General features: G+C 73.0%; 99 protein-coding genes and 2 pseudogenes. 61 read left to right on the top strand and 40 right to left on the bottom strand.

What is annotated here, in order from left to right:
• Positions 1–476: 476 nt before the first annotated feature.
• On the bottom strand, positions 477–3281 hold the full coding sequence (locus ACFV3E_RS15645) for a helix-turn-helix transcriptional regulator (RefSeq protein ID WP_500365296.1): 2805 nt from the start codon (positions 3279–3281) through the stop codon (positions 477–479).
• 446 nt (positions 3282–3727) lie between these two features.
• Positions 3728–4588: a helix-turn-helix transcriptional regulator gene (locus tag ACFV3E_RS15640; protein WP_500535174.1), complete on the bottom strand. Its 861-nt coding sequence runs from the start codon at positions 4586–4588 to the stop codon at positions 3728–3730.
• 94 nt (positions 4589–4682) lie between these two features.
• Here ACFV3E_RS15640 and ACFV3E_RS15635 point away from each other — a divergent pair, with 94 nt between their 5' ends.
• Positions 4683–6359 carry an AMP-binding protein gene (locus ACFV3E_RS15635; RefSeq protein ID WP_500535173.1) on the top strand — a complete coding sequence of 559 codons (1677 nt, stop codon included), beginning with the start codon at positions 4683–4685 and terminating at the stop codon, positions 6357–6359.
• Positions 6356–7981 carry an AMP-binding protein gene (locus tag ACFV3E_RS15630; protein ID WP_500535172.1) on the top strand — a complete coding sequence of 542 codons (1626 nt, stop codon included), beginning with the start codon at positions 6356–6358 and terminating at the stop codon, positions 7979–7981. Before ACFV3E_RS15635 ends, ACFV3E_RS15630 begins: the two co-directional genes overlap by 4 nt.
• Here ACFV3E_RS15630 and ACFV3E_RS15625 read toward each other — a convergent pair.
• A pseudogene (locus ACFV3E_RS15625) lies at positions 7968–8488 on the bottom strand (AAA family ATPase). The gene ACFV3E_RS15630 and the pseudogene ACFV3E_RS15625 sit on opposite strands and share 14 nt — an antisense overlap.
• 69 nt (positions 8489–8557) lie before the next feature.
• On the opposite strand from ACFV3E_RS15625, the gene ACFV3E_RS15620 reads away from it, so the two are divergent.
• A complete protein-coding gene (locus ACFV3E_RS15620) occupies positions 8558–9082 on the top strand; it encodes a hypothetical protein (protein ID WP_500535171.1) in 525 nt (174 codons plus the stop codon).
• Between the two features lie 228 nt (positions 9083–9310).
• Entirely contained in the window at positions 9311–10423 is a 1113-nt protein-coding gene (locus ACFV3E_RS15615; protein ID WP_500535170.1) for a ricin-type beta-trefoil lectin domain protein, read from the top strand.
• Positions 10424–10454: 31 nt separating this feature from the next.
• Here the strand turns inward: ACFV3E_RS15615 and ACFV3E_RS15610 are convergent, their stop codons facing one another.
• A complete protein-coding gene (locus tag ACFV3E_RS15610) occupies positions 10455–11210 on the bottom strand; it encodes an LppU/SCO3897 family protein (protein WP_500535169.1) in 756 nt (251 codons plus the stop codon).
• A 237-nt stretch (positions 11211–11447) separates the two neighbouring features.
• Here ACFV3E_RS15610 and gcl point away from each other — a divergent pair, with 237 nt between their 5' ends.
• Positions 11448–13235, top strand: coding sequence for a glyoxylate carboligase (gene gcl, locus ACFV3E_RS15605; protein WP_500535168.1), 1788 nt, complete (start codon positions 11448–11450; stop codon positions 13233–13235).
• 95 nt (positions 13236–13330) lie between these two features.
• On the opposite strand, the gene ACFV3E_RS15600 is transcribed toward gcl, so the two are convergent.
• From ACFV3E_RS15600 to ACFV3E_RS15585, 4 genes are all read right to left on the bottom strand, one after another.
• Positions 13331–13876 carry an EF-hand domain-containing protein gene (locus tag ACFV3E_RS15600; RefSeq protein WP_499514715.1) on the bottom strand — a complete coding sequence of 182 codons (546 nt, stop codon included), beginning with the start codon at positions 13874–13876 and terminating at the stop codon, positions 13331–13333.
• A gap of 129 nt (positions 13877–14005) precedes the next feature.
• Positions 14006–14734 carry a hypothetical protein gene (locus ACFV3E_RS15595; protein WP_500365281.1) on the bottom strand — a complete coding sequence of 243 codons (729 nt, stop codon included), beginning with the start codon at positions 14732–14734 and terminating at the stop codon, positions 14006–14008.
• A 328-nt stretch (positions 14735–15062) separates the two neighbouring features.
• Positions 15063–15962: a 2-hydroxy-3-oxopropionate reductase gene (locus ACFV3E_RS15590; RefSeq protein ID WP_500535167.1), complete on the bottom strand. Its 900-nt coding sequence runs from the start codon at positions 15960–15962 to the stop codon at positions 15063–15065.
• A gap of 15 nt (positions 15963–15977) precedes the next feature.
• On the bottom strand, positions 15978–16808 hold the full coding sequence (locus tag ACFV3E_RS15585; RefSeq protein WP_500535166.1) for a TIM barrel protein: 831 nt from the start codon (positions 16806–16808) through the stop codon (positions 15978–15980).
• A 118-nt stretch (positions 16809–16926) separates the two neighbouring features.
• Here ACFV3E_RS15585 and ACFV3E_RS15580 point away from each other — a divergent pair, with 118 nt between their 5' ends.
• The 6 genes from ACFV3E_RS15580 (at position 16927) to ACFV3E_RS15555 (ending at position 20837) form a co-directional block, all read left to right on the top strand.
• The gene (locus ACFV3E_RS15580) at positions 16927–17178 is read left to right on the top strand and encodes a YkoF family thiamine-binding protein (RefSeq protein WP_499514719.1); all 252 of its coding nucleotides are present in this window, start codon (positions 16927–16929) and stop codon (positions 17176–17178) included.
• A complete protein-coding gene (locus ACFV3E_RS15575; protein ID WP_499514720.1) occupies positions 17175–17555 on the top strand; it encodes a helix-turn-helix domain-containing protein in 381 nt (126 codons plus the stop codon). Before ACFV3E_RS15580 ends, ACFV3E_RS15575 begins: the two co-directional genes overlap by 4 nt.
• 88 nt (positions 17556–17643) lie before the next feature.
• Positions 17644–18156 carry a 2-oxo-4-hydroxy-4-carboxy-5-ureidoimidazoline decarboxylase gene (uraD, locus tag ACFV3E_RS15570; RefSeq protein WP_500535165.1) on the top strand — a complete coding sequence of 171 codons (513 nt, stop codon included), beginning with the start codon at positions 17644–17646 and terminating at the stop codon, positions 18154–18156.
• Entirely contained in the window at positions 18153–18545 is a 393-nt protein-coding gene (gene uraH, locus ACFV3E_RS15565; protein ID WP_500535164.1) for a hydroxyisourate hydrolase, read from the top strand. The genes uraD and uraH overlap by 4 nt, the downstream gene beginning before the upstream one ends.
• A 7-nt stretch (positions 18546–18552) precedes the next feature.
• The gene (gene pucL / locus ACFV3E_RS15560) at positions 18553–19440 is read left to right on the top strand and encodes a factor-independent urate hydroxylase (protein WP_500535163.1); all 888 of its coding nucleotides are present in this window, start codon (positions 18553–18555) and stop codon (positions 19438–19440) included.
• A gap of 11 nt (positions 19441–19451) precedes the next feature.
• Entirely contained in the window at positions 19452–20837 is a 1386-nt protein-coding gene (locus ACFV3E_RS15555; RefSeq protein ID WP_500535162.1) for an 8-oxoguanine deaminase, read from the top strand.
• A 150-nt stretch (positions 20838–20987) separates the two neighbouring features.
• Here ACFV3E_RS15555 and ACFV3E_RS15550 read toward each other — a convergent pair whose 3' ends face one another.
• Entirely contained in the window at positions 20988–21977 is a 990-nt protein-coding gene (locus ACFV3E_RS15550; protein WP_500535161.1) for a hypothetical protein, read from the bottom strand.
• Positions 21978–22082: 105 nt separating this feature from the next.
• A complete protein-coding gene (locus tag ACFV3E_RS15545) occupies positions 22083–23174 on the bottom strand; it encodes a PP2C family protein-serine/threonine phosphatase (protein WP_500535160.1) in 1092 nt (363 codons plus the stop codon).
• A gap of 187 nt (positions 23175–23361) precedes the next feature.
• On the opposite strand from ACFV3E_RS15545, the gene ACFV3E_RS15540 reads away from it, so the two are divergent.
• The gene (locus ACFV3E_RS15540) at positions 23362–23682 is read left to right on the top strand and encodes a nuclear transport factor 2 family protein (protein ID WP_500535159.1); all 321 of its coding nucleotides are present in this window, start codon (positions 23362–23364) and stop codon (positions 23680–23682) included.
• 18 nt (positions 23683–23700) lie between these two features.
• Here the strand turns inward: ACFV3E_RS15540 and ACFV3E_RS15535 are convergent, their stop codons facing one another.
• The 4 genes from ACFV3E_RS15535 to ACFV3E_RS15520 form a co-directional block, all read right to left on the bottom strand.
• Positions 23701–24306, bottom strand: a complete 606-nt coding sequence (locus ACFV3E_RS15535) for a class I SAM-dependent methyltransferase (RefSeq protein ID WP_500535158.1) — start codon at positions 24304–24306, stop codon at positions 23701–23703.
• The gene (locus tag ACFV3E_RS15530) at positions 24296–24907 is read right to left on the bottom strand and encodes an exonuclease (protein WP_500535157.1); all 612 of its coding nucleotides are present in this window, start codon (positions 24905–24907) and stop codon (positions 24296–24298) included. The genes ACFV3E_RS15535 and ACFV3E_RS15530 overlap by 11 nt, the downstream gene beginning before the upstream one ends.
• 121 nt (positions 24908–25028) lie before the next feature.
• Positions 25029–26651 carry a malate synthase A gene (gene aceB / locus ACFV3E_RS15525; RefSeq protein ID WP_500535156.1) on the bottom strand — a complete coding sequence of 541 codons (1623 nt, stop codon included), beginning with the start codon at positions 26649–26651 and terminating at the stop codon, positions 25029–25031.
• Positions 26652–26823: 172 nt separating this feature from the next.
• Complete coding sequence (locus ACFV3E_RS15520) at positions 26824–27468, bottom strand: nucleotidyltransferase family protein (protein WP_500535155.1); 645 nt, start codon at positions 27466–27468, stop codon at positions 26824–26826.
• 44 nt (positions 27469–27512) lie between these two features.
• On the opposite strand from ACFV3E_RS15520, the gene ACFV3E_RS15515 reads away from it, so the two are divergent.
• On the top strand, positions 27513–28166 hold the full coding sequence (locus tag ACFV3E_RS15515) for a histidine phosphatase family protein (protein ID WP_500535154.1): 654 nt from the start codon (positions 27513–27515) through the stop codon (positions 28164–28166).
• A 175-nt stretch (positions 28167–28341) separates the two neighbouring features.
• Positions 28342–28650 carry a DUF5955 family protein gene (locus ACFV3E_RS15510; RefSeq protein WP_499514733.1) on the top strand — a complete coding sequence of 103 codons (309 nt, stop codon included), beginning with the start codon at positions 28342–28344 and terminating at the stop codon, positions 28648–28650.
• 22 nt (positions 28651–28672) lie between these two features.
• Here the strand turns inward: ACFV3E_RS15510 and ACFV3E_RS15505 are convergent, their stop codons facing one another.
• Positions 28673–29554, bottom strand: a complete 882-nt coding sequence (locus tag ACFV3E_RS15505; RefSeq protein WP_500535153.1) for an LLM class F420-dependent oxidoreductase — start codon at positions 29552–29554, stop codon at positions 28673–28675.
• A gap of 197 nt (positions 29555–29751) precedes the next feature.
• On the bottom strand, positions 29752–30516 hold the full coding sequence (locus tag ACFV3E_RS15500) for an IclR family transcriptional regulator (RefSeq protein WP_500365251.1): 765 nt from the start codon (positions 30514–30516) through the stop codon (positions 29752–29754).
• A 257-nt stretch (positions 30517–30773) separates the two neighbouring features.
• On the opposite strand from ACFV3E_RS15500, the gene allB reads away from it, so the two are divergent.
• Both allB and alc read left to right on the top strand, forming a co-directional pair.
• A complete protein-coding gene (allB, locus tag ACFV3E_RS15495; protein WP_500535152.1) occupies positions 30774–32135 on the top strand; it encodes an allantoinase AllB in 1362 nt (453 codons plus the stop codon).
• A complete protein-coding gene (alc, locus tag ACFV3E_RS15490; RefSeq protein ID WP_500535151.1) occupies positions 32132–33241 on the top strand; it encodes an allantoicase in 1110 nt (369 codons plus the stop codon). Before allB ends, alc begins: the two co-directional genes overlap by 4 nt.
• 6 nt (positions 33242–33247) lie before the next feature.
• Here the strand turns inward: alc and ACFV3E_RS15485 are convergent, their stop codons facing one another.
• The 6 genes from ACFV3E_RS15485 to ACFV3E_RS15460 all read right to left on the bottom strand — a co-directional run bounded on the left by ACFV3E_RS15485 (position 33248) and on the right by ACFV3E_RS15460 (position 40552).
• The gene (locus tag ACFV3E_RS15485) at positions 33248–33835 is read right to left on the bottom strand and encodes an Imm21 family immunity protein (protein ID WP_500535150.1); all 588 of its coding nucleotides are present in this window, start codon (positions 33833–33835) and stop codon (positions 33248–33250) included.
• A 121-nt stretch (positions 33836–33956) separates the two neighbouring features.
• Positions 33957–35912 carry an RICIN domain-containing protein gene (locus ACFV3E_RS15480; RefSeq protein ID WP_500535149.1) on the bottom strand — a complete coding sequence of 652 codons (1956 nt, stop codon included), beginning with the start codon at positions 35910–35912 and terminating at the stop codon, positions 33957–33959.
• Between the two features lie 45 nt (positions 35913–35957).
• Complete coding sequence (locus ACFV3E_RS15475; RefSeq protein ID WP_500535148.1) at positions 35958–37316, bottom strand: GH1 family beta-glucosidase; 1359 nt, start codon at positions 37314–37316, stop codon at positions 35958–35960.
• Between the two features lie 41 nt (positions 37317–37357).
• Entirely contained in the window at positions 37358–38218 is an 861-nt protein-coding gene (locus tag ACFV3E_RS15470; RefSeq protein WP_500365242.1) for a carbohydrate ABC transporter permease, read from the bottom strand.
• Positions 38211–39221, bottom strand: a complete 1011-nt coding sequence (locus tag ACFV3E_RS15465; protein WP_500535147.1) for a carbohydrate ABC transporter permease — start codon at positions 39219–39221, stop codon at positions 38211–38213. Before ACFV3E_RS15465 ends, ACFV3E_RS15470 begins: the two co-directional genes overlap by 8 nt.
• Positions 39222–39235: 14 nt before the next feature.
• A complete protein-coding gene (locus tag ACFV3E_RS15460; RefSeq protein WP_500321649.1) occupies positions 39236–40552 on the bottom strand; it encodes an ABC transporter substrate-binding protein in 1317 nt (438 codons plus the stop codon).
• Positions 40553–40691: 139 nt separating this feature from the next.
• Here ACFV3E_RS15460 and ACFV3E_RS15455 point away from each other — a divergent pair, with 139 nt between their 5' ends.
• Together ACFV3E_RS15455 and ACFV3E_RS15450 are read left to right on the top strand one after the other, a co-directional pair.
• A complete protein-coding gene (locus ACFV3E_RS15455; protein ID WP_500535146.1) occupies positions 40692–41963 on the top strand; it encodes an ROK family transcriptional regulator in 1272 nt (423 codons plus the stop codon).
• Positions 41964–41997: 34 nt separating this feature from the next.
• A complete protein-coding gene (locus tag ACFV3E_RS15450; protein WP_500365236.1) occupies positions 41998–42813 on the top strand; it encodes an AIM24 family protein in 816 nt (271 codons plus the stop codon).
• 326 nt (positions 42814–43139) lie between these two features.
• On the opposite strand, the gene ACFV3E_RS15445 is transcribed toward ACFV3E_RS15450, so the two are convergent.
• Positions 43140–43742, bottom strand: coding sequence for a TetR/AcrR family transcriptional regulator (locus ACFV3E_RS15445; protein ID WP_500535145.1), 603 nt, complete (start codon positions 43740–43742; stop codon positions 43140–43142).
• A gap of 104 nt (positions 43743–43846) precedes the next feature.
• Here ACFV3E_RS15445 and ACFV3E_RS15440 point away from each other — a divergent pair, with 104 nt between their 5' ends.
• The 4 genes from ACFV3E_RS15440 to ACFV3E_RS15425 all read left to right on the top strand — a co-directional run bounded on the left by ACFV3E_RS15440 (position 43847) and on the right by ACFV3E_RS15425 (position 47806).
• Positions 43847–44332, top strand: coding sequence for a peroxiredoxin (locus ACFV3E_RS15440; protein ID WP_500535144.1), 486 nt, complete (start codon positions 43847–43849; stop codon positions 44330–44332).
• A 246-nt stretch (positions 44333–44578) separates the two neighbouring features.
• Complete coding sequence (gene tdh / locus ACFV3E_RS15435) at positions 44579–45607, top strand: L-threonine 3-dehydrogenase (RefSeq protein WP_500535143.1); 1029 nt, start codon at positions 44579–44581, stop codon at positions 45605–45607.
• Positions 45608–45669: 62 nt separating this feature from the next.
• Positions 45670–46863 carry a glycine C-acetyltransferase gene (locus tag ACFV3E_RS15430; RefSeq protein ID WP_500535142.1) on the top strand — a complete coding sequence of 398 codons (1194 nt, stop codon included), beginning with the start codon at positions 45670–45672 and terminating at the stop codon, positions 46861–46863.
• A gap of 4 nt (positions 46864–46867) precedes the next feature.
• The gene (locus ACFV3E_RS15425) at positions 46868–47806 is read left to right on the top strand and encodes a LysR family transcriptional regulator (RefSeq protein ID WP_500535141.1); all 939 of its coding nucleotides are present in this window, start codon (positions 46868–46870) and stop codon (positions 47804–47806) included.
• Positions 47807–48379: 573 nt separating this feature from the next.
• Here ACFV3E_RS15425 and ACFV3E_RS15420 read toward each other — a convergent pair.
• On the bottom strand, positions 48380–49645 hold the full coding sequence (locus ACFV3E_RS15420; RefSeq protein ID WP_500535140.1) for an IS701 family transposase: 1266 nt from the start codon (positions 49643–49645) through the stop codon (positions 48380–48382).
• An 88-nt stretch (positions 49646–49733) separates the two neighbouring features.
• On the opposite strand from ACFV3E_RS15420, the gene ACFV3E_RS15415 reads away from it, so the two are divergent.
• Positions 49734–50942: an RNA-guided endonuclease InsQ/TnpB family protein gene (locus ACFV3E_RS15415; protein WP_500535139.1), complete on the top strand. Its 1209-nt coding sequence runs from the start codon at positions 49734–49736 to the stop codon at positions 50940–50942.
• 29 nt (positions 50943–50971) lie between these two features.
• Positions 50972–51244 (top strand): annotated as a pseudogene (locus ACFV3E_RS15410) (guanyl-specific ribonuclease); the annotation flags it as partial.
• Between the two features lie 69 nt (positions 51245–51313).
• Here the strand turns inward: ACFV3E_RS15410 and ACFV3E_RS15405 are convergent.
• The gene (locus ACFV3E_RS15405; RefSeq protein WP_500535138.1) at positions 51314–52135 is read right to left on the bottom strand and encodes an HAD family hydrolase; all 822 of its coding nucleotides are present in this window, start codon (positions 52133–52135) and stop codon (positions 51314–51316) included.
• Positions 52136–52577: 442 nt separating this feature from the next.
• Between ACFV3E_RS15405 and ACFV3E_RS15400 the strand changes: the two genes are divergently transcribed.
• The 14 genes from ACFV3E_RS15400 to ACFV3E_RS15335 all read left to right on the top strand — a co-directional run bounded on the left by ACFV3E_RS15400 (position 52578) and on the right by ACFV3E_RS15335 (position 67476).
• Positions 52578–53870 (top strand): ABC transporter substrate-binding protein, encoded by a 1293-nt coding sequence (locus ACFV3E_RS15400; RefSeq protein WP_499514752.1) that lies wholly within the window; start codon positions 52578–52580, stop codon positions 53868–53870.
• A 2-nt stretch (positions 53871–53872) separates the two neighbouring features.
• Entirely contained in the window at positions 53873–54769 is an 897-nt protein-coding gene (locus ACFV3E_RS15395) for a carbohydrate ABC transporter permease (RefSeq protein ID WP_500372617.1), read from the top strand.
• Complete coding sequence (locus tag ACFV3E_RS15390) at positions 54769–55692, top strand: carbohydrate ABC transporter permease (RefSeq protein WP_500535137.1); 924 nt, start codon at positions 54769–54771, stop codon at positions 55690–55692. The genes ACFV3E_RS15395 and ACFV3E_RS15390 overlap by 1 nt, the downstream gene beginning before the upstream one ends.
• Positions 55689–57800, top strand: coding sequence for an alpha-galactosidase (locus ACFV3E_RS15385; protein ID WP_500535136.1), 2112 nt, complete (start codon positions 55689–55691; stop codon positions 57798–57800). The genes ACFV3E_RS15390 and ACFV3E_RS15385 overlap by 4 nt, the downstream gene beginning before the upstream one ends.
• A gap of 52 nt (positions 57801–57852) precedes the next feature.
• Positions 57853–58611 (top strand): SDR family NAD(P)-dependent oxidoreductase, encoded by a 759-nt coding sequence (locus tag ACFV3E_RS15380; protein ID WP_500535179.1) that lies wholly within the window; start codon positions 57853–57855, stop codon positions 58609–58611.
• Between the two features lie 69 nt (positions 58612–58680).
• Positions 58681–59442 carry a FadR/GntR family transcriptional regulator gene (locus ACFV3E_RS15375; protein WP_500535135.1) on the top strand — a complete coding sequence of 254 codons (762 nt, stop codon included), beginning with the start codon at positions 58681–58683 and terminating at the stop codon, positions 59440–59442.
• On the top strand, positions 59439–60584 hold the full coding sequence (gene dgoD / locus ACFV3E_RS15370; RefSeq protein WP_500333356.1) for a galactonate dehydratase: 1146 nt from the start codon (positions 59439–59441) through the stop codon (positions 60582–60584). Before ACFV3E_RS15375 ends, dgoD begins: the two co-directional genes overlap by 4 nt.
• Positions 60578–61375, top strand: a complete 798-nt coding sequence (locus ACFV3E_RS15365) for a hypothetical protein (RefSeq protein WP_500535134.1) — start codon at positions 60578–60580, stop codon at positions 61373–61375. The genes dgoD and ACFV3E_RS15365 overlap by 7 nt, the downstream gene beginning before the upstream one ends.
• Positions 61376–61402: 27 nt before the next feature.
• Positions 61403–62038 carry a bifunctional 4-hydroxy-2-oxoglutarate aldolase/2-dehydro-3-deoxy-phosphogluconate aldolase gene (locus ACFV3E_RS15360; RefSeq protein WP_500365210.1) on the top strand — a complete coding sequence of 212 codons (636 nt, stop codon included), beginning with the start codon at positions 61403–61405 and terminating at the stop codon, positions 62036–62038.
• The gene (locus ACFV3E_RS15355) at positions 62035–62925 is read left to right on the top strand and encodes an SMP-30/gluconolactonase/LRE family protein (protein WP_500535133.1); all 891 of its coding nucleotides are present in this window, start codon (positions 62035–62037) and stop codon (positions 62923–62925) included. The genes ACFV3E_RS15360 and ACFV3E_RS15355 overlap by 4 nt, the downstream gene beginning before the upstream one ends.
• 9 nt (positions 62926–62934) lie before the next feature.
• On the top strand, positions 62935–63912 hold the full coding sequence (locus ACFV3E_RS15350; RefSeq protein ID WP_500535132.1) for a sugar kinase: 978 nt from the start codon (positions 62935–62937) through the stop codon (positions 63910–63912).
• A gap of 81 nt (positions 63913–63993) precedes the next feature.
• Complete coding sequence (locus tag ACFV3E_RS15345) at positions 63994–65205, top strand: cytochrome P450 family protein (RefSeq protein WP_500535131.1); 1212 nt, start codon at positions 63994–63996, stop codon at positions 65203–65205.
• A gap of 57 nt (positions 65206–65262) precedes the next feature.
• Positions 65263–66498: a 3-phosphoshikimate 1-carboxyvinyltransferase gene (gene aroA / locus ACFV3E_RS15340; RefSeq protein WP_500535130.1), complete on the top strand. Its 1236-nt coding sequence runs from the start codon at positions 65263–65265 to the stop codon at positions 66496–66498.
• 240 nt (positions 66499–66738) lie between these two features.
• Positions 66739–67476: an SAM-dependent methyltransferase gene (locus tag ACFV3E_RS15335; RefSeq protein WP_500535129.1), complete on the top strand. Its 738-nt coding sequence runs from the start codon at positions 66739–66741 to the stop codon at positions 67474–67476.
• Positions 67477–67486: 10 nt separating this feature from the next.
• Here ACFV3E_RS15335 and ACFV3E_RS15330 read toward each other — a convergent pair whose 3' ends face one another.
• The 7 genes from ACFV3E_RS15330 to ACFV3E_RS15300 form a co-directional block, all read right to left on the bottom strand.
• Positions 67487–68155 (bottom strand): hypothetical protein, encoded by a 669-nt coding sequence (locus tag ACFV3E_RS15330; RefSeq protein WP_500535128.1) that lies wholly within the window; start codon positions 68153–68155, stop codon positions 67487–67489.
• Between the two features lie 118 nt (positions 68156–68273).
• A complete protein-coding gene (locus tag ACFV3E_RS15325) occupies positions 68274–69311 on the bottom strand; it encodes a Gfo/Idh/MocA family protein (protein ID WP_500535127.1) in 1038 nt (345 codons plus the stop codon).
• A gap of 105 nt (positions 69312–69416) precedes the next feature.
• Positions 69417–70436, bottom strand: coding sequence for a Gfo/Idh/MocA family protein (locus ACFV3E_RS15320; protein ID WP_500535126.1), 1020 nt, complete (start codon positions 70434–70436; stop codon positions 69417–69419).
• A gap of 31 nt (positions 70437–70467) precedes the next feature.
• Positions 70468–71379 (bottom strand): sugar phosphate isomerase/epimerase family protein, encoded by a 912-nt coding sequence (locus ACFV3E_RS15315; protein WP_500535125.1) that lies wholly within the window; start codon positions 71377–71379, stop codon positions 70468–70470.
• 192 nt (positions 71380–71571) lie between these two features.
• Complete coding sequence (locus ACFV3E_RS15310; protein WP_500535124.1) at positions 71572–72453, bottom strand: ATP-binding cassette domain-containing protein; 882 nt, start codon at positions 72451–72453, stop codon at positions 71572–71574.
• A gap of 5 nt (positions 72454–72458) precedes the next feature.
• Complete coding sequence (locus tag ACFV3E_RS15305) at positions 72459–73541, bottom strand: ABC transporter permease (RefSeq protein ID WP_500535123.1); 1083 nt, start codon at positions 73539–73541, stop codon at positions 72459–72461.
• Positions 73538–74551 carry a sugar ABC transporter substrate-binding protein gene (locus tag ACFV3E_RS15300; protein WP_500535122.1) on the bottom strand — a complete coding sequence of 338 codons (1014 nt, stop codon included), beginning with the start codon at positions 74549–74551 and terminating at the stop codon, positions 73538–73540. The genes ACFV3E_RS15305 and ACFV3E_RS15300 overlap by 4 nt, the downstream gene beginning before the upstream one ends.
• Positions 74552–74825: 274 nt before the next feature.
• On the opposite strand from ACFV3E_RS15300, the gene iolC reads away from it, so the two are divergent.
• The 13 genes from iolC (at position 74826) to ACFV3E_RS15235 (ending at position 88131) form a co-directional block, all read left to right on the top strand.
• Complete coding sequence (iolC, locus tag ACFV3E_RS15295) at positions 74826–75773, top strand: 5-dehydro-2-deoxygluconokinase (protein WP_500535121.1); 948 nt, start codon at positions 74826–74828, stop codon at positions 75771–75773.
• Positions 75774–75805: 32 nt separating this feature from the next.
• Entirely contained in the window at positions 75806–76684 is an 879-nt protein-coding gene (locus ACFV3E_RS15290; protein WP_500365182.1) for a Cgl0159 family (beta/alpha)8-fold protein, read from the top strand.
• Between the two features lie 38 nt (positions 76685–76722).
• On the top strand, positions 76723–77628 hold the full coding sequence (gene iolB, locus ACFV3E_RS15285; protein WP_500535120.1) for a 5-deoxy-glucuronate isomerase: 906 nt from the start codon (positions 76723–76725) through the stop codon (positions 77626–77628).
• On the top strand, positions 77628–79499 hold the full coding sequence (iolD, locus tag ACFV3E_RS15280; protein WP_500535119.1) for a 3D-(3,5/4)-trihydroxycyclohexane-1,2-dione acylhydrolase (decyclizing): 1872 nt from the start codon (positions 77628–77630) through the stop codon (positions 79497–79499). Before iolB ends, iolD begins: the two co-directional genes overlap by 1 nt.
• Positions 79500–79600: 101 nt before the next feature.
• The gene (locus tag ACFV3E_RS15275) at positions 79601–80401 is read left to right on the top strand and encodes a GntR family transcriptional regulator (RefSeq protein ID WP_500365176.1); all 801 of its coding nucleotides are present in this window, start codon (positions 79601–79603) and stop codon (positions 80399–80401) included.
• A 133-nt stretch (positions 80402–80534) separates the two neighbouring features.
• Entirely contained in the window at positions 80535–81497 is a 963-nt protein-coding gene (locus tag ACFV3E_RS15270; protein WP_500535118.1) for a sugar ABC transporter substrate-binding protein, read from the top strand.
• Positions 81494–82516 carry an ABC transporter permease gene (locus ACFV3E_RS15265; RefSeq protein ID WP_500535117.1) on the top strand — a complete coding sequence of 341 codons (1023 nt, stop codon included), beginning with the start codon at positions 81494–81496 and terminating at the stop codon, positions 82514–82516. Before ACFV3E_RS15270 ends, ACFV3E_RS15265 begins: the two co-directional genes overlap by 4 nt.
• Positions 82483–83292 carry an ATP-binding cassette domain-containing protein gene (locus ACFV3E_RS15260; protein ID WP_500535178.1) on the top strand — a complete coding sequence of 270 codons (810 nt, stop codon included), beginning with the start codon at positions 82483–82485 and terminating at the stop codon, positions 83290–83292. Before ACFV3E_RS15265 ends, ACFV3E_RS15260 begins: the two co-directional genes overlap by 34 nt.
• 199 nt (positions 83293–83491) lie before the next feature.
• Positions 83492–84610 (top strand): ROK family glucokinase, encoded by a 1119-nt coding sequence (locus ACFV3E_RS15255; protein WP_499514778.1) that lies wholly within the window; start codon positions 83492–83494, stop codon positions 84608–84610.
• Between the two features lie 5 nt (positions 84611–84615).
• Entirely contained in the window at positions 84616–85137 is a 522-nt protein-coding gene (locus ACFV3E_RS15250) for a hypothetical protein (protein WP_500535116.1), read from the top strand.
• An 84-nt stretch (positions 85138–85221) separates the two neighbouring features.
• Positions 85222–86505: a bifunctional 3-oxoadipate enol-lactonase/4-carboxymuconolactone decarboxylase PcaDC gene (gene pcaDC / locus ACFV3E_RS15245; RefSeq protein WP_500535115.1), complete on the top strand. Its 1284-nt coding sequence runs from the start codon at positions 85222–85224 to the stop codon at positions 86503–86505.
• 127 nt (positions 86506–86632) lie between these two features.
• The gene (locus tag ACFV3E_RS15240) at positions 86633–87280 is read left to right on the top strand and encodes an MBL fold metallo-hydrolase (protein ID WP_500535114.1); all 648 of its coding nucleotides are present in this window, start codon (positions 86633–86635) and stop codon (positions 87278–87280) included.
• 71 nt (positions 87281–87351) lie between these two features.
• Positions 87352–88131, top strand: coding sequence for an exodeoxyribonuclease III (locus ACFV3E_RS15235; RefSeq protein ID WP_500535113.1), 780 nt, complete (start codon positions 87352–87354; stop codon positions 88129–88131).
• On the opposite strand, the gene ACFV3E_RS15230 is transcribed toward ACFV3E_RS15235, so the two are convergent.
• A complete protein-coding gene (locus tag ACFV3E_RS15230; RefSeq protein WP_500535112.1) occupies positions 88056–88913 on the bottom strand; it encodes an SMI1/KNR4 family protein in 858 nt (285 codons plus the stop codon). The genes ACFV3E_RS15235 and ACFV3E_RS15230 overlap by 76 nt on opposite strands.
• Before the next feature lie 109 nt (positions 88914–89022).
• Between ACFV3E_RS15230 and ACFV3E_RS15225 the strand changes: the two genes are divergently transcribed.
• Together ACFV3E_RS15225 and ACFV3E_RS15220 are read left to right on the top strand one after the other, a co-directional pair.
• On the top strand, positions 89023–89361 hold the full coding sequence (locus tag ACFV3E_RS15225; RefSeq protein ID WP_500535111.1) for a cupin domain-containing protein: 339 nt from the start codon (positions 89023–89025) through the stop codon (positions 89359–89361).
• A 5-nt stretch (positions 89362–89366) separates the two neighbouring features.
• Positions 89367–89807: a DUF6278 family protein gene (locus ACFV3E_RS15220; protein WP_500365157.1), complete on the top strand. Its 441-nt coding sequence runs from the start codon at positions 89367–89369 to the stop codon at positions 89805–89807.
• Positions 89808–89823: 16 nt separating this feature from the next.
• On the opposite strand, the gene ACFV3E_RS15215 is transcribed toward ACFV3E_RS15220, so the two are convergent.
• Positions 89824–90681, bottom strand: coding sequence for a helix-turn-helix domain-containing protein (locus tag ACFV3E_RS15215; RefSeq protein ID WP_500535110.1), 858 nt, complete (start codon positions 90679–90681; stop codon positions 89824–89826).
• A gap of 145 nt (positions 90682–90826) precedes the next feature.
• Here ACFV3E_RS15215 and ACFV3E_RS15210 point away from each other — a divergent pair, with 145 nt between their 5' ends.
• Together ACFV3E_RS15210 and ACFV3E_RS15205 are read left to right on the top strand one after the other, a co-directional pair.
• A complete protein-coding gene (locus ACFV3E_RS15210; RefSeq protein ID WP_500357012.1) occupies positions 90827–91348 on the top strand; it encodes an ATP-binding protein in 522 nt (173 codons plus the stop codon).
• 29 nt (positions 91349–91377) lie between these two features.
• Positions 91378–91662, top strand: a complete 285-nt coding sequence (locus ACFV3E_RS15205; RefSeq protein WP_326571765.1) for a TfoX/Sxy family DNA transformation protein — start codon at positions 91378–91380, stop codon at positions 91660–91662.
• Positions 91663–91734: 72 nt separating this feature from the next.
• Here the strand turns inward: ACFV3E_RS15205 and ACFV3E_RS15200 are convergent, their stop codons facing one another.
• Together ACFV3E_RS15200 and ACFV3E_RS15195 are read right to left on the bottom strand one after the other, a co-directional pair.
• Positions 91735–92481, bottom strand: coding sequence for a GntR family transcriptional regulator (locus ACFV3E_RS15200; RefSeq protein ID WP_500535109.1), 747 nt, complete (start codon positions 92479–92481; stop codon positions 91735–91737).
• 74 nt (positions 92482–92555) lie between these two features.
• Entirely contained in the window at positions 92556–94187 is a 1632-nt protein-coding gene (locus ACFV3E_RS15195; RefSeq protein ID WP_500535108.1) for a CocE/NonD family hydrolase, read from the bottom strand.
• Between the two features lie 209 nt (positions 94188–94396).
• On the opposite strand from ACFV3E_RS15195, the gene ACFV3E_RS15190 reads away from it, so the two are divergent.
• A complete protein-coding gene (locus tag ACFV3E_RS15190) occupies positions 94397–95311 on the top strand; it encodes an SGNH/GDSL hydrolase family protein (RefSeq protein WP_500535107.1) in 915 nt (304 codons plus the stop codon).
• A gap of 51 nt (positions 95312–95362) precedes the next feature.
• Here the strand turns inward: ACFV3E_RS15190 and ACFV3E_RS15185 are convergent, their stop codons facing one another.
• Complete coding sequence (locus tag ACFV3E_RS15185; RefSeq protein WP_500535106.1) at positions 95363–96118, bottom strand: hypothetical protein; 756 nt, start codon at positions 96116–96118, stop codon at positions 95363–95365.
• Between the two features lie 88 nt (positions 96119–96206).
• On the opposite strand from ACFV3E_RS15185, the gene ggt reads away from it, so the two are divergent.
• Entirely contained in the window at positions 96207–98021 is a 1815-nt protein-coding gene (ggt, locus tag ACFV3E_RS15180; protein ID WP_500535105.1) for a gamma-glutamyltransferase, read from the top strand.
• On the opposite strand, the gene ACFV3E_RS15175 is transcribed toward ggt, so the two are convergent.
• On the bottom strand, positions 98003–98749 hold the full coding sequence (locus tag ACFV3E_RS15175) for a metallophosphoesterase (RefSeq protein ID WP_500535104.1): 747 nt from the start codon (positions 98747–98749) through the stop codon (positions 98003–98005). The two genes, ggt and ACFV3E_RS15175, sit on opposite strands and share 19 nt — an antisense overlap.
• A 91-nt stretch (positions 98750–98840) precedes the next feature.
• On the opposite strand from ACFV3E_RS15175, the gene ACFV3E_RS15170 reads away from it, so the two are divergent.
• From ACFV3E_RS15170 to ACFV3E_RS15155, 4 genes are all read left to right on the top strand, one after another.
• Positions 98841–99434, top strand: a complete 594-nt coding sequence (locus tag ACFV3E_RS15170) for a CGNR zinc finger domain-containing protein (protein ID WP_500535103.1) — start codon at positions 98841–98843, stop codon at positions 99432–99434.
• 192 nt (positions 99435–99626) lie between these two features.
• Positions 99627–101078, top strand: coding sequence for a hypothetical protein (locus tag ACFV3E_RS15165; RefSeq protein ID WP_500535102.1), 1452 nt, complete (start codon positions 99627–99629; stop codon positions 101076–101078).
• Positions 101079–101208: 130 nt separating this feature from the next.
• Positions 101209–102054, top strand: a complete 846-nt coding sequence (locus tag ACFV3E_RS15160) for a carbon-nitrogen hydrolase family protein (RefSeq protein WP_499514796.1) — start codon at positions 101209–101211, stop codon at positions 102052–102054.
• 8 nt (positions 102055–102062) lie between these two features.
• Entirely contained in the window at positions 102063–103370 is a 1308-nt protein-coding gene (locus tag ACFV3E_RS15155) for an aspartate aminotransferase family protein (protein WP_500365132.1), read from the top strand.
• Positions 103371–103422: 52 nt separating this feature from the next.
• Here the strand turns inward: ACFV3E_RS15155 and ACFV3E_RS15150 are convergent, their stop codons facing one another.
• The gene (locus ACFV3E_RS15150) at positions 103423–104262 is read right to left on the bottom strand and encodes an endonuclease/exonuclease/phosphatase family protein (protein WP_500535101.1); all 840 of its coding nucleotides are present in this window, start codon (positions 104260–104262) and stop codon (positions 103423–103425) included.
• Positions 104259–104945 carry a hypothetical protein gene (locus ACFV3E_RS15145; RefSeq protein ID WP_500535100.1) on the bottom strand — a complete coding sequence of 229 codons (687 nt, stop codon included), beginning with the start codon at positions 104943–104945 and terminating at the stop codon, positions 104259–104261. The genes ACFV3E_RS15150 and ACFV3E_RS15145 overlap by 4 nt, the downstream gene beginning before the upstream one ends.
• Between the last annotated feature and the right edge of the window lie 27 nt (positions 104946–104972).

Raw genomic sequence — 104972 nt, 5'->3', positions numbered from 1 at the left:
CCCCGCCTGTGGGGGCCGCGGGGTGTCTTTGGGGGCGGCGGGGGGGTCCTTGCCCCCCCACCCCGCGACCCCTGGCGCAGCCTGACGTGCGGTCAGGAGTTCACTCGGGTGTCCGCGGTCGCCGCCGCGACCGCGGCGGCGGTCCTCCTCGCACGGTTGAGCCGTGACATGGAGCTCCTCAGGGTGCCGGTGGGGGGAACGCGCGGGTCACCGGTGGGGCGGCGCTTCATCCCGCGCGTACGGCACGGCCTGGGCCGACGTCATCGTCGACGACCGTGGACGAGGGGCGAGTTGGCGCACGTGCACTCGTGGGACGGGTCAACCTGCTTGCTCTGTGCGGGACTCAGGCTAGGGTCGCGGCCCCCGCGCCCCAATGAGGGAACCCCCTAACCCCGGTCGCGTAGGGAAACCCCTCGGTCACCTCACGTGTCCGGCGGTGCACGAGGAACAGTGCCGCCGCCGGTCCGGGGCTCGCCTCAGCCGGCCCGGCGGCCCGCGGCCAGTCGCACGATGTCCACCCGTGAGCGGATGCCGAGCTTGCGGTAGACCCGGGTCAGGGTCGCCTCGACCGTCTTGACGCTGATGAACAGCGTCGCGGCGATCTCCCGGTTGGTGGCGCCCTCCAGGACCAGCGCGGCCACCTGACGTTCCATCGAGGCCAGCCCGTCCAGCTCCGGCGGTGCCGCCGCCGAGGGGGCCGCCGGGGCCGGGCCCACCTGCCCCAGCCACGGCAGGGCCTTCGACCGCCGGAACAACCGGCCGGCCTCGTCCAGCGCCACCCGGGCCGCCGCGCGGTTGCGCCGGTCCGCCTCCACCTGGGCCAGCGCGAAGACGGCGCGCGCCTCCTCCAGCCCGTACCCGAGTGCGACCAGCCGCTGCCGGGCCCCGTTCAGCACCGCCACCGCCCCGTCGGTGTCGCCGCGGGCGGCGAGCAGCATCCCCTCGGCGCGCTCCAGGACGGCCAGGATGCTCTGCCGGCCGAGCCGCAGGGCGTGCCTGCGGGTCTCGTCGATGACCTCACGCGCCTCACCGAGCGCGCCGGTCAGCACCAGTGCCTCGGCCAGGTCGCCCTGCCAGCGGCCGCGCGCGGGCTCGGTCACGCCCATCTCGCGCTCCAGCGCGCGCACCCGCCGCAGCGCGTCCACCGCGCCCTGCGGGTCGGCGCCGACCAGCCGCGCGTGCCCGAGCGCGTACAACGCCCGTGTCATGTACGGCATGTCGCTGTCGGCCTCGGCCCGCCGCACCGCGTCCCCGGCCAGGGACAGGGCGCGTTCCACCGTGCCGCCCGCCGCCTCGGTCAGAGCCGCGATCTGCAGTGCGAAGCCCTCGCCGATGCCGGTGTCCTCGGCCAGCCGCAGGCTCTCGCGGGCCAGGTCCAGCGCCGTGCCGCAGCGGCCGGAGCGCAGCTCGATCTCGGCGAGGCTGCGCACCGAGTAGACCTCGCTCTCCACCGCGCCCCGCTGCCGTGCCTCACCGGCCAGCCAGGTCAGCGCGGTGCGCGCCTCGTCGAGCTGATCGCTCATCAGCAGGTAGCGGGAGCGGATGTAGACCGGGCCGTTGTGGTTCATGGCCACGTCCGGGTCCTGCGGCTCCGCGGAGGCCAGGGCCAGGGTCGCGGCGGCGTCGGGATGCCCTACCAAGGTCTCGTTGAGCGCCTTGAAGGACAGCGCCAGCAACTCGGTGCGCCGGTCGCCGGCCCGCGCGGCGAGCGCCGCCGAGCGGGCGGCCTCGGCGCGCGCCTCGTGCATCTGGCCGTCCACCAGGGCCCGCCAGGCGAGCTGGTAGCGCACCAGGCCCTGCAGCCGCGGGTCGTCGCCCGCGTCCGCCAGGGCCTGCGGGAAGACGTCGTCGACCTCGGACAGGGCCTGCCCGACCGAGTCGATCACCACGCTCCACGCCCGCACCCGGTCCGCCGGGACCGTGGCCTGCGCCAGCACCTCGCGGGCGGTGGCCCGGGCGAGTTCGGGTTCGGCGGCGGTCAGCGCGTCCTCGGCGGCCCGCAGCCGCCGCTCGTCCGCGGTGGGCACCGCGCCCTCGGGGGTGTGCCGGGCGGCCAGCAGGCCGAGTTGGGCGGCGACCGAGGGGGCGCCGCGGGCCCGGGCCTCGTCCGCGGCCTCGGCCAGGCTCGCCGCGACCCGTTCGTCCTTGCCGCTCGTCGCCAGCGCCAGATGCCGGGCCCGCTCGATCGGGTCGCCGGCCGCCGCGGCCAGCGCGGCGTGGGCGCTGCGCCGGTCCTCCGGGGTCGCCTCCGCGTACAGTGCCGCGGATATCAGCGGGTGCGCGAAACGCACCAGGCCGGTGCCGTCGTGGTGGTCCATCTCCACCAGGCCGAGCGAGGCGGCCACGCCCGTCTCGCTCTCGGCGTTGGCGCGGCCGGCGCTGCGCAGCGTCGCAAGGGTCGGGCGGGCCCCCGCGCTGGCGATGAGCAGGGTGCGGCGGGTGTCCGCGGAGAGCATCTCCAGCCGGTTGAGCACCAGGGTGCGCAGCGAGGTCGGCACCGGCAGCGGCTCCCCGGGGCGGGGCGGGGTGCGGCTCTCCGCGAGGGCGCGGCCGAGCTCCAGGGCGAAGAGCGGATTGCCGCCGCTGGTGCGGTGGATGTCCCGGACGACCGCCCGCGGCAGACCGGTGTGACCGCGCCCGTCGAGGAGCTCGGAGACCTCCGGCCGGGACAGCGGCGTCACCCGCAGCGTGCGCACGTCCTGCGGGAAGGCGCGCAGATAGCGGTCGTGCTGGTCCTGCGGATCGGCCTCGGTGCGTACGGCGCCCAGCACCCGCACCGGCAGCTCGGCGACCCGGCGGGCCGCGAAGGCCAGCAGCTCGGCGCTGGCGGGGTCCATCCACTGCAGGTCGTCCACGACGATCAGCACCGGGCCGTCGGCGGCCAGTGCCCGCAGCACCGACAGCACGGCCAGCCGCAGCGCGAGCCCGTCCCGTTGCAGCGAGGACTCCCCGCGGCCGGTGAGCGCCGACTCCAGGGCGGCCCGCTGCGGCGCGGGCAGGCTGTCGGACACCTGGTCGGCGACCAGGCCGAGCAGATCGACCAGGGCGAGGAAGGGCAGGTGCGATTCGGACTCCGTCGCGGAACAGCGCAGTACCGTCGGCTCGCCGCCGTATTCCTCGGCGAGCGTCCGCAATACGGTGGACTTCCCGATTCCGGCCGGTCCGTACAGCAGCAGGCTGCCCCCTTGGGCCAGATGCCCGCGGGCCCGCGCGAGGACGTCACCTCGCCCGATCACCTGGTCGGGTCGGGGTCTGGCCGGCACGTCGAAGACCTGCTCCACGGTCGCCGCTCCCCTCGTGTCGTGTCCGGGACAATGGTATGCAAAGAGCCGCGGAAATCCGCCGGTACGGGCGCGGCCCTTCGACTTCTGTCCGGTGTAGGGAAATTCACCGCCGTCGCCGAATGGATGTCGTGCAATGGGCGGCACATCGGGAAACGCACGGGGGCAACAGCCTGTTGAACACCGGACCATTCGTCAGGCCGGCCCCCGTCCCGCGCGTGCCGGTGGACACACCCCGAATGATCGGTCCGATCACGCCGGCGGTCAAACCCCAAAATAACCCCGGGTGAACCGAACATGGCGGCTTGTCCGGACTTCCGGCCCTGCCCCGCTCACGGTGCTTTGCGGGTGAACGTGCCGCCGGGGAGCGGCCGGCGCGGTCGCTTTGTCGTCAATGTCGTTCCGGGTCCGCTCCGGGTCCGCACCGGTCCGCGCGGGCCGGCCCCTCAGGGGAGCAGGCCGGCCCGGCGGGCGACGACGACCGCCTCGAGGCGGGTGTGGGCGCCGAGCTTGCGCATGGCCGAGCGCAGATAGCTCTTGACCGTCTCCGGGCGCAGCCCCAGCCGGTCGGCGGCTGCGGCGTTGGTGGCCCCCGTGGCCACGCACGCCAGTACGTCCAGCTCCCGGGAGGAGAGCGCCACCGGCCGCCCGGTGGGGGAGCGTTGCCCGGCACCGGCACCGGCACCGGCGGCGCCGGTCGCCGCCGCCAGCCGGCCGCACGCGGCGAGCAGTTCCTGCCGCAGCAGCGGATCGGCGACCCGGCCGGCCAGCGCCCGCAGCTCCCCGTGGGCCTCGCGGACCTCCTCCCAGGCCGCAGGGTCGCCCGTGGTCGGCTGCCGGCACGTCGACAGCAGGCGGTCGGCCTCGTCCCGGACCACCAGCCGCTGCTCCAGCTCGCGCGCGGCCTCCACCGCGGCGCTCACCGGACGGTCGCCGAGCGCCAGCGGATGGCGCAGCGCACCGTAGAGCACCCCGCGCACCCGGCGCCGCACGACCACCGGCACCGCCAGGACCGAGCGCAGGCCCTCGGCGCCCACCGCCGCGTCGTACTCGTGGCTGATCACCCGCGACGTGCTGTAGTCGGTGACGGCCAGCGGCCGGGAGAGCGCGATCGTCTTGCCGCCCAGGCCGTTGCCCGCGGAGACGGTGAGCCCCTGGAGGGAGGCCGTGGCCGTGCCGGACAGCTCGGAGATCCGCAGCCGGCCAGGCTCCGGGAGCAGCCCTCCGAAGGCCACCGGCAGACCGCTGGTGCGCCTCATCCGCAGCAGCGCCGCCCTGAGCTCCGCCGCCTCGCCCGATCCCGTCACGCCCTCGCCGCTCCTTCACCCCCGTCCGGGGGTAGTGAGAGCCTCGTCACTGACAACAGGATGCTACTGAGCGGGCCGGCAACGAGGAGGACACATGACGGCAACCAGCCGGACGGAAGAGTTCCGGGAGGCCCGGGACTTCCTGCTGCGCCACCGCGAGGACTACAAGGCGGCGTACGAGGGCTTCCGCTGGCCGCGGCCCGAGCACTTCAACTGGGCGCTGGACTGGTTCGACGTCATCGCCCGTGACAACGACCGCACCGCCCTGCACATCGTCGAGGAGGACGGCACCGAGTCCGCCGTCTCCTTCGCCGCGATGTCCGAGCGCTCGGCCCGGGTCGCGAACGGGCTCCGCGGCCTCGGGGTGGGCGCTGGCGACCGGATCGTGGTCATGCTGGGCAACCAGACCGAGCTCTGGGAGACCGCCCTGGCCGCCATGAAGCTGCGAGCCGTGGTCATCCCGGCCACCCCGCTGCTCGGTGCCGCCGACCTCACCGACCGCGTGGAGCGCGGCCGGGCCCGGCACGTGATCGTCCGGGCGGCGGACGCGGCGAAGTTCGACCAGGTGCCGGGGGAGTACACCAGGATCGCCGTCGGCGGCGCGCCCGCGGGCTGGCACGCCTACGAGGACGCGTACGACGCCCCCGCGGACTTCGCCCCCGACGGGGACACCCGCGGCGACGACCCGCTGATGCTGTACTTCACCTCGGGCACCACCGCGAAGCCCAAGCTCGTCGAACACACCCACCTGTCCTACCCCGTGGGCCACCTGGCGACGATGTACTGGATCGGCCTGCGCCCCGGCGACGTCCACCTCAACATCTCCTCGCCCGGCTGGGCCAAGCACGCCTGGTCCAACCTCTTCGCGCCGTGGAACGCCGAGGCGACGGTCTTCATCCACAACTACACGCGCTTCGACGCGGGCCGCCTGATGGCCGAGATGGACCGGGCCGGCGTCACCAGCTTCTGCGCACCGCCCACCGTCTGGCGGATGCTGATCCAGGCCGACCTCGGCGCGCTGCGCACCCCGCCGCGCGAGGTCGTCGCCGCCGGCGAGCCGCTCAACCCGGAGGTCATCGAGCACGTGCGACGCGCCTGGGGCCGCACCATCCGGGACGGCTTCGGCCAGACCGAGACGGCCGTCCAGGTCTCCAACCCGCCCGGGCAGCCGCTCAAGCCGGGCTCCATGGGCCGCCCCAGCCCCGGTTACGCGGTGGAACTCCTCGACCCGGTCACGGGCAAGCCCGGCGACGAGGGGGAGATCTGCCTCGACCTGTCCGCCCGCCCGGTGGGCCTGATGACCGGCTACGAGGGCGACCCGGAGCGCACCGCCGAGGCCATGGCCGGCGGCTGGTACCGCACCGGCGACATCGGCTCCCGCGACGCCGACGGCTACATCACCTACATCGGGCGCGCCGACGACGTCTTCAAGGCCTCCGACTACAAGATCTCCCCCTTCGAGCTGGAGAGCGCCCTGCTGGAGCACGAGTGCGTGGCGGAGGCCGCCGTCGTCCCGGCGCCCGACCCGCTGCGGCTGGCCGTGCCCAAGGCGTACGTCGTCCTCGCCGAGGGCTGGGAGCCGGGCCCGGAGACCGCCGCGGCGCTCTTCGCGCACTCGCGGGCCGTGCTCGCCCCGTACAAGCGGGTGCGGCGCATCGAGTTCGCCGAGCTGCCCAAGACCGTGTCCGGCAAGATCCGCCGCATCGAGCTGCGCCGGCGCACCGCCGAGGGTGCCGTCGGCACCGAGTACCGCGAGGAGGACCACAGGTGAGCACCCCCGCGAGTCCCGTCGAGCCCTCGTACGCGAGCGGCACCGGCACCACCGCGCTGCTCGGCGACACCATCGGCCGCAACCTGGACCGGGCCGTCGCCGCCTGGCCGGACCGCGACGCGCTGGTCGACGTCCCCAGCGGCCGCCGCTGGACCTACGCCGCGTTCGGCGCCGCCGTCGACGACGTGGCACGCGGCCTGCTCGCCAAAGGCGTCAGCAAGGGCGACCGGGTGGGCATCTGGGCCGTCAACTGCCCCGAGTGGGTGCTCGTCCAGTACGCCACCGCCCGCATCGGCGCGATCATGGTCAACATCAACCCGGCCTACCGCGTCCACGAGCTGGCGTTCGTGCTCGACCAGGCCGGCATCGAGGTGCTGGTCGCCTCCACCGCGTTCAAGTCCAGCGACTACCGCGCCATGGTGGAGCAGGTGCGCGGCGAGTGCCGCTCGCTGACCGAGGTCGTGTACATCGGCGACCCGACGTGGGACGCCCTCGTCGAGGCCGGGGCCCACGTCCCGCGCGGGCAGCTCGCCGAGCGCGGGGCGGAACTGTCCTGCGACGACCCGGTCAACATCCAGTACACCTCGGGCACGACCGGTTTCCCCAAGGGTGCGACCCTCTCCCACCACAACATCCTCAACAACGGCTACTTCGTGGGCGAGCAGGTGGGCTACAGCGAGCAGGACCGGGTCTGCCTGCCGGTGCCCTTCTACCACTGCTTCGGCATGGTCATGGGCAACCTGGGCGCCACCTCGCACGGCGCCTGCATCGTCATCCCGGCACCCGGCTTCGACCCGGCGGCGACGCTGCGCGCGGTCGAGCAGGAGCGGTGCACCTCGCTGTACGGGGTGCCGACGATGTTCATCGCCGAGCTCAACCTGCCGGACTTCGCGACGTACGACCTCTCCTCGCTGCGCACCGGCATCATGGCGGGCTCGCCCTGCCCGGTCGAGGTGATGAAGCGGGTCGTCGCCGAGATGCACATGGCCGAGGTGTCCATCTGCTACGGCATGACCGAGACCTCGCCGGTCTCCACCCAGACCCGCCGGGACGACGACCTCGAGCGCCGCACCGGCACCGTCGGCCGGGTGCTGCCGCACGTCGAGGTCAAGGTCGTCGGCCCGGACGGCGTGACGGTGCCGCGCGGCACGGCGGGCGAACTGTGCACCCGCGGCTACTCGGTGATGCTGGGTTACTGGGACGAGCCGGACAAGACCGCTGAGGCCATCGACGCCGGGCGCTGGATGCACACCGGGGACCTGGCCGTGATGCGGGAGGACGGCTACCTGCAGATCGTCGGCCGCATCAAGGACATGATCATCCGCGGCGGTGAGAACGTCTACCCGCGCGAGATCGAGGAGTTCCTCTACGCCCACCCCAAGATCGCGGACGTCCAGGTGGTCGGCGTCCCCGACGAGCGGTACGGCGAGGAGATCCTGGCCTGCGTCATCCTCAAGGACCCGGCCGCCGCGCTGACGGTGGAGGAGCTCGGCGAGTTCTGCCGCGGCCGGCTCGCCCACTACAAGGTGCCGCGCCACCTGCGGCTGATGGACGCCTTCCCGATGACCGTCAGCGGCAAGGTCCGCAAGGTCGAGCTGCGGGAGTCCTTCAGGCCCGCGTGAGGTCCGCGACCCGCCGCGCGACCGCCTCCGGCGGCGCGGCGGTCGTGTCGAGCACCGTCGCCGCCGCCCGCAGCCAGGGCAGGGCGTTCGCGTACTCCTCCAGGTGCTCCAGCCGCCACTGCCGGGCGCCGGTCTCCACCGTGTCGTGCTCGATCCTGCGGGTGAGGGTGGCCGGGTCGGTGTGCAGCAGGAAGTGCCGCACGGGCAGCCCGGCCCGCTCCAGCCCCGCCTCGACCTCCCGCCAGTACTCCTCCACCAGCACGGTCTGCGGCACGATCAGCGTCCCGCCGAGGTAGGCGTGCACCTGGGCGAGCGACGCCACGGTGAGCGCCCGCCAGGGGGGCCACTCCTGGAAGTCCCGCACGGCACGGCCTCGTCGAGGACGTGCCGCAGCATGAAGCCGACGTGCTCGGTGTCGAAGACGTGGGCACCGGGGACGAGCCGCACCAAGTGCGAGCACGTCGTGGTCTTGCCCACGCCGAAGGTGCCGTTCAGCCAGATGATCACGCGCCACTGTAGCCGCCGCCGTTACCCTGGCAACACGGCTGAGGCTTACGGGAGATGGGGGCGACGGGGATGGATCACTGGGAGGACGTCCGGCCGGGGAGCGGCGACCAGTCCGCGATCCCGGAGCTGGTGTCCGCCGTGGTCGGTGCGGGCGGGGTGGTCCTGCTGAGCTCGTTCATGCAGGCGGTGGGGACCAGGCTCGGCGAGATCACCGCGGCGCGCATGGGCGGCCGGGGCTTCTGGCGGCGGCGCGCGGCCACCGAGGAGGAGCAGATGGCGGCCGCCTTCATCGCGGCGGTGCAGAAGCTCGGTTCGGTCCGGCGCGAGGGCGGCGGGGTGCTGCGGCTGGAGGACGAGGGCTCCCGCACCCGGGTGCAGGTGCACCCGTTGCTGCCGGTCGAGGCGGTCGCCCAGTTCCAGCGGCTGGACCTCGGCCATCCGGAGGTCGCCGGCCTGGAGATCGCCTGGACCGGCACCCTCGGCGACCACCCGCAGGGCGTCTGGGCGACGACCGGCGGCGCCGAGGGCGCCGGTACCCGCTACCTGTGGAACGACGTCCGCCGCACCTGGGAACCCCACCGCCGCAGGCCCTGAGGGACACCGTCGCCCACAGGGCAACCTCCGTTCACCGGGCAGCCACAGTGCCGTCATCAGGCGCGTCGTCACGGCCGGGAGCGGTTGCTAGGGTGCGAGCTGCGCTGCCGCGCAAGCCCTGTTCCGGGTGACCGCGCAGCACGGATGCCCCTGGGGGACGGTGTGCCGAAAGCAGCCCCGGCCCACGCGGCGGGGCTGTTTTGTGCACATCTGGGTTTGGAAGGATTCATGACGGCTTCTCCCGACGGGCCGGCGCCGGCGGCCGACGAGACCCCGGCGGCGCCGTCCCCCGCCGGTACGGTGCTGCCACGGCGGACCCGGAGGACGTCCGCGATCGCCGACGCATCCGCCACCACCAGCCGGAACCCCCCGGACTGGACCGGCGGCGACGCCCCGACGCTGCGGGCCAGGCAGGCCGCCGCCCTTCCCGATCGGCCCGAGGAGGCCGCGGAACCGGAATCCTCCTACGCGGACGGCTTCGCGGCCGGGCTCGCCTTCGCGTCCCGTACCGTGCCCGCGCCCGCGCACGGCGAGGAGCACCTGGCGGCGACGGCTGCGGGGGCGGGCCCGCAGACGCCCGCCGCGGCTGAGCCCGCGCCGTCCCGTGCGCGCCGCGGGTGGTCCCGCCCGCTCCTGCTGGTCGGCGCGGGTCTCGCGGTCGGCGTGCTGGTCTGCGTGCCGTTCCTCGTGCGGGGTCCGGGTGATCAGGACCGCGGCCCGGCCGCCGCCACCCTCGCGGACGAGGGCCCGGTCGACGCGGCACCCGGGGCCGGCCCGGTCACCGCGAGTCCCTCCGGCGGGCGGTCACCGTCCCCCGGGGACACCGGGCGGCGGTCGCCGGAGGCCGGTTCCCAAGGCGGCTCGACCGCCACCCCGAGCGCGACCGGGGGCAAGGCCACGGCCGGCGCCACGAGCGGGGGAGCGACGCAGCATCCTGCCGCCGGCCCGTCGCGTTCCGCGGCGGGCTCCGGCACGGCGATCCGGAGCCACGACTCGGGCCGCTGCATCGACGGCAGCCCCCCGTGGGGCTCGCCGCTGCAGATCTGGGACTGCACGGGCAGCGCGGCGCAGTCCTGGCAGATCGAGCCGGACGGCAGCATCCGCTCCCGGGGCAAGTGCATGGACATCGCGGGCGGTTCGCGGGACGACGGCGCGGCCGTCCAGCTGGTGGACTGCAACGGCACCGGCGCCCAGCAGTTCCGCCTCAACGCCGCTCACGACCTGGTCAACGTCCAGGCCGACAAGTGCGTGGAGGCGGAGGACTCGCCGGGGGTCAACGGGACCAGGCTGCGGCTGTGGAGCTGCACCGGCGCGGACGACCAGAAGTGGAGCCGCGGCTGACGCCCGGTCCGGCGGCCAGCGCGGGCGGCGGTCAGGTGTTGTCGTTCCGCGCCAGGCACAGGACGTACTTGGTCGAGCCGTGCTCCGCCCGGAACGTGGCCACCGTGCGGGCGTAGACGTCGCAGCGGCCGGTGTCGGTGGTGTCGTCGAAGCGGCCGACGACCTCGAACTCGGCCTTCGCGGAACCGCAGTCGACGACCGACACGTCCGGGAAGAGGACGTCCCCGCTGCTGTGGACGCAGTCGCCGACCTCGGCGTACTCGGCGTCGTCGTGGAGCACCAGCCAGCCGCCGCCGATGAGGATGACGGGTATCAGCAGGCCCAGGGCGGTGGGGCGGAGCAGGATCGGCCGGCCGGGGTCGGCGGGCGTGCCGGGGGCGCCGGGGACCGGCTCGGGCAGGCGGTTGATCTTCCAGCGCTGGAACAGGTTGACCAGCAGGGTGAGCGGGTTGAACAGCATCGAGGTGGGACTCCACCAGCCCTGCACCAGGCTGTTGGAGACCATCTCGCGGTGCTTGGCGATGCCGCAGCGCCGGCAGAACGGGGCCCGGACCTTCAGGAAGCGCATCATCACGACCATGCCCTGGTGGCCCCGGACGGTCGCCTGGACCGCAGGCACCGAGCCGCAGAACAGGCAGGAGCGTCCGTAGCCGGGCACCTCCTGCCCGAAGGGCGGCAGCGGCCTCGGCCGAGCGGCCGTCGGCACCGCCTGTGCCTGTGCCTGCGGCTGGGGTTGGGGCGGGGACGGAGGCTGGGACTGCGCGGGCGACGGCGTCGGCGTGGTCAAGGAGATCACCTGGGGTCCGTGTGAAGCCGATGTGAAGGGCGAGCGGAACCCTACTGGTTGGTACCGACATCGATCGACCCCATTACGGAACGGCTTTCAGGCCTCCTTCTTGACCCGCGCGCCGGGGGCGCCCTATGTTCACAGTAGTTCCGCATAACAAAAGAAGACTTCCGTAATGTGGAATACAGAGCACCGGGCGCGACAACCTGGACCGCAGGACGACGCAGGAGTGACCGAATGCCTCGAATGACCGCCGCCCGAGCGGCAGTGGAGATCCTCAAGCGCGAGGGCGTGGACACCGCGTTCGGCGTGCCCGGCGCCGCGATCAACCCCTTCTACGCCGCCCTCAAGGCCTCCGGTGGCATCCAGCACACGCTGGCCCGGCACGTGGAGGGCGCCTCGCACATGGCCGAGGGCTACACGCGCACCGCCCCCGGCAACATCGGCGTCTGCATCGGCACGTCGGGGCCCGCGGGCACCGACATGATCACCGGCCTCTACTCCGCGACCGGCGACTCGATCCCGATCCTCTGCATCACCGGGCAGGCGCCCACCGCGGTGATCCACAAGGAGGACTTCCAGGCCGTGGACATCGCGGCCATCGCCGCGCCCGTGACCAAGGCGGCCACCACCGTCCTGGAGGCGGCCCAGGTCCCCGGCGTCTTCCAGAAGGCCTTCCACCTGATGCGCTCCGGGCGTCCCGGCCCGGTCCTGATCGACCTGCCGGTCGACGTCCAGCTCACCGAGATCGAGTTCGACCCCGAGACGTACGAGCCGCTGCCGGTCTGGAAGCCGGCCGCCACCCGCCGTCAGATCGAGAAGGCGCTCGCCATGATGACCGCCGCCGAGCGGCCGCTGATCGTGGCGGGCGGCGGGGTGATCAACGCCGACGCGGCCGGTCTGCTGGTGGAGTTCGCCGAACTGACCGGCACCCCGGTGGTGCCGACCCTGATGGGCTGGGGCGCCATCCCGGACGACCACGACCTCAACGCGGGCATGGTCGGCCTGCAGACCTCGCACCGCTACGGCAACGCGACCTTCCTGGAGTCCGACTTCGTCCTGGGCATCGGCAACCGCTGGGCCAACCGCCACACCGGCCGGATCGACGTCTACACCGAGGGCCGCACCTTCGTGCACGTCGACATCGAACCCACCCAGATCGGCAAGATCTTCGCGCCCGACTACGGGATCGCCTCCGACGCCGGCGCCGCGCTGCGGCTCTTCGTCGACGTGGCCACCGAACTCGAGGCCGCCGGCGAACTGCCCGACCGCAGCGCCTGGGCCGCCTCGGCCCGGGAGCGCAAGGCGACCCTGCACCGCCGTACGCACTTCGACGACATCCCCATCAAGCCGCAGCGCGTGTACGAGGAGATGAACCGCGCCTTCGGCCCCGACACCCGCTACGTCACCACGATCGGCCTCTCCCAGATCGCGGGCGCGCAGATGCTGCACGTCTACCGGCCGCGCCACTGGATCAACTGCGGCCAGGCCGGCCCCCTCGGCTGGACCGTGCCGGCCGCCCTGGGCGTGGCCAAGGCCGACCCGGGGACGCCGGTGGTGGCCCTCTCGGGCGACTACGACTTCCAGTTCATGATCGAGGAGCTCGCGGTCGGCGCGCAGCACCGGATCCCGTACGTCCACGTCCTGGTGAACAACTCCTACCTGGGCCTGATCCGCCAGGCGCAGCGGGCGTTCGACATCGACTTCGAGGTCAACCTGGAGTTCGAGAACGTCAACTCGCCCGAGCTGGGCGTCTACGGCGTCGACCACGTCAAGGTCGCCGAGGGCCTGGGCTGCAAGGCGATCCGGGTCACCGACCCGGCCGGGCTCGGCGCGGCCTTCGAGCAGGCCAAGAAGCTCGCGGCCGAGTACCGGGTGCCGGTCGTCGTCGAGGCGATCCTGGAACGGGTCACCAACATCGCCATGAGCGTCACCAACGACATCGGCAACGTCGTGGAGTTCGAGGAGCTGGCCACCGAACCCGGCCACGCGCCCACCGAGATCATCCCGCTCACGAGCACCTGAACCCGGGCTCGACCGCGCCACCGGCCGCCCCGTCCTGACCTCCCGGGCGCGGCGGCCGGGCTCCACGACCGCTCCGGGAGGGCCCCGGCAGTTCGCTAGAGCGGCCCGAACAGCCAGTTGCCGGGGGCCTCGGGGTCGGTGCCGATGTAGTAGGCGCGGATGGCCGCCACCAGCTCGGCCGTGCTCACACACCCGTCGCCGTCGGTGTCGATGCGGTTGAAGGCGGCGGCGATGTCCGTGACGGGTGTGTTGAAGGCCCGCTGCAGGACCTCGAACTCCCCGCGCACCACGTGGCCGTCGCCGTCGGTGTCGCACAGATGGGCGACGGCCTCGGCCGCCGGGTGGAAGACCGGGTCGAAGGCCGGTCCCTCGATGAAGGCCTTGGTCATGCCGTGGTGGTACTCCGCGGAGGACAGCCGCCCGTCACGGTCTCTGTCGGCGTACGCCGCCAGCTCCGCCCAGACGGCGTCGAGCCGTACCGCCACCGCCTTTCCCTTGGGCGAGGTGGGGGACATGCCGAAGCCGTGGATCAGCCGCGCGCCGACGTCCTGGAAGTCGGCGCGCTCGGCATATCCGTTGCCGTCCGTGTCCAGACGGCGGAAGGATTTGTCGAGCTTGCGCTTCAGAAGGGCCGTAGACATCGCTGCGTCCTTGACGTAGTCCTGGGGTTGCCGTACGGAGGGGGAACCTCTCGATACTCCCCCGGGAGCGGCGGTCGCGCGACCCGAGTGACCACGGACGGTGAAGGGCGGGGCTGAGCTCGTCCCGGCTCAGGGCGTGGCGTGCGGGCCGGTCCTGATCAGGACGTCGGCGGCGTCGTTGACCGGCTGCGGCGTGCCGGTGAGGTCCATGACGAAGAGCGGCACCCCCAGCCGGTCCGCGCGCAGCCGCGCGTCATGGGCGTAGCCCGCCAGGGAGAAGAACGCGCCGGTGGAGTCCTCGTTGAGGCAGTTGAGCCAGAGGGTCTCGACCTCCCGCAGCGGTGTCGGCCGCGTCGTCGGGTCGACCTGGGCCACGACACCCTCGCCGCGCAGGTCGATGCCGTTGGCCGAGCGGTCCTCCGCGGTGCGTACGCCCGCGAAGCCGAGCCACTTCAGGTACTGCGCGGCGGCGGTGACCGCGTCCCGCGCGGTACGGATGGTCACCGGCCGGAACGGCGGCCGCGGCGCGGGCGCCACGGGCCCGGGGCCGGCCTGCCGCACCGGGGGGACGGGGCGCCGCTCGGGCATCCGCAGGGCCCGGGTGTCCACCGGGAGCCGGACCACCGCCCCGCAGTCGCAGCCGAGTTCGGGCTGCGGCCACTGCTCGTCGCGGCCGCAGTCCGGGCAGCGCATGGCCACCCAGGAGTCGTCCCAGGACCGGTGGCGGATCTGCAGCGGGACGCCGCCGCGCAGGATCGGCAGGGCCAGCGGTGTGCCGCAGGCGCAGGGGAAGGTGGGTGAGGTGTAGGCGTGCTCCCGGCGGCACGCCGGACAGCGCACGGGCACGCTCTCTGCCATGGTTCGCGACTCCTGGGCGGTGCGGCGGTGCGGCGGTGCGGCGGTGCAGGGGTGCTCGCCGGGACGGTCCTGGCGTCCATGGTCCCGCACGGGGAGCCCGTCGTGCACCCGTCTTGCCGTCCCGGTCGCGCCGGTGCACGAAGCCGCCCGGGGACCCGTTCAACGTCCGGCCCGGCCGCGGAACGGGTCCCCGGGCGGGAACCGGTCCGCGCCGCCTCGACCTACCCCTCAGAAGTTCTCGGCGGCGCGGACGTTCGTGGTTCCGGGCGGCGGCGCCCCATCGGGCGCGACAGGACAGGTCGGGGCGCCGCCGCCCGGAAGTCGGGGGTCAGTCGGTGACCGGGAGGCCGGAAAGGCGCTCCACGCCGCGCAGCAGGGCGGAGTGGTCCAGGCCGCCGTCGCCCTGGGCCCGCAGGGAGGCGACGAGGTTCGCCACGACCGAGCCGACGGGCAGGGCGGCGCCGACGTTCCGGGCGGCGTCGGTGACGATGCCCATGTCCTTGTGGTGCAGGTCGATGCGGAAGCCCGGGGCGTACGCGCGGTCGAGGAAGTTGCGCTTCTTGCGGGTCAGCACCGTGGATCCGGCGAGGCCCCCGCCCAGCACCTCCAGGGCCGCGGTCAGGTCGACGCCGGACTTCTCCAGGAAGACCACGGCCTCCGCGCACGCCTGGATGTTCACCGCGACGATCAGCTGGTTGGCCGCCTTGACGGTCTGGCCGGCGCCGTGCGGACCGCACAGGACGACGGTCTTGCCGAGGGCGTCGAAGAGGGGCCGCGCCTCGTCGAAGTCGGCCCGTGCGCCGCCGACCATGATCGACAGCACCGCCTCGACGGCTCCCACCTCGCCTCCGGAGACCGGGGCGTCCAGGACCCGGATGTGCCTTTCGGCCGCGGCCTTCGCCAGGTCGACGGAGGTCTGCGGGGTGATCGACGACATGTCGATCAGGAGCGCGCCCGGCCGGGCGTTCGCCAGGATGCCGTCCTCGCCGTAGGCGACGGCCTCCACCTGGGGGGAGGCGGGGACCATGGTGACGACGACGTCGGCGTCCTTCACCGCCTCCGCGACCGAGGCGGCGGGCGTGCCGCCGGCCGCGGTCAGGCGGTCGAGCTTGTCCTGCTCCAGGGTGTAGCCGGTGACCGAGTACCCGGCCTTGATGAGGTTCTCCGACATCGGGGAGCCCATGATGCCGAGGCCGATCCACGCGATCGCGGGAAGTGCGGTGGTCATGATGTCCTTTCCGGATTACTTGTCGGCGTCGGCGAGCCAGTCGAAGGAGGCGGCGCTGCCCCGCGGGCCCGGCTTGTACTCCAGCCCCACCCAGCCGTCGTAGCCCCGGTCGCGCAGCCGGTCCAGCAGGGCGGACAGCGGCAGCGAGCCCGTGCCTGGCGCGCCGCGGCCGGGGTCGTCGGCGATCTGGACGTGGCCGGTGCGGTCCGCGTGGGCGTCGATGGCGGCGGGCAGGTCCTCGCCGTTCATCGACAGGTGGTACAGGTCCAGCAGGAACCTGGCGTTGCCCAGGCCGGTCTCGGCGTTGACCTTGTCGACCACCTCGACCGCGGCGGCCGCGCTCACCAGCGGATAGCGCGGCGACTCGGGCTTGTTGAGGGCCTCGACCAGCAGCACCGCGCCGACCCGGTCGGCCGCGTGCGCGGCCCGGACCAGGTTCTCCAGGGCGAGCTCGTCCTGCGCCTCGGGACTCACGCCGTCCACCCGGTTGCCGTACAGCGCGTTCAGCGCCGTACAGCCCACCGAGCGGGCGAAGTCGGCGGCGACGTCGATGTTGGCGCGGAAGCGCGCGGACTCCTCGCCCGGCACGGACAGGGCGCCGCGGTCGGGGCCGGGCAGTTCGCCCGCGTAGAAGTTCAGCCCCACCAACTGGGTGCCGGCCTCCTCCAGCGCGCCGCGCAGGGCGTCGAGTTCGGCCTGCGGAGGGGTCGGCATACGGGTCCACGGCCACCACAGCTCGACCGCGGAGAAGCCGGCTGCGGCGGCCGCTGCGGGGCGCTCCAGGAGCGGGAGTTCGGTGAAGAGGATCGAGAGGTTCACATCGAAGCGCGTGGAGTCGAAGCCCATCACATGCGCCCTTCCGTATTACGGAAATTAGTTTCTACTTAACGGAAGACTCCATGAGCCGGCGGGCGGCTGTCAAGAGGGATGTCCCGGAAAGCCGCTGACCAGCTAGGTTGTGGGCGTGCGCCTGAAACTCGAATTCACCACCGAGCCGTTCGACCTGGACGAGCCCCCGCGGCACGCCGTGGTGGGGCGTGAGGTCCTGGAGGCGGCCGGGCTGGACGCCGTCGACGTCGGGCCCTTCGGCAACTCGGCCGAGGGCGGTACCGAGCAGGTGGTCGCGGTGGTCGGCGATCTGCTGCGGCGCACCCTGGAGGCCGGTGCGACCCGGGTGTCGCTGCAGGTCAACGTCGTGGGGGAGGCGGACCGGTGACCGGGCCGGTCGAGCATCCGTTCAGCGCGGCGATCAAGCCGCTCGCCGACGCCATGGGCGCCGAACTGGTGCCCCCGGGCGAAGCGCGCGGTGACGACGTCGTGCTCAGCTGGGAGGGCGCGGAGGTGGTCGCCGTACGGCTGCCGCACCTCGCGGACTCGCTCGACCACATCCTGGCCGACCTCGAGCGCCGGCACGGCAAGGCGCTGTCCGAGCTCGGGCGCAAGGAGAAGCAGACGGTCGTCCGCATCCTGGAGGAGCGCGGGGCCTTCTCGGTGCGGCACGGGGTGGAGACGGTCGCGTCCGCGCTCGGCGTGAGCCGCTTCACCGTCTACAACTACCTCAACAGGGAGAACGCGGCGAAGGAAGGCCGCTAGCCGTCCCGAGGCGTCCGTCCGGGCGTCATCGGCGCCATTTTTCAACAAACTGTTGACGTCACGTGGTGGGGGCTCCTAGCGTGCCGTTGTGACTTCCAGCCCATCCCCGGGCCTGGCCCGGTTCAACGCCGCCGGCGGACCGGAGGCGGTCGCGCTGCTGCACGAGGTCTGCGCGAGCCGCTCCTGGGGTGCCGCCGTCATGGCGGCCCGCCCGTACGACAGCCTCGACGCGCTGCTCGCCGCCTCCGACACCGCGACGGCCGGCCTCACCGCCGGTGATCTGGCCGAGGCGATGGCGGGACACCCGCCGATCGGCCGCCCCCGGCCCGGCGACCCGGTCTCCGCCCGCGAACAGGGCGGGGTACGGGACTCCGAGCGCGAGGAACTGCTCGCACTGAACCTCGCCTACCAGGAGCGGCACGGCCACGTCTTCCTCATCTGCGCCACCGGCAGGACCGGGGACCAGATGCTGGCCGCGCTCGAGGAACGCATCGGCAACGACACCGGCACCGAGCGCGAGATCGTCCGCACCGAACTGGGGAAGATCAACCGCATCAGGCTCACCCGGCTCGTCGAGACCGCCGCAGAGGACCCCTCATGACCTCCGTCTCCACGCACGTCCTGGACACCAGCGCCGGCCGCCCCGCGCGGGGCGTCGCCGTCGCCCTGTCGGTGCGCACCGGGAGCGGGGCCCCCTGGGTGCCGCACGGCGCCTCGGCGACCGACGCCGACGGCCGCTGCAAGGACCTGCCCGACCCGCCGCAGGGCACGAGCCACGTACGGCTGGAGTTCACCACCGAGCCCTACCTCTCCCGTCAGAGCACCGCCCACCGCAGTCGAGCCGAGGACCAGCAGGACGCCCCCCGCACCAGGGACAGCGGAGCCTTCTTCCCGGAGGTGGCGATCGTCTTCGCCGTCGAGCCGGGCGAGCACTACCACGTACCGCTGCTGCTCAACCCGTTCGGCTATTCCGTATACCGAGGGAGCTAGCACCGACATGTCGCCCACCCGACTCGGCCAGAACCAGTACGGCAAGGCGGAGACCCGCGTCGTCCGCGTCACCCGCGACGGCGGGACCCACCACGTCAGGGACCTCAACGTCTCGGTCGCCCTCTCCGGCGCCATGGAGGACGTCCACACTTCCGGCAGCAACGCCGCCGTACTGCCCACCGACACCACCAAGAACACCGTCTTCGCCTTCGCCAAGCAGTACGGCATCGATTCCCCCGAGCAGTTCGGCATCCGCCTCGCCCGGCACTTCGTCACGAGCCAGGGGTCCATCGAGCGGGCCAGGATCCGCATCGAGGAGTACGCCTGGGAGCGGATCACGCAGGAGCACTCCTTCGTCCGCGGCGGCCGCGAGACCCGCACCACCGAGGTCACCTTCGACGGCGGGCGGTGGCAGGTCGTCTCCGGCCTGAAGGACCTCGTGGTCATGAACACCACCGACTCCGAGTTCTGGGGCTTCGTCAAGGACCGCTACACCACGCTGCCGGAGACCCGTGACCGCGTCCTCGCCACCGAGGTCAGCGCCCGCTGGCGGTTCAGCTGGACCCGCGACGAGGACCCCGTCCCGCCCTGGGAGGAGTCCTGGGCCGAGGTCCGCCGCCACCTCCTCGACGCCTTCGCCGGCACCTACTCGCTCTCCCTGCAGCAGACGCTGTACGCGATGGGCGACCGGGTCGTCGAGCACCGCCCCGAGATCGACGAGGTGCGGCTCTCGCTCCCCAACAAGCACCACTTCCTCGTCGACCTCGAGCCGTTCGGCCTGAAGAACGACACCCCCGACAGCGCGGTGTACTTCGCGGCCGACCGCCCCTACGGCCTCATCGAGGGCACGGTCCTGCGCGACGGCGCCGAGCCCCGCATCCCGGTGACGGACTGAGAGGCCCCGCCATGACCGCCCCAGCAGAGCGCATCGTCATCGAGAACTGCGCCGTCGCCACCGTCGACGCGCACGGCACCGAGCACCCGGCCGGCCACGTCGTCGTCGCCGGCAACCGCATCGAGTCCGTCGGCGCGGGCCCCGCCCCCGCCGCACTCGACGGCGTCGTACGGAGGGTGGACGGCACCGGCCACCTGCTCACCCCCGGCCTGGTCAACACCCACCACCACTTCTACCAGTGGCTCACCCGGGGCCTGGCCACCGACCACAACCTCTTCGACTGGCTCGTCGCCCTCTACCCCGTCTGGGCCCGCATCGACGAGCGGATGACCCACGCGGCCGCCCAGGGCTCCCTGGCGATGATGGCCCGCGGCGGGGTCACCACCGCCATGGACCACCACTACGTCTTCCCGCGCGGCACCGGCGACCTGTCCGGCTCCATCATCCGGGCCGCCTCGGACATGGGTGTGCGCTTCACCCTCGCCCGCGGCTCGATGGACCGCGGCGAGTCCGACGGCGGCCTGCCCCCGGACTTCGCCGTCGAGACCCTCGACGAGGCACTCGCCGCCACCGAGGAGACGATCGACCGGCACCACGACCCCTCCTCCGACGCCATGACGCGGATCGCCGTCGCGCCCTGCTCGCCGTTCTCGGTCTCCACAGAACTGCTGCGCCAGGGCGCCGGACTCGCCCGGCGCAAGGGCGTGCGGCTGCACACCCACGGCAGCGAGACGGTGGAGGAGGAGCAGTTCTGCAAGGAGCTGTTCGGCATGGGGCCGACGGACTACTTCGAGTCCACCGGCTGGCTCGGTGAGGACGTGTGGATGGCGCACTGCGTCCACATGGGCGACTCCGACATCGCCGCCTTCGCCCGCACCCGGACCGGTGTCGCCCACTGCCCGTCCTCCAACGCCCGCCTGGCCGCCGGCATCGCCCGCGTCCCCGACATGCTCGCCGCAGGCGTCCCGGTCGGCCTCGGCGTGGACGGCACCGCGTCCAACGAATCGGGCGAGCTGCACACCGAGTTGCGCAACGCGCTGCTCATCAACCGCCTCGGCGCCCACCGCGAGGCCGCGCTGACCGCCCGTCAGGCCCTGCGGCTGGGCACGTACGGCGGCGCCCAGGTGCTCGGCCGGGCCGCGGAGATCGGTTCCCTGGAGCCGGGCAAGCTCGCCGACCTCGTCCTGTGGCGGATGGACACCCTCGCCCACTCCTCGATCGCCGACCCGATCGCCGCGCTGGTCCTCGGCGCGGCGGCCCCCGTCACCCTCTCCCTGGTGAACGGCCGGCCGGTGGTGGAGGACGGCCGTCTCGTCACCGCCGACGAGGGGGCCATCGCGCGCGCCACCCGTGACGAGGCCCGGCGGCTCGCGCGGATCGCGGGCCTGGCGAGCTGACCGCCGCGGTCTTCCCGCTGACCCCGGCCGGGGGAGGGACGGCCCCCCGGCCGGTGCCGGGCCCCGCCCTGCCCGGGGCGGGGCCCGGCGTTCGCCGTGCCCGGGCCGCTTGCGCCCCGGCCGCTTGTGCCGCGGCCGCTCGTGCCCGGTCTAGCGGGCCGCCGGGCCGCGGCCCTGGGAGCGGCCCTGGGCCTCGCGCCGGACGGCGCCGCCGCGGGCGACGGTGTAGAGGTCCGTCGGCACCGGCCAGCCCTTCTGCCCGGCGTGGTCGCCGTTGAGCCTGCGGGCCCACTTGCTGTAGTCGGTCTCCAGACCGTTCCCGGTGATGCGGATGCCGGGCGGCACCATCCGGGCGGCGCCCGAGGCCGGTTCGGCCACGGTGTGCCGCAGGGTGACGAACAGGGCCTGGTTGGCGGGGTGGTCGGGCCCGGCGTCCAGGTGCAAGGCGACGACCTCCCGGCGCACCGGCAGCCAGAGCCGCAGCGCGGCCCGGGCCGACCGGGGAAGCGTGAACTCCTGCCGGGTCGCGGCGGTCCGGCCGGGCAGGTTCACGGTGAGCCGGATGCGGGACTCCTGCGCGGACAGGTCGGTGACGTCGGCGGCCACCAGGCCCTCGCGGGGCACCGCCGTCGCCCACAGCACCTCCAGTGCCGCCAGCAGCCGCAGCCGGTACGGCTCGCGGCGCGGCTCCACGGGGGTGCTCAGCGCCCGGCGCAGCACGATGTGCCCGGTGAAGTCCAGGGGCTCCTTGGTGTGCTTGGACCACGGGCGCATCCCGCGGGCCTGCCAGCCGAACGCGGGGCGCCCGGCGGCCCGGTTGAGGTCCGCGATGCCGTCCATGATGTCGCGCTGGCTCGCGGGGGTGAGCTCCCTGCCCAGCTGCCCGGCCCGGGTGCGGTACAGGCCCGCCGCGATGCGGCCGAGCACGGTCCCGGGCCGGCCGGGGTGCCCGAGGACGGCGTCGTCGAACAGGTCGTCGAGGCTGCGCAGCGCCTGCGGCGGTACGTCGGCGGCCGCCCGTTCCAGCACGGCGGTGGCCTTCCTCAGCCGTTCCTCCCGGGAACGGGACGTGGCGATGTGCGGGTCGGCGAGGGCACGTTCCAGGGCGGCGCGGAGCTGGCGGAGGGCGGGCGCGTTCACGGCAGCAGGGTAGGGGCCGGCGGTGACACACGGGCGGAGACGAGTAATGCGAGGGTCGAGAACCGCTCGTGCCGCGGGCGCCTCCACGCCACCGAGCCGGGCGGTTCAGTCCCGGCAGACCGCCAGGAGCGCCATGTCGTCGCTGCGGGGGCCGCCGGTGTGCGCGTGGACGTCGTCCAGGAGGGCGTCGAGCAGTTCGGCGGGTCCGGCGAACGGCACCCCGGCCAGCCGGGTGACGGGGTTGTAGAAGGTGCCGCCGGCGTCGCGTGCCTCGGTGACGCCGTCGGTGTGCATCAGCAGGGCCGAGCCGGGCGGGAAGGGGACCGTGTCGGCCTCGTCGGTCACGTCGCCGAGGCCCATGCCCAGGGGCAGGGCGTGACCGGCGGGTTCGGCGTAGCGCACGGTGCCGTGGTGCAGCACCAGCGGGGGCGGGTGGCCGCGGTTGACCAGGCGCAGTGCGGTGCCGCCGGGCGGGAACTCGGCGAGGACGGCGGTGGCGAACCACTCCAGGCGGTCCATGCCCTCGCGGCGTTCGGCCTCGCGCCACAGCGCCCGGTCCATCCGTGTCGCCACCCCGGCGAGGGTGGGTTCCTCGTCGGCGGCCATGCGGAACGCGCCGAGCACCACGGTGGCGGCCTCCACGGCCGCCATGCCCTTGCCGCGTACGTCGCCCATGATGCAGCGCAGCCCGTAGGGCGTTTCCTGGACGGCGTAGAGGTCGCCGCCGATCTCCGCCTCGGCCTCCGCGGTCTCGTAGCGGGCGGCGATGCGGTACGGTCCGACGCGCCGCGGCGGCACGGGCAGCACGGCCCGTTGCACGGCGGCGGCGACGCTGCGGGCGGAGCGCAGCCGGACGTCCCGGATGTGGAGCAGGCGGTTGATGAACACGGCGACGACGGCGACCGCGCTGATCGACAGCAGTTCGCTGATGCCGCCGGGGCCGCTGAGGTAGCCGAAGTGGCTGAGGATGCCCGCGTCGGCGGCGATGGCGCCCAGCCCGACCAGCACGGTGCCGGTCAGGGACATCAGGGGGGCCGCGAGCATGGGGGCCACGGAGTAGAAGGCGGTGGCGCTGAACTGGGCGGGGGTCAGGTAGTCGACCAGGAAGCCGCCGACGAGCAGCACGACGGGGAGCAGCCGGACGTACCGCAGTACGTCGCGTCCTTCGTCGGTGAGGTCCTCGCCCCCACTCGCCACGCGTGTGCTCCTGCCGTCGCTCTCGGGTCGCCGGACTGGATCCCAGGGTCCCCGTGGTCCCGTCGCCGGGCCAGCCGTGGCGGTCCCCGCGGGTGAACGGCGGGGTGGTCGCCGGGCTCCGGGTAGCGCGCCGCGGCCGCTCGGGCGAGGCTGGGGGCACGACCCGTGAGCACAGGGAGCAGCAGCGATGATCCGCACCGACGCCCTCAACGAGCCGGCCGTCCGCGCCTTCGTCTCGGCGGTGAACGCCGGGGACCGCGAGGCCTTCGAGGCCGCGCTCAGCGAGAACGCGACGATGTCCGACGACGGCTCCGACCGCAACCTGAAGGAGTGGGCGGACCGCGAGATCTTCGAGTCCCACGGCCACATGGACGTGCAGTCCCAGGACTCGGCGGGGCTCACCCTGATCGCCGACTACCGCAATGACGCGTGGGGCGAGATGCGCACCAAGTGGCGTTTCACCGTGGACGACGGCAAGGTCAGCCGTTTCGACACCGGCCAGGCCTGAGCGGGCCGGACGGGTGGCTCAGCCGCCCGTCCCTTCGTGGTACGCCAGCAGGTAGCGCCAGAACAGCAGGCGTCCGATGCGGCTGCCCGGCAGCAGTCGCGCCGCTTCGGCGCGGATCTGCGGCAGGGGTGTGCCCGGTGGGTGTACGGGGGCCCGGACCGGTTGCGGTTCGTGGCCGCGGATCCGGTCGGCGGCGGCGACGGCGAGCCGGGCGGCGGCGTTGACGGGGACGGCGGCCAGGCTCACCGCCCAGTCGGCGGGGGTGCGCTCGGGGTAGCAGCCCAGGACGAGCAGGGTCCCGCCGGGGGCGAGTGCGGCGCGCAGCGCGGTGACCGTGGCGAACGGCACGTGGTGCAGGCTGGCCAGGCAGGTGATGAGGTCGTAGTGGGCGGTGGGGAGGTCCACGCGGGTGATGTCGGCGACGCGGAAGGTGACCCCGGGCGCGGTCCCGGCCGCGGCCACGGCCTCCGGGGAGGCGTCGATCGCGTCGACCCGCAGTCCGCGGGCGGCCAGGCGCCGGGCGAAGCGGCCGGTGCCGCATCCGACGTCCAGGGCGGTGAGCGCGCCGGGCGGGACCTTGCGCAGGAGCAGCCGGTGGTAGTGGTCGTTGTGGTCAAAGGGCATGTGGCGTGCCCTTCCAGGCCATGAGGTTGGCGAGGAGTTCGGCCTGCTCGACGGCGTCGTCGAGGGCGTGGTGGGTGTGGCGGCGGCGGGAGAGCAGTTCGCGGGGCATCGTGCCCTTGGCGACGGCGCGCAGCGGGACGCCGGCCTTGGTCGCGTACAGCGTCTTCATGTCGAGGCAGCCGGAGTGCCCGAAGGGGCTGGAGCCGGTGAAGCGGATCAGGTACCAGTACAGGAACATCCAGTCGTACCCGGCGGGGTAGCCGGTCATGACGGGTTGGGCGCCCTCGCTGACGGTGTGCACCCATGCGGTGAACTCGGCCATCGCGGCGGCCGGTTCGCTGCCCTCGGCGGCCAGGCGTGCGCGGTCCAGGCCGCTGACGGCGAGTGCCCGCGGGTCGGTCTGGGTCCCGGCCGGGCGCAGTTCGCGGTAGAAGGTGTCCCGTTCGGGGTCGGCGGGGGTGAAGCCGTCGGCGTCCTGCCGCCCCGCGACGGCGGCCCCGAGGCTGAGCATGGAGTACGGGCCGGGGATGGGCCCGTCCGCCTCGACGTCCACCGAGATGTACAGGCTGGGCCTCACGGCGCGGGGTCGTGGTGCTGGCATGCCGACGATCATGCCAGCGCCCCCTGACCCGGTGCGTGTGTTTTCCCGGGACGGCCGGATGGTTCGGCGGGGGTGACGCGTGGGGCCCCGGCCGGTCGTGCCGGGGCCCCACGCGGGAGGGTCAGTCGAGCAGTTCGTACGCGGGCAGGGTGAGGAAGTCGACGTAGGTCTCGTCGAGTGCCGTCTTCAGCAGCAGGTCGTGGGCCTGCTGCCAGCGGCCCGCGGCGAAGGCCTGTTGGCCGATGTCCTGGCGGATGGCGGCGAGTTCCCGGTCGGCGAGGGAGCGTACGAGGTCGGCGGTGGCCTTCTCGCCGTTGTCGGCGAAGACGACGCCCGCGTTGACCCACTGCCAGATCTGGGAGCGGGAGATCTCGGCGGTGGCGGCGTCCTCCATGAGGTTGAAGATGGCGACGGCGCCCAGGCCCCGCAGCCATGCCTCGATGTAGCGGGTGCCGACCTGGACGGCGTTGCGCAGTCCCTCGTAGGTGGGCTTCGCCTCCAGGGAGTCGACGGCCAGCAGGTCGGCGGCGGTGACGTGGACGTCCTCGCGCAGCCGGTCCTTCTGGTTCGGCCGGTCGCCGAGGACGGCGTCGAAGGAGGCGCGGGCGATCGGCACCAGGTCGGGGTGGGCGACCCAGGAGCCGTCGAAGCCGTCGTGGGCCTCGCGGTCCTTGTCGGCCTTGACCTTCTCGAAGGCGACCGCGTTGACCTCGGCGTCGCGCCGGGAGGGGATGAAGGCGGCCATGCCGCCGATGGCGTGGGCGCCGCGCTTGTGGCAGGTGCGAACGAGCAGTTCGGTGTAGGCGCGCATGAAGGGCGCGGTCATCGTCACGGCGTTGCGGTCGGGCAGGACGAAGCGCTCGCCGGCGTCGCGGAAGTTCTTGACGATGGAGAACAGGTAGTCCCAGCGGCCCGCGTTGAGGCCGGAGGCGTGGTCGCGCAGCTCGTGGAGGATCTCGTCCATCTCGAAGGCCGCGGTGATCGTCTCGATGAGGACGGTGGCGCGGATGGTGCCCTGTGGGATGCCCAGGTGGTCCTGGGCGAAGACGAACACGTCGTTCCACAGGCGGGCTTCGAGGTGGGACTCGGTCTTGGGGAGGTAGAAGTAGGGGCCCTTGCCCTTGGCGAGCAGGCGCCGCGCGTTGTGGAAGAAGTACAGGCCGAAGTCGACGAGGGCGCCGGGGACGGGCTCGCCGTCGACGGTCAGGTGGCGCTCGTCGAGGTGCCAGCCGCGGGGGCGGGTGACGACGGTGGCGAGTTCCGGCTCGTCCTTCAGGGCGTAGGTCTTGCCCTCGGGGGAGGTGAAGTCGATGCGGCGTTCGTAGGCGTCGATGAGGTTGACCTGGCCCCCGATGACGTTCTCCCAGGTGGGGGCGGAGGCGTCCTCGAAGTCGGCGAGCCAGATCCGCGCTCCGGAGTTGAGGGCGTTGATGGTCATCTTGCGGTCGGTGGGGCCGGTGATCTCCACCCGGCGGTCGTCGAGCGCGGCGGGGGCGTCGGCGACGCGCCAGTCGCCCTCGCGGATGTGGGCGGTCTCCGGGAGGAAGTCCAGGGTGCCGGTGCGGGCGATCTCGGCGCGGCGGTCCTTGCGCTTGGCGAGGAGTTCGGCGCGGCGGGGCGCGAACCGGCGGTGCAGTTCGGCGAGGAAGGCGAGCGCCGCGTCGGTGAGCACCTCCTCCGCGCGCTCGACGGGGGGTGCGGTGTCGGCGACGACGGCGTGCGGTGCGGTCCCTGGTGCGGACATGAACCTGACTCTCCTCTTGCCGATGAGGGGTGCCGTGCGGCCGGGGGAGCCGGGCGGCCACCGCGCTCCGGCCCTGGCACGGGGTGCCGGACGGGGCGGTTTTCGGCTGCGAGGCGCGCCGACCGTACGGGCGCTTCTGCTGGGTGGAGCATAGTTTTTGCATGGTGGAAGTTCAACATTTTGTGGCACCCGGTGCAGGGGGCTCCGGCGGGTGCGCCAGCAGCCACAGGTCGTCCGGGGTGTCGATGTCGGCGGGGACCGCGACGTCCCCGCACTCGACGTGTGCGATCGCCTCCTCGTGCCGCCTCAGGTAGGAGCGTGCCCCCTGGTCCCCGACCGCACTCGCGGCGATCGCCGCCCAGTGGGCCGCGCCGAGCAGGATCGGGTGGCCCCGCCGGCCGCCGTACGTGGCGCAGGCGAGGGTGCGCGGCGAGGCGTAGGCGGCCACCACCCGGGCCACCGCCGTGGCGCCGATCCCGGGCTGGTCCACCAGTGCCACGACCACGGCCGGCGCGCCGGTGCCCGCCAGTGCCTCCAGGCCGGCGCGCAGCGAGGAGCCCATGCCCTGCTCCCAGTACGGGTTGACGGTGACGGCGTAGCCGTCCAGGGCGGTCTGCCGGCGCACCTGCGCGGCGGCCGCGCCCAGCACGATGTGCACCGGGTCGCAGCCGCCGGCGCGCAGCGCCCGCGCCGCGTGCTCGACCAGCGGTCGGCCGTCGTACTCCAGCAGCGCCTTCGGGCGGCCGCCCAGCCGCCTGCCCCCGCCGGCCGCCAGCAGCAGCCCGGCGACGGCGCCCGTGCCCGCGTCGCGTTCCATGCCCCCTGGATACCGTGGACGGGGAGCGGGGGAAAGGACCGGCCATGACGCGCTGGATCATCGCCGTACGTCACGGCGAGAGCGAGGCGAACGCGGCCTTCGCCCGCGGCAGGTCCCTGGACGGGGTCAGGGACGCCGACGTGGCACTGACCGCGCTCGGGCGGGAGCAGTCGGCCCGGCTCGGCCGCGACCTGCTGGCCCTGCCGGACGCCGAGGCACCCGGCCGCGTCCGCTGCTCGCCCTTCGAGCGGGCCCGGCAGACCCTGCGCGCCGTCGAGGAGGTCGGTACGGCCGCGGGCCGCGAACGGCCGCCCGTCACCTACGACGAACGCCTCCGGGACCGCGGCATGGGCCTGCTGGAACTGCTCACCCCGCAGGGGGTCCGCGAGCGCTTCCCGCAGGAGGCGCGGCGGCGCGAGCGCGAGGCTGAGGCCGACTACCGCCCGCCGGGCGGGGAGTCGCCGCGGGATGTCGAGGCCCGCGTCGGGGACTTCCTGGCGGACGCCGTCGCCCGCCCGGGGCCGCCCCTGCTGCTCGTCACGCACGACGCGGTGGTGCTGGCGCTGCGCCGGCTGCTCGGGCCCCCGCCGCCGGGCGACGCCCGCGTGGTCAACGCCTCGATGGCCCGCTGGCGGCGTGACGGCGCGGGGCACTGGGAACTCGTGGACTGGAACCGAACCGCGGCCCCCGGACGTTAATGTCGGCAAGTCGTCACGGGAGGCAGGAAGTTACGGCGGATTTCGCTCTCCGTATAGCGGGGGAAGCGCTCCGTCGCGTTTACTGTCCTCCCCGATACGGCGGACCGGATGGGGCCGGCCGTCCATGGGAATCTCCGGGGGCCTACCTGTGGGGGACGTATCTGTGGTGAAGGACATGGCCGCCCGCGCGGCGGTCGACGACGAGGGGACCCTCGACCCGAGGGTGACCGCCCTGCGGGCCGCGGTCGCCCGTTGTCGCCGTGAACTCGCCGGGTACCGCGCCAACTTACCGGACCGGCACATCGCCGAGGACGAGCTCTCCGCGCTGGCCGCCGCCGCGGCCGCCGGCGTCCCGGACGTCCTGCGGCTGCGTCGCGGCCTGCTCGTCATCGCCGGGGCGCTCGGCTCCGTCAGCGCCCTGGCCGGTGCCCTCACCGAGGTCCGGCGGGCGATCGAGCTGTTCGGCACCCCGCGTCCCGAGTGACGCGGGGTGCCCGCGGGGCCGGTCAGCCGAGCTCGGCCAGCCGGGGGACGGCCGGCGCGCAGTGGCTGTCGATCCAGCCGGCCGGTTCGGCGTCCGGCGGCACGACGATGACCGTGTCGATGCCGAGTTCGGCGTAACCGGCCATCTCGGCGACGAAGGCGTCGGTGTCGCCGGTGCGGAGGGACTCGCCGACGAAGAGCATGGTCTTGCGGATCCGCGCGTAGTCGCGTCCGGCCTCGTCGCAGTGCGCGCGCAGCACGTCCAGCTTGTGCGCGACCTCGGCGGTCGAGGAGGCGAAGAGGTTGCAGGCGTCCGCGTACCGGGCGACCAGGCGGAGCGTCTTCCGCTCGCCGCCGCCCCCGATCATGATCTCGGGGCGGGGCGTGCTCACCGGGGGCGGGGTGGAGCGGGTCTCCGCCAGTGAGTAGTGCGCGCCCTTGAAGGGGCCGTCGTCGTCCTGGTCCCACATCTGCAGGCAGATCCGCAGCGTCTCCTCCAGTCGCTCGAAGCGCTCCGCGAGCGGCGGGAAGGGCACGCCCAGGCCCAGGTGCTCACGCTCGTACCAGGCCGCGCCGAGGCCCAGGGTCGCCCGGCCGCCGGACAGCACGTCGAGGGTGGTCGCGATCTTCGCCAGCAGGCCGGGATGGCGGTAGGTGATCCCCGTGACGAGGACGCCCAGCCGTACGGAGGAGGTGCGGGCGGCGAGGAAGCCCAGCGTCGTGTAGGCCTCCAGCATCGCCGCCTCGGCGCCCCCGTTGTTCTCCATCTGGAAGTAGTGGTCCATCACCGACAGCCAGCCCGCGCCGGCCGACTCGGCGGCCTCGCCGGCCGCGGCGAGCGCGGGCGCGAGCCCGGCGGGTCCCTCGGGGTGGTCGAATTTCGTGAGGTGCAGGCCCAGTTGCATGGTTCTCCCCGTCCGGGGTCGTGGTCGCTACGGTGACGACCGTAGGCCTTGGAGTGCGCTCGAGGTCAAGCCGCCGTGAGACCCCCGTGAGGTGCCCCGAGCCGTCCCGAGCCGCCCTGGGCCGCCCCTCACACCGCTGCCGCGCCGGCCTGGGCGTACGGACCCCCGATCCACGAGCGGCATCGTGATGCCCCGGGCTAGGCGGCGCCGTTGCTGGCCAGCGCGGACGACAGTTGCCGCGCCACGCCCTGCAGCACCGGCACGATCTTCTCCGTGGCCGCCTCGGTCACCCGTCCGGCGGGTCCGGAGATGGAGATGGCGGCGGCCGTGGGGGAGTCGGGGACGGTGACCGCCAGGCAGCGGACCCCCACCTCCTGCTCGTTGTCGTCCACGGCGTAGCCCTGGGCGCGGATGTGCTCCAGTTCCGCGAGGAACGCGTCCGGGTCGACGATGGTCCGCTCGGTGGCCGCCGGCATCCCGGTGCGGGCCAGCAGGGCCCGTACCTCCTCCGGCGGGACGTGCGCCAGCAGGGCCTTGCCGACTCCCGTGGAGTGCGGCAGGACGCGCCGTCCGACCTCGGTGAACATCCGCATCGAGTGCCGTGAGGGGACCTGGGCGACGTAGACGACCTCGTCCCCGTCCAGGAGCGCCATGTTGGCGGTCTCGCCGGTCGCCTCGACCAGTTCCGCCAGGTAGGGGCGGGCCCAGGTGCCCAGGAGGCGGGCCGAGCTCTCGCCGAGGCGGATCAGCCGGGGTCCCAGCGCGTAGCGGCGGTTGGGCTGCTGGCGCACGTAGCCGCAGTCGACCAGGGTGCGCATCAGGCGGTGGATCGTGGGCAGGGGCAGCCCGCTGCTCGCGGACAGTTCGCTGAGGCCCACCTCCCCGCCCGCGTCGGCCATCCGCTCCAGCAGGTCGAAGGCGCGTTCGAGGGACTGCACGCCCCCGGCGCGGTCTGACGCCACGTTTCCTCCCCAGGCGGACGGTGTAGTGGTGCAGCCTACCGACCCTGACCAGGCATGCGATCGCCGTTCGGGGCGGTCGTGGGCGCGGCGGTGGCCGGTGGGCGCGGAAAACGCATTCCATTGGGTGGAATTCTCCAACTGTACTGCCGGAGCCTCCCGTGGTGCCCGGGCAGGGGTTGACGCAGGCTCGCGCGCGAGCGGAGGATGCATTTCAACAGAACGTTGAATTTCTGTGGGCGCCGGTGGAAGGGGAACGCGTGTCCGAGGCCGCTGACGGGATCGAACTGGTGCTGCGTTCACCGCGGGTGGTCACACCGCAGGGCGAGCGCCCCGCCGACGTGGCCGTGGCCGGCGGCCGGATCGCCGCCGTCCTGCCGTACGGGACCGAGCCCCCGGCCGGCGCCCGCCTGGTCGACCTCGGCGCGGACGCCCTGCTCCCCGGCCTGGTCGACACCCACGTGCACGTCAACGACCCGGGCCGCAGCGAGTGGGAGGGCTTCGGGACCGCCACCCGGGCGGCCGCCGCCGGCGGCGTCACGACGCTGATCGACATGCCGCTCAACAGCGTCCCCCCGACCACCACCACCGACCACCTCGAGGTCAAGCGCGCGACCGCCCGCGGCCGGATCCACACCGACGTCGGCTTCTGGGGCGGCGCCGTCCCCGGCAACACCAAGGACCTGCGCCCGCTCCACGACGCCGGGGTCTTCGGCTTCAAGTGCTTCCTGCTGCCCTCGGGCGTCGAGGAGTTCCCGCAGCTCGCCCCGGCCGAACTGGAGGAGGCGATGCGCGAGATCGCCCGCTTCGACGGGCTGCTGATCGTCCACGCCGAGGACCCCCGGCTCATCGACGGCGCCCCGCAGCCCTCCGGGCCCGCGTACGCCGGTTTCCTCGCCTCCCGCCCCCGCGCCGCCGAGAACGCCGCCGTCGAGGCGCTGATCGCCCTCGCCCGCCGCCTGGACTGCCGGGTGCACGTCCTGCACCTGTCCTCCGCCGAGGCCCTGCCGCTGATCGCCGCCGCCCGCCGCGACGGCGTACGCCTGACGGCCGAGACCTGCCCGCACTACCTGACGCTCACCGCCGAGGAGGTCCCCGACGGCGCGACCCAGTTCAAGTGCTGCCCGCCGATCCGCGAGGCGGGCAACCGGGAGGCCCTGTGGCAGGGCCTGCTCGACGGCACCCTGGACTGCGTGGTCTCCGACCACTCGCCCTCCACCGTCGACCTCAAGCACCTCGACACCGGCGACTTCGGCGCCGCCTGGGGCGGGATCTCCTCCCTCCAGCTCGGCCTGCCCGCGATCTGGACCGAGGCCCGCCGGCGTGGCGCCACGCTCGCCGACGTGGTCCGCTGGATGGCGCGGGGCCCGGCGCGCCTGGCCGGACTCACCGCCAAGGGCGCCGTCGCGCCCGGCCACGACGCCGACTTCGCCGTCCTGGCGCCCGACGAGAGCTTCACCGTGGACCCGGCGGTGCTCCATCACCGCAACCAGGTCACCGCCTACGCGGGCCGCACCCTCCAGGGGGTCGTACGGAGCACCTGGCTGCGCGGCGAGCGGATCGCCGACCACGGCACCCCGGCCCACCCCTCCGGCCGCCTCATCACAAGGGAGAACGCGTGACCGCCACACCCCGGTACACCGGCGCCGCCCAGCCGTACCCCGGAGGGGACCCCTACGCCGACTACCGCGGCGCCGACCTGCCCTTCACGGGCCTCGTCGACCTCGCCGACCGGCGCCTGGGCGCCGGGGTGATCGCCGCCAACGACGAGTTCTTCGCCGAGCGGGAGAACCTGCTCGTCCCCGGACGCCCCGAGTTCCGCGCCGAGCACTTCGGCCACAAGGGCCAGGTCATGGACGGCTGGGAGACCCGCCGCCGCCGCGGCACCGACGCCGCCGACCCGCACCCCGCCGACGCCGACCACGACTGGGCGCTGATCCGCCTGGCCGCCCCCGGGGTCGTGCGCGGCCTGGTCGTGGACACCGCCCACTTCCGCGGCAACCACCCCCAGCAGATCGCCGTCGAGGCCACCTGCGCGCCCCTGGCCGCCGCACCCGCGGACCTGCTCGCCGACGGCGTGGAGTGGACCGAGCTCGTGCCCCGCACGGCCGTCGGCGGCCACGCCGCCAACGGCTTCGAGGTGGCCGTGGAGCGCCGCTTCACCCACCTGCGGCTCAAGCAGTTCCCCGACGGCGGCATCGCCCGGCTCCGCGTCCACGGCGAGGTCGTCCCCGACCCGGCGTGGCTGACCGCGCTCGGCACCTTCGACCTGGTCGCGCTGGAGAACGGCGGCACCGCCGAGGACGTCTCCGACCGCTTCTACTCCTCCCCGCTCAACCCGATCCTGCCGGGCACGTCCCGCCGCATGGGCGACGGCTGGGAGACCCGCCGCCGCCGCGACAAGCGCCACGACTGGGCGCGCTACCGCCTCGCCGGGCAGGGCGCCGTCCGCGCCGCCGAGATCGACACCGGCTACTACAAGGGCAACGCCGCCGGCTGGGCCGCCCTGCTCGGCCGCGACGGCGAGGACGGCGACTGGTTCGAGATCCTGCCCCGCACCCCCCTGCAGCCCGACACCGTCCACCGCTTCGTGGTCGACACCCCGCCCGCCACCCACGTGCGCCTGGAGACCTATCCCGACGGCGGCATCGCCCGGCTGCGCCTGTGGGGCTCGCTGACCGACGCGGGCGCCGACCGCCTCGTCCGGCGGTGGGACACCCTGGCCTGACGGGCTTCAAGAGGCGACGGGCACGAGCCGCACCAGATCGAGCGAGGTGCGGTCGCAGGCCCTCGCATGGACGGACTGGACTGCCCAGCGCCCGTGAGGCAGCGGGACGGGGGCCTGTTCGGGCCTGCCGCCGCCGGGGTATTCCACGCCCAGCAGGCCGCCTGCCTCGGCGGAGTCCATGAGCACCGCGGGCCCGTCGGTCCGCCACGTCCCGGACGCCTCCCACTCGACGGCGGGATCGGCGAGAACCGTCTCGGCCGCCGCGACCAGTTCGGCCTCGGAGTCGGCGCCGCCCCAGCGCAGGAACGCCCGGTGCGCCGGGAGGTAGCACGTCCTGGCGGGCATGTCCCCGAGGACCAGCCCCTGTCCGCCGTCGTCGCCAATGGGTATCACCCCCGCGAGGTCGTCCACGGCGCAGGCCCGGTCGTAGTCGTCGGGGACGTCCCCGTCGCCGACGACCATCCCCTGCTCCGTGCAGCCGCCCCAGGCGGACAGGGCGGAGACGGGAACGACGATCAGCGGGCCGCCCATCGACTCCACCCACGCGGGGGCAGGCCGGGGTGCCGCGGAGACGTCGGGCGTGAAGGCATCCATGGCGCGAGTATGGCGCGCGGCGCCGACAGTGCGTCCCCTCCGGGGCCCCGGTGCCCCGGAGGGGGGTTGGTGCCGTGCGGCGCCGGCGTCTCCCTCGTACGCCGGTGCCGCGCGGGGTCGGTCAGCCCGCCGGGGTCAGCCGGAAGGACTGGGCGGTGGTGCCGTTGCAGGTGTACTGCTGCAGCAGGGCGCCGTCGGCCGTCGAGGCCGCCGTGACGTCCAGGCACTTGCCGCTGTGCCGTGCCGTGAGGACGTACGACCCGTCCGCCTGGAGCACCGGCTTCCACTGCTGGTTGGCGCCCGAGGACCACTGCCAGGTCTGCACCGGCACGGAGTCACCCGTCGCCGACGCCCCGCCGGTGACGTCCCAGACCTGCTCGGTGGCGGTCGCGTTGCGGTTCACCACCCGGTAGTAGCCGCCGTCGGTCGGGCGGAACTGCCACTGCTGGTTGGCCTGCCCGGCGACGCAGCTCCACTGCTGCACCGCGGTGCCGTTGGCGGTGCCCCGGTCCTTGGCGTCCACGCACTTGCCGGAGCCGGCGCCGGCCACCTGGTACCAGGCGGAGGTGCTGATGCCGTCCCCGTCTCCGCCGTCGCCGCCGGTCGGCGCGCCGGACCAGGTGAACGTGGTCGTGGCGCGGGCGGGCAGGCTGTACGAGAAGTGCTGCCCGGCCTCGCGGACCGTGATCTGCTGGGCGGACGACGAGGAGTTGTGGGTGACCAGCACCCGCTGCCCGTCGGTGTTGACGAAGGCCGTGTTCCACACCGGGTCGGTGGCGTTGCTGCCGATCCGCACCGCGCCCGCGCGGACGAACTTCGTCAGCTGGCCCATCGTGTAGTACTCGACGGTGTAGTCGACCTGCCCGCTGCGCGCGTCGCCGTTGTGCACCGTGATCAGGCCGGTGCAGGTGCCGCAGCCGCCCGCGTGCGGGCCCATCGCCTGGTCCAGCGCCAGCGACCACTTCACGTACGCGCGGGCCCAGTTGCGGGTGAAGCCGGTGATGTCCCGCAGGTCCTCCAGCTGCTGGTCGGTGACCCAGGTGCCGCCGGAGTGCTCGGTCTCGTACTGCGCCACGCCCGGGTACTGGCTCTGGACGGTGCTGCCCAGCGCGTAGTCCGGCGGCGTGGGCGCGTAGCCGTGCCAGGCGACGCCGCCGAAGAGCGGGTCGCCGCGCAGGGCGGCGTCGGCGAGCTGGCCGGCGCCGGTGGTGTTCCAGTCGCCGTGGTTCCAGTCGTGGATCAGCGCCTTGGTGGTGATCCCGGCCGAACGGAACGCCGGGAAGAGGTGGTTCTTGGTGAAGTCCAGCAGCGTGGCCGCCGTCCACTCCATCGTGGGGTAGCTGCTGTTCGCGCCGCAGCACTGCGGCTCGTTCTGCACCGAGACGTAGTCGACGTGGACGCCGCGCTGCTCGTACGCCTGCAGGTACTTCACGAAGTACTGCGCGTAGGTGTCGTAGAACTCCGGCTTGAGCTTGCCCATCTGGGTCAGCTTGCCGTTGTCCTTCATCCACGCCGGCGCCGACCACGGCACCGCCATGATCTTCAGTGCCGGGTTGAGCCGGCGCGCCTGCTGGGTCAGCGGCAGGACGTCGGTCAGGTCCCGGGAGATGGAGAAGTCCGACAGGTCGCAGCAGGTGTCGTCGTACGTGTAGTGGCTGCGCGCGATGTCCGAGGCACCCATCGGGTTGCGCAGGAAGCCCAGGCCGATGCCCTCCGTGGGGGAGAACAGCTTGCGCATGGTTGCGTCACGGGTGGCCGCCGACAGGGCGCCGGAGGAGTTCATCAGCCAGGCGGCGCTGTCGGTGAAGGACGCCCCGCCGCCCTCGAAGGGCTGGTAGCGGGCGGCGGGGTCCACCGTGATGACCGTGCCGCCGCTGCCGTTGCCCGCCTCGAAGGCGGCCGGGGTCTGTGCCTGCAGGCCCTTGACCACGGTCCTGCCGTCGGAGGTGGTGGTCATGGTGACCTGGACGGCCGTGGCGGCGGCCGCTCCCGGTCCGGCGAGCACCAACCCGGCCAAAGCCGCGGCGACCGCCGCGAGCACGGCGATCAGGCGTCTGACGTGGGGGGAGTGTGGCATCGCGGATCTCCTGTGTGGGGGGTGGAGACGGGATGGCGAGGGAGGTCAGGCCGCGCTGCGGGCGCGGCGCCGGTGGGCGGCGATGATGTCGGCGTAGCGGCGGCCGCTGCCCTTCACGGTCCGGCGCTGCGTCTCGTAGTCGACGTGGACGAGGCCGAAGCGCTTGTCGTAGCCGTACGCCCACTCGAAGTTGTCCAGCAGCGACCAGGCGAAGTAGCCGGCGAGCGGGGCGCCGCCGCGCACGGCACGGGCGCAGGCCGCCAGGTGCTCCTCCAGGTAGGCGGTGCGCTCGGGGTCGTGGACCTGGCCGTCGGGGCCGACGCGGTCCTCGTACGCCGAGCCGTTCTCGGTGACGTAGATCTTGCGGGCGCCGTACTCCTCGGTCAGCCGCAGCAGCAGCCGCTCCAGACCGCCGGCGTGCACCTCCCAGTCCATCGCGGTGCGGCGGACGTCCGGGACGCGTACGGCACGGGTGTGGGGGACCGGCCCCGACGGGTCGTCGGCAACGATGTCACGGAAGTAGTAGTTGAGGCCCAGCCAGTCCAGCGGGGCGGCGATGGTCTCCATGTCGCCCGGCTGCACGGGCAGTTCGACCCCGTACAGCTCCAGCATGTCCTCCGGGTAGCCGCGGCCGTGGATCGGGTCCAGCCACCAGCGGTTGGTGTGGCCGTCGGAGCGCAGCGCCGCGGCGACGTCCTCGGGGCGGTCGGAGGCCGGTTCGCAGGGGCTGAGGTTGTTGACGATGCCGATCTGCGCGTGCGGGACCGCCGCGCGCAGTGCCTGCACCGCCAGGCCGTGGCCCAGGTGCAGGTGGTACGAGGCGCGGACGGCGGCCGTCAGGTCGGTGAGGCCGGGGGCCATCACGCCCTGCAGGTGGCCGATCCAGGCCGAGCACAGCGGCTCGTTGAGCGTCGCCCAGTGGGTGACCCGGTCCCCGAGCCGCTCGGCCACCACGGCCGCGTAGTCGGCGAAGCGCAGCGCGGTCTCGCGCTCCGGCCAGCCGCCGCGGTCCTGCTGGGCCTGCGGCAGGTCCCAGTGGTACAGGGTGGGGAAGGGGGTGATGCCCGCCTCCAGCAGGCCGTCGACCAGGCGGTCGTAGAAGGCCAGGCCCGCGGGGTTGACCGGCCCGCCGCCCTGCGGCATCACGCGCGGCCAGGCGAGGGAGAAGCGGTACGCGTCCAGACCGAGCCGGCCCATCAGGCCGATGTCCTCCGGCACGCGGTGGTAGTGGTCGCAGGCGACGTCACCGGTGTCGCCGTTCGCGACCTTCCCCGGCGTACGGGAGAAGGTGTCCCAGATGGATGGTGCACGGCCGTCCTCGGCCACGGCTCCTTCGATCTGGTAAGCGGCCGTCGCGGCGCCCCACACGAATCCGTCGGGGAGGGCGCTGAGGTCGAGGGTCACGGACTGCCTTTCGTTCGGGGGACGCTGAGGGGCGGTGGGGCTCACTTGACGGCGCCGGCGGTCAGCCCGGCGACGAGGTAGCGCTGCAGGAGCAGGAACCCGGCGACCACGGGCACGCTCACCACGAGCGAGGCGGCCATGACCTGGTTCCAGTACACGTCGGTCTGGGTGGCGTAGCCCTGCAGGCCGACGGCGAGCGTGCGGGTGGTGTCGTTGGTCATGACGGAGGCGAAGAGGACCTCGCCCCAGGCCGTCATGAAGGCGTACACGCAGACCGCGACGATGCCGGGGACGGCGGCCGGGACGACCACCCGGAACAGCGCGCCCAGTGGCCCGCAGCCGTCGACCATGGCGGCCTCGTCCAGGTCCTTGGGGATCGAGTCGAAGTAGCCCGCCAGCATCCAGATGGAGAAGGGGAGCGAGAAGGTGAGGTAGGTCAGGATCAGGCCGCCGCGGCTGCCGTACAGGGCGATGCCCGTCGCGTTCCCGAGGTTGACGAAGATCAGGAAGAGCGGCAGCAGGAAGAGGATGCCGGGGAACATCTGGGTGGACAGGATCGTCACCGAGAAGAAGCGGCGCCCCTTGAAGTCGTAGCGGCTCACCGCGTACGCCGCGAAGATCGCGACCGCGACCGAGCACAGCGTCGCCCCGCCCGCCACGAGCAGCGAGTTCACGAAGTACCGGGCGAGCGGCACGGTGTGCCAGATGTCGGCGTAGGGGCGCAGGGTGAAGCCGCTGGGGAACCAGCGGAACGGGCCCTGCACGTCCTGCAGCGGCTTCAGCGACGAGACGACCATGACGAACACCGGCGCCAGCGCGAAGGCCGTCAGCACGGTCAGCACGATCCGGCGGGTCCACACGAAGGAGCGCGGCGCGGCCATGGGGCTGCGGACGTCAGGCATCCTTCCTCCTCAGGGAGGTCGCGAGCAGGTAGAGCACCGTCACGACGAGCAGGAACAGCAGCAGGAGCACGGACATCGCCGAGCCGGAGCCGAAGTTCCAGGTCACGAAGGACGACTGGTAGATGTGGATCGAGATCAGGTCCGCGGCGTCCGGCGCCGCCCGCCCGAACAGCACGTAGGGCGTGTTGAAGTCGTTGAACGTCCACAGGAACAGCACCAGCACCAGCACCTGGTTGACCGGGCGCAGAGACGGCAGGGTGATCCTGCGGATCTGCTGCCAGATCCCGGCGCCGTCCATCGCCGCCGCCTCGTACAGCTCGCGCGGGATGTTCTGCAGACCGGCCATCAGGCACAGGAAGGCGAACGGCCACTGCCGCCACACCGACACCGTCACCAGCGCGTAGAAGCTGTTGTCGCCGATCAGCCAGAAGGGCCGGCCGTCGGTGAGGTGCAGCTGGTCGTGGATGACGTGGTTGATCATGCCGGTGTCCCGCTGGAACATGAACGACCAGGTGATCACCGCCGCGTAGACCGGCAGCGCGTACGGCACCAGGAACACCGCGCGCAGCAGTCCGCGGCCGCGGAAGGCGTCCTGCATGAGGATCGCGGCGGCGGTGCCGAACAGCCAGGACAGCCCGACCGCCAGCACCGTGAACTCACAGGTGACCAGGAATGACTTGAGCAGGTCCTCGCCGACCGGGGCGTTGAAGTCCACCGCCACGCGGTAGTTGTCCAGGCCCTTCCAGGGCGCGGCGGACCAGTCGCTGATGAAGAACTGCGTGAGCTCCTTGAAGCTCATCACGACGCCGACGACCATCGGCACCAGGTGGATGAGCAGTTCCAGCGCGAGGGCCGGCAGCAGCAGGACGTACGGGAGCGACGCGCGCCGCAGCCGCGCCGGCAGGCGCAGCCGCGACAGCGGGGCCCTCCCCCCGGCGGCCCGCCGGCCGCCGGGGGAAGGCGTCTTGGAGCTGTGCCGGACGGGCGGCACGGTGGTGGTCATCGGTTCCTTCACGCTCACGACGCCGGCATCTGCTGCTGGGCCTTTTCGAGGGCGGCCTTGACGCTCTCGGTGGTGACCGGCTTCCCGGCGGCGGCGTCGGCGAACAGGTCCTTCATCGCGGTGCCGACGGCGGTCTCGAACTGGCTCTCGTTGGCGACCTGCGGCAGCGGCGCCGCGCTGTTGGCGAGCGCGTCCGCGAGGACCTTCAGGTCCGGGGTGGCGAAGGCCGGGTCGGACTGGGCGGCCTTGACCGGCGGGAGCGAGCCGTAGGTGCCGTTGAGGAGCTTCTGCTCGTCGTCGCTGGTCATGAACTTCACGAACTTCAGGGCGCCGTCGACGTTGTCGGTCTTCTTGAAGACGGCCAGGTTGATGCCCGCGACCATCGAGTTCACGGCGGTGTCGCCGGAGGCGCCCGCGGCCTGGAACGGCACCTGGGCGACGCCGTAGTCCTCGGGCTTCATGCCGTGGGACTTCAGCGAGGAGCCGGCGGCCTGCCACAGCAGCATGGCGGCCTTGCCGGTGGCGAAGTCGGCGACGGACTGGTTGGCGGCGTACTCGGCGTTGCCGGGGGCCGCGATCTTGTCCTTGGCGATGAAGTCGATGTACTGCTTGACGGCCGCGACCGCCTCGGGGGTGGTGAACGTCGGCTTGCCCGAGGCGTCGAAGAAGTCGGCGCCGTGCTGCTTGCCGAAGACGAAGGCGTGGTGGACGTTCTCGGAGAGGTTGCCGCCCTCGACGGCGAGGCCGTACTTGCCGCCCTTGGTGAGCTTCTTGCCGTCGGCGACGAGCTCGTCCCAGGTGGCGGGCGGGTTGGCTATGCCCGCGTCGGCGAACATCTTCTTGTTGTAGTAGAGGCCGTACGCCAGCGAGTACAGCGGGACCGCGGCCGGGTCCTTGCCCTCGGCGCCCGTCGCGCCAAGGGCCGAGGAGACGAAGCGGTCCTTGCCGCCGATGGCGTCGAAGGCCTTGGCGTCGAAGGGGCGCAGCGCGCCGGTGGCCTGCAGCGAGGCGGACCAGGTGTTGCCGATGTTGAGGACGTCGGGGCCCTGGCCGGAGGTGGCCGCGGCGAGGATCCGGTTCAGCAGGTCGGACCACGGGATGACCTCGAGCTTGACCTTGATCCCGGTCTGCTTCTCGAACTTCTTGAGCTCGGGCGTCAGGGTCGCCTTGTCCGCCTCGAGGCTGGCGCCCTGGTTGCTGGCCCAGTAGGTGAGCTCCTTGGGGCTGCCGTTGCCGCTGCCGTCGGTCGAGGAGCCGCCGCCGCACGCGGTGGCGGAGGCGATGAGCGCGGCCGCGAGCGTCACGGCGGCCGTGGTACGGGTGATGTGCATGACCGGGGATCCCTCTCCAGGGTGGGTGCCTTCGGGAAGTGAAGAACGTCACGCCTTAATTCAAGGCGTGATTTAACGTCTGAGAAAACCTGGCGTCAAGACTTGGCGCAGCGATAGATTCAGCCGGGGAGGGAGCACCATGGCAGACCGAGGCAAGCGGACCGTACGCGACCTGCGGCGGGGCAACCGTTCGGCGCTCTTGCGTCACCTGTACTTCGAAGGACCCCTCAGCCGTCAGGAGTTGGCCAGGGACACCGGACTGAGCACAGGTTCCATCAGCAACGTCGTGGCCGAGCTCATCGCCGACGGCGTCGTCGAGGAGGCCGGCTCCGTCGAGTCCGACGGCGGACGCCCCCGCGTCATGCTCAAGGTCGCCCCCCGCCACGGCTTCCTCATCGGCGTCGACGTCGGCGAGACCCGGGTCCGCGTCACCCTCTTCGACCTCGCCCTCACCGAACTCTCCTCCACCGACCGCCCGCTGGCCGACAGCGGCCACGACGTCGCCCTCGTCGTCCGGCTCATCCTCGACGGCCTCTCCGTCGTCCTGGAGGACAGCCGCGTCGATCCCGCCCTCGTGCTCGGCGTGGGCATCGGCGTGCCCGGCATCGTCGAGCAGGGCACCGGCGGCGCCGGCGCGGTCGTCCACGGCCAGACCATCGACTGGGACGCCGTCCCCCTCGGCGCGCTGCTCGCCGAGGGCACCGCCCTGCCGCTCCACATCGACAACGGCGCCAAGACCCTCGGCCAGGCCGAGATGTGGTTCGGCGCCGGGCGCGGCGCCCGCAACGCCGTGATCGCGCTGCTCGGCTCCGGGGTCGGCGCCTGCGTGGTCGCCGACGGCAAGCCGTACCGCGGCGCCAGCAGCAGCGCGGGGGAGTGGGGCCACACCACCCTCCAGGTCGGCGGGCGGCGCTGCCGCTGCGGCGCCCGCGGCTGCCTGGAGGCCTACGTGGGCGCCGAGGCGCTCATCGAACGCTGGGACGCGCCCACCGGGGTGAGCGAGGAGGCCGCGATCGCCGCCCTCCTCGACGCCGCCGAGGCCGGCGACGCCGCCGCCGTCGCGCTGCTCGACGAGACCGCCGAGTACCTCGGTGCGGGCATCGCCGACCTCGTCAACCTCTTCAACCCCGAGCGCATCGTGCTGTCCGGCTGGACCGGCCTGATGATCGGCCCACGGCTGCTCGACGCGGTCCGCGAGGCCACCGCCGCCTACGCGCTGCACCATCCCTGCGCCCAGACCTCCATCGAGCTGGGCCGGCTCGGGACGGACGCGGTCACGGTCGGCGCCGCCACCCTGCCGCTCGCCCGTTTCCTCGACGCCGGCGGCCGCCCGCCCGCCCCCGCCGCGCGGCCCGAGGAGCAAGCGGAACCGAATCGTCCGGGTCGTTCGTTGTCGGGTACATCCGTCTGAACGAGGACGTCCCGAGACCACCCGGAGCACCGCAGTGACCCTGAAGCAGCAGATCGTCGGCAACGCCATGCAGATGGCCGTGTGCACCCTTGAGCCCGGCCAGACCGTCTACTGCGAGGCGGGGAAGTTCCTGTTCAAGACCGCGAACGTGAGCATGGACACCCGCCTGGCGGGTCCCGGCGCCCAGCGCGAGGCCCAGGGCGGCGCGGCGGGCGGCGGCATGGGCGGCATGCTCCGCCAGGCGATGGGCACGGCCATGCAGGTCGGCCAGCGGATGCTGGCGGGCGAGAGCATCGCCTTCCAGTACTTCACCGCGAGCGGTGGCGAGGGCACCGTCGGCTTCGCGGGCGTCCTGCCCGGGGAGATGCGCGCCCTGGAACTGGACGGGTCGCGCGCCTGGTACGCGGAGAAGGACGCCTTCGTGGCCGCCGAGTCGACCGTCGACTTCGGCATCGCCTTCCAGGGCGGCCGCACCGGCACCAGCGGAGGCGAGGGCTTCGTCCTGGAGAAGTTCACCGGCCGCGGCACGGTGATCATCGCCGGCGCAGGCAACTTCATCGACCTCAACCCCGCCGACTTCGGCGGGCGCATCGAGGTCGACACCGGCTGCATCGTCGCCTTCGAGGACGGGGTCCGCTACGGCGTGCAGCGCATCGGCGGGCTCAACCGGCAGGGGATCATGAACGCCGTCTTCGGCGGCGAGGGGCTGTCGCTGGCGACCCTGGAGGGCAACGGGCGCGTCATCCTGCAGTCCATGACCATCGAGGGCCTGGCCAACGCGCTGAAGAAGGCCCAGGGCGGCGACAAGCAGGGCCCCACCGGCGGCCTCTTCTCCACACACGCCGGCTGAGCCCGGCCGGGCCGCTGGGGCGCCGCCCCCGCGCGCGGTGCCGGGTCGCGGCCTCCGCGCGCCGGTACATACGACGGCCGGGCCGCTGCCCTGCGCGGGGCCCGCACAGCCGCGGACGCCGACCGGGCGGCCCCGGGCCGCGTCGTGCCGTCGTCCGACACGGGGTGGGCCCGGCGCCCCGCGCGTCACGCGAGCGGTGTGCCCACGCCGGCCGGCGCCGGACGCGGTGTGAGCCGTGCGGGCCCGCGCGGTGCGGACCTCGACCGGCCGCGACCGGAGCCCAAAGCCGTCAGCCCCCACAGGCGGACGCGCCGTGCCGGGAGCGCTCACCCCACCCCGGCGGAGCGCAGGACGTGCCGGACCGCCCGGTCCAGGGAGGCGCGCACCGCATCCGGGTCGCCGAGCGCGGCGGTCATCACGGCGCCGTCGCGCAGCATCATCAGCGTCGCCGCGTCCTCGGCGGGCTCGGGGGCGCCCGCCTCCGCGAGCAGCCGGGCGACCAGCTCCCGCAGCCAGTCCCGGTGGGCCACGATCGCGCGCGAGACGGGGTCGGCCGGGTCCGGGTACTCCGCGGCCGCGTTGAGGAACGGGCAGCCGCGGAAGCCCGGGGAGCAGAGCTGGTCGCCGAGCGCTCCGGCCACCCCCGCCAGGGCCTCCCGTGCGCCCAGGCCCTCCAGCGCGGCCTCGGTGAAGGTGCGGATCTGCTCGTCGGTGGCCTGGATGTAGCTCAGGACGAGCTGCTCCTTGCCCAGGAAGTGCCGGTAGAGCGTCGCCCTGGTGGTGGACGCCTCCGTGACGATCCGGTCCATGCCCACCGCGTGGATCCCCTCGGCGTAGAACAGCCGGGCCGCGGTGGCCAGGATGCGGTCACGCGGCGGCGCGTCCGCGGCGGCGTACGTGACCAGGGGAACGGCGGGAGGGGCACTCATGTCCTTGACGGTAGCGGACGGCACCGCGTAGCGTCCCGGCAAGAAAGAACGTTCTGTATCGTCGTCCCGACGACCCGAGCCCGCCCCCGCGAGAGGACCCCGCCATGCCCGTACCCGAGACCGGCACCCCCGCCCCCGACTTCACGCTCCCGGGAGTCCTGCTCACCGGATCGGGCGACGCCGAGCGCGGCGAGTACTCCCTGTCCGCGCACCGCGGCGCCCCCGTCGTGCTCGCCTTCTACCCCGGGGACGACTCGGCGGTGTGCACCAAGCAGCTCTGCTCCTACACCTCCGACCTGGACCGCTTCCGCGACCTCGGGGCGACGGTGTGGGGCGTCAACTTCAGCGACCTCGACAGCCACGAGCACTTCGCCCGCAAGCGCGACCTGCGCTTCCCGCTGCTCGCCGACACCGAGCGCACGGTGGCGAAGGCCTACGGCATCACCATGCCCGGCCTCGGCCTGAAGCGCTCGGTCTTCATCGTGGACGCGGAGGGCATCGTGCGCTGGAAGCACGTCGCCCGCATCGGGCTGACCTTCCAGGACACCGACACCATCACCGCGCAGCTGGCCGCGCTCGCCCCGCGCTGAGCCGCGGCGACGCCGGGCCGGAGCGGCCCGCGCCACCCTTCCGGCCGAGCGTGAAGCTGCGCTGTTGCCGAGCTTAAGAAAAGATCGATGGACTGAACGCTCGAAGCCGGGCAGATTGCTGTGTGCCCGGCGCATCGCGCGAGCCGGCGCCGATAGGCGCCGCCGCTCCGCCCGGGCTCCCTCGTGCCCGGTCCGCGTCCCCCCGCGCGGGCCGGGCCACATCGTCTGCCGGCAGGAGTCGCAAGAGTGAAGGCACTGGTGAAGGAGAAGGCCGAGCCCGGCCTGTGGCTGCGGGACGTCCCGGAGCCGGAGATCGGTCCCGGGGACGTCCTCATCAAGGTGCTGCGGACCGGCATCTGCGGCACCGACCTGCACATCCGTGCCTGGGACGGCTGGGCCCAGCAGGCCGTGGGCACCCCCCTGGTGCTCGGCCACGAGTTCGTCGGCGAGGTCGCCGCCGTGGGCTCCGGCGTCGACGAGATCAAGCCCGGTGACCGCGTCAGCGGCGAGGGCCACCTCGTCTGCGGCAAGTGCCGCAACTGCCTGGCCGGCCGCCGCCACCTGTGCCGCAACACGATCGGCCTCGGAGTCGGCCGGGACGGCGCCTTCGCCGAGTACGTCGCGCTGCCCGCGTCGAACGTGTGGGTGCACCGGGTGCCCGTCGACCTCGACATCGCCGCGATCTTCGACCCCTTCGGCAACGCCGTCCACACCGCGCTGTCCTTCCCCCTGGTCGGCGAGGACGTGCTGATCACCGGGGCCGGCCCGATCGGCATCATGGCCGCCGCCGTCGCCAAGCACGCCGGCGCGCGCAACGTCGTCATCACCGACGTCAGCGAGTACCGCCTGGAGCTCGCCCGCAAGGTCGGCGTCAGCCTCGCCCTCAACGTCGCCGAGACCACCATCGCCGACGGCCAGCGCGAGCTCGGCCTGCGTGAGGGCTTCGACATCGGCCTGGAGATGTCCGGCCGCCCCGAGGCCATGCGCGACATGATCGGCAACATGACGAACGGCGGCCGCATCGCGATGCTCGGCCTGCCCGCGGAGGACTTCTCCGTCGACTTCGCCAAGATCGTCACGTCGATGCTCACCATCAAGGGCATCTACGGCCGCGAGATGTTCGAGACCTGGTACGCCATGTCCGTGCTGCTGGAGGGCGGCCTCGACATCGCCCCCGTGGTCACCGGCCGCTACTCCTACCGCGACTTCGACGCCGCCTTCGACGACGCCGCGAGCGGCCGTTGCGGCAAGGTCGTCCTCGACTGGACCGCCTGACCCCTCCCGGCCCCCGAGGCACGGCCCACCGCACCACCCGCAGCTTCCCAGGGAGAACCCCGATGTTCGACTCCGTCCGCGACGACCTGCGCGGCACCCTCGACGAGATCCGCGAGGCCGGGCTCTTCAAGCCCGAGCGCGTGATCGGCACCCCGCAGAGCGCCTCCGTCTCCGTCACCGCCGGCGGCGTCCCCGGCGACGTCCTCAACTTCTGCGCCAACAACTACCTCGGGCTCGCCGACCACCCCGAGGTCACCGCCGCCGCCAAGGAGGCCCTGGACCGCTGGGGCTACGGCATGGCGTCCGTCCGCTTCATCTGCGGCACCCAGGAGGTCCACAAGGCGCTCGAGGCCCGGCTGTCCGCCTTCCTCGGCACCGAGGACACGATCCTCTACAGCTCCTGCTTCGACGCCAACGGCGGCGTCTTCGAGACCCTCCTCGACGAGAACGACGCCGTCATCTCCGACGCGCTCAACCACGCCAGCATCATCGACGGCATCCGGCTGTCCAAGGCCCGCCGCCTGCGCTACGCCAACCGCGACATGGCCGAGCTGGAGGCCCGCCTCAAGGAGGCGTCCGACGCCCGCCGCCGCCTCATCGTCACCGACGGCGTCTTCTCGATGGACGGCTACATCGCGCCGCTGGACGAGATCTGCGACCTCGCCGACCGCTACGACGCGATGGTCATGGTCGACGACTCCCACGCCGTCGGCTTCACCGGCCCCGGTGGCCGCGGCACCCACGCCCTGCACGGCGTGATGGACCGGGTCGACATCATCACCGGCACCCTCGGCAAGGCCCTCGGCGGCGCCTCCGGCGGCTACGTCGCGGCCCGCGCGGAGATCGTCGCGCTGCTGCGCCAGCGCTCGCGCCCGTACCTGTTCTCCAACTCCCTCGCGCCCGTCATCGCCGCGGCCTCCCTCAAGGTCCTGGACCTGATCGAGGACTCCGAGGACCTGCGCACCCGCCTCGCGGAGAACACCGCCCTCTTCCGCTCCCGCATGACCGAGGCCGGCTTCGAGATCCTGCCCGGCGAGCACCCCATCGCCCCGGTCATGATCGGCGACGCCTCGGAGGCGGGCCGCATGGCGGAGCTGCTCCTGGAGCGCGGCGTCTACGTCATCGGCTTCTCGTACCCCGTCGTGCCGCACGGCAAGGCCCGCATCCGGGTCCAGCTGTCGGCCGCCCACTCCACCGCGGACGTCGACAAGGTGGTGGACGCATTCATCGCCGCGCGCGCGGCCCTGGCAGGATGAATGGGTGATTGACGCACGACGGCTGCGGACCCTGCGGGCCGTGGCGGACCACCGTACGGTGACCGCCGCGGCCGCCGCGCTGTACCTGACCCCCTCCGCGGTCTCCCAGCAGCTCGCCGCCCTGGAGAACGAGACCGGCCACCGGCTGCTGGAACGCGGCGGCCGCGGCGTCCAGCTCACCCCCGTCGGCGAGATCCTGCTCGCCCACGCCAACACGGTCCTCGCCCAGCTCGAACGCGCCGAGGCCGAGCTGGCCGCCTACACCTCCGGCGCCGCCGGCCAGGTGACCGTGGCCTCCTTCGCGACCGGCATCGCGCTCGTGCTCGCCCCAGCCATCGCCGCGCTCGGCGGCACCGCCCCGGGCATCCGGGTCCGCGTCCGGGACGCCGAGGGCGACGAGTCGCTTCCCATGGTGCTCGACGGCCGCGCCGAGATCGCCGTCGCCGTCGAGTACCGCGGCGCCCCGCGCGCCGACGACCAGCGGCTCTCCCGCGTCCCCCTGTACGCCGAGCCCTTCGACGCGGTCCTCCCGGCCGGCCACCCCCTCGCCGACGCAGGGACCGGCACCGTGCGCGTCGCCGGCCTCGCCGACGAGACCTGGATCGGCCCCTACCCGGGCAACCCCTGCCACGACGTGGTCGTCCTCGCCTGCGAGTACGCCGGTTTCCAGCCCCGCCTCGAGCACTCCTCCGACGACTTCCGCGCCGTCGTCGCCCTCGCCGCCGCGGGCGCGGGCGTGGCCCTCATCCCGCGCAGCGCCCTGCGCGACATGGACCTGTCCGGCGTCGCCGTCCGCGCCGTCGACGACGTCGTCGCCACCCGCCGCGTCTTCGCCGCCGTCCGCCGCGGCGCCGAGGACCACCCCCTGCTCCGCCCGGTCCTCGACGCCCTGCGCGACGCGGCCGAGGGCGCGGGCGACGCCGACGGCACGGCGCGGTCCTGATGTCCCTCAGCGCCGGTCCGATTTTGTGTTCGCCGACAGGAACCGCGCCCAGGAAAACCGCGAATTCAGTGTTCAGCACCGCTTTTTGACGAAATTCCGGAGAAGGTCCTCTGCCATCACGTGATTGACCTTCTTCGCCATCTCCAGCGGCGTATGCCCGGCCGGGTCGGCGAACGTGGGGCCAGCCCCGCAGGCCAGGAGAATGGCGGTCGCGACGCAGGTCAACCGCTCACCGGACTGAATCGCGGACTCGCCCTCGAGGCGGATCGCGTGGGCCGCAGGGATTGGCCCGGGCACACCTCGTCGGAATCCGTGCCGTCGGGCGGGCAGCCGCGACAATTCCCCGTGGGCGCCGAGTCCGACGGCCGGGTGCGCCGGTGTTTCGTCAGGACACCCAGAGACGTGGTTACCGAGGACGCGTGACGGTCTGTACAAATGTTCTCATCGATACCCGTGAGCTAGTAGTGCTTGGTCAGGTCGGTATTGGGGTGGGTATGTCGCGGTGGCAGGTGGGGCAGGCGCCGGTCCAGGTCGCGAGGAGGATCTGCAGGTCACGGACGACCTGGTAGAGGCTCAGGCCGGCGCCGCGTCTTTTGGGGCCTGGGCCAGTCGTTGCAGGGTGCAGAAGGCATGGGCGATGGAAACGAGGGTGACGTGGTGGTGCCAGCCGTTCCAGGTCCGGCCCTCGAAGTGGGCCAGGCCCAGCGCCTGCTTCATCTCCCGGTAGTCGTGCTCGATGCGCCAGCGAAGCTTGGCAAGACGCACGAGCGTGGTCAGCGCGGTGGTCTCGGGCAGGTCGGACAGCCAGAACTGGACCGGCTCCTTCTCACCCGCGGGCCACTCGGCCAGCAACCAGCATGCCGGCAGCTCGACGCCGTCGGTGGCCTGCCGGATCTCACGCCCGGCAGGCCGGACCCGCAAGACCACAAACCTCGAGTAGATCCGCTTGACCCCTGAGCGGCCGGTGCCAGGCCGAGATCCCTCGCGCCACTGCACCGGCCGTGCCGCGCCACGTCCAGCTGCGATGACCAGTTCCTTCACTGAGCGGGCAGGCTCTGGATATTTCGGCACCGGCGGCCGGCCGGTCCCGCAGTACGACCCGGCGACCGGTGCCGCATCGCCGGGCTGGGCCGACAGCGTGCTGGAGATCCCCACCACGTAGTTCATGCCCCGCGCGTTCAGACCCAGCCGGAAGGCCGCCGCATCGCCGTATCCGGCGTCCGCGATCGCCAGCGGCACATCGATCCCCCACGAGCGGGTCTCATCGGCCATGTCCAAAGCCAGCTGCCACTTCTCGACATGACCGACGTCCTTCGGGATCGCGCAGGCGGAGCGGCGTGCGACCTTGTCCGGGTCGGCCTTCGGCGAGGCCGGATCCCAGCCCTCGGGCAGGAACAGGCGCCAGTTCACGGCCGCCGAGGCATGGTCACGGGCCAGATGGAGCGAGACACCCACCTGGCAGTTGGTGACCTTGCCCGCGGTTCCGGTGTACTGCCGTGACACACACGCCGAGGCGTTGCCGTCCTTCAGGAACCCGGTGTCGTCGAAGACCAGCACGGTGGGCCGGATCACCGATTCCATCTTCCACGCCAGACGGGCCCGCAGATGCGCCGGATCCCACGGACTGGTGGTGATGAAGTGAGCCAGCGCCTGCCGGTTACCGTCATCTCCCAGCCGGGCTGCCATCGGCTCGATCGACTTGCGCCGGACGTCGGTCATCAGACCACGCAGATACACCTGCCCCCACCGGCGCTGATCCTTGCGCGCGAACGGCTCGAACACCTCGGCCGCGAACGCTTCCAACTCATCTCGCACCGCGGCAACTTCTTCCGGACTCACACCCCTTCCAACGCACCACCAACCCACAAAGACACGCACAGAATCAACCGACCTGACCAAGCACTACTAGCTAAGTAGCATGATCCGCGTGCAGCTCCGGTACAGCTTCCGCTTGTACCCGGGCGCTGGTCAGCGTGCGGCGTTGGCGCGGGCGTTCGGGTGTGCGCGGGTGGTCTACAACGACGCCTTGCGGGCTCGGGAGACCGCCGGTAGCGAGGGCCTGCCGTTCCCGAAGTTTGGCGACCTGTCGAAGGCGCTGATCACCGAGGCAAAGAACACCCCGGAACGGGCCTGGCTCGGCGAGGTCTCGGTGGTCGTCCTTCAGCAGTCGCTGCGCGACCTGGACACCGCGTACCGGAACTTCTTCGACGGTTTGAACGGCAAGCGCCCGCGCATGGGCGCACCCCGGTACAAGTCCCGCAAGGACACCCGGCAAGCCGTCCGGTTCACCGCGAACGCCCGCTGGTCCATCACTACCGGTGGCAGACTGCGCCTGCCAAAGATCGGCGACCTCAAGGTGAAGTGGTCCCGTTCCCTGCCGTCGCTGCCGTCCTCGGTGACGGTGGTCAAGGACTCGGCGGGCCGGTACTTCGCGAGCTTCGTCGTCGAGACCGGCCCCGGGGAAATGCTGCCGCAGACGACACATGAGATCGGGATCGATCTGGGGATCGGGCACTTCGCGGTCCTGTCCGACGGGACGAAGGTCGACAGTCCGCGTTTCCTGCGCCGGGCGGAGAAGCGACTGAAGAGGGCGCAGCGGGCTCTTTCCCGTAAGGAGAAGGGCAGCAGGCGCCGGGACAAGGCCAGGATCCGTGTCGCGCGGGCACATGCCCGCGTGGCGGACGCGCGCCGCGAGTTCCATCACCAGCTTTCCACGAGGCTGATCCGCGAGAACCAAGCGGTCGCCGTGGAGGACCTGGCGGTGAAGGGGCTCGCTCGCACGCGCCTGGCCAAGTCCGTGCACGATGCCGGTTGGTCGGCGTTCGTGGCGATGCTGGAGTACAAGGCCGCCCGGTACGGGCGCACCTTCGTCCGGATCGGCCGCTTCGAGCCGACCTCGCAGGTGTGCTCGCAGTGCGGGGTCAAGGACGGCCCCAAGCCCCTGCACGTGCGGGTGTGGACGTGCTCGGCGTGCGGGGCCGTCCTTGACCGGGACATCAACGCGGCGGTCAACGTCGCCAAGGCGGCCGGACTGGCCGTGACAGCCCGTGGAGCGCAGGTAAGACCGGGACTCGTCCCGGCACCGCGCAGCGAAGCGGGAATCCACCCGATACCGCAGCCTTCAACGGCACGGTAGGCGGGGATCTCCCCCCTCAGGGGAGAGGATGTCAATCCGACCTGCCGTCCCAGGTCAACACCACGCTCCGGCTGATCGAACAGGGCGGCCCGTTCCCGTACCCGCAGGACGGGACGGTCTTCCAGAACCGCGTGGGCGTGCTGCCCGCCCACGCGAACGGCTACTACCACGAGTACACGGTCAAGACGCCCGGTTCCTCGACCCGCGGCGCCCGGCGGATCGTCACCGGCCAGGGTGCCGACGAGGACTACTACACGAGCGACCACTATGTGACGTTCGACCTGATCGACCACGGCTGCTGACGCGGCCCCAGCCCAACGTCCCCCGGGGCGGCGCCCGGTCGGTCCCACCGGGCGCCGCCCTTCGGTGCGTCAGCGTTCCCGTGCCCCTGTCCCGTAGAGCCGCTCCAGGACGCGGGCGACGCCGTCGTCCTCGTTGGAGGCCGTGCGGTGGGCGACCGAGGCGAGCACGGCCGGGTGCGCGTTGGCGACGGCGCAGCCCGTGCCCGCCCAGGTCAGGACGGGCAGGTCGTTGGGCATGTCGCCGAAGGCGATGACCTCCTCGGCGGCGATGCCGCGGGACGCGCACAGGGCCGCGAGGGCGGCCGCCTTGGTGACGCCCCGGGCGCTGACCTCCAGCAGCCCGTGGCCGCCGGAGTGGGTGAACTGGGCCCGGCCGCCCGCCGCGTGCTCCGCGACGGCGAGCAGGGCGTCCGCGTCGAGCGCGGGTGACCAGGCGAGCAGCTTCACGACCGGGCCGGGGGTCGCCCACAGCTCCGCGAGCGAGGTCACGGGGACCTCGGCGCCCGCGTCCTCGGGCAGGTGGTGCCCGTATCCCGGGGCCCAGTGCAGCCGGTGGCCCGTCTCGACGGCGAAGCCGACGCCGGGCGCCGCGTCCCGCAGGGCGGCGGCCACCCGTCGTGCGACGGGGACGGGGAGCGGGGTGGACCCCGTGACGGCGCGGCTGCCGATGTCGTACACGATCGCGCCGTTGGCGCACACCGCGGTCCCGGTGAGGCCGGTGGCGGCGGCGAGCGCGTCGAGGTAGCGGGGCGGCCGGGCGGTCACGAGGACGACCTCCGCGCCCGCGCCGGCCGTGCCGCGCAGGGCGTCCAGCGTGCGGGCGGAAAGCGTGCCGTCGTTCCGCAGGAGCGTGCCGTCGAGATCGGTGGCGACCAGGCGGGGGCGGGGCATCGCCGCATCCTACGGATCCCGGTGCCGCGACGCTGTCCAGGTCACCGGAAGATCGCGTTTTTAAGTTAATTAGCAATTAATATTGACAGGCTTCTGGGGCCCGGTCACAGTTTCCGCCGTGGCACCGGCGCCCGGCACGTCGCCCTCCGTGGGGTGGACGGCCGCGTCCGTCAGGCCGCGCTCCGAGCCCTGTGCGCGACCCATCCGCTGCGTCTCGCAGCGCATCGCTCCACCCCGTTCCACCTGCGTCAACCGATGCCATCCGGCATCAACGGGGGTGCCCCCGGGCCTTGTTCGGCCGAGGGTGCACCCGTCCCGGAAATAAATTACTAATTAATCTTGACGGGACGCTGACCCCTGCGACAGGCTGTGCCTGCCGCACCCAGAGCCGGGCCGTCAGGGGGCCTCAGCTCCGTTCCGTGGGCACTAAGGGAGTTCACAGATGACCGCCTTCAACGCCAGCCGCCGCCGGTTCCTCGCCGTGTCCGGCGCCGTCGGCGCCGGCGCGCTGCTCAGCAGCTGCGTCACCCAGAGCCCGTCCGCCTCCGGAGGAAAGTCCGGCGGCCCGGTGACCCTGCAGTCCAACCTCTCCTCCCCGCAGGCGAAGACCTCGATGCAGCAGCTCGTGGCCGCCTTCAACAAGCGCGGCGGCGCCGAGGCGGAGCTCAACACCGTCGCGTCGGAGACCTTCCGCACGCAGCTGCCGACGTACCTCACCTCGGCCACCCCGCCGGACATCTACACCTGGTACCCGGGCTCCGTCGCCGAGTCGTACGCCAAGAAGGACCTGCTCCTCGACCTGGACGACATCTGGGGCAAGCCCGAGCTGTCCGGCTACACCGACGCCCTGAAGAAACTGTGCACCTCGGCCTCCAGCGGCAAGAAGGTCTTCGTGCCCACCAGCTACTACTGGTGGGGCATGTTCTACCGGAAGTCCAACTTCGCCAAGTGGGGCGTCCAGGAGCCGAAGAACTGGGACGAGTTCCTCGACCTGTGCGACAAGCTCAAGAGCAAGGGCGTCGCCCCGATCGGCCTCGGCGCCGGCGGCGACACCCCGTGGGTCGCCTCGGCCTGGTTCGACTACCTCAACATCCGCGTCAACGGTGCCACGTACCACCGCGAACTGCTCGCGGGCCAGCACCGCTTCGACGACCCCGAGGTCCGCAAGGTCTTCGACACGTGGGACCAGGCCCGGCCGTTCTTCGACCCCAACGGCACGGCGATACCGTTCCAGGACGCCACCACCGCCCTCCTCCAGGGCCGTACCGGCATGATGCTCATCGGCACCTTCTTCGCCGACGCCGCGCCGAAGGACGCCCTGGGCGACATCGACTTCTTCCAGTTCCCCATCATCGACCCCAAGGTGCCGGTCGCCGAGGAGGCGCCCACCGACGGCTACTTCGCCAGCGCCCGCAGCAAGCGCGCCGACGGTGTCAAGGAGCTGCTGAGCTACCTGGCGACCGCCGAGGCGCAGGAGCTCTACCTCAAGAACTCCTCCGGCACCGCGCTGCCCACCCACCCGGACGCCAAGGACGCCGGCACCCCGCTGGTGGTCAAGGGCCGCAAGCTCATCGAGAGCGCCGCCGACGTGACGCAGTTCTTCAACCGGGATTCCAGCGACGCGCTCCAGCCGACCGCCGACACGGCGCTGGTGCACTACCTGGCCAAGCCCAAGGAGATCGGCTCCATCCTCACCACGTGGCAGCGCAGCGCACAGAAGATCTGGAGCCAGTGACGATGGCGCTGATCGGCTCCACACGACGGTCCAGGGCCACCCGGGTGCCCCCGGTGGTCCTGGCCTTCGTCCTCATCCCGCTGCTCGCCGAGGCCTTCTGGGTCTTCTGGCCGGCCCTCCAGGGCTTCTACCTCTCCCTGACGTCGTGGGACGGCCTGGGAGCCCCGAAGTTCGTGGGCCTCGGCAACTTCAGCGAGATGCTGCACGACGAGGTCTTCCGCACCGCGGCGATCAACACGGTGCTGTGGCTTCTGCTCTTCGGCGGGCTGTCGGCCGGCCTTGGGCTCGGTGCCGCGCTGCTGCTCCAGCAGGAGCGGCGCGGCATCGGGTTCTACCGGGCGGCGCTCTTCCTGCCGGTGGTCTTCTCGCTGGTCGCGACCGCCCTGGTGTGGCAGGCCATGTACCAGCCGGACGGCCTGATCAACAACGTGCTGGAGGCCGTCGGCCTCGGCAGCTGGAAGCACGCCTGGCTGGCCGACCAGGACACCGCCTTCTACGCGGTCATCGTGCCCGCGTTGTGGCGCCAGGTCGGCTACGTGATGGTGCTGTACCTGGCCGGCCTCAAGGGCATCGACCCCGCGCTGTACGAGGCGGCCAAGGTCGACGGCGCCACCCCCCTGCAGCAGTTCCGGCACATCACGCTGCCGCAGCTGCGCAGCGTCAACGCCGTCGTCCTGTCGGTCATCGTGATCGACTCGCTGCGCTCGTTCGACGTGGTGTGGGCGCTCACCCGCGGCGGTCCGTACCACTCCTCCGAACTGCTGAGCACCTACATGTACTCCACCGCGTTCCAGTCCCTGCGCCTGGGATACGGCTCCGCGCTCGCCGTGGTCATCTTCGTGCTGGCCTTCGGCGTCATCGCGAGCTACCTCGTGCGCGCCTTCCGGGAGGCCGACTGATGACCGCCACCCACGCCTCCTCGCGCGTCGAGGACCCGGCCGGCCGTGACGGCGGGACCGCCGAGGTCCCGGCCGCGGCGCCGCGCAGGCCCGCGGTGCGCGGCCGCGTCCTGCGCACCACCGGCTTCCACCTCACCGCGGGTCTGCTGTCCGCGCTGTGGCTGCTGCCGATCGCCCTCGTCCTGGTCACCAGCACCCGGACCTTCGACGACATCGCCGCGCACGGCGTCGGCAGCTGGCCGCACTCCTTCACCTTCGACAGCTTCCGTCAGGCGTGGGTGGACGGCGGCCAGCAGCGCGCGCTCATCAACAGCATGCTGGTCACCATCCCCACCGTGGCGCTCTCGCTCGGCCTCGCCTCCATGGCGGCCTTCGCGCTCAGCCGCTACGACCTGCCCTTCCGGCGCGTCCTGCTGCTGCTCATGCTCGGCGGCAACCTGCTGCCCCCGCAGATCCTGCTGATCCCCGTATCCAAGCTCAGCGAAGTGCTCGGCATCTACGACCAGCTGTACGCCCTGATCGGGGTGCAGGTCGGCTTCGGCGTCGGCTTCTACGTCTTCGTGCTGCACGGCTTCATGCGGTCGATCCCCGGCGAGATCCAGCAGGCCGCCGTCATCGACGGCGCGGGACCCTGGCAGATCTACTGGCGGATCATCCTGCCGCTGGCCCGGCCGGCACTGGCCGCACTGACCGCCCTGTCGTTCACCTGGATCTTCAACGACCTGCTGTGGGCCATCACGGTGCTGCGCACCGACAGCCAGATGCCCATCACCGCGTCCCTCATCGGTCTGCAGGGCCAGTACGTCTCCATGTGGAACGTCATCGCGGCCGGTTCGGTGATCGCCGCCGCCCCGACGGTGGCCGTCTTCCTCCGCTTCCAGCGCCACTTCGTGGCGGGACTCAACCTCGGAGCCGTCAAGTGACCACGCACGACCGGTGGCTGCTGCGCACCGACACCACCACCTACGCCGTCACCCTGGGCGGCGACGGCCGCTGGGCCGAACTCGCCGCCTGGGGGCCGCACGGCGCCGAGGACGGCCCGTCGCCCATGGACTGGTCGCGCCGCACCCACTTCATCACCCCCGCCGACGCCGCCCCGGCCGAGTACATCCCGTACGGGCTGCGGCCGTTCACCGGGGCCGACCTGGTCGCCTCCCGCCCCGGCGGCGACCGCGGGAGCTGGTGGCGGTTCGACGGCGCCACGCAGGACGGCGACCGGGCCCTGCGCCTGGACTTCGCCGACGACCTCCTCGGGCTGCGCACCACGCTGTGCTACGAGACGGTGCCCGGCACCGACGTCGTCCTGCGCTGGACGGAGCTGACCTGCACCGGCGAGGACGAGCTGCGGCTGGAGCGCTTCGACTCCGCCGCCGTCAACGTGCCCGTCCAGGGCGGCGCGCGGCTGACCTACCTGGCCGGTCAGTGGTCCCAGGAGTTCCAGCTCAAGGAGGTGGAACTGGACCGCGGACGCTTCGAGATGGAGAGCACCCAGGGCTCCGCCGGGCACGCGTACCACCCGTGGCTCGCCGTCCAGGACGCCGCCGCCCCGGCCGAGGGCGCCACCCCCACCTACGGCATCGCCCTGGAGTGGTCCGGCAACTGGCGGATCACCGCCGACGCCGAGCCCGGCGGCGCGGTGCGCGTCCGGGCCGGCCGGGTGCCCCACGAGGGCGCGGTCCGCCTCGCCCCCGGCGCCACCCTCGTCACGCCCCGGCTGGCCTGCGCGTTCAGCCCGGACGGGCTCGACGGCCTGGCCCGCGTCTGGCACCGCTACGAGCGGCACCTGACCGGCGAGCGCATCGACCGGCCCCGCAAGGTCCTCTACAACTCGTGGGAGGCCACCGGCTTCGACGTCGACGCCGGGAACCAGCTGGAGCTCGCCAAGGTCGCCGCCGAACTCGGCGCCGAACTCTTCGTCGTCGACGACGGCTGGTTCACCGGACGGCCGGACGACACCGGCGGCCTCGGCGACTGGGACCCCGACCCGGCCGAATTCCCCGGCGGATTCGACCGGTTCGTCGAGGACGTGCGCGCCCTCGGCCTGGACTTCGGCCTGTGGGTCGAACCCGAGGGCATCAGCCCCCGCTCCACGCTCTACGCCGAGCACCCCGAGTGGGTGTACCGGATCGACGGCCGGCCCGCGACGCTCGTGCGCAACCAGCTGCTGCTCGACCTCGGCCGCGAGGACGTCCAGGAATTCGTCATCGGCACCCTGGACCGGTTGCTCGGCTCCCACGCCATCAGCTATCTCAAGTGGGACATGAACCGTCCGCCCACCGAGCGCGGCCGCCCCGGCCACCCGGCGGGCGCCGACCCCGAGCGCCAGGACCTCGACGCCGCGCACGTCGCCGGCTACCTCCGCGTCCTGGACCACCTGCGCGCCGCCCACCCGCACGTCACCGTCGAGGGCTGCGCGGGCGGCGGCGGCCGCGTCGAGCACGCCACCATCGCCCGCACCGACGTGGTGTGGCCCAGCGACAACACCGCGCCCATGGACCGGCTGCGCATCCAGTACGGCTACCTCCACGCGCACGCCCCGCACACCATGAGCTCCTGGGTCACCGACGCCCCCGGCGTCTTCGACCCGCGGCCCCGCTCGCTGGCCTTCCGTTTCGTCAACTCCATGGCGGGCGTGCTCGGCATCGGCGCCGACATCCGCCACTGGACGCCGGAACAGCGGGCCGAGGCCACGCGGTGGATCGCCCGCTACAAGGAGGTCCGCGACGTCGTCCACCACGGCGAGGTCCACCTGCTGGGCGGCCCCGCCGACCCGACCTGCGGCATCCAGTACGAGGAACCGGGCGGCGACCGCCTGGTGGTGACGGCCTGGAACACCGGCTCCCTCGACGGGGCGCCCCTGGTGCCCGGCCGGGCCGCCCGGCTCCGCCTGCGCGGTCTGCGAGCGGACGCCGTCTACACCGACACCGCCACCGGCACCCGCTACAGCGGCGCCCATCTGACCCATTCGGGCCTGCCGTTCGCGTGGACGGCGGAGTACGACGCGGAACTCGTCGTCCTGGCCCGGCAGTGACGACACGGCGAGAATCAGCACACCAGCGATGAAACAGGAGACGACCAGCACCATGAACCCAGCGGCCCGCTTCACCAACCGCGTCGCCGTCGTCACCGGAGCCGCCTCGGGCATCGGCGCCGCCACCTCGGCGCGCCTGGCCGCCGAGGGCGCGGCCGTCGTGCTCGTCGACATCGCCGCCGAGCGCGGCGAGGAGACCGCCGCGCGGCTGCGCAAGGACGGCGCGCGCGCCGTCTTCGTCGCCGCCGACGTCGCGAGCGAGGACGACTGGCAGCGGGTCACGGACGCCGCGCACGCCTTCGGGCCCGTGGGCGTCCTGGTCAGCAACGCGTACACGGTGCAGGTCGCCCCCGCGCACGAGACGAGTCTCGCCTCCTGGGAACGGCAGTTGTCGGTCAACCTCACCGGCGCCTTCCTGGGCTTCAAGGCGATGCTGCCCGACCTGCGCGAGCAGCGCGGCGCCGTGGTGCTGACCTCCTCCGTCCACGCCCACCGGGGCATCCCCGGCCACCCGGCCTACGCGGCCAGCAAGGGCGCGCTGCTGTCGCTGTGCGGCCAGCTCGCCGTCGAGTACGGACCGGAGGTCCGCGTCAACGCGGTGATCCCCGGGCCGATCCTGACCGCCGCCTGGGACCGGGTGCCGCAGGCCGAACGCGAGCAGAGCGTCGCCGAGACCGCGGCCGGCCGCTTCGGCACCCCCGAGGAGGTCGCCGCCGCCGTCGCCTTCCTCACCGCCGAAGAAGCCTCGTACATCACCGGATCGAGCCTGCTCGTCGACGGTGGCTGGAGCGTCGTCAAAGCCTCCGCCTGACGGGTACGCCCTGACGGAGACGGCCGAGACGACGGTCCTGCCCCACCGACCAGCAAGAAAGGCATACACATGACGCCATACGCGCGCCGCGGAGTGCACGGCCAGACCGTGGAGACCCTCGCCCGCCGAGTGCTCAGCGGCGAGATCCCCGAGGGAGCGACGCTCGACATGGCGGCCCTGCAGAGCGAGTTGGACGTCAGTCTGACGGCCCTGCGCGAATCGCTGAAGGTCCTCGCGGCCAAGGGCATGGTCGACGCCCGGCAGAAGCGCGGCACCTTCGTGCGGCCCCGCTCGGACTGGAACCTGCTCGACGCCGACGTGCTGCGCTGGCAGTTCTCCGAGGGCAGCGACACCGGCGCCGACCTGGCGCTGCTGCGCAACCTCGGCGAGGTCCGCGGCATCATCGAACCCGCCGCCGTACGGCTGGCCGCGGCCCGCCGCACCGACGCGGATCTGGAGCTGCTGGAGACGGCACTGACGGCCATGGGCGAGGAGGGTGGCGCGACCCACGCCGTCGAGGCCGACCTCGCCTTCCACCGGGCGCTGCTCGCGGCAACCCACAACGAACTGCTGGAACGCATGGAGATGGTCATCGAGTCGGGCCTGGCCCAGCGCGACCAGCTCGTGCACAGCGCCCCGCACAGCGAGGACCCGGTGCCCAGTCACCGTGCCGTCCTCGACGCCGTGCGCGACCGGGACCCGGACGCCGCGGAACACGCCATGCGCGCCCTGCTCGACCAGGCGACGCGCGACCTCGACAAGGTCAGCGGCCCGCAGACGCCCGAGGGCGCGGACGGCTCCACCGAACAGAAGGACGGCCAGGCACAGTGAAGATCGCGCGCGTCGAGACCTTCCTCGTCCCGCCCCGCTGGCTGTTCTGCCGAATCGAGACCGACGACGGCGTCGTCGGCTGGGGCGAGCCGGTGGTGGAGGGCCGGGCCGAGGTGGTGCGGACCGCCGTGGAGGTGCTCGCCGAGCACCTCGTGGGCCAGGACCCCCTGCGGATCCAGGACCACTGGCAGGTGCTCACCAAGGGCGGCTTCTACCGGGGCGGGCCCGTGCTCTCCAGCGCCGTGGCCGGCATCGACCAGGCCCTGTGGGACATCGCGGGCAAGGCCCTCGGGGTACCGGTGCACACCCTGCTCGGCGGCCCCGTCCGCGACTCGGTCCGGGTGTACGCATGGGTCGGCGGCGACGAGCCGGACCGGCTCAAGGAGGAGGTCACCGCCCAGGTGGAGGCGGGCTTCACGGCCGTCAAGATGAACGCCGCCGGGCGCACCCCGCCACTCGGCAGCCCCGCCGAGACGGCCGCCGTCGTGGAGCGCGTCGCCGCCGCCCGGGAGGCCCTCGGCCCGCACCGGGACGTCGCGGTGGACTTCCACGGCCGTTTCACCGCCGCCAACGCGCGGCGCGTGCTGCACGAGATAGCCCCGCTGCACCCGCTGTTCGTCGAGGAACCCGTCCTGCCCGAGCAGGCGCACCTGCTCCCGGGCCTGGTCGCGGCCTCGTCCGTACCGCTCGCCACCGGTGAACGGCTCTACGGGCGGGCCGACTTCCTCCCGGCGCTGACGGCCGGCATCGCCGTGGCCCAGCCGGACCTGTCGCACGCCGGCGGGATATCGGAGGTCACCCGGATCGCCTCGCTCGCCGAGACGTTCGGCGCGCACCTGGCACCGCACTGCCCGCTCGGACCGATCGCGCTGGCCGCGAGCCTGCAGGTCGCCTTCGCCACGCCGAACTTCCTGATCCAGGAGCAGAGCCGGGGCATCCACTACAACAAGGACGCCGACCTGCTGTCCTACCTGGTCGACACCGAGCCCTTCCGGTTCGTCGACGGCCAGGCGCGCCGCACCGAACTGCCGGGACTCGGCGTCGCCGTGGACGAGGACGCGGTCCGCGCCGCGGACCGTTCCGGCCACGCCTGGCGCAACCCGGTGTGGCGGCACGCCGACGGCTCCTTCGCCGAATGGTGACCGGGAACCGGGTCCCGGTCTCCGTGGTCACCGACCCGAACCACGGCGGGCGCTGGACCTCGCTGACCGCGGGCGGCCGCGAATGGCTCTGGCACCGCGACGAGCCCCGCCGCCCCCGGGTCCGGCCCGGCGACCCCTTCGCCGACGCCGGCGGGCTGGAGGAGTGCGTACCCACCGTGCGCGGGCTGCCCGACCACGGGGACGCCTGGTCACGGCCCTGGCGCCGGGAGGCGGACGCGGAGGTCGTGGACTGCCCCGACTTCCGGCTGACCCGGCGCCTGAGCACGCAGGCGGGAGCCGCTGTCGTCGACTACACGCTCACCGCCGAGCCCGGCTACCGCTTCGTGTGGGCCGCCCACGCCCTGCTGGAACTCTCCCCGGACGCCTGGATCGGCATCGACGCGGCAGCGGAGACCCGGCTCTACCCGGACGAGGGCGCGGGGTGGATCACGGGTCGGTGGCCGCACGTCGAGGGCATCCCCCTCGACCGGCTCGGCCCGGACGACGGGACCGCCGTCGGGGCCGTCGTCCTCACCCCGCGGGTGACCGTGCACGACGGCCCCGACGCGCTGCACCTGGCGGTCGAGGCCGGCGGCCGGCCCGTCGCGGTCGCGCTGTGGCGCAACCTCGGCGGCTTCCCCCAGGACGCGCCGTACCGCTCGATCGGCGTCGAGCCGATGCTCGGCCGCGTCTTCGACCGCACCGGGGCGGACGACGGCGACACGGTCGTCGTCCCGCCCTCCGGCGAGGTCGCCTGGCGGCTCACCGTCACCGCGACCCGCCGCCCCTGAACCCCCCATCACCAGAAGGGATGTCGGATGGACCTGCTCGCCGCACTGCGTGCCCACCGGCTGCTCGCCATCGTCCGCGGCAGCGACCCGGACGCCGCGCTGACCACCGTGCTCACCCTCGCCGAGGAGGGGATCACCCTCATCGAGGTGTCCCTCAGCGGACGTGACGCGCTCGACGTCATCGCCGGTGCGCGCGCCGCGCTCGGCCCGGACGCGACCCTCGGGGCCGGAACCGTGCTCAGCGCCGACGACGCACGGGACGCCCACAAGGCCGGCGCCGCCTTCCTCGTCACCCCCGCGGTCAGCGAGGGCATCGCCACCGGCCGGGAGCTCGGACTCCCCGTACTCGCCGGGGTGATGACCCCCACCGACATCCTCCAGGCACTGAGGCTCGGCGCCGACGCCCTCAAGCTCTTCCCGGCCGGCAGCGCCGGTGGCCCCGGGTACCTGAAGGACCTGCGCGGCCCCTTCCCCGACCTGCCCTTCGTGCCCGTCGGGGGAGTGGACGCGCAGGCCGCCGCGGTGTACCTGCGGGGCGGCGCCGTCGCCGTCGGCGTCGGATCGCCCCTGATCGGCGACGCCGCCGAGGGCGGCAGCGTCACCGCGCTGCGCGAACGGGCCCGCACCTTCCTCGACGTCGTCCGCGCGGAGGACCGCCCATGACCGCCACCGCGTCCCCGGCGGTCCTCGGGACCGACCGCCTCGAACTGGGCGAGGGCATCCGCTGGACGGACGGCCGCGCCGTGCTCACCGACATCCTCAGCGGCCGGCTGCTGGCCGCCTCCGACGGCCCCGCCGCCCCGCACACCTTCATCGCCCAACTGCCGTGCCCGCTAGGTGCGGTGGCGCCGGTCCAGGGCCGCCCGGGCCACTGGGTCGCGGCGGCGGGCACCGGCATCTGCCGCATCGACCCCGCGGGCCGGGCCGAGTGGATCGCCCGCCCCGAGGACGAGGCCCCGGTGCCGATGCGGATGAACGACGGTGTCGCCGACCCGCACGGCCGCTTCTGGGCGGGCAGCATGGCCTACGACACCACCGAGGACGCCGGCTCGCTCTACCGCCTGGACCGCGACGGCCGTGTCACCCGTGTGCTGCGGGAAATCACGATCCCCAACGGGCCGGCCTTCACCGCCGACGGCACCATCATGTACCTCGCCGACAGCGCCCGGGGCGTCATCCGTCGCTATCCGGTCGACCCCGCCAGTGGCGACCCCGGCACGCCGGACACCTTCGTCACCCTTGCCGACGGCAGCCCCGACGGGATGACCACCGACAGCGAGGGCGGGCTGTGGACCGCCGTCTGGGGCACCGGACAGGTCCACCGCTACCTCCCGGACGGGAGCCTCGACCGGATCGTCGACCTGCCCGCCGGACAGCCCGCCGGACTCTGCCTGGGCGGCCCCGACGGCCGGACCCTCCTCGTCACCAGTGCGCACATCGGACTGGCCGCCCCGGGACCGCTCGACGGCGCCGTGTTCGCCGTCCGGGTGGACGTCCCCGGCACACCGGCCGCCCCGTACCGCCCGGCGGACCGCGCCGACACCCCCTAGGAAGCCCCCATGAGCACCCCCCGGCCGCTGCGCCCCGGACCCGTGGTCTGCGTCGGCGAGACCATGGCCGCCCTCGCCCCCGACCCCCTCGGGCCGCTGGACGACGCGGACCTGCTGCGCGTCGACATCGCGGGCGCCGAGTCCAACGTCGCGCTGTACCTCGCCGACCACGGCATCCCCGCCCGATGGGTCTCCGCTGTCGGTGACGACCCCTTCGGCCGGCGGATCCGCGCGCGGATCGCCGCGGGCGGCGTCGACGTCACCGGAGTGCGCACCGACCCCGCACGGCCCACCGGGCTCCTGCTCAAGGACCCGGGCGCGCACGGCACCCGCGTCCACTACCACCGCGCGGGGTCCGCCGCCTCGGCGCTCACCCCCGACGTGCTCGACGGCCCGGCCCTGAGCGGAGCCGCGCTCGTCCACCTCAGCGGCATCACGCCCGCCCTCTCGCCCGGCTGCCACGCCCTCGTCGAACGGGCGCTGCGCCCCGACCGCCCGTGGCCCGTCAGCTTCGACGTCAACCACCGCCCCGCGCTGTGGACCGGCCGCTCCGCCGCTGACGTCCTGCGGCCGCTCGCCGACCGGGCCGACATCGTCCTGGTGGGTCTCGACGAGGCCCAGGCCCTGTGGGGCGAAGGGATCACCGATGCCCGTTCGGTCCGCGAGCTGCTGCCCGGGCCCGGTGTCCTCGTCGTCAAGGACGGGTCCCGTGCCGCCACGGCCTTCACCGGGACCGACGCACACAGCGTGCCCGCCCTCACCGTCCGGGTGGCCGAGCCGGTCGGCGCCGGGGACGCCTTCGCCGCGGGCTTCCTCAGCGGTCTGCTGCGGGACCTGCCCGTGGAGCGGGCCCTGCGGCTCGGCCATCTGACCGCGGCCTCGGCCCTGCGTGTCCCCGCCGACCACGGGCCGCTGCCGGACCCCGCCGTCCTGGCCGCGCTGCTGGAGGCGGACGAGGAGACCTGGCGCACGGCCACGATCGGCTGAACCCTTCGGATGAGACCGTCCGGGGTGTCTCGTCCCGCAGGGTGACGTGTCGCGGCGGGCCCCCGGGTTACCGTGCGGCACATGGACACGGTCGATCTCACGGTCTACGGCGAGGAGTTCACCGCCGATCCCTATCCCGTCTACGCCAGGCTCCGTGAGAAGGGGCCCGTGCACCGCGTGCGCACCGCCGACGTCGGGGAGCTGTGGCTGATCGTCGGCCACGACCAGGCCCGGGCCGCACTCGCCGACACCCGGTTCGCCAAGGACTCCCGCGCACTCGGATGGACCTCCTACGACGAGGAACTCCTCGGCCGACACATGCTCGTCTCCGACCCGCCGGAGCACACCCGGCTGCGCAAGCTGGTGGCCCGGGAGTTCACCGGCCGCCGGGTCGAGGAGCTGGCGCCGCGCGTGGAGGAGATCACGGCCGCCCTCCTCGACGCGATGCTGGCCCGCCCGGACGGCACCGCCGACCTCGTCGAGGCGCTCGCCTACCCGCTGCCCATCACGGTCATCTGCGAGCTGCTCGGGGTGCCCGACCTGGACCGGGCGGCCTTCCGCGCCTGGTCGAACGAGGTCGTCGCACCGACCGGGCCGGAGGCCGAGCGCACGGCCTTCGAGGAACTCGCGGCCTACCTCCACGAGCTGATCGAGGACAAGCGCTGCGCGCCCGGCGACGACCTGATGAGCGCGCTCATCCGCACCACCTCCGAGGACGGCGACCGGCTCTCTCGCTCCGAACTCGGCGGCATGGCCTTCCTGCTGCTGATCGCCGGACACGAGACGACGGTCAACCTGGTATCCAACGGCGTCCGCGCGCTGCTCACCCATCCGGACCAACTGGCACTCCTGCGAGCCGACATGAGCCTCATCGACGGCGCGGTGGAGGAGATGCTCCGCTACGACGGCCCGGTCGAGACCGCCACCTTCCGCTTCACGACCGAACCGGTCGACGTCGCCGGCACCGTCATCCCGGCCCGCGAACCCGTCCTCGTCGCCCTGGCCTCCGCCGACCGCGACCCGGACCGCTTCACCGAGGCCGACCGCTTCGACATCCGCCGGGACACCCGGGGCCACGTCGCGTTCGGGCACGGCCTGCACTACTGCCTCGGCGCCCCGCTCGCCCGGCTCGAAGGACGCATCGCCGTCCGCGCCCTCCTGGAACGCTGCCCCGACCTCGCGCTCGACGCCGATCCGGGGAAGCTGGACTGGCTGCCCGGCATGCTCATGCGCGGCGTGCGCCGGCTCCCCGTGCGCTTCACGCCCACGGTCCCCGGCTCGCCCGGCGCCTAGAATGTCGGTGCCCCTCACCAGGGCTTCCCCGCACGTCAGGCAGCACAGGAGAACACCGTGACCGTCGTCGCCGTCCCCGGTTCGAAGTCCGTCACCGCCCGGGCGCTGTTCCTGGCGGCGGCGGCCGAGGGGACGACCACACTGCGGCGGCCGCTGCTCTCCGACGACACCGACGGCTTCGCGGAGGGGTTGCTCCGGCTCGGCTACCGCGTGGACCGCGGCCCGGACGTCTGGCGCGTCGAAGGACGCCCCGCCGGACCCGCGGTCCCCGAGGCCGACGTCTACTGCCGTGACGCCGCCACCGCGGCCCGGTTCCTGCCGGCGCTCGCCGCGGCCGGGCACGGCACCTACCGCTTCGACGCCTCCGCCCAGATGCGCCGCCGTCCCGTCGCCCCGCTCACCACCGCCCTGCGGACGCTCGGTGTCGACCTGCGCCACGAGGAGGCGGAGGGCCACCTGCCGCTGACCGTCGCCGCCGACGGCATCGAGGGCGGCGCGCTCGACCTCGACACGAGCCTGTCCTCGCAGTTCCTCACCGCGCTGCTCCTCGCCGGCCCGCTCATGCGCGAGGGACTGCGCGTCAACGTCACGGGGCTGGTCTCCGTCCCCTACGTCGAGATCACCATCGCCATGATGCGTTCCTTCGGCGTCGAGGTCGGCCGCGAGGGCAGCGTGCTCGTCGTCCCGCCCGGCGCCTACCGTGCCGCGGACTACGCCGTCGAACCCGACGCCTCCACCGCGAGCTACTTCTTCGCCGCGGCCGCCCTGACCGGCCGTGAGGTCACCGTTCCCGGACTGGGCACCGGAGCGCTCCAGGGCGACCTGGGCTTCGTCGACGTCCTGCGCCGCATGGGGGCCCGCGTCGAGACCGGCGCCGACGCCACCACCGTCTCCGGCACCGGCACCCTGCACGGGATCACCACGACCATGCGGGACATCTCCGACACGATGCCGACGCTCGCCGCGATCGCGCCGTTCGCCGACGGCCCGGTCCGCATCGAGGACGTCTACAACACCCGGGTGAAGGAGTGCGACCGCCTGGAGGTCTGCGCGGCCAACCTGCGCCGTCAGGGCATCCGGGTGGAGACCGGCCGCGACTGGATCGAGATCCACCCCGGCACCCCCGCCCCGGTCGAGATCGCCTGCCACGGCGACCACCGCATCGCGATGAGCTTCGCCGTCGCCGCGCTCCGCACGGAAGGGGTGACCTTCGACGAGCCCGGTTGCGTGAAGAAGACCTTCCCCGAGTTCCACGAGGTGTTCGGCGCGCTGCGCGAGGAGTGGGGCCTGTAGCCGCGGACCGCGCCGGCCCGCCGTCGTGACGGTCTTCCGGTGCGTCTTCCGATCCGTCTTCGTGTCCGTCTTCCCGTCCATCTCGGTCGTCCTCTCCCCGTGACGGCCCTGAGGGCCGCGATGGCCGTGCTCCCGTGACGGCCCTTCGATCGGGGAAACCGCCACCGCCGCGGATCGCGTTGCACGGCCATGCGGAATTAACCGGATGCGGTGAAGCACCCGCCCTGCGAAGCTGCGCCGATGGACCGACGCCGCATCTCACGCATCGCGCACACCCACCACCCCATCGCCGCACCGCTGGACGACGCGACCGTGCGCCGTCTGCTCGGCAGGGCGCTGCGCCGCGGCGACGAACGCGTCCTCGACCTCGGCTGCGGGGAGGGCGCCTGGCTGCTGCGGGCCCTCGACGGCCGCCCGGGCGTCACCGCGGAGGGCGTCGACCTGGACACCGGGGCACTGCGGAAGGCGGCCCGTGAGGCCGCCGGGCTCGACGCCGGCGACCGGCTGACGCTCCACGAACAGGACGCGGGCGCGTTCACCTCGCCGCACCCCTTCGACGTCGTGCTGAGCGTCGGCGCCGCGCACGCGTTCGACGGTCTCCTGCCGACCCTCGCCGCGGCCCGCGCCCACCTCGCCCCCGGGGGCACCGTGATCGTCGGCGACGTCTTCTGGGAGCGCGAACCCACTCCGGAACTCGTCAAGATGCTGGGGGAGTACGAGGACCTGGCGAGCACCGTGGACCGGATCGTCGCGGACGGCTGGACCCCGGTCCTCGCCCACGTCAGCACCGTCCGCGAGTGGGACGACTACGAGTGGTCCTGGACCGGCTCCCTCGCCGAGTGGGCCCTGGACCACCCCGCCGACCCCGACAGCGGCGCCGCCCTCGACGCCGCCGCCGTCCACCGCGCCGAGTGGCTGCACGGCTACCGTGGCACGCTCGGCTTCGTCACGCTGCTGCTGCGCCGCACGACCTCCTGAGCGTCACCGCTCAGTAGGCCTGCGCTTCCGCCGGCCGGGAACGGAAGCTCGCCACCACGATGTGGAGGCTGACGACCAGCGCCCAGAGAGGGAAGACCAGTTCGGCCAACCGCACGTTCGGCACCACGAACAGCAGCGTGACGCCGACGAGGTACCCCAGCAGCACCAGCCAGCGCGGGAACGTCCCCAGCCGCAGCGCGACGGTGGAGGCTGACAGCACGAACACCGCGGCCATCCGCATCGAGTACGTCGTCAGCAGGCTGTAGGTGAGGTGCTGCCCGAAGTACGACAACTCGGCCCGCGGGGGGCCGGGCGAGGCGACCTCCGTGGTGGCCAGCAGGCTGCCGGCTGCGGCGGCGGCGCCGAAGAGCGTCGCGACGAACACCAGGCCGCTGCCGAGGAACACCGTCGAGAGGAACTTGTCCTCGCCCGGGCCGACGTGCGCGCGCACCGCGCCCATGAACCAGAGGAAGAAGATGCCGGCGAAGGGGATGAGGGCCAGCGCCGTCTGGACCCCGCTGCGCGAGGAGAGGGTGAGGGGCGAGTTGGTCAGCGCGCCCTCACCGCTGGGGATGGAGGCCCGGACCAGGACGATGGCGGCGCCGATCAGCACCGCGAACGCGATCCCCACCAGCCCCGCCGCTCGAGGCGTGCGCAGCGCCTGGACCTTCATCGCCATGAAAGGTTCTTCCCTCGTGGACAGCCGGGACCGACTCATCCCAGGAAGCACCGGCGTACGTGATCACGCCACCCGGGGCGGACCGCGGGGGTGACGTGCCCGCGACGCCCCCGTGCGGTCACCCCGCGCGCTTGCGGGCGCGCTCCGCGACCGCGGTCATCTCGGCGATCGTGACCGGTCGCCGCTCCTTGCGCGAGACCTCGCACGCCTCCGCCACGAGCAGCGCGTCGAGCGCCTCGCGCCCCTCGCAGGGGTTCTCCGACCGGCCCGCCACCACCTGCAAGAAGGCGTCGATCTCCGCCCGGTACGCGTCCCCGAAGCGGTCCACGAACCCCGTCCACGGATCCGGCACGCCTCGCGCCGCGCCGGGTTCCACCGACGTGACCGGCGTACGGGGGCCGACGCCGACCGCGATCTGGTCCAGTGAACCGGCGAGTTCCATGCGGATGTCGTAGCCGGCGCCGTTGTAGCGGGTGGAGGTGGCGGTCGCGAGGGTGCCGTCGTCGAGGGTGAGGAGCGCCGCCGCGGTGTCCACGTCGCCCGCGGTACGGAAGAAGTCGGCCCCGCCGTTGGCGCCCATGGCGTACACCTCGACGACCTCACGGCCGGTCACCCACCGCACCGCGTCGAAGTCGTGGATCAGGCAGTCGCGGTAGAGCCCGCCGGACAGCGGCACGAACTCCGGCGGCGGGGGCGCCATGTCGGAGGTCAGGGCCCGTACGGTGTGCAGCCGTCCGAGGCGGCCGGCCCGGACCGCCTCGCGGGCGGCGCGGTAGCCGGGGTCGAAGCGGCGCTGGAATCCCATCTGGAGGACGGAGCCGGCCTCCTCGACCTCACGCAGGGCGGTGACCGTGGACTCCAGGTCGAGGGCGACCGGCTTCTCGCAGTACGCGGGGAGCCCGGCCCGCACGGCGCGGGAGATCAGCCCGGCGTGGGCGGAGGTCGCCGAGGCGATGACGACCGCGTCCGCGCCGCCCGCGAACGCCGCGTCGACCGAGGCCGCCGCCCGCGCACCGGCACCGAGCCGTGCGGCGGCCTCTGCGGCCCGCGCGGCGTCGGCGTCGGCGAGGACCAGCTCGGAGACCTCGGGGTGGGCGTGGAGGGTGGCCGCGTGGAAGGAACCGAGGCGCCCGACGCCGAAGAGGACAACGCGCATGTGCGGGGTGCCTTTCTCACGGGTGCGGTGGAGGCGCGGGCAGGGCGGCCAGGGAGTAACCGCCCCACCCGCGCCGGATCCGGGGTGACCGGGGACGTGCGTCCCTCAGCGGTAGAACGCCGGTCGGTCGACCAGCTCGACCTCGACGCGTCCGCCCGTGCTCTGCGAGCGGACACCGGCCTCGCAGATCGCCGCCGCGGCGTAGCCGTCCCACACGCTCGGGCCGGTGACCTCACCGCGCCGGGTGGCGTCGACCCATGCCTGGACCTCGCGGTCGTAGGCGTCGGCGAAGCGCTCCACGAAGTCCTGGGCGATCGTGCCGCCCCAGCGGCCCGCGGTGTTGACGAGCAGGTCGTGCGCGTCGCCGATGCGGGCGCTGCCGCGCTCGCAGACCGCCTCGGCCTGCACCTGGTAGCCGAAGCCGCAGTTGAGGAAGACCTCGACGTCGACGACGGCGCCGCCGTCGGTCTCGAAGACCACGAACTGCGGGTCGTCCAGGCCCTCGGGCGCGTTCGAGGACGGGCGCGGGCGCAGGACCGTCACGGCGGTGATCTCCTGGCCGAGCAGCCAGCGGGTCACGTCCATCTCGTGCACGAGCGAGTCGTTGACGAGGTTGGCGTTGGTGAAGCCGGGAGGGATGCTCGCGTTGCGGTGCCGGTTGTGCAGCATCAGCGTCCGGCCCAGCTCACCGCTGTCCAGCAGGGCCTTGAGCTTCGTGTACTCCGCGTCGTAGCGCCGCATGAAGCCGACCTGCACCCGCCGGTGCCCCAGCCTCTGCTCGGCCTCCATCACGCGCAGCGCCGAGGCGGCGTCCGGAGTGAGCGGCTTCTCGCACAGCACCGGCAGGTCGTGCTCGAAGGCGGTGAGCAGCGCCGCCTCGTGGGCGGGGCCGGGGGAGGCGATGAGGACGGCGTCCACGTCGGCCGCGGCCATCGCCGCGGCGGGGTCGGTGTAGGCCGTGCAGCCCTCGATGCCGTCGGCGACCGCCTTCACCCGCTCGGCGTCGACGTCGACGACGGCGGTCACCCGGGCGCCGCTCACGACGTCGTTGATGCGGCGTACGTGGTCGGCACCCATCTTGCCGGTGCCGATGACGGCGACCCCGAGCGGTCCGTGCTGCGTCATGATGCGTGTCTTCCCTTTCGTGGGCGGTGCGTCAGGCACCGCAGGAGCGCAGGAACTTCCGGGTGCGCTGCGCGATGGGCAGCGGCCGCTCCGGCTCGCAGGGGTACATGTCCTGTTCGACGATGGCGAAGAGGTCCACGCCCAGGCCCTGCGCGGCGGCCAGCACGGGCTCCAGGGCGGGCACCCCGGCCGGCGGCTCGCACATGACCCCGCGCTGCACGGCCGGGCCGAAGGGGATCCCGTTCTTGACGACGTCGGCGAGGATCTCCGGGTCGACCTGCTTCAGGTGCAGGTAGCCGATCCGCTCGCCGTAGGTCTCGATGAGCTTGACGCTGTCGCCGCCGCAGTAGGCGTAGTGGCCGGTGTCCAGGCAGAGGCTGACCAGACCGGGGTCGGTGGCGTCGAGGAAGCGCTCGACGTGCTCCTCGGTGTCGATGTGCGTGTCGGCGTGCGGGTGGACCACGATGTCCAGGCCGTACGTGTCGCGGACCTGGCGGCCCAGGCGCTCCATGCCGGTCGCGAGGTGTCCCCACTGCTCGGCCGTGAGCTCGCGCGGCTCGATGACCTCGGCGGTCTTGTCGTCGCGCCAGAAGGACGGGATGACCACCAGGTGCCGGGCGTCCATGGCCTGGGCGAGGGCGGCGACCTGGCCGACGTGCTCCCACGTGGCGTCCCACACCGAGGGCCCGCGGTGCAGGGAGGTGAAGACGGTGCCCGCGGAGACCTGCAGGCCCCGGCGCGCGGTCTCCTCGGTGAGCCGGGCGGGGTCGGTCGGCAGGTAGCCGTACGGGCCGAGCTCGATCCACTCGTAGCCCGACGCGGAGACCTCGTCCAGGAAGCGCCGCCAGGGCACCTGCTGCGGGTCGTCGGGGAACCAGACGCCCCATGAGTCGGGCGCGGAGCCGATCCGGATCCGGTCCAGAACGGGGGAGGGGGCAGTCATGAGGAGGGCTCCTCTCACCGGTCGCCGCGGACCGGTCGTGGTTCGGTAGGGCGGCCCGTCAGGGCGGTGGTACGGATGCCCGCGAAGCTCCGTGGTCCCGCTGGAAGCTTCGCCGTCCGGCCGGGCAGCCGTCAAGAGTTAGTCCTGACATACGGACGTCATGTCAGGGTGGAACAGGGGCCGGGCCGCACCTCACGGGGAGGGACGGCCCTCGCTCAGGTCCTCCGGTCCGGGCAGTTCCTCCACGTCGACACCGCGGACCTGGGCGAGTTCGTGCTTGAGCGCGGCCAGCTCGGCGCCGCCGGCCATGTGGTGGGTCAGCTCCTCCAGGGAGACCTCGCTGCGGCCCGCGCTCAACTCCAGGGTGCCCAGCCGCAGCACCGAGAAGTGGTCGCCCACCATGAAGGCGTGGTGCGGATTGTGGGTGATGAAGATGACTCCCAGACCCCGGTCGCGTGCGGCCGCGATGTACTTCAGGACGACACCCGACTGCTTGACGCCCAGCGCCGCGGTCGGCTCGTCCAGGATCAGCACCCGCGCGCCGAAGTGGACCGCGCGGGCGATGGCCACGGACTGCCGCTGGCCGCCGGAGAGGGTGCCGATGGGCTGTTCCAGGTCGTCCAGGACGATGCCCATCGCCCGTAGTTCCTCGTCCGCGGTCCGCTTCATCCGGGCGATGTCCAGGCGCCGTACGGGCCGGGGGCCGCGGGTCAGCTCGGAGCCGAGGAAGAAGTTCCGCCAGACCGGCATCAGCGGGACGGTCGCCAGGTCCTGGTAGACGGCGGCGATGCCGCGGTCCAGGGCCTCGCGCGGGGTGTTCAGCCGTACGGGTGCGCCGTCGATGCGGAACTCGCCCTCGGTGTGCTGGTGCAGTCCGGAGACGATCTTGATCAGGGTGGACTTGCCCGCGCCGTTGTCGCCGAGGACGCAGGTGACCTGCCCCGGCCGGACGGCCAGGTCGACCCCGTGCAGGGCGCGGACGTTGCCGTAGCTCTTGCCCACCCGGTCCAGTTCGACGACGGGACCGGGGACGGCGGCGGTGCCTTCGGAGTCGGTGGTGGTGGCGGTGGTCATCGGGCTCACCTCCGGGTCGCCGTGCGGCGGACCCACAGATTGACGAGGGTCGCGATCAGGAGCATCACGCCGAGGAAGAACTTGAACCAGTCGGGGTTCCAGTTGGCGTACACGATGCCCTGGGAGACCATCCCGAAGATGAAGGCGCCGATCACCGAGCCGATCGCCGAACCGTAGCCGCCGGTGAGCAGGCAACCGCCGATGACCGCCGCGATGATGTACAGGAACTCGTTGCCGACGCCCTCGCCCGACTGCACCGCGTTGAACGAGAACAGCAGGTGCATGCCGGTGAACCAGGCCCCGAAGCCCACGGCCATGAACAGCGCGATCTTGGTGAAGGCCACCGGTACGCCGACCGCCCGCGCGCTGTCCTTGTTGCCGCCGACCGCGAAGGTCCAGTTGCCGAACCTGGTGCGCAGCAGCACCCAGGTGGCGAGCGCTGCGAAGCCGAGCCACCACAGCACCGTCACCTTGAGCTGGACCCCGCCGATGCCGATCTCCGAGGCGAACAGCGCGCGCGCCTGGCCGAAGCCGTCCATGTCGCTGATGGAGTCGGTGGCGACGTTGCCGGTGAAGATCTTGGTGACCGCCAGGTTGAGGCCCTGCAGCATCAGGAAGGTGGCCAAGGTGATGAGGAAGCTGGGCAGGCCCGTCTTCACCAGCAGGTAGCCGTTGAGCGCCCCGATGCCCAGCGACACCACCAGGGCGACGGCCACGCCGGTCCACACGTTCATGCTCAACTGGAAGCTGAACATGCTCGCTGTCAGCGCCGACGCGGTGACTGCGACGCCGGCCGAGAGGTCGAACTCGCCGCCGATCATCAGCAGGGCCACGGGCAGCGCCATGATGCCCATGACCGACGCCTGGTACAGCACGGTCGCCAGCGAGCCCGCCTCGCGGAAGGACGGCGCCACCGCGAAGAAGAAGAGGTAGACCGCGACGGCGGCGATCAGCGCGCCGATCTCCGGACGGGCCAGCGTCCTGCGCAGCAGCGAGCGTTCGGCGGTGCGGCCGTCCGTCTTGGAGGCGGGTGCCGCGGGTGGCGAGGGGGACGCCGCTGGGGCGGCTGCCTGGGACACAGGGATCACCGGGTGCCCTTCGCGGCGAACGAGGCCACGGACTCGACGTTGTCCTTGTCGACGAAGGCCGGGCCGGTCAGCACCGGGGCGACGCCTCCGCCGCTGACGTTGCCGTTGGTCTTGTACAGCCACAGGGAGTCGACGGAGAGGTAGCCCTGCAGGTACGGCTGCTGGTCGACCGCGAACTGCACGCCGCCGTCCTGGACGGCCTTGACCAGGTCCTTGTTGAGGTCGAACGTGCCGACCTTGGCCTTGCTCCCGGCGTCCGCGACCGACTGGACGGCCGTGAGGGCGAAGGGCGCGCCCAGGGTGACGACGTAGTCGATGCCGGAGTCCTGCTTGAGCTTCGCCGTGATCGTGGACTTCACCGACGGCATGTCCGTGCCGTTGACGTAGAGGTTCTCGGTCTTCCCCTTGAAGGTCTTCTTCACGCCGGCGCAGCGGGCCTCCAGGGCGACGTGGCCCTGTTCGTGGATCACGCAGACGTTGTGCCGGGCGCCGAGGTCGTTGAGCTTGTTCCCCAGCGCCTCGCCGGCGACGCTCTCGTCCTGCCCGAAGTACTCCAGCAGTCCCTGGTCCTTCCAGTCGTCCAGGCCCGCGTTGAAGCCGACCACCGGGATGCCCGCGGCCTCGGCCTTGGCGACGACGTCCTTCATGGCGTCGGGCTTGGCCAGGGTGACGGCTATCCCGTCGACCTTCTGGTCGATCGCGTTCTGGATCAGGTTGGCCTGGGTCGCCGCGTTGGGGTCGTTGGAGTAGATCAGCTCCACGTTGTCCTTGGCGGCGGCGGCCTGGGCGCCCTTGCGGATCAGGTCCCAGAAGGTGTCGCCGGGGGCGGCGTGGGTGACCATCGCGATCTTCATCCGCGGGGTGTCGGCCTTGCCCGCGGCGGGGGCGTCCGCCGACTCCTCGGCCTTCTTCCCGCCTGAGCTGCTGGAACAGCCCGCTGCGAGGAGGACCGCCGCGGCGGAGAGGGCCGCGACGGCGGAGATCCGACGGTTTCTGCGAGAGCGTTCCATGTTCCTGCACCTCACTGCGGTGGGAGGGAGAAGGGGACGGACGTGTTCACATGGCCGGGTGCTGCACGGGAGCAAACCCCTCCCCGGGGCCCCTGTCAAGACTTTGTCAAGACATCAATTCATCTCGACGTAACGACAAGGTAACGACCCGGACTTCCGGCGGGCGGTACGTTCGTATGTAAGGACATAGTGTTGACATCGCGCGACCGGGCGGGCTAGACCTGACAGGGCCGCAGAGCGACCCCCCGGTGACGCACGACGAGGAGTCACGCCCATGACCGAGCCGTACGACCTGATCACGATGGGCCGGATCGGGGTGGACCTCTACCCTCTGCAGACCGGTGTGCCGTTGCCCCAGGTCGAGACGTTCGGCAAGTTCCTCGGCGGCTCCGCCACCAACGTCGCGGTCGCCGCGGCCCGGCTCGGCCGCAGCACCGCCGTCATCACCCGCACCGGAGACGACCCCTTCGGCGCCTACTGCCACCAGGCGCTCAAGGAGTTCGGGGTCGACGACCGCTACGTCACCCCCGTCGCCGCGTACCCGACGCCGGTCACCTTCTGCGAGATCTTCCCGCCGGACGACTTCCCGCTCTACTTCTACCGGCTCCCCAAGGCCCCCGACCTCGAGATCCACGCCGCCGAACTGGATCTCGACGCCGTCCGGTCCGCCCGCATCTTCTGGATGACCGGGACCGGCCTGTGCGCGGAGCCCAGTCGCACCGCCACCCTCGCCGCCCTCGAGGCCAGGGCGCGGCGCGGCACCACCGTCTTCGACCTCGACTGGCGTCCCATGTTCTGGAAGGACCCGGACGAGGCCCGCCCCTACTACGCACGGGCGCTGGCCTCGGCCACCGTCGCCGTCGGCAACCTCGACGAGTGCGAGGTCGCCACCGGGGTGCGCGAACCACGCGCCGCGGCCGAGGCGCTGCTGGCCGCCGGCGTCGAACTGGCCGTCGTCAAGCAGGGCCCCAAGGGCGTCCTCGCCGTCCACCGCGACGGCAGCACCGCAGAGGTCCCGCCGGTCCCCGTCGAGGTGGTCAACGGACTCGGCGCGGGCGACGCCTTCGGCGGCTCCCTCTGCCACGGGCTGCTCGCCTGCTGGGACCTGGAGCGGATCATGCGCCACGCCAACGCCGCCGGCGCGATCGTGGCGTCCCGCCTGGCCTGCTCCTCCGCGATGCCCACCGCGTCGGAGGTCCAGGACCTCCTCGGCCGCGGCTGACGGTCCGTCCCCTGCCCGAAAGTGAGCTCCTGATGAGCATCAGCATCTCCGACCTGGTGAAGGTGCGGACCCACCACCCCGAGGCGATCGCCGAGGCCGCCGCCCGCCGCGTCCGCCGCCCGCTCGTCGGTGACAGCGGCCGGCTGATGATCGTGGCCGCGGACCACCCCGCGCGGGGCGCGTTCGCCGTGGGCGACCGGGAGTTCGCCATGGCCAACCGCGTCGACCTGCTGGAGCGGCTGTGCACCGCGCTCTCCCGCCCCGGCGTCGACGGGGTCCTCGGCACCGCGGACATCCTGGAGGACCTGCTGCTGCTCGGCGCGCTCGAGGGCAAGGTCGTCATGGGGTCGATGAACCGCGGGGGCCTGGCCGGGGCCTCCTTCGAGCTCGACGACCGCTTCACCGGCCACCGCGCCCAGGACATAGCCCGGCTCGGCTTCGACGCGGGCAAGCTCCTGCTGCGCATCAGCTACGAGGACAGCGGCTCGCTGAGCACCATGGTCGCCACCGCCCGCGCCATCGACGACATGGCCGAGCACCGGCTCCCGGTCTTCGTCGAGCCCTTCATATCCCGCCGCGTCGACGGCAGGGTGCGCAACGACCTCAGCGCGGAAGCCGTCACCAAGTCCATCGCCATCGCCTCCGGGCTCGCCGGGACCTCCGCCTACACCTGGCTCAAGGTGCCCGTCACCGAGGACGTCGACGACATGGCCACCGTCATGGAGACCTCCACCCTCCCCGCCGTCCTGCTCGGGGGAGAGGTGGGCGGGGAACAGGACGCGGTCTACGAGAAGTGGCGCAAGGCGCTGCGTCTGCCCACCGTCCAGGGCCTGGTCGTCGGCCGCACGCTGCTCTACCCGGCGGAGGGCGGTGTGGAGACCGCCGTCGACACCGCCGTCGGCCTGCTGTGACGTCCCGGTCGAACCGCGAGAAGTGCGAGGCTCACGCCATGACCAGCACCGAGAACCACCTGGCCGCCGGGAAGGCCGCCGCCGGCCCGTACGCCGTCGACGTCGACCCCGGACGGGCCGGCTGGGACCACTCCTCGCTGCGGATCCTGGAACTCCCGCCCGGCGGACGGCACGAGTTCGCCACCGGTGACAGCGAGTGGATCGTGCTGCCGCTCTCCGGCGGCTGCGAGGTCTTCGCCGCAGGCGGGACGTTCCGGCTCACCGGGCGCGAGAGCGTCTTCGCCGGGGTCAGCGACTTCGCGTACGTGCCGCGCGACGAGACGGTCACCGTCACCACCGCCTCCGGCGGCCGCTTCGCCCTGACCGGTGCCCGCTGCGACCGGCGGCTGCCCGCCCGCTACGGACCGGCCGCCGCCGTCCCCGTCGAGCTGCGGGGCAGCGGAAGCTGCAGCCGCCAGGTCAACAACTTCGGTGCCGCCGGGGTCTTCGAGTGCGACCGGCTGATCGCGGTCGAGGTGCTCACCCCGGCGGGCAACTGGTCGTCCTTCCCGCCGCACAAGCACGACGAGGACCGCGAGGGCGAATCGCGCCTGGAGGAGATCTACTACTTCGAGATCGCCGCGGCGCACGGCAAGGAGGGCATCGGCTACCAGCGGGTCTCACCCTCCGGCAACGGCCGCAACACCGACGTCCTCGCCGAGGTCCGGCACGGCGACGTCATCCTCATCCCCGACGGCTGGCACGGGCCCTCGATGGCCGTCCCCGGCCACGACATGTACTACCTCAACGTCATGGCGGGCCCGGGGGAGGAGCGCGCCTGGCTGATCTGCGACCACCCCGACCACGCCTGGGTCCGCGCCACCTGGCCGGACCAGCCCGTCGACCCGCGCCTGCCCCTGTACACCGCCCCCGCCGCCACCGACGAAGCCCCCGAGAGGTCCTGATGAACAGCCAGTCCGTACGACGCCTCACGGTCGCCCAGGCGCTGGTGCGGTTCCTGTCCGCGCAGTACACCGAGCGCGACGGGGTCCGCCGCCGGCTCGTCGCCGGCACGTGGGGCATCTTCGGCCACGGCAACGTCGCCGGCATCGGCCAGGCCCTGGTGGAGTACCGGCAGGAGATGCCCTACCACCAGGGCCGCAACGAGCAGGCCATGGTGCACGCCGCCGTCGGCTACGCCCGCCAGCTCAACCGGCTGTCCGCACAGGCCGTCACCACCTCCATCGGCCCCGGCGCCACCAACCTCGTCACCGGCGCCGCGCTCGCCACCGTCAACCGGCTGCCGGTGCTCCTGCTCCCCGGCGACTCCTTCGCCAACCGCCTCCCCGACCCGGTGCTGCAGCAGCTGGAGCACACCCAGTACGGCGACGTCTCCGTCAACGACGCGCTGCGCCCGGTCTCCCGCTGGTTCGACCGGGTCACCCGGCCCGAGGCCCTGATCCCGTCCGCGCTCCAGGCGATGCGGGTGCTCGCCGACCCCGCCGAGACCGGCGCCGTCACGCTCGCCCTCCCGCAGGACGTCCAGGCCGAGGCGTACGACTGGCCCGAGGAGTTCTTCGCCGAGCGCGTCTGGCACGTACGCCGCCCGGCCCCCGAGGCCGCCGAACTTGCCGCGGCCGCCGAGACGGTGCGCGCCGCGCGCCGTCCGCTGATCATCGCGGGCGGCGGCGTCCACCACAGCGAGGCCGAGCCCGCCCTGGAGGCACTGGCCGCGGCCACCGGCATCCCCGTGGCGTCCACCCAGGCCGGCAAGGGCTCGCTGCGCCACGACCATCCGGCCGACCTCGGCGGCGTCGGGCACACCGGCACCGCCGTGGCCGACGACATCGCGCGCACCGCCGACCTGGTCATCGGCGTGGGCACCCGCTACACCGACTTCACCACCGCCTCCTCCACGCTCTTCGCCGCCCCCGGGGTGCGCTTCCTCAACCTCAACGTCACCGGCTTCGACGCCCACAAGCTCGGTGCCCGCACCCTGGTCGGCGACGCCCGCGCGAGCCTCGAAGCCCTCGCCGGGGCCGTGGCGGGACACCGCGTCGACCCGGCGTACGAGGCCGAGTACCGCGCAGGCAAGGAAAGCTGGGAGCGCGTGGTCGACGCCGCGTACGCCGCGGACGACACGGACCGTCCCACCCAGACCCAGGTGCTCGGCGCGCTCGACTCGGTGGTCGGCGACGACGACGTGGTCGTCAACGCCGCCGGCTCCCTCCCCGGTGACCTGCACAAGCTGTGGCGCGCCCGCTCACCGCGGCAGTACCACCTGGAGTACGGCTACTCCTGCATGGGCTACGAGATCCCGGCCTCCATCGGCGTGCGGATGGCGGCGCCCGACCGGCCGGTGTGGGCGCTCGTCGGGGACGGCACCTACCTGATGATGCCGACGGAGATCGTGACCGCGGTCCAGGAGGGCGTGAACGTCAACCTCCTCCTCATCCAGAACCACGGCTACGCCTCCATCGGCGGACTGTCCTCCGAGGTCGGCGGCGAGCGCTTCGGCACCGCCTACCGCTACCGGGCCGCCGACGGCTCCTTCACCGGCGACCCGCTCCCGGTGGACCTCGCCGCCAACGCCGCCAGCCTCGGGATGGACGTGCTGCGCGCCCGGACGGTGCGCGAACTGCGCGAGGCGCTGGCCGCCGCCCGTGCCTCCGACCGCCCGACCTGCGTGTACGTCGAGACCGACCCCACGCCGACGGCCCCCGCCGCCCAGGCCTGGTGGGACGTGCCGGTCGCCGAGACCGCCTCGCGGGAGGCGGCCGTCGAGGCCCGCAAGTCCTACGAACGGCACCTGGGCGACCGCCGCCGCCACCTGTGAGGCGGCCCCCGTAATCCGGCACCACCGACCGCGCCACCGACCGCACCGGCCCGCCCGCGGGCCCTTCGAGAAGGGGTGGACCCAAATGTTCGGACAATGTGATGTCAGAGTTTCCTGAGATCGAGACCGGCGGATACGCTCCCCCTGTGTCCAAAGCAGAGTCCGCGCCGCTCGAGTTCGAGGTGGACCGCTCCAGCCCGGTGCCGCTGTACTACCAGCTCGCCCAGCAGCTGGAGGGCGCCATCGAGCACGGCAGGCTCGCCCCGGGCAGCCTCCTGGGCAACGAGATCGAACTCGCCGGACGGCTCGGCCTCTCCCGGCCGACCGTCCGGCAGGCCATCCAGTCCCTCGTGGACAAGGGACTGCTGGTGCGCCGTCGCGGCGTGGGCACCCAGGTCGTGCACAGCCAGGTCAAGCGGCCCCTGGAGCTGAGCAGCCTCTTCGACGACCTGCAGGCCGCCGGGCAGAGCCCCGCGACCCATGTGCTGCGCAACGAGACCGAGCCGGCCTCGGCCCAGGTCGCCGCCGCCCTCGGCCTCGCCGAGGGCAGCGACGTCGTCGTCCTGCAACGGCTGCGCTTCACCCACGGTGAGCCGATGGCCCACATGTGCAACTACCTGCCGCCCGGACTCCTGTCCCTGGACAACGCCAGGCTGGAGTCCACCGGCCTGTACCGCATGATGCGAGCCGCCGGGATCACCCTGCACAGCGCCCGTCAGTCGGTCGGCGCCCGGTGCGCCACCGAGGCGGAGGGCGAGCTGCTCGCCGAGGACCCCGGGGCCGCGCTGCTCACCATGAGCCGGACGACGTACGACGACACGGGACGGGCCGTCGAGTACGGCACGCACATCTACCGCGCCTCCCGCTACGCCTTCGAATTCCAGCTCCTCGTACGGGCCTGAACGCCGCGGAACCCCCCCTTCCGCAAGCATCGCACCCTGTGACGGATACTTGGGCGGTTCCAAGACCTGCAGGGAAAGGCACGACGTGGAGAGCGCGAACAGGGGAAAGCGTGCACTCGGTGCGCTACTGACAGTGGTCATCGGTGTGACGCTGGCGGGTTGCAGCAGCACCGGAGGCCTGCGCGCGGAGCAGCGGGCCAAGGAGGCCCAGGCCAACGGATCGGCCGTCGACACACCGAAGTGGACGGTCGCCATGGTCACCCACGCCGGTGCCGGGGACAGCTTCTGGGACATCGTCCAGAAGGGCGCCCGGCAGGCCGCGGCCAAGGACAACATCACATTCCTGTACTCCAACAGCGACCAGGGCAAGGACCAGGCGCAGCTGGTGCAGACCGCCATCGACCAGAAGGTCGACGGCCTGGTCGTCACGCTTGCCAAGCCCGAGGCCATGAAGGACGTCGTCCTGAAGGCGGAGAAGGCCGGCATCCCGGTCGTCACCATCAACTCCGGGTCCGCCCAGTCCAAGGAGTACGGCGCCCTGGCGCACATCGGTCAGGACGAGACCGTCGCCGGCGAGGCCGTCGGCGACGAGCTCACGGCGCGCGGCAGGAAGCACGTCCTGTGCGTGCTCCACGAGCAGGGCAACGTCGGCCACGAGCAGCGGTGCGCGGGCGTGAAGAACACCTTCGAGGGCACGACGGAGAACCTCTACGTCAACGGCACCAACATGCCGGACGTCCAGTCCGCCCTCCAGGCCAAGCTGGCGGCAGACCGTTCCATCGACGCCGTCGTGACCCTGGGCGCGCCCTACGCCGCCACCGCCGCCAAGGCGAAGGACCAGGCGGGCAGCCAGGCCGAGGTCGACACCTTCGACCTCAACGGCCAGGTCGCGGGCGCGCTGGAGGACGGCACCATCGGCTTCGCCGTCGACCAGCAGCCGTACCTGCAGGGCTACGAGGCCGTCGACCTGCTGTGGCTCTACCGGTACAACGCCGACGTGCTCGGCGGTGGCAGGCCCGTGCTCACCGGCCCGCAGATCGTCACCAAGGACGACGCGGCCGCGCTGAAGGACTACGCGAAGCGGGGCACCCGATGACCGCGGACGGCCTCGCTCCCCCGAGACCGCTCGGGCACCGACTGCTCAGCCGCCCCGAGCTCGGGGCGGTCGTCGGCGCCGTGGCCGTCTTCGTCTTCTTCTCCGTGGCGGCCGACTCCTTCCTGCGGCCGGCGAGCCTGGGGACCATCCTCTACGCGGCGTCCACCATCGGGATCATGGCGGTGCCGGTGGCACTGCTGATGATCGGCGGCGAGTTCGACCTGTCGGCGGGCGTGCTGGTCACGTCCTCCGCCCTGGTGTCGTCGATGTTCAGCTACCAGATGACGGCGAACGTCTGGGTCGGCGTCGGCGTCTCGCTGCTCGTCACCCTCGCCATCGGCCTCTTCAACGGCATCATGCTGGCCCGCACGAAGCTGCCGAGCTTCATCATCACGCTGGGCACCTTCCTGATGCTCACCGGCCTCAACCTGGGCTTCACCAAGCTCATCGACGGCACGGTCAGCACCAAGTCCATCTCCGACATGGAGGGCTTCGCGTCGGCGCGGGCGCTGTTCGCCTCGCACCTGACGATCGGCGACGTCGACCTCCAGGTGACCATCCTGTGGTGGATCGCCCTGGTCGCCGTCGCCACGTGGGTCCTGCTACGCACCCGCGCCGGCAACTGGATCTTCGCCTCCGGCGGCGGCCCCGACGCGGCCCGCGCGGTCGGCGTCCCCGTCACCCGTACGAAGACGGGCCTGTACATGGCCGTCGCCTTCTGCGCGTGGGTCTCCGGGCAGCACCTACTGTTCTCCTTCGACGTCGTGCAGTCGGGAGAGGGCATCGGCAACGAGTTCCTGTACATCATCGCCGCCGTGATCGGCGGCTGTCTGATGACCGGCGGCTACGGCTCCGCCATCGGCTCGGCGGTCGGTGCGTTCATCTTCGGTATGACCAGCAAGGGCATCGTCTACGCCGAGTGGAACCCGGACTGGTTCAAGTTCTTCCTGGGCGCCATGCTGCTGCTGGCGACGCTGCTCAACGCCTGGGTGCGCAAGCGGGCGGAGGCGGCGAAGTGACGGTCCTGGTGAAGCTGACCGACGTCAGCAAGGCGTACGGGCACGTACGCGCCCTGGAGGGCGTCTCCCTGGAGGTGCACGCGGGGGAGATCACCTGCGTCCTCGGCGACAACGGTGCCGGCAAGTCCACCCTGATCAAGATCATCGCCGGCCTGCACCAGCACGACGGCGGCGCTTACGAGATCGAGGGCGTGCCCGTGCGCCACGCCTCCCCCCGCGAGGCCCTCGACCGCGGCATCGCCACGGTCTACCAGGACCTGGCCGTCGTCCCGCTGATGCCGGTGTGGCGGAACTTCTTCCTCGGCTCCGAGCCGAGGAAGGGCCGCGGCCCCTTCAAGCGCCTGGACGTCGCCATGATGCGGGAGACCACGCGCACGGCACTGCGCGACATGGGGATCGACCTGCGCGACGTGGACCAGCCCATCGGCACCCTGTCGGGCGGGCAGCGGCAGAGCGTCGCCATCGCCCGGGCCGTGCACTTCGGGGCCAAGGTGCTCATCCTCGACGAGCCCACGGCGGCACTCGGCGTCCGGCAGTCCGGCGTCGTCCTGAAGTACGTCGCCGCGGCCCGCGACGCCGGGCTGGGTGTGGTCCTCATCACGCACAACCCCCACCACGCCCACCTCGTCGGCGACCGCTTCGTCCTGCTGCGCCGCGGCAGGATGACCGGCTCCTACACCAGGGACGGGATCACGGTGGACGAGCTCACCCGGGAGATGGCCGGCGGCTCGGACCTCGAGGCCCTCGCGCACGAGCTGCGCCGCCCGGCGCCGTGAGCGTGGGTGGGCGGCCCCCGGCCGGCCACCCGCGCACCCGGTCCGCCGACGCCCGGGGCAGCGGGCCACGCCCCCGCGGGCCCCGGCACTTAGAATCACTCGGAGAAACGCCCCCGACCCCGGAGAGACGAGCCTTGCGAGCGACGACCGAGCAGCAGTTCGGGACCGAGTCCGGGATCGGATCCACGGGGGTGAACCGATGAGCATGTACCGAGGCGCCGCCCGCTCCTCCAGCAGTTCCACACTCCTGAGCACGGTGGGCCGCCGCGAGCGCCGCTCGCACCTCACCGCGCCCCGGGTCCCCACCGTCGGCATCGACATCGGCGGCACCAAGGTGATGGCTGGCGTCGTCGACGCGGACGGCACCATCCTGGAGAAGCTGCGCACCGAGACCCCGGACAAGAGCAAGAGCCCGAAGGTGGTCGAGGACACCATCACCGAGCTCGTCCTCGACCTGTCCGAGCGGCACGACGTGCACGCTGTGGGCATCGGCGCGGCCGGGTGGGTCGACGCGGACCGCTCCCGGGTGCTCTTCGCCCCCCACCTGTCCTGGCGTGACGAGCCGCTGAAAGCCCGCCTCACCGAGCGCCTGCGGGTCCCCGTCATGGTGGACAACGACGCGAACACCGCCGCGTGGGCGGAGTGGCGCTTCGGCGCCGGCCGCGGTGAGAACGACCTCGTCATGATCACGCTGGGCACCGGGATCGGCGGCGCCATCCTGGAGGACGGCCAGGTCAAGCGGGGCCGCTACGGCGTCGCGGGCGAGTTCGGCCACATGCAGGTCGTGCCCGGCGGCCACCGCTGCGCCTGCGGCAACCGCGGCTGCTGGGAGCAGTACAGCTCGGGCAACGCCCTGGTGCGCGAGGCCCGCGAACTCGCGGCGGCGGAGTCCCCGGTCGCGTACGGGATCATCGACCGGGTCGACGGCCAGGTCCGGGAGATCACGGGGCCGCTCATCACGGAGCTCGCCCGTGAGGGTGATCCCATGTGCGTCGAACTCTTCCAGGACATCGGCCAGTGGCTGGGCGTCGGCATCGCCAACCTCGCCGCCGCCCTGGATCCTTCCTGCTTCGTCATCGGCGGCGGCGTCAGCGCGGCCGACGACCTGCTGATCGCCCCGGCCCGCGACGCCTTCCGGCGCCATCTGACGGGCCGCGGCTACCGGCCGGAGGCGCGTATCGTCAAGGCGCAGCTCGGCCCCGAGGCCGGGATGGTCGGCGCCGCGGACCTGGCGCGGCTGGTCGCGCGCCGCTTCCGGCGGGCCAACCGGCGGCGGGTCGAGCGGTACGAGCGCTACGCGAAGGTCGTCGGCAAGTGAGTGCCATGCCCCCGAGGAAGCCGCCGCGCTGGGTGCAGTGGACGGTCGTCCCGCTGCTGATCCTGGTGCCGATCGGCTACGTGATCATCTCCGCCGAGCAGAGCCGGGACAGCGGCGAGGAGAAGCAGCAGCAGGCCGCCGCCACCACGCTCACCCACCTGTGGCCCACCAAGGTGCAGCGGCGTATCTACGAGGTGCCGATCCCGTCCGGGTCGACGCCGGTGGCGTACCTGGAGACCAACAACTGGGCCTCCAGCTCCTTCTACGTGCAGTTCCGCACCAACCAGGGCGGCCTGGACACCTTCCTCGCCCAGGTCGGCACGAGCCGCTCCGCCCTCAAGGACGGCGACGTGACCGTGAGCCCGAAGCAGGCCCGCACGGTGCGCTGGACCTTCGGCACGGACCGCCGGTGGGCCGGTCTCAAGCTCAAGCAGCACGGCGACAAGCCGGACCACAACATCACGGTCGACCTCTCCGACACGGACCACCCCGTGGTCTATGTCGTGTCCACGATAAACTTCCGCTGACCGGCGCCCAGGCGCCGCAAGGGTCCCGCGCCGTCACGGGGCCCGGACGTCCGTGCCCGCGAACGCCTCGATAGCGTGGAGCGAGTGACCGACGAGCAGACCCCCAAGACCCTCCAGCACCGCATCGACGGCCCGCAGGACGCCCCGGTCCTGGTCCTCGGCCCCTCGCTGGGCACGACGTGGCACATGTGGGACCGGCAGATACCCGAGCTGACCCGGCAGTGGAGAGTGCTGCGGTACGACCTCCCGGGGCACGGTGGTGCCCCCGTCGAGCCCTCGGCCTCCACCGCCGACCTCGCCGACCGCCTGCTGCGCACCCTGGACGAGGCCGGCGTGGAGCGCTTCGGTTACGCGGGCTGCGCCTTCGGCGGCGCCATCGGCACCCAGCTCGCGCTGCGCGCCCCGCAGCGCGTCGCCTCGCTCGCGCTGGTCTCCTCGGCCGCCCGCTTCGGGACACCTGACGCATGGCGGCAGCTCGGCGTGGTCGTCCGTGCGAACGGCCTGGAGCAGATCGCCCTGAGCACCCCCGAGCGCTGGTTCGCCCCCGCTTTCCGTGCCGCCCAGGCCGCCATCGTGGACTGGTCCGTGCAGATGGCCCGCGCCGTCGACCCCGAGTGCTACATCGCCGCCTGCGAGGCGCTCGCCGCCCATGACGTGCGTGCCGAGCTGGGCCTGATCACCGTGCCGACGCTGGTCCTTGGCGGCGCCGAGGACCAGGTGACGCCGCCCGCCGACGCCCGGGCCCTGGTCGCCGGGATACCGGACGCGCGGCTCGCGGTCGTCCCCGGGGCCTCGCACCTGGTGCCGGTCGAGCAACCCGCCGCCGTGGGCGAACTCCTCGTACGCCACTTCGAGGCCACCTGGACCGGGCAGCCCGTCGCCGTGGCCCTCCCCGCGCAGCCCGTACCCGCGGCCCCCGAGCCCGTTCCGGCGGCGGCCCCCGTACGACCGGCGTCGCAGCACCGGGGCGGCACCGCGGGCGAACGCCCGGACGCGTACGCGGAGGGCGACCGCATCCGGCGTGAGCTCCTGGGCGACGCCCACGTCGACCAGGCGGCGGAGGAGGCCGAGGAGTCCGCCGGGGACTTCGAGGAGTTCGTCACCCGCTACGCCTGGGGCGAGGTCTGGAACCGGCCCGGGCTCGACCGGCGCACCCGCAGCGTCGTCACCCTGACCGCGCTCGTCGCCGGCGGCCACCAGACGGAACTGGCCGCGCACACCCGGGCCGCGCTGCGCGGCGGCCTCACCCCGGCCGAGATCGAGGAGGTGCTGCTGCACACCGCCGTCTACTGCGGGGTGCCCGCCGCCACCTCCGCCTTCGCGGTGGCGCGGCGTGTCATCCGGGAGGAGACTCGGCCACGGGAGTGAGTCCGCGCGCACGGCGGCCCGGTCGCCCCGTCAGCCCATTGCCATCTCCACCTGGATGCGGCGTGTGCGGTGCGCACGGCCCCGGCCATGATGGCCATGCAAAGGATCACCGCTCCGGAGGAGAGCCATGAAGCTGACGAAGAGGGGCCATGCCTGCGTCCGCCTGGAGAAGGACGGGCGCGCGCTCGTCATCGACCCCGGAGCCTTCACCGAGCCGGAGGCCGCGACGGGGGCGGAGGCGGTGCTCATCACGCACGAGCACGCGGACCACTTCAGCGAACAGCAGCTGCGCGCCGCCCTGGAGGCCGACCCCGCCGCCGAGATCTGGACCCTGAAGAGCGTCGCCGACCAGGTGTCGGCCGCCTTCCCGGGCCGGGTCCACACCGTCGGCGAGGGCGACACCTTCAGCGCGGCCGGCTTCGACATCGAGGTGCACGGCCAGATGCACGCCGTGATCCACCCCGACATCCCGCGCATCACCAATGTGGGTTTCCTCGTCGACGGTTCCGTCTTCCACCCCGGTGACGCGCTCACCGTGCCCGGCCGGTCCGTGCAGACGCTGCTGCTGCCGGTGCACGCCCCCTGGAGCAAGGTCTCCGAGGTCATCGACTACCTCCGCGAGGTGAAGCCGGCCCGCGCCATCGACGTGCACGACGGGCTGCTCAGCGACATCGCGCGTACCGTCTACGACCGGCTGCTCGGCCCCGACGGGCCCGGTGTCGGCGGCGCGGAGCACGGCAGGCTCGCCCCCGGCGACAGCGCCGACCTGGGCTGACGACCCGCCGCGGACGGCCCCGGGGAACGCCGCGGGGCCGGTTGTCGGAGGCGGGCGGTAGATTCGGGTCCATGCGCATCGCCACCTGGAACGTCAACTCGATCACCGCCCGCCTGCCGCGGCTGCTGCCCTGGCTGGAGAAGAACAGCCCGGACGTGCTGTGCATCCAGGAGACCAAGTGCGCCGAGGCGCAGTTCCCGTTCGACGAGCTGCGCGCCCTCGGCTACGAGACCGCCGTCAACGCCACCGGCCGGTGGAACGGCGTCGCCCTGCTGTCCAAGGTGGGCCTCGAGGACGTCGTCGTCGGCCTGCCCGGGGGCCCGCTGTACGAGGAGGTCGACGAGCCCCGCGCGGTCTCGGCGACCTGCGGCCCGGTCCGGGTCTGGTCGGTGTACGTGCCCAACGGCCGTGAGGTCGGCCACGAGCACTACGCCTACAAGCTGCGCTGGTTCGAGGCGCTGCGTGCGGCGGTCGCGCAGGATGCCGCGGGCGAGCGCCCCTTCGCCGTCCTCGGCGACTACAACGTGGCGCCCGCCGACGAGGACGTGTGGGACCCCTCGGTCTTCGAGGGGCTGACCCACGTCACCCCCGCGGAGCGGGAGGCGCTGGCGCACCTGCGCGAGGCCGGGCTCAGCGACGTGGTGCCCCGCCCGCTGAAGTACGACCGCCCCTACACCTACTGGGACTACCGCCAGCTGGCCTTCCCCAAGAACCGCGGCATGCGGATCGACCTGGTCTACGCGAACCAGGCCTTCGGCAAGGCGGTCTCCGACGCCTACGTCGACCGTGAGGAGCGCAAGGGCAAGGGCGCCTCCGACCACGCCCCCGTCGTGGTCGACCTCGACGTCTGACCGCTCCGGGGGAGGCCCACCGCGAAGCGCCCGCCGACCCTGCGCTGGAACTCGACGTAGCCGCGCAGGCCGGGCGGGCAGGGCAGGTGCAAGGTGGCCGGGTGCGCCACCTCGCGCAGGTCCACCACCAGGGCGTCGTCCGGCAGCCCGGCCAGCGCGCCGGCCAGCTCCGGGTCGGCGTCGGGCCGGGCCTGCCCCACGGGCGTGCCCCGCAGGTCGGGCCGGTAGGAGAAGACGTGCGAGGTCTCGGCGAGCCGTTCCAGCACGGCGGTGTGGTCCGGAACCGTCCCGTGCCCCCGTTCGGGATCCGGCTCCGGCTCCGGCGCCGTGCGCTCCAGGGCCGTGAGCCCCGCCCGGGCCAGCAGGGTGATCCAGTCGACCAGTGACGGCGCGACGTACGCCCAGGTGTCGAGGAAGACCCCGGTCGCGGCGAACACCCGGCCCCAGGCGCCGGTGCCCTCGTCCACGTCGACGAAGAGCGTGTCCCCGCCCGACTCGTGCAGCAGGTGCGCGGAGCCGGGCGGCCCCACCGCCCAACCCCCGGGGTGCAGACCGCGCTCCGGGGCCAGCCGGTACTCCTCCAGCCCCCCGATGCGGATCGACCGCACCCTGCCGACCAGGTGCCGCACCTCGTCGGGCAGCGGCACGCCCCACGCCGCGATCTCGGCGTCGTCCGCGCCGGGTGCCAGCCGCACCGTCCCCGGTGCCCGCGCCGCCAGTTCCTCCAGCAGCAGCCAGGCGCGGTCCGCCGCCCGTGCCCCGGCTTCCCGTTCATCCCGCATTGCATGGCCCTTCTCGCGCGGGGCAGCCTTACGTTACGTATTGTGCGGCAACGGAACGTATACAACGTGTCGTTACCGTCGGCATACGCCCGCGCGTACGCTCCCGGCCATGAAGAGCTTCTCCGTCGACATCGCCGCCGCCGTGCTCGAACCCGAACCCCTGGACCCGGAGCAGATCGTCTCCGGATCCCCGGAGGTCACCGGAACGGTGCTGTGGCAGTCGCCCGACGGCACCCGTACGAGGGGGATCTGGCAGATCACCCCGGGCGTGGTGACCGACACCGAGACGGACGAGATGTTCGTGGTCGTCAGCGGGCGGGCCACCGTCGAGGTGGAGGGCGGACCGACCCTGGAGCTCGGCCCGGGCGACGTCTGCGTCCTCCGCGAAGGAGACCGCACGACATGGACCGTCCATGAGACACTCCGCAAGGCCTACGCCATAGGCTGATGCCCATGGACATCTCCTTCCTGGACAGGTGGCGCAAACGGTACGGCGAGGTCCGCGGCGCGGCCGTACCGGAGTCCCTCGCCGAGGACCCGGAAGGAGTCGCGGAACTGCTCTCCGAGTGCGAACTGCTGCGCGCCAGGGCCGAGGCCGAGGGCGTGGAACTGGACGACACGGCCGTCTCTTTGGAGCGCCTGGACCAACTGGTGCCGCGCTGGCGCGACGACCCGGACGAGCTGTCCTGGCTCGGCAACGACGCCGGGCTCTACCTCGGCACGGTCGTCGTGCGCACCGTGCCGGGCGCGAGCTGGCAGATCTGGCCCAACGGCCGGCCCGTCATCCTGCTGGCCTCCGGCCGTGAACTCGACGTCGTCGAGGCCGGCCACGAGTGGGCGGAGAGCGGCACCCCGGAGCTGTCCCAGGTCCACGCGGAGGCGTCCGAGGCCTGAGCGCCGCCCGGCGTTCCTAGATGACGCGCTCGGCCTCGCCGAGCATGGCCTCGAACCAGCGGTCGAAGCCGTAGAGCACCGAGCCGGGCGGTGTGGCGGAGAGCCGGTAGACCAGCGAGCCCCGCGGGTCCGCCGGCGGTCCGATGACGGAGACGAAGGCGGCACCGTCGAGGCGCACCAACCGCCACACCGGCGCGGTGCGGTAGCGGTAGACCTCCAGCTGAATCGTTCCTTCTTCGGCGAGGGCGGCGAGCATGTCCTCCGCGAAGCGCAGGCTCGACGCGAAGAAGCGCGGTGTCTCGCCGACCTCCTCCGCGATCCGGGCGACCGCGGGGCTCTCCGGGTGCAGCAACAGCAGCCGCATGCGGGGGGCCCCGGTCCGGCCGTCGCGGGTCAGCGGCCCGCGCAGCAGCGAGTCGCCGAGCGCCACCAGGCCCAGGGCGCGCACGCCCACCACGTCCACCGCGTCGGCGCTCGCGGCCACCTCGCGGATCTCCGCGGCCGCCTCGGGCTTGGTCAGCGCGACCGCCGCGACCTGCGGATGGTCCATCAGGTCGCGCACACCGTACGAGCGCAGGCGGCGCGGCGCGAGTCCCATGAGCATCCGTGCGTGGTCCGGCATGCGCAGCCCCTGCGCGATCCGCTCGAACACGTCGAACCGCACCACCGAGCGGCGGCCCCGCACGATCTCGTTGACCCGGCCCTGCAGCAGCCCCGTCGCGGCGGCGATGCGCGACTGGCTCGCGCCGCCGTACTGCTGCGCGAACCGCAGGATCGCCCCGGCGTCGCGGGCCCGCAGCGCCTCCCGTATCTCCTCGCGCTCCCAGGCCCACGCGGGGATCTCGACGGCATCGCCAGAAACCGGTCCCGACATCCACGACTCCCCTCCGTACCGGCGCCGGTTCCTTCCACCGGCGTTACCAGCGGGTATGTCGTGGTGAGAATAGCGCGGGGGTATCGCGTGCACGTGTGCTTCACGGAATGCTCGGCGCCACCTACGACACCTGTGAGGTGGTCACATGGGGGACAACCTGGCCGCACAGCCCCCGTTCCGGCGCGTCGCCCCCGGCGCCGACCGCGGTGCCGGAGACGAGTCCCCTCCGGATACCCTCCATACCCACGGTCCGGCGGCCGAACCCGTCCCGGCCCCACCCGCCACCGTCCTGCTGGGCGAGGTCTTCCTGCCCGCCGACGACCTGGCGCCCGCCCAGGCGCGCCGCATCCTGGCGGCGACCCTGGACGCGTGGGATCTCGGGTACCTGATGGACCCCGCGAGCATCGTCCTCGCCGAGCTCGTCTCCAACGCCGTGCGGCACGCCGGTGGCCGGCGTGTGGGCGTCACGCTGTCGCGGCGGCTGACGCTGGTGCACATGTCGGTCCGCGACGGCTCCCGCACTCCGCCCTGCCTGGTGCTGACCGGGCGGGTCCCCGACACGACGGGGAGCGCCCGCGGTCTTCAGGTGGTTTCGGCCCTCACCTACCGCTGGGGGACAGACCTCCTGCCGGGCGGCAAGCGTGTCTGGGCCGAGATCGCCGTCTGACGGGGCGTCGGGAGGTGCATGATGGGGTCATGGACTCCCTGCAGCAGATGCCCAACATCGGCGCGGTCCTGGCCGAGCGCCTCCGCAGCGCCGGTGTGCCGGACGCCGACGAGCTGCGCCGCCTCGGATCCGGAGGGGCCTTCGCGATGATCCGCGAGGGGCTTCCCGAGGACGCCTGCACCCACACCCTGCTCGCCCTCGAGGGCGCGATCCGCGGTACCCGCTGGACCGCCATCCCCAAGGCCGACCGCGACGCCCTGGTCGGCCGGGTACTGGGCGAGGGCCACGCGGGCGCCGCAGCCGGAGGCCGTTAGCGATCGCGCGCCACCATCGGGCCGAGGGGCGCGGCCCCGCCGTGTCCTGCCACGCGCCCGTCCGGCAGCCGGTCAGGACGAGAAGTCGATGCTGTACGCCACGCGCCAGCGGTCGGCGCGGATCACCGTGTCCGAGGTCTCCACGGCGCGGTCGTCGGCGTCGAAGTACGTCCGCTGGACGGCCGTCACGCACTGGCCGTGCGCACAGCCGAGGGTCTGCGCCTCCCAGCCGGTGGCGGGCCGCGACTCCAGGACCTCGCGGGCCCGCACCACGCGGACCCCGATCGCGGCCAGCCGTCCCCGTACCCCGCGGCGGGCGTAGGGGCCGCGCTCGGGGTGCGCGACGTCCGTGCCGTCGGTGATGGCCAGCGGCTCCCAACTGGTCGCGAGCTGGACGGGCCGGCGGTTCGCCAGGTACTCGTAACGGGTCATCACCACCGGGTCGCCGGTGGCGATGCCGAGCCGCTCGGCGATGGCCGGCGGGGCGGTCGTGGTGACCGTCGAGGCCTCCCAGTCCACCGCGGCGGCGTCACCGGCGACCCGTGTGGCGAAGGGTGAGTCGACGGCGCCGGTTCCGCGGTCGAGCGTCCCGCGGGCCGAACGGTCGATCACGAACACCCCGCGCCCGAACTGCCCTTCGACGTAGCCCGCCGCCTTCAGCACGCGCACCGCCCGGTCGACGGTCTGGTCGCTCGCCTTGTAGGCCTCCTTGAGCCGGGAACGGGAGGGGATGCGGGACTCGGGCTTGAGGAGTCCCTCGTCGATCCGCCGCATGAGGTCGTCGGCGATCCACTGGTACACCGGCGCCGGCTCGGCCATCCCCGCAGTCCTCTCTCCCGCTCCTGGCACGACGTTAGGTACGCAGGCCACAGCTGCGTACCGAGGTACGCACGCTACGGGAGTGAGGGTCGGCGTAGCGGCACGGAGAGCCTTGACGGGTCCACCGCCGGGGAGGAGAAGGCCAGCCCGGAGAAGGCCGGGTTGTGCTCGATGTAGAGGGGGTCGACGGTGTCCACGACCACGGCCAGGCGGTGGCCGGCCGGGACGTCGTAGGCGGTGGAGTACAGCTCCAGGTCCACCGCGAAGGGGCTTCCCGGGGCGCGGTCGGTGAAGGTGTAGGGGGCGTGCGTGATCAGCTTGCCGATGCCGAGGGAGTTCACGTCGTACAGGTAGGCCACGAAGGTGCCCCGCGAGGCCGAGGGCGTCACCGTGGTGTGCAGCACGGGGGTGCCGCGGACCTGCTGCACGGTCTCGTCGCGGGGACTCTGCCAGACCGCGGCGAAGGCACGCGGCAACAGCGGCACGGAGACGACGGGCGGGGCCTTAGCGAGCTGGTCGGCGAGCGAGGAGAGGAAGATGATGCCGCCGTCCGCGCCCGAGTCGATGTTCGCGGCGATGCGGCGGGTGCCGTCCAGCGGCAGCTCGCGGGTGGCCGAGGGCACGGCCGACCAGCTGCCGTACCCCTCGTAGCCGCCACCGCCGCGGGAGGCCAGGCGGACCGGCAGCTCCTTGTCGATGCCGTTGTCCACGCCCTTGAGGTGGTGGTCCAGCCAGCGCCGCGTGTCGGACCAGACGTCGTTGGGCAGCCCGAACAGCCCCGTGATCTCCGGTGTCGCGTGGTCGCCAGGGCGGAATTCCAGACGCTTGGGGACGGTCAGCCGGTCGTAGAACGAGGCGAGCTGGTTGGGCGGGAAGATCGTGTCGCCCCAGGCGTTGGCGAGCATCACGGCGGTGCCGTTGGCGTTGATCCGGTCGAGGTAGGTGCCGGGGGAGCGCAGCCGGCTCCAGGCGATCAGCTCGTCCTCCCGGTCGTAGTCGGAGGCCAGGAAGTCGCCGAGCACCCGCTGGAACTCGGCGCTGGGCCGGCCCGTGAGGTATCCGGCGGCGCCCAGCAGCAGGGAGGACTGCAGGTGCTGGGTGCGGCCGCCGTAGATGGACTCGGTCAGGTCCGCCCAGCCGCTGAGTGCCGCCACCGCCTTGACCCGGGGGTCGTGCGCGGCGCCCATGAGGGTCAGCCCGGCACCGTAGGAGACGCCGGCCATGCCGATCCGGCCGGAATCGGCGGGGGTGTTGGCGAGCGTCCAGTCGATGACCTTCGAGATGTCCGCGACGTCGAGCGGCCCGGCGACGTCGATCGTCCCGCCGGAGAGGTAGAAGCCGCGAGCGGTGTAACTCACCACGACGTAACCGGAGTCGGCGAGCTTCTGTGCCTGGGCCAGGTACTGCAGGTCGTTCAGGCCCCAGCTGCTGGGGAGGACGACGGCGGGATAGCGCGCACTTGCCTCGCGACCGCCGTTACCCGAAGGGGTGAAGACGTTCCCCTTGAGGGTGATCCCGCCGGCTCCCGGGATGTCGACGAAGCGGACGGAGGGGGCGGCGGAGGTGCCCGCCGCGCGGACCGCGCCGGCCGTGGTGCCCGGGTCTGCGACCGGGGTCGCGCGCGCGGCGGGGGTCGCGATGCCCAGTGCCGCGGTGGCGAGCAGGACGGCGGAAAACGTTCCCGCGGTGGTACGAGGCGCTCTCATGGCGGCTCCAGATGTCCCCGTGACAAAGTGACTGGAGAGTAACCAGAGCCGCTTACCGTTGGTAATACGTCTGCATGTTACGCGCCAGTAACGATTGCCTTGAGCTGAGGGAACGTCAGTCCGTCGAGCGAACTTGCGACGCATCCATTGACTTCGGCCACGAGGGGCGCCGAATCTGAACCCGTCAGCGTCGACTGGGGGAGGGCCCGATGGGTGTCGGACGTGCATGGATCCTGGGAGCGGCCGCGGCGTCGGCCGCGCTCGTGCTCACCGCGGTGAGCGCGGTTCCGGCCACCGCGTTCACGCGCGACGGCCACCACCAGGGCAACGGTCACGGCAACAGCCACCGGGACGCGTACGTCGCGCTCGGGGACTCGTACACGTCGGGACCGCTCATCCCCGATCAGGTGGACGCCAATTGCGCCCGGTCGAACCGGAACTACCCCTCGCTGGTGGCTGGGCGGCTGAGAGGCACCACCCTGACCGACGTGAGCTGCGGCGGGGCCACCACCGCCGAGATGTGGAAGGCGCAGGGCAGCAACCCGCCGCAGCTGGACGCCCTGAGCCGGCGGACCTCCCTGGTCACCCTGCAGATCGGCGGCAACGACGTCGGCTTCGGCAGCATCATCCGCACCTGCGCCGGCGCCGCGGTCTCCGACCCGACCGGCAATCCCTGCGAGAAGTACTACACGGCCGGCGGAACCGACCAGTTGCGGGCCGCCGTGGAGCAGACGGCACCGAAGATCGACGCCGTGCTGGACGCCATCCACCACCGCGCGCCGGGGGCCCGCGTCGTGGTCGTCGGCTACCCGGCGCTGCTCCCCGACAGCGGGGTCGGCTGCCGCCCGGCCGTGCCCTTCGCCGACAAGGACTTCGCGTACCTCCGGGACACCGAGAAGCGGCTCAACGCCATGCTGGCCCGTCGTGCCAAGGCCGCCCACGCGACCTACGCCGACACCTACACCCCGACCGTCGGCCACGACATGTGCACGGCCCCCGGGGTCCGCTGGATCGAGCCGCTCACGCCCGCCGCTCCGGCCGCGCCCGCCCATCCCAACGCGCTGGGCGAGAAGGCCATGGCCGCTGCCGTCCTGGACCGGCTCTGCGTGCGCGGCCGCATATGACGGGGCCGCGGGGGCCCGTGCCCCCGCGGCCGCCCGCCCGGTCCCGGGCCGTCACTCCGCGGTGACGGTCACCGGCCGGGTGGCGGGGGTCTTGGCCTCGCGGGTGACGTCGGCGACGACCTCCACCACGTCGGGTCCGTAGGCGTCGGAGTTGACGACCTTCAGCAGCAGGCAGAAGGTGCCGTCCACGCCGTACTTGCGGGACAGCCGCTGGTAGTGGCGGGCGAGGTAGCGCACGGCGGCCTGGTTGGTCACCCCGCGCTGGCCGGAGGCGAGGAAGACCGGGCGGTTGTTCCCGGTGTTCTCGTCGGCGGCCAGCCGGGCCAGGAAGACGTACTCCACCTTGCCCTTCTCCATGCGGTAGGTCTCGCCGCCCACGGTCAGCGCGCCCTGGTCCTCGACGGGCCCGGTGAAGTCGTTGACCTGGAAACCGGGCAGCATGGAGCGCAGGTGCGCCGCCATGCGGTGGTTGGATATCGGACCGCCGACGCAGAACTCGGTGCGCGCGCCGAAGCCCTGCCAGGCGGTGTCGTGGGGCAGGATCTCGGCGTGCGCCCCGCACTCCTTGATCAGCGCGGACAGTTCGATCAGCGCGAAGACGTCATGGCGCGCCACGCTCCATCCCCGGGTCGAGCCCGGATCGCGGTTGATCACCAGCAGGCACTCCGAGCCGGTGGGCAGCCCGAAGAAGCGCTGTTTGCGCCGCAGCTTGCGCCGCCACAGGTACGTGCGGACGAACCAGCCCAGCGCGGCGCTGATACCGCTCGCGGCCAGTCCCAGGACGAAGTTGCGCACGTCGTCGCTCATGGGCCGGGATCGTAGTTGAGGCGTTCCTGACGAGGAAGGCAGGGTGGGGTTAGGCTGCCCGGACGGTCGCCCCAGTGGAGGTCCACGTATGCGTCGTCACGCTGTACGGAGTCTGTCGCTGCTCGCCGTAACCGCCACCGCCGCGCTGTCGGTGGCCGCTGCCCCGCCGGGGGCGGACGCCCGGGCCCGGGACGCCACGCCCGCCAAGGCCCCGCTCGCCGTCGGCTACGGGGGCGCGGTCTCCAGCGTCGACGCCGACGCCTCCGCCGCCGGCATCGAGGTGCTGCGGCGCGGAGGGAACGCCGTGGACGCCGCGGTCGCCACCGCGGCCGCCCTGGGCGTCACCGAGCCGTACTCCTCGGGCATCGGCGGCGGCGGTTACTTCGTCTACTACGACGCGAGGCAGCGCAAGGTCCACACCATCGACGGCCGCGAGACGGCCCCCAAGAGCGCCACCGACAAGCTCTTCGTCGAGAACGGCCAGCCGCTGCCCTTCAACGACGCCGTCACCAGCGGTCTGAGCGTCGGCGTCCCCGGGACCCCCGCGACCTGGGACACCGCCCTGAGATCCTGGGGCAGCCGCAGCCTGGGTGACGTGCTGCGACCCGCCGAGCGCCTCGCGCACGACGGGTTCACCGTGGACGCCACCTTCCGCAGCCAGACGGAAGCCAACCAGGCGCGCTTCAAGGACTTCCCGGCCACCGCCGCGCTCTTCCTGCCCGGCGGGCAGCCGCCCGCGGTGAGCTCCACCCTCAAGAACCCCGACCTCGCCCGCACCTACGACGAGCTGGGCCGCGAAGGCGTCTCCGCCGTCTACGGCGGCGGCATAGGCGCCGACATCGTGAACACCGTGCGCAAGCCGCCGGTGGACCCGGCCGCGACGCGGGTCGTCCGCCCCGGCGACCTCACGACGGCGGACCTGAAGGCCTACAAGGCCAAGCCGCAGAACCCGACCCGGGTCTCCTACCGCGGCCTGGACGTCTACGGCATGGCGCCCTCCTCCTCCGGCGGCACCACCGTCGGCGAGGCGCTGAACATCCTGGAGCGGACCGGCAGGCTCTCCCGGCTCTCCGACGCCCAGTACCTGCACCGCTTCCTCGAGGCGAGCCGGATCTCCTTCGCCGACCGCGGACGCTGGGTCGGCGACCCGGCCTTCGAGAAGGTCCCGACCGCGGGACTGCTGTCGCAGTCGTTCGCGGACTCCCGGGCCTGCCTGATCAAGGACGACGCGGTACTGACCAGCCCGGTCGCCCCGGGCGACCCGGCCCAGCCGGCGCGCTGCGACCGCGGCGGCAAGGCCGCCCCGACGACGTACGAGGGCGAGAACACCACGCACCTCACTGTCGCCGACAAGTGGGGCAACGTCGTCGCGTACACGCTGACCATCGAGCAGACGGGTGGCAGCGCCATCACCGTCCCCGGGCGCGGTTTCCTGCTCAACAACGAGCTGACCGACTTCTCGTTCGTCCCGGCGAGTGCCTCGGTGCACGACCCCAACCTGCCGGGCCCGGGGAAGCGGCCGCGCTCCTCGATGTCGCCGACGATCGTGCTGAAGGACGGCCGCGTCGACTTCGCGCTCGGCTCGCCCGGCGGCGCCACGATCATCACCACCGTGCTGCAGGTGCTGACCGAGCACGTCGACCGCGGGATGCCGCTGGTGGACGCGATCGCCGCGCCGCGCGCCAGCCAGCGCAACGCCGCGACCACGCAGGTCGAGCCGGCCTTCCTCGCGAGCGACGTGGCGGCGGAGCTGAAGGACATCGGGCACAGCTTCGCCGACGCGGGTGAGATCGGTGCGACGACCGGCGTCCAGCGGCTGCCGGACGGCCGCTGGCTCGCCGCCGCCGAGACGGTGCGCCGCGGCGGCGGCTCGGCGATGGTGGTTCAGAGCACCACGCGGTAGTGGGTCGTCAGGCGCCGCTCGTCGTCCAGCACGTGGAAGGCGACGCCGGGCGGCGCCGAACGGTCGGCGACCGAGCCGTCCTGTTCGCCCTCCCACGGCATGCGCAGCGTCCACGTCACCCCTGGCGCGGCGATCAGCGGCCGCCCGGCGAAGGTGGTGGCGGCGGGCGTGTGCGCGTGCCCGGTCAGGACGGCGATCACTTCGGGGTGCGCGGCCAGCAGTTCCTCCAGGGCCCCGGGCCCGCCCAGCCGGTAGCCGTCGGGCAGCGGATGGTGGAGCGCGACGGGCGGGTGGTGGAAGGCCACCAGCGCGGGCGTACCGGGGACCAGCCCGTCCAGCGTCGCCGACAGCCACCGCAGGGTCTCCTCGTCCAGGAGGCCGTCGTCCTCCTCCGGGATCGTCGAGTCGCACATCAGCACCGCGGTCCCGGCGACGAGGTGCGCCCGGTTCACCGGTCCCGCCGTCTCGGCCTCGCCCAGCAGCGCCTTGCGGTAGGCGGCCCGCCGGTCGTGGTTGCCCGGGCAAGGGAGCACCGGGAAGGGTGCTTCCAGGATCCGGGCCGCCTCCTCGTACTCGTCGGGGGCGCCGTGGTCGGCGATGTCCCCGGTGACCAGCAGCGCGTCCGGCGGCCGGGGAAGCCCGCGCAGGTAGGCCATGACGCGGGTGGCGCGCTCCGTCGAGCGTTCGGTGCCGTCGAGATGCAGGTCGCTGATGTGAGCCAGCAGCATGGGCCGTTCCCCTCCAGGGTTAATGCGTAATCCGAGTTCTAACATTAGAACGGTAGGGTGCGACCGGCGGACGATCAAGAGGAGGGGCGCCGTGGAGCGCTACCTGGCCCTGGAACTGGTGAGCACCATCCGGCACGACGGCGACGGAGGGGTCGCCGACGACCTCGGCGACCCGTCCGCCCTGACGGCGTGGGCCCGCGAACACCTTCCCGGGCCCGGCGGCTTCACCGCGGACGACGCCGCCCTCGCCGACGTCCTCGCCCTCCGCCGCGCCGTCCGGGCGCTGTTCGCCCGCGCCGTGGCGCCCGGGCCGTCCAGCTCGGCCGACGCCCGGCGTCTGATGCCCGCGGAGGAGGCCCTCGCGCACCTCAACGCCGCCGCGGCGCGGATCCCCGTCGTCCCCCGGCTCGTGTGGGAGGCGGAGGAGGCTCCCGTGGCCCGTCTCGTGCCCGCGGCGGAGTGCGTTGACTCCGCCGCGCGGATCGTCGCCGAGCTGGCCCGCGCGGCCGTCGACTTCCTGGCCGGACCCGAGCGGGAACGGCTGCGTGCCTGCACCGCGCCCCGGTGCGTCCGGTACTTCGTCAAGTCCCACGGCCGTCAGGAGTGGTGCAAGCCGTCCTGCGGCAACCGGGCCCGTGTCGCGCGCCACTACCGCCGTCACCATCCGGAGTCGGCCGGGTCCTGAGGACCGGCGACGCCTTGGTGGCGCCCCCGGCCGGGGGGCGCGCCGCCGTGCCTCCGCGCGGGGCCCGGGCGCCCGTGCAGCCTCTGCCCCTTCCGTGAAAACTCTCCGTAGCACCCCCGTAACACAGCGGGTGTCGAATGCCGTGCGGACCACACGCTTCCGCCGCCAGGCGGCGGGCAGGGAGGAGCGACAGTGGAGCGCGGGGCGCACAGCCAGGTCATCGAGCAGGTCGGCGAGTTCGCCGGGTACCTCCGGGGGCTCGTCGGCGCGGTGGGCGACACGCCCGGCTGGTACGCGGTCTTCGCCGAACGTGATCCCGACGGCGTGCGGGCCTGGCTCGACGGCACCGACGTCCCGCCGTGGGACGTCGTCCTCGCCCTCCTCCAGGACGTCGCCACCGCCCGTGGCACCCACCCGGCGCAGGAGGCGGCCGAGCGCGCCCGCAGGCTGCATGCCGCCGCCGTCGCCGCCCACGACGCCGTACCGGGCGGCGAGGCGGCGCTGGGTTCACGGCTGGACGTCTTACTCCGGGAACGCCAGTACGCGGTGCTGCACGAGCGTGACGTCGCCGCCGCGCTGCGCGGCGCCCCCACCTCCGCCGAGGCGGAGCGCCTGGGCAACGAGCTTGCCTGGGCCCGCGACGACCGCGAACGGGCCGTCGCGCGCTGCGCGGAGGTGCAGGCGCGGCTCGACGCGGTCCGCTCCCGCCCCGCCGTGCCCGACGGGTGGTTCCGCCCGGAGGCGGACCGGACGCCCCGCGTGCCGACGCCCCGCGCCCCGGCCGCGCCCCCGTCCCCGGCCGACGCCGGCCCGGCCGCCGCACCCGCACCCGGCGACGGCGCCCGCGCGCAGGCCCGGACGGAGCACCGGCCCTCCGGGCGGGGGCGCAAGGAACGGCCCCGCGGAGGAGCACGGTACGGCGGGGCCCGCTTCGCCGGGGCGCCCGAGGCCGAGGTGGTCGTGCCGCCCGTGGTGCCGCCCGTGGGGGCGGCTCCGCAGGACGATGCCGCCCCCGGCCCCCGAGGGGCGCGCTTCGCCGGCGCGGCGGGCCATGACACCCCCCACGCCCGCGAGGCCGCGCACGGGCACACCGACGTCCGGGAGGCGCACGTCCGCAGGGAGGCCGCGCGGGCGACCGCGGCGCGCATGGCGGAGCTGCGCCGCACCGGCCGCACCGGCGAGGCGTACGTGCTGATGAGCGAGGCCGTCGCCGGCCCGCCCGAGGACGCCCCCGAGCTCGCGGCCGCGCTGGAGCGCTCGGGACTGGCCGCCGACGTGGCCACCCTGCTGTGGGAGCTGGCCGCGCAGCCCCCGCACCGCCTGGCGGCCGCCGCGACCGCCCTGGACTCGGCGGGCCGCGGTGACGACTGCCGGACCCTGCTGCACCAGGCGGCCGCCCGGCCCGCCGCCGAGATCGCCGCGACCGCCGGGGCCCTCCTCGACGCCGGCCATCGGGACGCGGCGCTGAGCCTGCTGGTCGCCCTCGTGCGCGCCCGCAGCCCGGAGGCAGCGGCCGGCATCGCCCATGAGCGCGCCGGGCTCGTCGGCCCGCTCCTGGACGCGGCGGGTCTGGTGTCGGTGTCCAAGCGCCGCGACGTGGCCGCCGCACTGCGCCGAGCGGGTCTGCCCGGCCGCGAAATCTGATCGGCTTCGTTGAGTAACGGCGCCGGTATTGCCACAGTGGGCTGTGGGCTCTTACGTTCGTCCCAGCGCCGGATCTACGTGCGTAGACCTGCCCGCCGTTCCGGCGTGACCTCGCGTCAAAGGAGCTGTCATGCCCAATGTCGTACGCGCCGCGCTCGTCCAGGCGACGTGGACCGGTGACACCGAATCGATGATCGCGAAGCACGAGGAGCACGCCCGCGAGGCGGCCGCGCGGGGCGCCCAGGTGATCGGCTTCCAGGAGGTGTTCAACTCCCCGTACTTCTGCCAGGTGCAGGAGGCCGAGAACTACCGGTGGGCCGAGCGGGTGCCGGACGGCCCGACCGTGCAGCGCATGCAGGCGCTCGCCCGGGAGACGGGCATGGTGATGGTGGTGCCGGTGTACGAGATCGAGCAGGACGGCTTCTACTACAACACCGCCGCCGTGATCGACGCCGACGGCAGCTACCTCGGCAAGTACCGCAAGCACCACATCCCGCAGGTCAAGGGTTTCTGGGAGAAGTACTACTTCAAGCCCGGCAACCTGGGCTGGCCGGTCTTCGACACGGCCGTCGGCAAGGTCGGCGTCTACATCTGCTACGACCGCCACTTCCCCGAGGGCTGGCGGGCGCTCGGCCTCGCCGGCGCGCAACTGGTCTACAACCCCTCGGCGACGCACCGCGGGCTCTCCTCGTACCTGTGGCAGCTGGAGCAGCCGGCCGCGGCCGTCGCCAACGAGTACTTCGTCGCCGCCATCAACCGGGTCGGCCAGGAACCGGACTACGGCGACAACGACTTCTACGGCACGTCCTACTTCGTCGACCCGCGCGGCCAGTTCGTGGGCGACGTCGCCTCCGACAAGGAGGAGCAACTGATCGTGCGCGACCTGGACCTCGACCTGATCCCCGCGGTGCGCCAGCAGTGGGCCTTCTACCGGGACCGCCGCCCTGACGCCTACGGCACCCTGACGGAGGCGTGAACACGTCCATGACCATCACCGAGAACCCGCACGCCGCGCTCCACTCCCGCCACCAGGCCGTGATGCCGCAGTGGCTGGCGACGTACTACCGGGAGCCGATCGAGATCACCCACGGCGAGGGCCGCCACGTCTGGGACGCCGAGGGCCGGCAGTACCTGGACTTCTTCGGCGGCATCCTCACCACCATGACCGCGCACGCCCTGCCCGAGGTCACCGCCGCGGTCCGCGAGCAGGCCGGGAGGATCCTGCACTCCTCCACGCTCTACCTGAGCTCCCAGGCGGTCGACCTCGCCGAGCGCATCGCCCGCCTGTCGGGCATCCCGGACGCCCGGGTCTTCTTCACCACCTCCGGCACGGAGGCGAACGACACCGCGCTGCTGCTCGCCACCACGTACCGCAGGTCCAACCAGATCCTGGCGCTGCGCAACAGCTACCACGGCCGCTCCTTCTCGGCGATCGGCATCACCGGCAACACCTCCTGGTCGCCGACGAGCCTGTCGCCGCTGCAGACGCTGTACGTGCACGGCGGCGTCCGGCACCGCGGCCCGTACGCGCACCTGTCCGACGCCGAGTTCACGGCCGCGTGCGTGGCGGACCTGGAGGACATGCTCGGCCAGGCCAACGGCCAGGTCGCCGCCCTGATCGCCGAGCCGATCCAGGGCGTCGGGGGCTTCACCTCGGGCCCGGACGGGCTGCTGGCGGCCTTCAAGGAGGTCCTCGACCGGCACGGCATCCTCTGGATCACCGACGAGGTGCAGACCGGCTGGGGCCGCACCGGTGAGCACTTCTGGGGCTGGCAGGCGCACGAGGGCTCCGGCCCGCCGGACGTCCTGACCTTCGCCAAAGGCGTCGGCAACGGCCTGTCCATGGGAGGCGTCGTCGCCCGCGCCGAGGTGATGAACTGCCTCACCGCCAACTCCATCTCCACGTTCGGCGGCAGCCCCATCACCACGGCCGGCGCGCTGGCCAACCTGCAGTACCTCCTCGACCACGACCTGCAGGGCAACGCCCGGCGCGTGGGCGGCCTGCTCAAGTCGCGGCTGGAGGCCATCTCCGCCGGGCTCCCGGTGGTCCGGGAGGTGCGCGGCCGCGGGCTGATGCTCGGCGTCGAACTGGCCTCGTCGGCCGCGGCGGGCGTGGTCCTCGAAGCGGCCCGCGAGGGGGGTCTGCTGATCGGCAAGGGCGGCCGGGCCGGCGACGCGCTGCGCATCGCGCCGCCGCTCTCGCTGACCGTCGCCGAGGCGGAGGAAGGGGCCTCGATCCTGGAGTCCGCGCTCAAGCAGGCGCAGAGCGAGCTGGGCGACGGCCCGGCCTGACGGTGCGCCACAGGGCCGGGGCCGCGGGCCCCGGCCCGCGCCGCCACCGCGGTCAGATCTCCAGGTCGACGACGAGCGGCCGGTGGTCGGAGACCGGCACGGCCGGCGCCCACGCGGAGCGCACGGCGGCCCGCCCGACCCCCGCCGCCAGCACGTGGTCGAACTGCACCACGGGACGGTGTGAGGGGTAGGTGCGCGTACGGGCCAGCGCCCGCCAGGCCCCGCCCAGCGCCAGCGGCGGCACCGGGCCCACCAGGTTGAGGTCGCCCAGCAGCAGATGGGGCCGGGGCAGGCCGGCGATCCAGCGGCGGACCGCGGTCAACTGGCCCACGTTCCAGCCGGGGACGAACGACAGGTGCACGGCGACCACCGTGAACGGGCCGTGCGTGCCCTCCAGGACGGCGGCCAGCGCGCAGCGCGGCTGGTCGGCCATCATCCGGAGCCCGGCGAGCCCGGGCACCCGCAGGGGCATGCCCACGGGCGAGGGGGACAGCCGCCGGGCCCGCCATTCCCGTACGGGGAGCCGGGTGACCAGGGCGATCCCGTGGGACGGTGGGCCCTCGCCCCGGTCCGCGTCCTTGGGCCCGGACACCCGCATGCCGGGCACGGCCGGATCGGGCACCCACCCGGTGCCGGGCACCGAGCACCCGTGGACCGCCGACGCGTAGCGCCAGTCCCGGGCGCCCGACGCCGCGGCGGCGGCCGCGGCCTGGTCGACCCGGCCGGACCGTTCCTGGAAGCGGTCGAGTTCCTGCAGCGCGAGGACGTCGGCGTCCAGGGACGCGACGGCGCGGGCGAGCGGCTCCCCGGCGGCGGCACCGCCGGGGAAGGGGGCCGGTCTGCCGTCCCTGATCGGCAGGCCGTGCAGCACGTTGAACGTCGCGAGCCTCATGGGCGCCCCACCGGCGGTGCGGCGGCGGGCGGGGGTGACGGGGCGTCGGCCCGGCGTCGCGGACGGCCCGGTCTGCGGAAGTGGGCGCACGGCGGGTACGCCTTGAAGGCGACGTCGAGCTCGGGCCCGCGTCGCCGGTCTCCGGGTTCCGGCAGTGGGGTGAACTGCGCGACCAGGACCACGTGCCCCTTCACCACACCCTTCTGACGTGCCCCCTGGCCGGCCGCCCACGCCAACTGCGCGGCGGCGAAGGAGAACGTGCCGCGGCCGCCGACGAGGAACAGCGTCCGCGCGTGGCCGACCGGCCGCAGCCGGTCGTGGGAATCCGCGTGGCCAAACGGCTGCCACCAGGCGACGGCGTCGAGCGCCGTGCGCGCCTCGTCCGTGCGGACCGTCAGCGGCACCCTGCCCGTCGGCCGGTGGCACAGCCGGGGCCACCGGCTCACCCGCAGGCCCGGCGAGTGGCGGACCAGGACGAGGCCGGCGCGGCCGCCGCGCGGCGAGTGGCGGACCGCGAGGGAGAACAGTCGGGCCGGTGTCGAGAGCCCGGCGTGGTCGCCGAGAGGGAAGCCGTACGCGACGGGGTCGGTGAGCGCCGTGTGGCGCGGGGGATGCCACGGCTGCGCGACGTGGTGCTCCACCGGGCCGGTGTGCGGGCGGAAGTGACGCAGCCTCAGCCGCATGCGGGATCCTCCATCCGCCCATCGTCG

It is taken from the genome of Streptomyces sp. NPDC059718 (assembly GCF_042733315.1).
In the GTDB taxonomy this organism is placed as follows: Bacteria; Actinomycetota; Actinomycetes; order Streptomycetales; family Streptomycetaceae; genus Actinacidiphila.
The sequence above is the reverse complement of the archived record's forward strand: the minus strand, read 5'-3'. Positions and strand labels throughout refer to the sequence as shown.

What these genes read in the sequence shown, in the direction of transcription:
- ACFV3E_RS15620 (WP_500535171.1), top strand. Translation starts at nt 8,558, where the DNA reads ATGGATCACTGGGAGGACGTCCGGCCGGGGAGCGGCGACCAGTCCGCG.
- ACFV3E_RS15235 (WP_500535113.1), top strand. Translation starts at nt 87,352, where the DNA reads ATGCGCATCGCCACCTGGAACGTCAACTCGATCACCGCCCGCCTGCCG.
- ACFV3E_RS15310 (WP_500535124.1), bottom strand. Translation starts at nt 72,453, where the DNA reads ATGACCACCGCCACCACCACCGACTCCGAAGGCACCGCCGCCGTCCCC.
- ACFV3E_RS15375 (WP_500535135.1), top strand. Translation starts at nt 58,681, where the DNA reads ATGACGCCATACGCGCGCCGCGGAGTGCACGGCCAGACCGTGGAGACC.
- ACFV3E_RS15210 (WP_500357012.1), top strand. Translation starts at nt 90,827, where the DNA reads ATGGGGGACAACCTGGCCGCACAGCCCCCGTTCCGGCGCGTCGCCCCC.
- ACFV3E_RS15345 (WP_500535131.1), top strand. Translation starts at nt 63,994, where the DNA reads ATGGACACGGTCGATCTCACGGTCTACGGCGAGGAGTTCACCGCCGAT.
- ACFV3E_RS15240 (WP_500535114.1), top strand. Translation starts at nt 86,633, where the DNA reads ATGAAGCTGACGAAGAGGGGCCATGCCTGCGTCCGCCTGGAGAAGGAC.
- ACFV3E_RS15635 (WP_500535173.1), top strand. Translation starts at nt 4,683, where the DNA reads ATGACGGCAACCAGCCGGACGGAAGAGTTCCGGGAGGCCCGGGACTTC.
- ACFV3E_RS15200 (WP_500535109.1), bottom strand. Translation starts at nt 92,481, where the DNA reads ATGGCCGAGCCGGCGCCGGTGTACCAGTGGATCGCCGACGACCTCATG.
- ACFV3E_RS15205 (WP_326571765.1), top strand. Translation starts at nt 91,378, where the DNA reads ATGGACTCCCTGCAGCAGATGCCCAACATCGGCGCGGTCCTGGCCGAG.
- ACFV3E_RS15325 (WP_500535127.1), bottom strand. Translation starts at nt 69,311, where the DNA reads ATGCGCGTTGTCCTCTTCGGCGTCGGGCGCCTCGGTTCCTTCCACGCG.
- ACFV3E_RS15175 (WP_500535104.1), bottom strand. Translation starts at nt 98,749, where the DNA reads ATGCTGCTGGCTCACATCAGCGACCTGCATCTCGACGGCACCGAACGC.
- ACFV3E_RS15215 (WP_500535110.1), bottom strand. Translation starts at nt 90,681, where the DNA reads ATGTCGGGACCGGTTTCTGGCGATGCCGTCGAGATCCCCGCGTGGGCC.
- ACFV3E_RS15360 (WP_500365210.1), top strand. Translation starts at nt 61,403, where the DNA reads ATGGACCTGCTCGCCGCACTGCGTGCCCACCGGCTGCTCGCCATCGTC.
- ACFV3E_RS15230 (WP_500535112.1), bottom strand. Translation starts at nt 88,913, where the DNA reads ATGCGGGATGAACGGGAAGCCGGGGCACGGGCGGCGGACCGCGCCTGG.
- ACFV3E_RS15265 (WP_500535117.1), top strand. Translation starts at nt 81,494, where the DNA reads ATGACCGCGGACGGCCTCGCTCCCCCGAGACCGCTCGGGCACCGACTG.
- ACFV3E_RS15430 (WP_500535142.1), top strand. Translation starts at nt 45,670, where the DNA reads ATGTTCGACTCCGTCCGCGACGACCTGCGCGGCACCCTCGACGAGATC.
- ACFV3E_RS15155 (WP_500365132.1), top strand. Translation starts at nt 102,063, where the DNA reads ATGACCATCACCGAGAACCCGCACGCCGCGCTCCACTCCCGCCACCAG.
- ACFV3E_RS15225 (WP_500535111.1), top strand. Translation starts at nt 89,023, where the DNA reads ATGAAGAGCTTCTCCGTCGACATCGCCGCCGCCGTGCTCGAACCCGAA.
- ACFV3E_RS15160 (WP_499514796.1), top strand. Translation starts at nt 101,209, where the DNA reads ATGCCCAATGTCGTACGCGCCGCGCTCGTCCAGGCGACGTGGACCGGT.
- ACFV3E_RS15275 (WP_500365176.1), top strand. Translation starts at nt 79,601, where the DNA reads ATGTCAGAGTTTCCTGAGATCGAGACCGGCGGATACGCTCCCCCTGTG.
- ACFV3E_RS15395 (WP_500372617.1), top strand. Translation starts at nt 53,873, where the DNA reads ATGGCGCTGATCGGCTCCACACGACGGTCCAGGGCCACCCGGGTGCCC.
- ACFV3E_RS15250 (WP_500535116.1), top strand. Translation starts at nt 84,616, where the DNA reads ATGCCCCCGAGGAAGCCGCCGCGCTGGGTGCAGTGGACGGTCGTCCCG.
- ACFV3E_RS15455 (WP_500535146.1), top strand. Translation starts at nt 40,692, where the DNA reads ATGGCAGACCGAGGCAAGCGGACCGTACGCGACCTGCGGCGGGGCAAC.
- ACFV3E_RS15480 (WP_500535149.1), bottom strand. Translation starts at nt 35,912, where the DNA reads ATGCCACACTCCCCCCACGTCAGACGCCTGATCGCCGTGCTCGCGGCG.
- ACFV3E_RS15350 (WP_500535132.1), top strand. Translation starts at nt 62,935, where the DNA reads ATGAGCACCCCCCGGCCGCTGCGCCCCGGACCCGTGGTCTGCGTCGGC.
- ACFV3E_RS15485 (WP_500535150.1), bottom strand. Translation starts at nt 33,835, where the DNA reads ATGGATGCCTTCACGCCCGACGTCTCCGCGGCACCCCGGCCTGCCCCC.
- ACFV3E_RS15390 (WP_500535137.1), top strand. Translation starts at nt 54,769, where the DNA reads ATGACCGCCACCCACGCCTCCTCGCGCGTCGAGGACCCGGCCGGCCGT.
- ACFV3E_RS15145 (WP_500535100.1), bottom strand. Translation starts at nt 104,945, where the DNA reads ATGCGGCTGAGGCTGCGTCACTTCCGCCCGCACACCGGCCCGGTGGAG.
- ACFV3E_RS15460 (WP_500321649.1), bottom strand. Translation starts at nt 40,552, where the DNA reads ATGCACATCACCCGTACCACGGCCGCCGTGACGCTCGCGGCCGCGCTC.
- ACFV3E_RS15330 (WP_500535128.1), bottom strand. Translation starts at nt 68,155, where the DNA reads ATGGCGATGAAGGTCCAGGCGCTGCGCACGCCTCGAGCGGCGGGGCTG.
- ACFV3E_RS15185 (WP_500535106.1), bottom strand. Translation starts at nt 96,118, where the DNA reads ATGAGCGACGACGTGCGCAACTTCGTCCTGGGACTGGCCGCGAGCGGT.
- ACFV3E_RS15505 (WP_500535153.1), bottom strand. Translation starts at nt 29,554, where the DNA reads ATGCAACTGGGCCTGCACCTCACGAAATTCGACCACCCCGAGGGACCC.
- ACFV3E_RS15365 (WP_500535134.1), top strand. Translation starts at nt 60,578, where the DNA reads ATGGTGACCGGGAACCGGGTCCCGGTCTCCGTGGTCACCGACCCGAAC.
- iolD (WP_500535119.1), top strand. Translation starts at nt 77,628, where the DNA reads ATGAACAGCCAGTCCGTACGACGCCTCACGGTCGCCCAGGCGCTGGTG.
- ACFV3E_RS15540 (WP_500535159.1), top strand. Translation starts at nt 23,362, where the DNA reads ATGATCCGCACCGACGCCCTCAACGAGCCGGCCGTCCGCGCCTTCGTC.
- ACFV3E_RS15320 (WP_500535126.1), bottom strand. Translation starts at nt 70,436, where the DNA reads ATGACGCAGCACGGACCGCTCGGGGTCGCCGTCATCGGCACCGGCAAG.
- ACFV3E_RS15615 (WP_500535170.1), top strand. Translation starts at nt 9,311, where the DNA reads ATGACGGCTTCTCCCGACGGGCCGGCGCCGGCGGCCGACGAGACCCCG.
- ACFV3E_RS15465 (WP_500535147.1), bottom strand. Translation starts at nt 39,221, where the DNA reads ATGACCACCACCGTGCCGCCCGTCCGGCACAGCTCCAAGACGCCTTCC.
- ACFV3E_RS15315 (WP_500535125.1), bottom strand. Translation starts at nt 71,379, where the DNA reads ATGACTGCCCCCTCCCCCGTTCTGGACCGGATCCGGATCGGCTCCGCG.
- pucL (WP_500535163.1), top strand. Translation starts at nt 18,553, where the DNA reads ATGTCGCCCACCCGACTCGGCCAGAACCAGTACGGCAAGGCGGAGACC.
- uraH (WP_500535164.1), top strand. Translation starts at nt 18,153, where the DNA reads ATGACCTCCGTCTCCACGCACGTCCTGGACACCAGCGCCGGCCGCCCC.
- iolB (WP_500535120.1), top strand. Translation starts at nt 76,723, where the DNA reads ATGACCAGCACCGAGAACCACCTGGCCGCCGGGAAGGCCGCCGCCGGC.
- ACFV3E_RS15530 (WP_500535157.1), bottom strand. Translation starts at nt 24,907, where the DNA reads ATGCCAGCACCACGACCCCGCGCCGTGAGGCCCAGCCTGTACATCTCG.
- aceB (WP_500535156.1), bottom strand. Translation starts at nt 26,651, where the DNA reads ATGTCCGCACCAGGGACCGCACCGCACGCCGTCGTCGCCGACACCGCA.
- ACFV3E_RS15535 (WP_500535158.1), bottom strand. Translation starts at nt 24,306, where the DNA reads ATGCCCTTTGACCACAACGACCACTACCACCGGCTGCTCCTGCGCAAG.
- ACFV3E_RS15400 (WP_499514752.1), top strand. Translation starts at nt 52,578, where the DNA reads ATGACCGCCTTCAACGCCAGCCGCCGCCGGTTCCTCGCCGTGTCCGGC.
- ACFV3E_RS15600 (WP_499514715.1), bottom strand. Translation starts at nt 13,876, where the DNA reads ATGTCTACGGCCCTTCTGAAGCGCAAGCTCGACAAATCCTTCCGCCGT.
- ACFV3E_RS15520 (WP_500535155.1), bottom strand. Translation starts at nt 27,468, where the DNA reads ATGGAACGCGACGCGGGCACGGGCGCCGTCGCCGGGCTGCTGCTGGCG.
- ACFV3E_RS15515 (WP_500535154.1), top strand. Translation starts at nt 27,513, where the DNA reads ATGACGCGCTGGATCATCGCCGTACGTCACGGCGAGAGCGAGGCGAAC.
- ACFV3E_RS15255 (WP_499514778.1), top strand. Translation starts at nt 83,492, where the DNA reads ATGAGCATGTACCGAGGCGCCGCCCGCTCCTCCAGCAGTTCCACACTC.
- ACFV3E_RS15220 (WP_500365157.1), top strand. Translation starts at nt 89,367, where the DNA reads ATGGACATCTCCTTCCTGGACAGGTGGCGCAAACGGTACGGCGAGGTC.
- ACFV3E_RS15585 (WP_500535166.1), bottom strand. Translation starts at nt 16,808, where the DNA reads ATGGGCTTCGACTCCACGCGCTTCGATGTGAACCTCTCGATCCTCTTC.
- ACFV3E_RS15555 (WP_500535162.1), top strand. Translation starts at nt 19,452, where the DNA reads ATGACCGCCCCAGCAGAGCGCATCGTCATCGAGAACTGCGCCGTCGCC.
- gcl (WP_500535168.1), top strand. Translation starts at nt 11,448, where the DNA reads ATGCCTCGAATGACCGCCGCCCGAGCGGCAGTGGAGATCCTCAAGCGC.
- ACFV3E_RS15590 (WP_500535167.1), bottom strand. Translation starts at nt 15,962, where the DNA reads ATGACCACCGCACTTCCCGCGATCGCGTGGATCGGCCTCGGCATCATG.
- ACFV3E_RS15150 (WP_500535101.1), bottom strand. Translation starts at nt 104,262, where the DNA reads ATGAGGCTCGCGACGTTCAACGTGCTGCACGGCCTGCCGATCAGGGAC.
- iolC (WP_500535121.1), top strand. Translation starts at nt 74,826, where the DNA reads ATGACCGAGCCGTACGACCTGATCACGATGGGCCGGATCGGGGTGGAC.
- ACFV3E_RS15335 (WP_500535129.1), top strand. Translation starts at nt 66,739, where the DNA reads ATGGACCGACGCCGCATCTCACGCATCGCGCACACCCACCACCCCATC.
- ACFV3E_RS15470 (WP_500365242.1), bottom strand. Translation starts at nt 38,218, where the DNA reads ATGCCTGACGTCCGCAGCCCCATGGCCGCGCCGCGCTCCTTCGTGTGG.
- ACFV3E_RS15510 (WP_499514733.1), top strand. Translation starts at nt 28,342, where the DNA reads ATGGCCGCCCGCGCGGCGGTCGACGACGAGGGGACCCTCGACCCGAGG.
- ACFV3E_RS15300 (WP_500535122.1), bottom strand. Translation starts at nt 74,551, where the DNA reads ATGGAACGCTCTCGCAGAAACCGTCGGATCTCCGCCGTCGCGGCCCTC.
- ACFV3E_RS15190 (WP_500535107.1), top strand. Translation starts at nt 94,397, where the DNA reads ATGGGTGTCGGACGTGCATGGATCCTGGGAGCGGCCGCGGCGTCGGCC.
- ggt (WP_500535105.1), top strand. Translation starts at nt 96,207, where the DNA reads ATGCGTCGTCACGCTGTACGGAGTCTGTCGCTGCTCGCCGTAACCGCC.
- ACFV3E_RS15195 (WP_500535108.1), bottom strand. Translation starts at nt 94,187, where the DNA reads ATGAGAGCGCCTCGTACCACCGCGGGAACGTTTTCCGCCGTCCTGCTC.
- ACFV3E_RS15405 (WP_500535138.1), bottom strand. Translation starts at nt 52,135, where the DNA reads ATGCCCCGCCCCCGCCTGGTCGCCACCGATCTCGACGGCACGCTCCTG.
- ACFV3E_RS15595 (WP_500365281.1), bottom strand. Translation starts at nt 14,734, where the DNA reads ATGGCAGAGAGCGTGCCCGTGCGCTGTCCGGCGTGCCGCCGGGAGCAC.
- ACFV3E_RS15290 (WP_500365182.1), top strand. Translation starts at nt 75,806, where the DNA reads ATGAGCATCAGCATCTCCGACCTGGTGAAGGTGCGGACCCACCACCCC.
- ACFV3E_RS15440 (WP_500535144.1), top strand. Translation starts at nt 43,847, where the DNA reads ATGCCCGTACCCGAGACCGGCACCCCCGCCCCCGACTTCACGCTCCCG.
- ACFV3E_RS15445 (WP_500535145.1), bottom strand. Translation starts at nt 43,742, where the DNA reads ATGAGTGCCCCTCCCGCCGTTCCCCTGGTCACGTACGCCGCCGCGGAC.
- ACFV3E_RS15355 (WP_500535133.1), top strand. Translation starts at nt 62,035, where the DNA reads ATGACCGCCACCGCGTCCCCGGCGGTCCTCGGGACCGACCGCCTCGAA.
- ACFV3E_RS15380 (WP_500535179.1), top strand. Translation starts at nt 57,853, where the DNA reads ATGAACCCAGCGGCCCGCTTCACCAACCGCGTCGCCGTCGTCACCGGA.